This window comes from Parvibaculum sp., from assembly GCF_019635935.1.
In the GTDB taxonomy this organism is placed as follows: domain Bacteria; phylum Pseudomonadota; class Alphaproteobacteria; order Parvibaculales; family Parvibaculaceae; genus Parvibaculum.
This window is the reverse complement of sequence record NZ_JAHBYN010000001.1, coordinates 1,994,166-2,105,706: the sequence shown is the minus strand read 5'-3', so window position 1 is coordinate 2,105,706 and position 111,541 is coordinate 1,994,166. Positions and strand designations below refer to the sequence as shown.

The following is a 111,541-nucleotide window of genomic DNA, read 5'->3' as shown; positions in this document are numbered from 1 at the left end:
CTCGATCGGGCAGCGCGCATCAGCATCGATGGTGCCGTCTTCGCGGCGCAGAAGCGAGGGGCCTTCGTCGGTATCGTGCTCGTCCTCGATCTCGCCGACGATCTGTTCGACCAGATCCTCGATCGACACGAGGCCGTCGGTGCCGCCATATTCGTCGATCACCAGCGCGAGATGGATGCGCGTCGCCTGCATCTTGACCAGAAGGTCGAGCGCGGGCATCGACGGCGGCGCAAACAACACGTCGCGGCGGATCGCCTTCAGCGAGAAAGGCGGGCGCTTGTCCGCATCGGTTTCAAGCGGCGCGAAAAAGGCCATCACATCCTTGATGTGAACCATGCCGATCGGATCGTCCAGCGTTTCGCGGAAGATCGGCATGCGCGAATGTGCCGATTCGCGGTAGAGACGCAGAACCTCTTCAAGTCCCGCATTCTCTTCCACCGCAATCACGTCGGCGCGCGGCACCATGATGTCGTCGACACGCAACTGACCGAAGCTCAGAATGTTGACCAGCATGTGGCGCTCTTCATCGGTCAGACTGCGGCGCGTCCCGTCATGCTCCTCGATCGCTTCCTCGATGCTTTCGCGCAGCGTGTTGTCGCCGTTTCCGCCGCCGAGCAGCGCGCGCAGCCAGCCGAAGCGCGCCCGCGACGAGGCGGCGGCAGAGGATGAGGATCGGTCGGTCGTTTCGGTCATTGTCGTTCAGGCGTCCCGGCTCGCACGGTCCATATCGTAAGGGTCGGCGATGCCGAGGTCTTGCAATATTTCGCGTTCAAGCGCTTCCATTCGATCCGCTTCGGCATCGCTCGCATGATCGTGGCCGAGAAGGTGCAGGACGCCGTGAACGACGAGATGCGCGAGGTGATCGTCGAAACGCTTGGCTTGCGCCTCGGCTTCGCGGGCGATGGTTTCGCGGGCCAGCACCACATCGCCGAGAAGCACCGCTTCCATGCCGGCGATGTCGGCGCTCGGAAACGACAGGACGTTGGTCGGGCCGTCCTTGCCGCGATATGTCTTGTTGAGAGCCGCGACGCGCGCATCGTCGGCGAGCATGACCGAAAGTTCGGCGGGTGCGGCGCCGCGCACTGCGCCATAGGCGCGCAAGGCGGCGCGGCGCACCACATCGGCGGCTGCCTCGTCCCATGCGCCCGCCTCGTGCAGAATATCGACCTCAAGACCGGCGGCCGGCGCGGGCGCGCCGGAACTGTCCGATGGTCGCGCGGCCGGGTTCATTTGGCGCCGTCTCCGAGCAGGCCGCGGTCGCGGCTGTTATAGGCCTTGACGACGCGCGTCACGAGAGGATGGCGCACGACATCGGCATCGCTGAAGCGCACGGTCGCAACACCCTCAACGCCGTCCAGCACTTCGAGCGCATCCTTCAGTCCCGATTTCGCACCGAGCGGCAGATCGACCTGGCTCGGATCGCCGGTGATCGCCATGCGGCTGTTTTCGCCAAGTCGCGTCAGGAACATTTTCATCTGCACCGGTGTGCAATTTTGCGCTTCGTCGAGAATGACGAAAGCATTGGCAAGCGTGCGGCCGCGCATGAAAGCCAGCGGCGCGACTTCGATTTCACCGGATTCGATTCCCTTCATCGCCTGCTCGCCGGGCAGCGTGTCGTAAAGCGCGTCGTAGAGCGGCCGCAGATAGGGATCGATCTTCTCTTTCAGATCGCCCGGCAGAAAGCCGAGGCGCTCGCCGGCCTCGACGGCGGGACGCGAAAGAATGATGCGGTCGACACGCTTCTGCAGCAGCATCGAAACGGCGACCGCAACCGCGAGATAAGTCTTGCCGGTGCCGGCCGGGCCGATGCCGAAAACCAATTCGTGGTTCATCAGCGCGTCGATATAGGCGCCTTGGGTCTGCGAGCGCGGGCCGATGACGCGGCGCTTTGTCTGGATGCGGGGGCCGCCCGCGCCGCCTTGCGGCTTGTCGAGATCGGCGTCGGGCGCGGTCGCCATGCGGATCGCGCCATCGACCTCGCCGGCATTGACCTCCTCGCCGGATTTCAGGCGCGCATAAAGATCCTTCAACACGCGGTCGGCTTGATTGCGCGCATGGGCGGTGCCGGTGATGACCAGCTTGTTGCCGCGCGACGTCGCCAGCACGCCGAGACCCTGCTCGATGCGCGCCAGATGCCGGTCGTTGGCGCCGAAAAGTTCGGTCAGCAACCGGTTGTCATCGAAAGCAATCACGAGACTATCGGCGTTGTCGGCCGTCTTGGTCCTGCCCGTTGCGCTCAACTGCACCCTGTCCTTTCACCTTGTTCGCTTCGCGGCCGCGGCGATACCGCTATGCCGGGACAAATTCGTTTTCGCGGAGGCGGCCGCGCAGGCTGTTGCGATGGCCGTCCTCGATCTCGACATCGACAAGCTTGCCGAAGAGATGCGGCGGCGCATCCTCGACATGCACCGACTGCAAATAGGGACTGCGGCCGACAAGCTGCGTCTCGCCGCGCCCGCGCCGGTCGAAGAGCACCGGCATTGTGCGGCCGGCGCATGACGCATTGAAGGCAAGCTGCTGTTCGCCGAGAAGCGCCTGCAGCGCCTGCAGGCGTTCGTCCTTCACGGCGTCGGGTAGCTGATCTTCCTCATTCGCCGCCGGTGTGCCGGGGCGGGGGCTGTATTTGAAGCTGTAGGCCTGCGCGAAGCCGACGGCGCGGATCAACGCCAGCGTCGCCTCGAAATCGGCCTCCGTCTCGCCGGGGAAGCCGACAATGAAGTCCGACGACAGCGCGATGTCGGGACGGGCGGCGCGAATGCGCTCGATGATGCGCAGATAGGTTTCGGTGTCGTGGCGGCGGTTCATGGCCGCGAGAATGCGGTCCGATCCCGATTGCACCGGCAGATGCAGATAGGGCATCAGCGCCGGCACTTCGGCATGGGCCGAAATCAGCTCGTCGTCCATGTCGCGCGGATGGCTGGTCGTGTAGCGCAGGCGCGCCAGCCCGTCGATTTCGGCGAGCGCGCGGATCAGACGTCCGAGCGTCGCCGGGCGGCCCTGCGCGTCCTCGCCATGCCAGGCGTTGACATTCTGGCCGAGCAGCGTGATCTCGCGCACGCCGGCATCGGCAAGCGCATGCGCTTCGTCGACGATGCGCGCGAGCGGCCGCGAGAACTCCGAGCCGCGCGTATAGGGCACGACACAGAATGTGCAGAACTTGTCGCAACCTTCCTGGATGGTCAGGAAGGCGGTGGCGCCGCGCGCCAGCGTTTTCCGCCGCTCGGGCGCCGGCAAGCTGTCGAACTTGTCGTCGGCCGGAAATTCGGTTTCGACGATCGCCGGTCCGCCATTGGCTAGGCGCGCCACATATTCGGGCAGGCGATGATAGGTCTGGGGGCCGACGATCAGATCGACCATCGGCGCGCGGCGGCGCATCTCCTCGCCTTCGGCCTGGGCGACGCAACCGGCGACGCCGATCAGCAGGCTCTCGCCGCGACCGGCCTTTTCGTTTTTCAGCGCGCGCAAACGGCCGAGCTCCGAATAAACCTTCTCGGCCGCCTTTTCGCGGATATGGCAGGTGTTCAGGAGAACGATGTCGGCCTCTTCCGGCGTCGCGGCCTCGGCATAGCCTTCGGGCGCCATGACGTCGACCATGCGCGCCGAGTCGTAGACGTTCATCTGGCAGCCATAGGTCTTGACGAAGATTTTCTTGCGCGGCGCGCGGGGCTTCGGCTCGGTCATTGAAGCCGGACCGGGCGCGGCGGAACGGGATGGCACTGTGTCATTGGGCAATATGTGCGCTCGTCTCCTTCGGACGCTCTCAAATTCGTTGGCAATTGGCGGTCGGCTGTATCCGGGGCCACCCTATCATGTAATGGGCGGCGGCGGGGAGCGGCATCTAGGCGCCGGCGCCGGCGAAGCGGCGGACGGTCCCCTCGTCTTCGGCCGGGGCAAGCTCCGCCTCGGGCCAGCGGCCGGTCAGCGCGCGGGTCTGGCCCTCGCGGCAGCACTTCTCGCAATAGGCGGCCAGCGCCTTGCGGTTGCCGATCTCGCGGATCGTCACCGGCTTGTGGTACTCGACCACCACTTCGATGGGGCCGAGGGAGAAAGCCTCCCAGAGATGGGGAAAAAGCTCCATATCGCCGTACCAGGCGAAAAACGGCCGGAAGTAGCGGCCCATCGGCAGACCGTGCAGGCGCACATAGGTGACCGACATCGGCTGGACGACCAGATCGGCCTCGCGGTCTTCCTCGCCGTTAACGATGGTGAGCTGGGCGACGCTCATCAGCGCGCTCTTGAAGGACAGCACACGGTTGCCGTCGGACGAGGTGCCTTCGGGGAACAGCACCAGCCGGTCGCCGGCGGCGATGCGGGCATGAATCTCGTTGCGCGAATGGGCGGTGCGGGTGCGCCGTTCGCGCTCGACAAAGACGGTTTGCTGCAACTTCGCCAATGTGCCGAAGAAAGGCCAGCCGGCGACTTCGCTTTTTGCGACGAAGGAACAGGGCTCGAGCGAGGCGATGACCGGGATGTCGAGCCATGAGGTGTGGTTGGCGGCGATCAGGCAGGCGCTGCCGGCATGCGGCTCGCCGCGCCGCGTCACGCGGATGCCGACAAGGCGGCAAAGAAAGCGGTGATAGCGATTGGGCAGCTTGCGCGCATAAGGCAGGCCGAGCTTCAGCCCCAGCCATTGCGCCGGCATCAGCAGGATGGCCGAGGAAATAAATCCGGCCAGCAGAATGGCGGCGCGCGCGGTTGCCATGTGCGTCTCCATGCCTCCCGTCAATTCTCAGCGGCGGTGAGGCGTCACGCCTTGTTGCCTTTGCCGTCCGGCTTCTTGCCACGATTGAGCGGCACGCCGTAAAGCTCGAGGCGATGATCGACAAGCTCGAAGCCGAGCTCGCGAGCGATGATCTGTTGCAGGCGCTCGATCTCGTCGTTGTGAAACTCGATCACGGCGCCGGTCTGAAGATCGATCAGGTGATCGTGGTGATCTTCCGTCACCTGTTCGTAGCGCGAGCGGCCGTCGCGGAAATCGTGGCGTTCCAGAATGCCGGCTTCCTCGAACAGGCGCACCGTGCGGTAGACGGTGGCGATCGAAATCTTGCTGTCGACATCCGAGGCGCGGCGATAGACCTCCTCGACATCGGGATGGTCGTGCGCGACCGAAAGCACGCGCGCAATCACGCGGCGCTGATCGGTCATGCGCATGCCCTTTTCGACGCAGAGATTTTCGATCCGGTCGGGATCGCTCGGCATGTCTTCCGGGCGGAGTGCGGCGGTCATGGTGGTCTTGTCGGTCATCGCCAGCATCATAGGCCAACAGACGCCTCGTTGTCATTAGCGCGTGGCCGGCAGCAGGGCGCGGCCCTGCCCATTTGACCCCTCAAAGATCAAGGATTTACGACAGGGAAGTGGCGCCGAAATCGAGCTTCAGGACGCGCGCGGCGATGCGGGTCTGCCCCCGCGCGTAATAGCCGGGCCGTGCGCCGACTTCGCGAAAGCCGAGACGGCGATAGAGCGCGAGCGCCGGTTCGTTGTCTTCCGCCACTTCGAGAAAAAGCGCCGCCGCGCCGCCGGCAAGGGCCGTTGCGGCGGCAGCTTCAACCAGGCGGCGGCCAAGACCCTGTCCACGACGTGGCGGGACGACGGCGAGGGTGAGGATTTCGGCTTCGCCGCCGGCGATCCGGACAAGGATGAAGCCGGAAAGCGGCGCGCCCTCGCCCGCATCCACGACGGCGAGCGCAAAAGTTCCGGGCATGGCGAGAAGCCGCGCCAGCGCCGGCTCGTCCCAGGGCGTGTCGAAGCAAAGCGCGTGGAGCGCGGCGGCGTCGGCGAGCCTCTCGGCGGCGAGCGGTCGAATGGCGGCCGTGCTCACGCCGCCTCGCCGGGATCGCGGCCGCCGGGAAGCTTCGCGTCGGGCGCGCGAATATAGAGCGGCGCCGGTGCGACGCGGAACGCATCGGCGCCTTCGGTCTCGAGGCGTTGCAAGGCCAGCCGCGCCACCGTTTCGGCACGGGGCTGGGCGGGCGCATTGGCGGGGCGGCACTCGAAACCTTGCAGCGCCTCTTCCAGAAGCGCCGCGCCGGTGCCGACCAGCAACAGCTTCAGGCGCGGGAGATGCCTGCCCGCATCGGCGGTGGCAACGAGCGACGGCTCGGTGAGCGGTGCGCCTTCGGCGTCGAAGGCCTGCAGATAGACCTCGCCGCGCTTTGCGTCGAAGGCGGCGACGACCGCTTCGCCTTCGTTTGCGACGACATCGGCGGCGATCGCTTCCAATGTGGTTACGCCGACAAGCGGCAGCTTGAGCGCCAGCGCAAGGCCGCGCGCGGCGGCGAGACCGACGCGAAGACCGGTGAAGGTGCCGGGGCCGACGGTGACGGCAAGCGCATCGAGATCGGAAAAACCCAGAGCGGCTTCGGCCATCACGGTTTCGATCGCGGGGAGCAATTCCTCGGCATGGCCGCGCGTACGCAATTCGAAGGCGGCGGCAAGCGGCCCCTCGCCGTCGTGAACGGCGGCGGAGAGCGCGCCTTGCGCGGTGTCGAAGGCGAGGACGATCAAGGCCGCTCCGTTTTCAGACGATCTTGCAGGCGTCGTCGAATGGAAGACGCGGGCTGCGCGGGAAGAGTGCCGAGGGATCGCCGTGACCGATATTGCAGAGGAAATTCGACTTCACGCTTGTTCCGGCAAAGAAGAGTTCGTCGACCTTCTTCATGTCGAAGCCCGACATCGGCCCGCAATCGAGACCGAGCGCGCGAGCGGCGATCATGAAATAGGCGCCTTGCAGCGAGCCGTTGCGGAAGGCGTTCATTTCCGCCCATTCGTCCGACCAGTTGAACCAGGTCTTGGCGTCCGGCGCATGCGGGAAGAGTTCGGGAAGACGATCGTAGAACTTCACGTCGTAGCCGATGATCGCGGTGACCGGCGCGGACATGGTTTTCGCGCGATTGCCCTCCATGAGTGCGGGTTCGAGCTTCGCCTTCGCTTCCGGCGATGTCACGAAGACGATGCGCGCCGGCGACATGTTGGCGCTGGTCGGCCCCCATTTCATCAGATCGTAAAGCGCTTTCAGCGTCGCTTCGGAAACGGGCTCGTCCTTCCACGCATTATGCGTGCGCGCGTTTCGGAAAATCGTGTCGAGCGCCTCGCCGTCAAGCGTCGTCATGGCCCTGTCTCCTTCGTCAAGAACACCGAAATGAATATGGGCGACACGATAGCGCGTTCGCGGGCCCGCGCCAGCCCCGCGCGCGCTCGTCTGACTGCGCGTCAGACGGGTGCTCAGACCTGCCGGACCTCGACGATTTCGGGGATGTAGTGTTTCAGCATGTTCTCGACGCCGCGTTTCAGCGTGACGGTGGATGAGGGACAGCCGGCGCAGGCGCCCTGCATGTTGAGGAAGACGATGCCGTCTTCGTAACCCTGAAAGGTGATGTCGCCGCCATCCTGCGCGACGGCGGGACGAACGCGGGTGTCGAGAATTTCCTTGATCTCGCGGACGATCTCGCCGTTCTCGCCATCGCCTTCGGCGTGCGCGCTTTCTTCGGCCGAGGCAAAGAGGATCGGCGCGCCGCCGGTGAAATGCTCCATGATCGCACCGAGCAATGCCGGCTTCAGGTGCTGCCACTCGCCGCCGGATTTGGTGACGGTGATGAAATCGGAACCGAAGAAGACGCCAGCGACATTCTCGACCGCGAACAGACGCATCGCGAGCGGCGAACGCTCGGCGGCTTCGCGGGTCGGAAAATCGGCGGCGCGCCCCTCGCCCAGAACCTCGCGGCCGGGCAGAAACTTCAAGGTCGCCGGATTGGGCGTCGCCTCGGTTTGTATGAACATCTCAAAACCCTTTTGACGTCGTGGGTAAACGGCGCGGCTCGGCGCTTTTGCTATAGATGGACCGTGACGTGCGCGGAATCAAGCCAGCGCGCGGATCGCCTCTTCGGTGAGATTGCCGGGCACGACCGTCACGGGGATCGGGAAGGCCTTGTCCGAAGCGCCGGCGACCATCGTGACGAGCGGGCCCGGACCTTCCTTGCCGGTGCCGGCGGCGAGCACGAGGATCGCAATGTCGCGATCTTCCTCGATCAATTGTTTCACTTCTTCCGGGCGGCGGCCTTCGCGAATCACAAGTTCCGGCACGATGCCGGCATATTCGTTGACATGGGCGGCGAGGCGGTGAAGCAGCTCTTCGGCTTCGGCGCGCGCTTCCTCGCGCATGATGTTCTGTACACCGAGCCATTGTTGCGAGGCTTCGCCGGGTTCGAGCACGGCGAGCAGCGTGACGACGCCGTTGGTATGCGTGGCGCGGAGGCTGGCGAAGTGGATGGCGACTTCCGATTCCGGCGTGCCGTCGACGACGACGAGAAACTTGCGCCGCTTCGTGGTCGCCTTGCCGGTACGGTCTGTCTTGCTCTGGCTCATGGGCGCGATGCTGCCACCGGCGGCGGCGCGGAGCAAGCGGCGGAATCGTCGCGCTATTTCAGAAGGATATTGCTGATTTCGCGCAGCTGGGTGCGGGCGCGCAGCAGGTAGAAGCCCTGGGCCGCCAGATGATTGGGCTGGAACTGGGCGTCGGGCGAACCGTTCATCACGACCAGCGGATCGAGAAGGGCCGCCTTGCGGAGCGTCGCGATCATCTCGTCCCAGGACTTTTGTAGATTGCGCTCCTTGATGACTTGCGCGAAATCGCGGCCGAGCGCGTCGAGGATCATGTGGTAGCCGTAGAGCTTGCCCTTGGTCAGGTAGAAGATGTCGTCGGCGGTGCTGTCGAACAGGCTGCCGGATTCCTCCGCGATGTGACGGTCGATCATGGCGGAGGACGAGCCGAGATCGGCGGCGAAACGGTCGATGGTCGCCAGAAGATTGTCGGCGCGCTTGTCGAAATTCGCGTCGCCGCGCGCCAGACGGTTGTTGTAGCTCAGCAGCCGCGCCCGCGCTTCGCGGTATTGCGATTCCGAACTTGCCTGCGGCATCAGCGAGACCGTCGGGGTCCATATCCAGATGTTCCCGGGATATTGCAGCCGGCCGGCCGCGCGCTGCAGGTCGCTGTCGGCTTCCGACGAACCGCGTGTGCGGCCGAGCTGGTCGGTCAGCTCGAAGCCGAAGCGCGCCAGCGCCGACATGATGCCCTGCTGGAAGTTCGGCATGTTGTCGAGCAGCGCGCCGGGCATGAAGAAGGGGTCGTTCGCAACCCAGCTATGCCGGTTGACCTCGCGGTCGATCAGCGCGGCGGCGACGGCGACCGCCTCGCTGCCGCCGGGCACGAAGTCCGTTGCATCGGGCGTGAAATCCGGATCGTCGTCGACGGTGTGTACCCAGATCATTCCGATCGGATAATAAAGCAGGATGACGACGGCAAACGCGATGGCGGCGCGGCGCAGAATGCCGCCCATACCGGGCCGGTTGAGCGCTGCGGAGATCCCGGCAAAGGAAAGGCGGCGGGCGGCGGGCGCGGAGGCGGCTGTGCTGCCGTCGCCGCGACGATACATCCAGCGGTGACGCAGCCTGTCCCACATATCGGCGAGGCGGTCACGGAAGGGCATCAAGGCGATCCTTCTTGCGTAGGAATTCAGCGGGAAGTCCAATAGATAGATTGGAACGCTGGCCGGGAGTATCAAGCGTGTGGAGGCATTGTATATTGGATCTGGCAGACCATGGGAACTTTTGGTGTTTCGATGACAAGCAAATCTGGACCTCAGGCCGGCACGAAGACGCGGTTGGTTTTTGACTCGCTTAGAAATGGTTGGTGGACCGGCCGGACACTGACGGAATTGTGCAAACAGAAACCCGCTGGCTGGCCCAAGTGGTGTTACACACAATTTGTAACTTCAAATAAGTTTGGAAATCTTGTTCTTCTTCGTCGCCAACGAACGCGATCATCGCCCGAATATCGCCTTGTGCAACGAGAGGCGGTGGCTTCTTTCCTGAAAGATGCGGATGTTTCGATTTACTCTTTTCCTAAATCTAATCGCGGAAATTGAAATTCATTATTGCATGTGCCTGTGTACGCTTCTCCAGCATCAATGCCAACACTTGGAAATTGCCCATGAAGCTCAACAAAAGACTTGCTGAGGTCATTTTAGAATTTGGCAACGAACTAGAGCGAAGCGCAAAGAGTAAGTTGGTTTCGTTCGAAACGTATAGCATGCAGGTTGAATCTTGGTTCAAGGGCGAGATCATTCATTTTCTTGGTAGTCATTCTGCTATTTCAAATTTGCGGCCCGAATACCCCTTGCAATCGCCCGGACGCAAGCGGAAGAAAGTCGACCTGAAATTTCAGCTGTGCATGGAACCGGGACCTGCCGATATCTGGATTGAACTGAAGCATTGGCTCCGCAATTACCAAGGCCGTACGTACGACGCACAAAAACACTTTCGTGCAAAAGACTGGGGGATTTTGTCCGAAGTGGAGGCGCTGTCGACGGTATCGGACGGATTCGGATACGCGCTCATTCTTTGTACACCCAACCCTGGAGACAAGGATTGGATTTCGGGCGTCGCCTCATTTAACGAGCTGCGATCTCCCCTAATGATTGAGTCTCTTACGATGCCAGCGGACTTCCCGGACGAATTCTTTTTGGGTCTTGTCGCCGTTCTGAAATCCGGCCTCAGATGAAACCGACATAGGCCTTGACGCGGGCGACGACCGGATCGGCGATGGCGCGGGCGCGTTCCGCGCCGTCCGCCAGCACCTTGTCGATATAAGCCGGATCGGCCATCAGGCGTTTCATTTCATCCGTAATGGGCGAGAGCTTTTCGACCGCGAGATCGGCCAGCGCCGGTTTGAAGACCGAGAACTGGGCGGCCGGAAAGCGTGTCAGCACGTCTGCTTTCGAAATTCCGGCGAGTGCCGCATAGATGCCGACCAGATTGTCGGCACCGGCGCGATCCTTCAATCCCTCGACGGTTTCCGGCAAGGGCTCGGGATCGGTCTGGGCCTTGCGGATTTTCTTTGCGATGTCGTCGGCGCTGTCGCGCATGGTGATGCGCGAAAGATCGGAGGGGTCCGACTTCGACATTTTCTTGGTGCCGTCGCGCAAACTCATCACGCGCGTTGCCGGACCCATGATCAACGGCTCGGGCAGCGGGAAGAAATTTTGCGCGCCGAAATCATTGTTGAATTTCTGCGCCGTGTCGCGGGCAAGCTCCAGATGCTGCTTCTGGTCGTCGCCGACCGGCACATGCGTGGCGCGGTAGGCGAGAATGTCGGCGGCCATCAGCACCGGATAGGCATAGAGGCCGACGCTCGCCTTTTCGCGGTCCTTGCCGGCCTTGTCCTTGAACTGCGTCATGCGATTGAGCCAGCCGATGCGGGCGACGCAATTCAGAATCCAGGCAAGCTCGGCATGCGCCGCGACTTTCGACTGGTTGAAAATAATGTTCGTGGACGGATCGATCCCCGCCGCGATGTAGGCGGCGACAACCTCGCGCGTGTTGGCGGCGAGCGCCGCCGGTTCCTGCCAGACAGTGATCGCGTGCATGTCGACAACGCAATAGATGCATTCATGCGTCTTCTGCAGCGGCACGAAATTGCGGATCGCGCCGAGATAATTGCCGAGATGCAGATTGCCGGTCGGCTGTACGCCTGAAAAAACGCGGTTCTGGGGCTGTTCCATCGCTCGAATCCGTGGCCTCGCGCCGCCCCCGAAACGGGCGTGCGGAGGGTTTATGCGGCGGGAGCGAAATGAAGGCAATCCCCCGTCAGATAAGAACAATTCGCAGAAAAAGGGCCGACTGTCATCGATCTGTCAAAAAACTGTCACGAAGCCTGCGGGCGGCGACTTGTCCCCGGGTTTATCCCCGGATTTATCCCCGCTTTGGGACAGGGGTGCTGCCTCAAAAAAGTAATCCCCGGTTTGGCGCGCGTTCAATTCTCAGAAATCGAATCGCAACTCCGCCCTGAGCCCGTGGTCGCGGGCGCTGGAGGCGAGTTCACCCGCATAGCCGAAAGTCAGGGTCGTGCCGGCGCCGAGCCTCGCAGAGGCCGCCGCGTCGAGGGCGAGGGCGTTTTCCGCGACGGGCGTGCCGCGGACCGCGAAAGCGGCGGCGGGGGCGGAGGCGAAGGCGGCGCGCGAGGTCGGCTCGACATCGCCGAAGGCGTGACGCCAGGCGGCGGCGCCGGTCAGGCCGACACTGCCCGCCTGATGACGGGCGCGCAGGCCGAGCGTCGAGATGCCGGTGGTGGTGCCGGTGGAGGCGAAGGTCAGCGCGGCGGGGCCGCCGGTTTCGGTGAAGCCCTCGGTCTCGACATGGACGCCGGCGAGACCGGCGAAGGGGGTGAGCGTCAATGCACCCCAGTCGAGGTCGTATCCTGCCTCCATGCCCGCCTGGAAGGTGTGGGTCGCGTAGTCGGCCGCAAGATTATTCGTCAGTCCACCGACGATCACGGTGCGCCGCGCGTCGGCCTTGCCATAGGCGTAGGAGAGGATGCCCTTGAGGCCGAGATTGCCGAGCGCGGTGCCGGCATAACCGGCGATGTGGAAATTGTCGCTGTCGCCGGCGGACGAACGCGCCTTGACGTCGTAGCTTGAGCGGCTGTAGCCCGCCGCGATGCCGGCGCGGACGCCCGGCGCAACCTCGCGGTCGATGCCGCCGATGAAGCCGTAGCTGTCGCGGTCGATCGTGGCGGCGTTGCCGTTGTCGTCGGTCCGGCCCCAACTGCCGAAAACCTGACCCCAGACGGCGGCGGCGCCCGGCGCCGCATCGCCCGCCGCCGGCGCATGGGCGAGGCTCGCAAGCCCGCCACCGCCCGAACCGAGGATCGCGGCGAGACGATCCAGCAATTGCTGGCGGATCTGCTGCGCGGTCATCAATTGCGCGGTCGAGGAACTGGCATGGGCCTCGCCCGAAAGCGCGTCGTAAGCGGCGCGCGCTTCCTCGTCGGTCATGGTCACGATCTCGTCGTAGAGCGGATGACCGGGGCCGAAATTCTGCAGTGCCCCGCCGACACCTTGCTGGTTCGGCGTATGGGCGACCGCGGCAAAGTCGATGTCGTTGCGGACAAGTTCCAGATAGACGTTGTTGGCATCGTAATCGAGCGCGGCATCGAGGAAGGCATAGTCGGAGAGGACCGAGCCGAAGGTGCCGTCGATGCCGAGATCGGCGGTCAGGATCGTGTAGATCGAGGCGGGCGCGTAAGTCCCGTCCATGCCGATGTGACGCACGGCGGCGTTGTTGAGGAAGGCCTGACCCGTGACATGGATCAGGTCGGCATCGGCGCCCGAGGGATCGACCTCGACTTCGTAGGTGGCATCGGGGTCGAAGGTGAAGTCGCCCGCGACGTTCAGTGTGCCGATCGAATTGCCGGGCGCGACGATGGCGCCGGCGCCCAGCGTCGTCGTGCCGACCGTGCCGGAACCGCCGAGTACACCGCCGGTGACGCCTATATCGCCGCCGAGCTGGCCGTCGACGATCAGGGTGCCCCCCTGGAGCGACGTTGTGCCGGCGAAGGTGCTGCTGTCGGCGGTGAGCGTGGTGAAGCCTGAGCGATGGTCGATCGTGCCGGCGCCGGAGATGGCGAGGTCGAAGTCGTAATCGGTTTCGGTGTGATTGAAAACCAGCGTGCCGGCGCCGGCGCCGAAGACAAGCGCCGTGGCATCGAGCGTGCCGGCGGCATCCGCCGCATCGAGCGCGGCGGCGCCGATGTTCAACGTGCCGGTGGCCGACGCGTCGTTGGCAATAGTGACGGTCGTTGCCTCGGCCGTGCCTCCGCCGGAAAGGGTCAGCGTGCCGGCGCCGAAGTTGCCGACAGTGAGGCTACCCGAATTGGTCCAGGTCGAATTCGCGCCATCGACCACGACTGTGCCGGTGCTGGCGGCGAATTCGCCAATACTGCCGGTGGTGTTCGAGACCGCGCCGCCATCGGCGATGTCGAGCGTGCCATCGCCGAGAGTTCCGACATAGAGTTCCGCTGAGGCGGTCCAGATGGAATCCGCGCCGGAGACCGTCACTTCGCCGGTGCCGCCGGCGCTGTAGCCGATAAAGGCTTGTGTGTTGGAGACCGCGCCGCCGCCCGCGATGCCGAGCGTGCCGGCGCCGGAAACGCCGACAGCGAGCCAGCTCGAATTGGTCCAGGTGGAATTTGCGCCATCGACCGTGACTTCGCCGGTGCCTATGGCGTTGTTGCCGATTGAGCCGGAGGTATTCGAAACCGCGCCGCCGCCCGAAATGTCGAGTGTGCCGGAACCGGAAAAGCCGACATAGAGGTCGTTTGAGTTGGTCCAGTTGGAATCCGCACCATCGACCGTGACTTCGCCGGTGCTGCCGGCGAAGCCGCCGATAATGCCGACGGTGCTGGAGACAGTGCCGCCGCCGGTGATGTCGAGCGTGCCGCCGGGGACGCCGCCCGCACCTGTGGCGGCATAACCAACGTTCAAGACGCCGCTGTTGGTCCAGGTGGAATCAGTGCCATCGACCGTCACTTCGCCGGTGCCGATGGCGTTGTTGCCGATATAGCCGTTGGTGTTCGAGACCGCGCCGCCGCCGGAGATGTCGAGTGTGCCGGAGCCGGAAAGACCGACATAGAGCTCAACGCTGTTGGTCCAGGTCGAATCCGTACCATCGACCGTGACTTCGCCGGAACCAGTAGCGCTGCTGCCTATAATGCCCCAGGTGTTCGAGACCGCGCCGCCGCCCGAAATGGCGAGCGTGCCGGTGCCCGATTCGCCGACATAGAGGATGCCGCTGTTGGTCCAGATCGAATCCTCGCCATCGACCGTGACCGTGCCAGTGCTGCCCACAATGCGGCCGATATGGCCCGTGGTGTTCGACACCGCGCCGCCATCGAGAATATCGAGTGTGCCCTCGCCGAAATTGCCGACGGCGAAGAGCCCTGAATTCGTCCAGGTGGAGCCCTCGCCTGTCACCGTCGCCGCGCCGGTGGATGTCGACTGATCGCCGACAAAGCCCTGCACGTTGCCGACGCTGCCGCCCGCCTCGACGGTCAATGTGCCGTTGCCGAAATAGCCGACCGCCATATTATTCGTGTTGGTCCAGATCGAATCCGCATCGCGCACCGTCACGGTGCCGGTGGAATCCACGGCACTGCCGATCAGGCCGATGACGTTTTCTACCGCACCGCCGCTTTCGACGGTCAGTTCGCCGGTGCCGCTATGGCCGACATGGAGCCAGTCCGAATTCGTCCAGACCGAATCCGCGCCATCGACCGTGACGGTGCCCGAACTGCCGGCGAAAGTGCCGATATAGCCGATGGTGTTCGAGACCACGCCGCCGCCCGAAATGCCGAGCGTACCCGAGCCGGCATTGCCGACATGAAGCTCACCGCTGTTGGTCCAGACGCCGGCGTTATTGACCCCGACCGCGCCGCTGTTGCCGGCGGTGTCGCCGATGTAGGCCGCGTTCGATTCGGCAACATCCAGGGCGCCGATCAGCGCGGTGCCGCCATTGTCGATAATTGCGTTGTCGCCCGGCCCGGGGACGCCAAAGGGATCCCAGTTTCCGGCGAAGAGCCAGCCGCCGGTGCCGAGATTGTTCCAGCTTGCGGCCTGCGCCGGCGCCGCCGGAACCAGGAGACCCGCACAAAAAACCAACCCCGCGCGCGCCGCCTTGCGGCCCGCACCGTACCGACGCCCGTTACCCATTGCCCCCGAAACCCCGCTTCAAGCGCGGACCACCCCTGACCCCGCGCGGTTACTCTCCGGCTTATCGGAGCGCGGTTTCGGGCATCGCGCAAGCGGAATCCCGATTCGAGACGCGATTTGCCGGGGCGTGGCGAAAGTTGCCCGTGTATCCGGCCGTTGCGCTCAACCCCGCCGCATGGCGCGGCGGAGGCCGGCGAGCGTGGCGGCGCCGGTGATCTGGCAGAGGAAGAAATAGACGAGGATGCCGCCGGCGATCAGGCCGAGGAGGCTCGCCAGCGCGACGGGGAGCGCGGCGGCCAGCGGGGCTTCGAGCGCGGCGCGGCCGAACCAGAGGGCGGCGCCCATGGCGATGGCGGCCATGACGGTGAGGGGCAGCACGCGGGCGAGGCTCGCATCGGGCGCGAAGTCGCCACGTTTCCAGAGGCGGGTCGCGAGCTGGCCGACATTCGTCCACGCCGCCAGTACGGTGCCGACCGCGATGCCGACATAGCCGATGAACTGGAAGAGGACGATGCTCGCCGCGATGTTGACGACGATCGAGACGGCGGCGAAGCGGAGCGGCGTCTTCGTGTCCTCGCGGGCGAAATAAGCGGGCTGGAAAATCTTGATCAGCACGAAGGCGGGGAGGCCCGCCGCATAGACGATCAGCGCCAATGCGGTTGCCTGCGTGTCCGCCGCCGTGAAAGCGCCGCGCTCGAACAGGATGCCGATAATGTCGAAGGCGAGCACCGCGATGCCGGCGGCGGCGGGAATGGTCAAGAGCATCGCGAACTCCAGCGCGCGGTTCTGCGCGCCCATCGCGCCCGCGCCGTCGCCGGCGCGCAGGCGGCGCGAGAGGTCCGGCAGCAGCACCACACCGATCGCAATGCCGATGACGGCGAGCGGGAGCTGATAAATCCGGTCGGCATAGTAAAGCCAGGACACCGCGCCTGCCTGCAGCGAGGCGATGATCGTGCCGATGGTGAGGTTGACCTGCGTGATACCGCCGGCGACGACACCCGGCACGCCGAGGCGGAAAAGGCGGCGGACATCGGGCGTCAGCTTCGGCAGGCGCAGACGCAACACGAAACCGGCGCGCCAGAGCGAGATGGCGAGCCATGCGAACTGCACGACGCCCGCCGCCGCAACGCCCCAGGCAAGCGCCGTACCCGGATTATCGGTCAGCGGGATCAGGAAAAGGATCGCCAGGATCAGCGTGACGTTGAGCATCACCGGCGCGGCGGCGCCCGGAAAGAAGCGGCCAAGCGAATTCAGGATCGCCGATTGCAGCGCCGTCAGCGAGATGAAGAGCAGATAGGGGAAGGCGATGCGCGTGAACTCGACCGCCCATGCAAATTTCTGCGGGTCCTCGGCAAAGCCCGGTGCGAAGACCAGCATGATCCAGGGCATGGCGATTTCGGCGGCGATGGTGAGGAGCAGCAGCGCGACGAGCAGCACCGACAGCGCATCCTCGGCGAAGCGCCTGGCCGCCGCCCTGCCCTCGCCTTCGAGGCGCTTTGAGAAAAGCGGCACGAAGGCCGCGTTGAACGCGCCCTCGGCGAAGATCGAACGGAACATGTTGGGGAAGCGGAAGGCGACGAAGAAGGCGTCGGCAATCGGCCCGGCGCCCAGCGCCGCCGCCATCATCACGTCGCGCAGGAAACCGAGCAAGCGGCTCACCAGCGTGGTGCCGCCGATGGTGGCGGCAGAACGGGCGATATGAACGGGTTTCGGCGCGGGGCTCGAGGTCATGGCAGGCGGGGGCTCGCCGGTTGGGAGGCTTGGCAGAATCTCTAGCCGTTCTGCGGCGAAATAGCGACCTGATGAACGGTACATTTAAATGTATCGTTATTTATACTCTTGTCAGAACGAATAAAGATTCTTATATTCGTACGAATAAAGGAGCTTCCAATGTCCCGTGTCCTTGTCGCCAATCTTGTTTCGAGCATCAGCGAGTTGAAGCGCAGCCCGGCGCGCGTCATTGAGGAGGCGGCCGACGGCGCCGTTGCGATTCTCAACCGCAACAAGCCGGTCGCCTATGTTCTCGATCCAGCATCCTATGAACGCATGCTCGATCTGCTCGAAGACTACGAGGACATGAAGAAGGTGATCGAGCGCGAAGGACAGCCTGCCACCTATGTGACGCTCGAGCAGCTCGATGAGCTATAGGCTCAGCTTCGTCGAAGACGCCAAAAAGGAATGGCGCAAGCTCGGGCCTGACATCAAGAAACAATTCCAGAAGATTCTCGCCCGACGGCTCGAAGCGCCGCGAATCGAGAAGCACAAACTCGGCAACATGCCCGACTGCTACAAGATCAAGCTGCGCGATGCGGGCTATCGGCTTGTCTACAAAGTGATCGACGATCGCATCGAAGTGCGTGTGATCGGCATCGGGCGGCGCGACGGCGCTATCTACAACGACGCCCGGCGGCGGCAGAACGATCCCGCCGATTGACGCCATTGCCGGCGCAACTTATTCCGCCGCCGCCATTTCCTCGCGCTTTGCGCGCTTGGCGGGGCGGGACTTCTTCACCGGGTCGGCCAGCGCTTCGAGCAGGTGACGCTCGACGGCCTTCTTCTTGTTGGCGTTCGTTACCTTGTGGCCGATCACGTCCTTCACATAGAAAACGTCGACCGCGCGCTCGCCATAGGTCGTGATGTGGGCCGAGCCGATGGTGAGGCCGAGATGGAAAAGGGCGCGCGACAGCGCGTGGACGAGGCCCGGCCGGTCGAGGCCGTTGACCTCGATCACGGTGTAGTCGTCGGACGCCTCGTTGTCGATGAAGACCTGGGGGGCGACCGAGAAAGCCTCGGTGCGGCGTTCGCGGCGCGCGCGCTGCTCGATCGCATCGGGCGGCAGGATTTCGCCCGACAGCACCTTGCGGATGGTTTCCTCAAGGCGCGCCAGACGGCGCGGCTCGGCGATGGCGCCGCCGGACGCGTCCTGCACCCAGAGCATGTCGAGCGCCATGCCGTCGCGGGTGGTGAAGATTTTCGCGTCGACGATGTTCATGCCGAGCACCGCGCAGGCGCCGGCGAAACGCGCGAAGAGGCCGGGATGGTCCTGCGTGTAAAGCGTCAACTGCGTCACGTCGCGGTCGGGCTCCGGCTCGGCGGCGATGGTGAGGGGCGCATCCTTCGCGCCTTCGATCAGTTGCGCGTGGCGGACCTGCGTTTCGGTGTCGAGGGAGAGCCAGTAGCCGTCGGCATGGCGCGTGAAATAGCGGTCGCGCGCGGCTTTCGACCAGTCGGCGAGATGCGCGGCCAAGGCTTCCTTCGCATCGGCGACGCGCGTCTTGCGGTTGACCGCGTTGTCGCCGCCCTGCAGCACGGCCTCGGTTTCGAAATAGAGCTGGCGCAGCAACTGCGCCTTCCAGCCGTTCCAGACGCCGGGACCGACGGCCTTGATGTCGACAACCGTCAGCACAAAGAGCATTTTCAGCCGTTCGGGGCTTTGCACCAGATCGGCGAAATCGCGCACGGTGCGCGGGTCGGCGATGTCGCGGCGCTGGGCGACGTCGGACATGACGAGATGGTTCTGCACCAGCCAGGCGACGGATTCCGTTTCGCCCGCGCTCATGCCGAGGCGCGGGCAGAGACGGCGCGCAATGGCGGCGCCGGCATCGGAATGATCCTCGTCGCGGCCTTTCGCGATGTCGTGGAGAAAGACCGCCATGTAGACCGCGTTGCGGCTCTTGATCTTGCCCATCAGTTCATGGGCCTTGGGGTATTCCGCGGCGTTCACCCCGCGCTCGACTTCCGAAAGGATGCCGATGGCGCGCAGCAGATGTTCGTCGGCGGTGTAGTGGTGATACATGTTGAACTGCATCAGCGCGACGATGCGGCCGAAATCGGGAACGAAGCGGCCAAGCACGCCGGCCTCGTTCATCCAGCGCAGTGTCGTTTCGGGATCCTTGCGCGAGGCGAGGATTTCGAGGAAGAGGCGGTTTGCCTCCTCGTTCTTGCGCAAGGCGGCGTCGACCAGCCTCAGCGAACGCGTCAGCAGTTTCAGCGCGTCGGGATGAATGTCGAGGCCGTGCTGATCGGCGACATGGAAGAGGCGGATGATGTTGACCGGGTCCTTGTCGAAAAAATCCTGCTTTGTGACCGCGAGGCGGCCGCTCTCGACATTGAAGCCGCGAATGACTTTCTTGCGGCGTATCGCCTGCATGAAGCGGCCGATGGAGGGCTTCTTCTTTTTCTCCTGATCCTCGAGCACGGCGCAGAAGATACGCGTCAGGTCGCCGACATCCTTGGCGATCAGGAAGTAGTGCTTCATGAAACGCTCGACCGCCTTCAACCCCCGATGCGTCTGGTAGCCGAGGCGCTTTGCCATTTCGGTCTGCAGGTCGAAGGTGATGCGTTCCTCGGCGCGGCCGGTGAGGAAGTGCAGCTCGCAGCGCACCGCCCAGAGAAAATTCTCGGCCTTGCGGAAGGTCTGGTATTCCTCCTTCGTGAAGACGCCGGCCTTGACGAGATCGGAGGGCTGCTTGACGCGGTAGACATATTTCGCGATCCAGAACAGCGTGTTGAGATCGCGAAGACCGCCCTTGCCTTCCTTGACGTTGGGCTCGACCAGGTAGCGGCTTTCGCCCGAACGCGTGTGGCGCTGGTCGCGCTCGGCGAGCTTGGCCTCGACGAATTCGTTGGCCGTTCCCTTCACCACTTCGGCGTCGAAACGCTTTTCGAGATCGTCGTAAAGCTCGCGGTCGCCATAGATGAAGCGCGCTTCGAGCAGCGCGGTGCGGATGGTGAAATCGGCGCGGGCGAGGCGGATGCAATCGGCGATGGAGCGCGTCGAATGGCCGACCTTGAGGCCCAGATCCCAGAGCACATAGAGCATGTATTCGACGACGCTCTCGCCCCAGGGGGTCTGCTTGTAGGGCAGCAGGAACAGGAGATCGACGTCGGAGCCCGGCGCCAGCGTGCCGCGGCCATAGCCGCCGACGGCGGCGATGGCGATGCGCTCGGCCTTCGAGGGGTTCGAGGCCGTGAAGGCGTGGGTGGTAGCGAAGCGGTAAAGCTCCTCGATGACGCGGTCCTGGAGATAGCTCAGGCTTTCGGCGCAGGAACGGCCCCGATGCGCGCCCTGCTCCAACCGCTCGCGCGCCCTGGCGCGGCCCTGGGCCAGCGCCGCCTTCAGGATGTCGACGACGGCGCGCTTCAGCGCCTCCTCGTCACGGCCGGCACGGGCGGCGGCGGCATCGAGATCGCCGCGGATACGCTCCGGATCGGCGATTTCAAGAAGGCTCGGCATCGTGCGGCCCATGGGGGCGGCTCCTTTTCGCAGGCATGCGGCGCAAGCTTTATCACATCACCCCCGCCGCACTAAATCATTACGCATTTTTAAGAATCGCGGCGGATTTCGTCAGATTTTTGCCATGTTCGATTTCCATTTCGGGGGTGCCGGACGGAGCGATCCTTTCCGGCAGCAGAGACAGTGCAAACAGGCAACACGGATGGAGGATGAAAGCCATGCGCCATACAACCATCTTTCCGAAAGAAGCCTCGCTCGTCGCGGCGCTGGGCGCGGCCCTGCTGGCCGCCGGCATCGCGACGACGCCGCCCGCCCATGCGCGAACACAGCCGCTTGACGACAACACCTGTGCGCGCCTCAACGCGCAGTACAACTTCGTTTCCAAGTTCAAGGCGGGCCTGCCTTACGCGGACGAGGCGCGCGCGGCGCAGGAAGCGGCCGTTGAATATTGCCGCGCCGGCAACGCCGAAAAGGGCGCCGACCAGTTGCGCGAGGCGCTGCGGACGCTGCTGGTCGAACCGGCGGCCTGAGCGCCACCCGTAAGGAGGAGCGCCATGCGCAACATTGCCTTGTTTCTCGCCGCTGCGGGGCTCGGTGCGGCCACTGCGCTTGCCGGACCCGCCGCCGCGCAAATACCGGCGTCCGAAATCGGCGTCGTTTGCGACCAGCTCAACTACCGGTTCCAGTTCGATTTCAAGCATCGGCAGGACTTTCCGCGGGCCGGCGCGGCACGCGCGCTGCACCGAAGCGGCGTCGAGAAATGCCAAAGCGGCGATCCGGAGGCCGGCATCGCCGACCTCCGGGATGCGCTGCGGAAGATCGGGGTGGAACCCGAGCAGCTTTGACGCTCAAAGCTTGCGGCGGAGATCACGCGCCGTCTTTCGCCGCAAGCGCCTTCAACCTGTAGACCAGATCGAGGGCTTCCTTCGGCGTCAGCGCGTCGGGGTTGACGGTTTTCAACTCTTCCTCGGCGGCGCTTGTCCTGACGACGGGCGCGGGCTTTGCCGTTGACGAAAAAAGAGGCAGGTCGTCGATCAGCTTCGCGGTCTTTGCGCCCTCGCCGCTTTTTTCGAGCGCCGCCAGCACCGCTTGCGCGCGGGCGATGACGGGCGCGGGGAGGCCCGCGAGTTTCGCCACCTGGATGCCGTAGGAACGGTCGGCGGCGCCGGGGCCAACTTCATGCAGGAAGACGACATCGCCCTGCCATTCCTTGACGCGCATGGTGGCGTTGGCCAGATGCGGCAGTTTTTCGGTGAGCGCCGTCAGCTCGTGGTAATGCGTCGCGAAGAGGGCGCGCGCGTGGTTGACCTCGTGCAGATGTTCGACGGCGGCCCAGGCGATCGAGAGGCCGTCATAGGTCGCGGTGCCGCGGCCGATCTCGTCGAGGATTACCAGCGCTCGCGGGCCCGCCTGATTGAGGATCGCCGCCGTCTCGACCATTTCGACCATGAAGGTCGAACGGCCTCGCGCCAGATCGTCGGCGGCGCCGACGCGGCTGAACAAACGATCGACGACGCCGATATGCGCATCTTCGGCGGGCACGAAACTTCCCATCTGCGCCAGAATGGCAATCAGCGCGTTCTGACGGAGGAAAGTCGACTTGCCGGCCATGTTGGGCCCGGTGAGGAGCCAAATGCTTTTTTGAAGTGGTGCCTCGCGGCGGGAGTCGTTGTTTTGCATGTCGCTGCGGGACTGCGCTCCTTGCTCCATGCTTGAGGTATCCGCTGAGAGGTTGCAGTCGTTCGGCACGAATTGTTCGCCGGTTCGCGCCAGCGCGGCTTCGACGACGGGATGACGACCGCCGCAAATATCGAATGCGAGGCTGGCATCGACGCGGGGGCGCGCGTAGCGGCGCTCGGCGGCGAGTTCGGCAAGCGCGGCGGCAACGTCAAGCGCGGCGAGCGCGGCGGCGGCGCGCGAAAGCGCCGATGCTTCGGCGATCACGGCGGCGGCAAGCGCGTCGAAAAGCCCGAGTTCGATTTCGAGCGCGCGGCCGGCGGCTTCGGCGATGCGGCTGGCGAGGCTTGCAAGTTCCGGCGTTGTGAAGCGCATCGCATTCGCCATGGTCTGGCGGTGAATGTAGCTGTCGGAGAAAGGCGGGGCGACGAGCTTTTCGCCGTGGCGCGGCGGCACTTCGATGTAATAGCCGAGCACATTGTTGTGGCGGATCTTCAAGGCGGCGATGCCGGTCTCGCCCGCATATTTCGTCTGCAACCCGGCGATGAGCTTGCGCGCATCGTCGCGGAGCGCGCGCGTTTCGTCGAGCGCCGCGTCGTGACCTTTGGCGATGAAGCCGCCGTCGCGCGCCAGCAGCGGCAGTTCCTCGGCGAGTGCGGCGGCGAGATGCGTTTCCAGATTTGCGGCGACGCCACGCAGCGCACCCGCCGCATCGGCGATTTCATCGGGCAGCGGCAGCAGGGCCGGCGGTGCGGCGTCGAGCATTGCGGCCAGCGCATGCGCGGCGGCGAGGCCGCCCGCGATTGCCGCGAGATCGCGCGGGCCGCCGCGCGCCAGCGACAGGCGCGACAGCGCACGGGAAATGTCGGGCGCCGATTTCAGCGCGGCGCGCAGGTCGCGGCGGATGTCGCGGCTGTCGAGGAACCATTCGACCGCGTCGAGGCGCGCCCCGATGGAGGCCGGATCGGTCAGCGGCGCGGCGAGGCGCGAGGCCAGCTCGCGCGCGCCGGCGCCTGTCGCCGTGCGGTCGATCACCGACAACAGCGATCCGGCGCTTTCGCCCTGCAGCGTTTTCACCAGTTCGAGATTGGCGCGGGTCGCGGCATCGATGGTCATGGCATCGGCGCTGGCGATGCGGCGCGGCGCGCTCAAGGCCGGCATGCGGCCGACCTGGGTCAGTTCGACGTAACCGAGCAATGCGCCCATCGCGCCGAGTTCGGCGCGAGTGAAGGCGCCGAAGGCGTCGAGCGCCGCGACGCCGAGATGGGCTTTCAGGCGGCGCTCGGCGGCGGTGCTGTCGAAACGGGCGGCGGGGAGTTCGGTCAGCGCGGCGCCCGATTGGGCGACGGCGTCGTCACCCGCGCCTTCGGCGATCAGCAATTCGCCGGGCGCGAGCCGCGCCAGCTCCGCGCCAAGGGCGGAAGGCGGCAGGGCCATCGCCTCGAAACGGCCGGTCGAGACATCGACCCAGGCAAGACCGAGCAGCGCTTCGGCGCCGGTGCGGGCCAGCGCCGCCAGATAGTTGTGGGCGCGGGCATCGAGCAGCGTGTCTTCCGTCAAGGTGCCGGGCGTCACCAGCCTTGTGACGGCGCGGGCGACCACCGATTTCGCGCCGCGTTTTTTCGCCTCGGCCGGGTCCTCGACCTGCTCGCAGACCGCGACCTTGAAACCCTTGCGGATCAGGCGTTCGAGATAGGCCTCGTGGCTGTGGACCGGCACGCCGCACATCGGGATGTCCACACCCGCGTGCTTGCCGCGCTTCGTGAGCGCGATGTCGAGCGCCTCCGATGCGGCGACCGCGTCGTCGAAGAAGAGCTCGTAGAAATCGCCCATGCGGTAGAAGAGCAGCGCGCCCGGATGACCCGCCTTGATCTCCAGATATTGCACCATCATGGGAGTGGCATCCGGCGGCGCCGCAGCGGAAGGCGGGTTTTCCTGCTTGAAGGGATGGGCGGCGGGCTCTGACATGGAGGGGCAGACTAGAATCTTTCAGTGTTTCGTGGAAACACTGAAAGACTCCAGGTTGTTGTTCGGTCGCGCTTCTTTTCGGAAAACCGGATTCCACTTTTCCGAGAAGCGCTCTGGCAGAACCGGGCCAGCCTGAAAGAGGGGCCCGGAGAGCCGAAAATCGGGCAGAATCAACGGCGGCGGCTTGTTATTGACGGATCGCCAGCCTACAAAGCGGCATCCGGGGCGGGCCCCGGAGAGGCGGGCTCCCGGCGGTGTTCCGGGATTTGCGCGCTTCCAGCCGAAACTCCGGATGTCCGATCGCATGAGCAAGAAAAAGCGGCGCCAGTTTACCGACGAGGAAGCGCTCCTCTTCCATTCCCAGGGCAAGCCCGGGAAACTCGAAATCAACGCCACGAAGCCGATGGCGACGCAGCGCGACCTGTCGCTGGCCTACAGCCCCGGCGTCGCGGCGCCGGTGCGCGCCATCGCCGAAAACCCCGACGCAGCCTACGACTACACCTCGAAGGGCAATTTCGTCGCCGTGATCTCGAACGGCACGGCAATCCTCGGGCTCGGCGATCTCGGGGCGCTGGCCTCGAAGCCGGTGATGGAAGGCAAGGCGGTGCTTTTCAAGCGCTTTGCCGATGTCGATTCCATCGACCTCGAAGTCGACACCAAGGATGTCGATGCCTTCATCAATTCGGTGCGCTATCTGGGGCCGTCTTTCGGCGGCATCAACCTGGAAGATATTTCGGCGCCGGACTGCTTCGTCATCGAAAGCCGGCTGCGCGAGATGATGGACATTCCGGTCTTTCACGACGACCAGCACGGCACGGCGATCATCACCGCGGCCGGGCTCATCAACGCGCTCTTCCTGACCGATCGCGACATCAAGGATATCAAAGTCGTCGTCAATGGCGCGGGCTCGGCCGGCATCGCCTGTCTCGAACTCATCAAGGCGATGGGGCTGCCGCATGACAACGCGATCCTCTGCGACACCAAGGGCGTCATCTACAAGGGCCGCGTCGAGGGCATGAACCAGTGGAAGTCGGCGCATGCGGCGACGACCGATGCGCGGACGCTCGAAGAGGCGATGGTGGGCTGCGACGTTTTCCTGGGGCTGTCGGCCAAGGGCGCGATCAACCAGAAGATGGTCGCCTCGATGGCCGACAAACCGATCATCTTCGCGATGGCCAATCCGGACCCCGAGATCACGCCCGAGGAAGTGCTGGCGGTGCGCGACGACGCGATCATCGCGACGGGACGCAGCGACTATCCGAACCAGGTCAACAACGTGCTCGGCTTCCCCTATATCTTCCGGGGGGCGCTCGATGTGCGCGCCAGCGCGATCAACGAAGACATGAAGATCGCCTGTGCGCAGGCGCTGGCGAAGCTCGCACGCGAAGACGTGCCGGACGAAGTGGCCGCCGCCTATCAGGACGAGCGGCCGCGCTTCGGCCCCGGCTACATCATTCCGGTGCCGTTCGACCCGCGCCTGATCCGCGAAATTCCGCCGGCGGTGGCCAAGGCGGCGATGGATTCCGGCGTCGCGCGGTTGCCGATCGTCGACATGGAAGCCTACAAGAACCGGCTTTCGGCGCGGCTCAACCCGACGGCGGGCACGCTGCAGGTCATCATGGACAAGGTCAGGCGCGACCCGAAGCGCGTCGTCTTTGCCGAGGGCGAGGAAGAACGCGTGATCCGCGCGGCGCTCGCCTTTCGCGACGGCGGGCTCGGCCAGCCGATCCTTGTCGGGCGCGAGGAGCAGATCCGCCACACGCTCGGCCAGATGGGGCTCGACCCGAAGACCGATCTCGATATCCGCAATGCGCGCACCTCGGAGAAAGTCGACGAGTATGCCGATTTTCTCTACGGCAAATTGCAGCGGCAGGGCTTTCTCTATCGCGACTGCCACCGGCTGACCAGCAACGACCGCAACATCTTTTCGGCGCTGATGCTGGAGCGGGGCGACGCCGACGCAATGGTGACGGGCGTCACGCGCACCTATTCGGTGGCGCTGGAAGATGTGCGCCGCGTCATCGACGCGGTGGATGGGCGCAAGCCCATCGGCGTGACGCTGGTGGTGGCGGGCGGCCGCACGGTGCTTGTCGCCGACACCAATGTCTACGAGATGCCGACGGCAACCGAACTTGCCGACATCGCGACGCAGGCCGCCGAAGTCGCGCGGCGTCTCGGCTACGAACCGCGCGTGGCGCTGCTCGCCAATTCAAGCTTCGGCACGCATACGCATGAGCGGCCGGCGACGGTGCGCGACGCGGTGCGCATTCTCGATACGCGCAATGTCAATTTCGAGTATGACGGCGAGATGGCGGCCGATGTCGCGCTCAACCGCGAGACGATGTCGCTTTATCCGTTCTGCCGGCTCTCCGACACGGCCAATGTGCTGATCATGCCGGCGATCCATGCCGCGTCGATCTCGACAAAGTTGCTCAAGGTGCTGGGCGGTTCGACGCTGATCGGGCCGCTGCTTGTCGGCCTCGAAAAGCCGGTGCAGATCGTGCCGATGACGGCGAATGTCTCCGACCTCGTCAACATGGCAGCGCTGGCGGCCTATAATCTCGACCGCTGAGTTTCAACTGCCGCGCGGGGTGCCGTATTTGGCGCCGAACTTCGACAAATAGCGGTCGGAGATTTGCGCGACGGGAAAAAGGATCAGCACGTCCGTGGTGCCGAACTGCCGGTCGACCACCGCGCCCTCGCCGATATAGCAGCCGGCCCGCAGATAACCCTTGATCATCGGCGGCAGGGCGCGCAGCGCTTCGCGCGGATCGACCTCTTCTTTCGGAATGCGGTTCATTTCCTCGTAGCGTTCGGGCAACGCGCGGACGCGCCAGTCCGCCGGGGCGGCATGGAAGTGATGGAGATAGGAAAGCGGTGCGGCGAGCGCCGCCGGGTCCGTGCCCTCGAAGCTCGCGCAACCGAACATCACGTCGAGATTATGCGCGGTCACATAATGCATGATGCCGTGCCAGAGCAGCTCGACGGTCGGCCGGGTGCGGTAGGGCTGCAGCACACAGGAACGGCCGAGCTCGAGAAAATTGAGATCGGCATGACGCGCGAGCAGGGGCGCGATGTCGTATTCGCTGGCGGTGTAGAAACCGCCGTGGCGTTCGGCGACGTCCTGGCGCAGCAGGCGGTAACAGCCGACGACTTTTTTCAGGCTTTCGGGATCTTCGGGCGGCAGCTCGCCGTCCTCGCCCGGCACCAGCGCATGATCGAGCACCAGCAGGTGATCGCAGATGTCGTCGAAACGGTCGGCGTCGCGCTTGCGGGCGCGCGTTTCGGCATCGGGGATCGCCGACATTTCCTCGTAGAAGACGCGGTAGCGGATCGCCTGCGCGGCGTCGATCTCGCGCGGCGAGGAGGCAAGACGGACTTCGAGGTCGCCGCGGCGGCCATAGCTCGTCATATCCGCGGGGCGCACAGCCGTCGAGGCAAGCGGCCCGCCGCCTTTGTCCGTTTTTATCGTTGGCATTATTGCGGACCCTAAACCCAAATCGTTCACACTGCCGGGACGCGGCGCACGAAGCGGGGCCACGTCGCCGCGCGTCGCCGGTTCAGCCCCACCCGAACCCGGGCCTCCCGTCGTCATGCCTTCATCCTTTCATTATCGCCGCCTTGTGCCAAGCAAACGCGGCGGGGTAAATCGCCGGCCCCTTGTCGCAGCAGATGACGACATATGGATGTCGGCCTTACGCCGTTGTTTTTGCTTCTATTTTCTTTCGGTGTCCCATCACCAGCAAAATCAGCAGGATGGCCGGCACGCCCATCAGCGCGGTCGAGATGAAGAAGGGCACATAGCCGACGGTCGCCGGCGTGAGGCCCGGCGCCACGCCGACCAGCGCCTCGGCGATGGCCGGGCGAACCGCGTACCAGTCGACCATGACGCCCGACAGGCCGCCCAGTATCTTGCCGGGCAGCGCGAAGGCGGAACTGAACAACGCATATTGCGTGGCCGCGAACTGGTGGTTCACCAGGCTCGACATATAGGCGATGAGGCAGGTGCCGGCGAAACCGCCGGAGAAATTCTCGGCGCTGATGGTGATGGCAAGCGCGGTCGTGTTCGCGCCTTGCATCGCCAGCCAGACAAAGACGAGATTGGTGAGCGTGGCGGCGAGGGCGCCGGCAAGCAGCGTGCGCATGATGCCGAAGCGCGCCACCGCCAGACCGCCGACAACGGCGCCCGCAATCGTCATCCAGACGCCATAGACCTTCACCACCGTGGCGATGGTCGAGAGCGAGAAGCCGATGTCGATATAGAGCGGATTGGCCATCACGCCCATCACGAAGTCGGGCACGCGGTAAAGACCGATCAGCGCCAGCATGGCGAGCGACCACCAGCCGTAGCGGCCGAAGAAATCGACGAAGGGCGCGATGACGGCGCGGTAGGTCCAGGCGAAGGCGGCTTCGAACGGGCCTTGCATGTGGAAGCGGTGCGCGATTTCGGCCATCGCTTCCTCGCCGATGATCGGCGCTTGCGCCTCCGGCAGACGGGGCGCGAGAAGCGCCGCACCGATGCCGACCAGCATCAATGCGGCCATCGCGAGATAGGCCGCCTGCCACGAAATGAAGTGGGCGATGTAAAGCGCGCCGGCGCCGGAGCCGATCAGCGCGAAGCGATAGCCGAGCTGGTAGACGGCGGCCATCGCGCCCTGTTTTTCCTCCGGCGCGGCCTCGATGCGCCAGGCGTCGATCGAGATGTCCTGCGTCGCGGAGGCGAAGGCGAGCACCAGCGCGCCGAAGACGACCGGCACCAGCGAGACGGCCGGATCGCTGAAGGAGATGACGACGAGGGCGGCGGCCGCGACGGCTTGCGCGAAGATCATCCAGGCGCGGCGCTTGCCGAGAAGGCGGTCGAGCACGGGCAAGCGGATGCGGTCGAGAAGCGGCGCCCAGAGAAACTTGATCGTGTAGGCAAGGCCGACATAGCTCAGCAGGCCGATTTCGGTGCGCGTGACGCCGACCTCGCGCAGCCATGCCGAAAGCGTCGAGAAAACGAGGAGGTAGGGAAGACCGGCCGAGAAGCCCAGCAGCAGCATGATCAGCATGCGCGGCTCGGCATAGACCTTCCACATTTCGGCGAGGCTCATCCGGCCGTCGCGCCTGCTTTCTGCCACCGACATCGAATCATTCCCCGCGCCGTTCAACCGGCTTCACTCTAGGCAAGATTCGCCTTTTCGCCAGCGCGCGTTCCATGCGCCGAGCGGCGGCCGGCCCATTGGGCGAGCGTCGTGGTGAGCGCGTCGGCGGCGACGGGTTTCGACAGATAATCGTCCATCGCCGCGTCGAGGCAGGCCTGGCGGTCTTCGGCCATCGCATTGGCCGTCAGCGCGATGATGGGCAGCGCCGCATGGGCGGTGTCGAGGGCGCGGATGCGCGCCGTCGCCTCGAAGCCGTCCATGCCCGGCATGTGAAGGTCCATCAGCACGAGGTCGATTTCGCCCGCCGCATCGGCCTCGACGGCGGCGATGGCCTCGACGCCGTTGCGCGCCAGACGAACGCTGTGACCGGTATGCTCGAGGAGGGTGCGCGTCAGCAACGCATTGATCTCGTTGTCCTCGGCGACCAGCACACAGAGTGGCAAGATGGGGGCCGTCATTTTTTCTTTCGGTTTGGGCAGCGGCGGCGCTTCCGGCTCGACGGCCGCGAAATCGTGCGCATAGGGCGCGCCGATGTCGCCGGCCCAGCCGCGCACGCGCAGATCGGTCAGGCGGCCGAGCAGCGAGGCGGCGCGCACCGGGCGCACCAGATAGCCGTCGAAGGGCGCGTCGCCGCCTTGCGTCAGCGCGTCGAGACGGTCGCGATCCTGCGGGCGCAGCAACACCAGCGTGCCGATGCCGGGATGCAGGCGGCGCGCTTCGGCGGCAAGCGCCGCGCCTTCGCCGGCCGCACCGTCGGCGGGACAGATGAAAACATCGGCGGGCGCGGCGGCGAGCGCGCGGGAAAGGGCGGCGGCGTCGGCGACGAGATGCGTTTCGGCGCCGGCGGCGCCGGCGGCGCGCGCGAGGCCTGCTGCCAGCAGCGGCCGGTCGTTGAGGATCAACACGCGCATGCCTTCGAGTGCGGCGCGCGCGGCGGCGCCGGCCGCCGGTTCGGCGATCTTCAGCGGCAGGTGGACGCGGAAGATCGAGCCCTTGCCGCGTTCGCTTTCGACCTCGATGCGGCCGCCCATGGCGTCGACCAGACGGCGCGTGATCGCAAGGCCGAGGCCGGTGCCTTCATACTGGCGGGCATGGGACTGATCGGCCTGCGCGAATTCGTCGAAGATGTGTTCGAGGCTCTCCTTGTCCATGCCGATGCCGGTGTCCTCGATTTCGAGCAGCAGTTCGGCGGTGTCGCCCGTGTGGGCGCCCATGCGCGACAGACGCAGCGCGACGCCGCCCGCGCCTGTGAACTTGATCGCGTTGCCGGCGAGGTTGATCAGGATCTGGCGGATGCGCGGTTCGTCGCCGAGAAGGCGCTTCGGGACCGATGCCGAAATGTCGGTGACGACTTCGAGGCCCTTGTCGAAGGCGCGTGGCGCCAGCAGCTCGGCAACGCTTTCGAGCACGTGACGCGGATCGAAGGGTGCTTCGTCGAGCGTGACCTTGCCGGCTTCGATTTTCGAATAGTCGAGAATGTCGTTGATGATGGCGAGCAGCGCCTGACCGGAGGCGCGCACGGCCTCGGCATAGGAACGCTGGGCGGGCGCGAGTTTGGTGTCGAGGAGCAATTGCGTCATGCCGATGACGCCGTTCATCGGTGTACGGATTTCATGGCTCATCGCGGCGAGGAAAAGACTTTTCGCGCGGTTGGCTTCCCTGGCCTCGCGCAAGGCCTCGGCGCGTTTTTCTTCCGCCAGCTTGCGGTCGGTGACGTCGCGGCCGACCGACTGGATTTCGACGAGCTTGCCGTCGTCGTCGCGGATCGCGAATTCCTCCCATGCGATCCAGCGGGGGCCGCGCGTGGTGACGACGCGTTCGTCGAAACGGATGCGATGGGGCGGCGTCGCGAGACCGGCGAAGCTCGCCAGCATGCGCGGCGCGTCGCCTTCGGGAACGTCGGGCAGGAAGGGGCGGCCGATGACCTCGGCGCGGCTCCTGCCGAAAGTGTCGCAGAAGACGTCGTTGACGTAAGTGAGGCGCGCCTCGAGATCCTTGCGGATGATGACGTCGCCTTGCGCACGCAGAAGATCGGCGAGGCGCGCCTCGCGTTCGGCAATTTCCCATTTCTCGTCGCGGAGCGTCTCGATGCGCGTCTGCAGCACTTCGATTTCGGCGAGATGCGCGGCGGCGCGCGCCGAGGCGCGGCGCCAGGCCTCGACGCCCAGAAACAGGGCGACGGCCAGCCCGAGCAGGAAGAGGGGCATCTGGTCGAAGGCAAAGTCGGGCATACGGGTTCCGCGGCTGCCGGCCGCAGGGCCGGGCATGTCGACAAGACCCGACTTTGCCCTTCCCGCCCTTGAGAAAGCGCTAAGGCGTATGGTTAGCGGAAGGTAAAGTGCTTGCGGCGGCACCGCGCCATGAAGGAGCCACGACATGACGGACCTCTTCCTGATCGCCTCCGGCCTGCTCGGCATCGCGACCGGCATCGGCCACTCCCTTCTCGGCGAGCGCAACGTGCTGCGGCCGCTCTTTGCGGAAGATGCATCGGCGGTGCTGCGGAAGGGGCGGATGCGCGAATTGCTGCGCGGTGTCTGGCATCTGCCGTCGCTGACCTGGATCGTGCTCGGCCTGGCGCTTGTGCAATCCGGTCTTGCCGGCAACGGGAGCGCCATTGCCGCGACCGCTGGAACGATTTTCGTCCTTTCGGGTCTTGCGAACTGGATGGTGCTGAAGTCGTTCCATATCGGCGGCGCGATGGCGGTTGCCACCGGCTGTCTGGCTTTCGCTGCCGTTCTGACGGGCGCCTGATCCGCGGCGGCGTGTTACGCCGCGGCGCCGAGTTTTCCGGCCACCGTTTCGCGGTAGGCGAGCGCCTCGGCGATGTGGATGCGGGTGACGCCGTCCGCGCCGTCGAGATCGGCCAGTGTGCGGGCGACGCGCAGCACGCGGTGATAGCCGCGCGCGGTGAGGCCCATGCGCTCCGACGCCTCGACCAGCAGGCGCTTGCCGGGATCGTCCGGCGTTGCGATGCGGTCGAGCAGTTCGCCCTCGACATGGGCGTTGAGCAGCATGGATTGCGGGCCGACGATTTCGGTGAAGCGCGCCTCCTGCGCCTCGCGCGCGGCGGCGACGCGGGCGGACACCTCGGCCGAACCTTCGGCGGGCGGCGGCAACGCCAGATCGGCATGGGCGACGGGGGGCACTTCGATGTGGATGTCGATGCGGTCGAGCATCGGGCCCGAAAGCTTCGCCTGATAATCGCCGATGCAGCGGGGCACGCGCGGACAGGCGCGCGCCGCGTCGCCCGCATGGCCGCAGCGGCAGGGGTTCATCGCCGCGACGAGCTGGAAGCGGGCCGGAAAGGTGACGTGTGCATTGGCGCGGGCAACGACCGCCTCGCCGGATTCGAGCGGCTGGCGGAGGCTATCCAGAACCTGGCGCGGGAATTCGGGCAGTTCATCCAGAAACAGGACGCCCCGGTGCGCGAGCGAGATTTCACCGGGGCGGACGCGCAGCCCGCCGCCGACCAGCGCCGGCATCGAGGCCGAATGATGCGGCGCGCGGAAAGGACGGCGGCGGCCGACGCCGGTTTTCAACAATTCCCCCGCAAGCGAGGAGACCATCGAGACCTCCAGCATTTCGCGAGGGCTAAGCGGCGGCAAAATTCCGGGAAGGCGCGCGGCGAGCATCGACTTGCCGGAGCCCGGCGGGCCGACCATCAGCATGTTGTGGCCAATTCTCAAAGTTCAATTTCTGATGGTCTTAGCGCCCATTCTTGGATGCCCACAGAGTTATGGACCCGGCCTAAAGCGGATATCTCGCCGCTTGGGACCGCTGATCAGGATGTATACTGCCCGGCGCAGTGCGAAAGTTGCTGTCCTCGCAGGTGAGCCGATTTGAATGACAACCCTCTATGTGATCGGGACTGGCTTTGATCTACACCACGGGATGGCCACCGGCTACAAGCACATCGGCGAGTTCCTGAAGCGCAATCATAGGGAACTTTACAATCTCCTACCCAACCGGCGCGGCGACAAGCGGCAGATGCCGCCACACACTTGAAATCAGAAAGATAAGTAGTCGTAAATTCCCCATAGCAAAAACCTCCATAAGGTCCGGGTTGATGCGGGCTTATGGCGGCGGCACCTGAGACGCAGAGATGGCGGCGGCACCTGAGACGCAGAGAAATAAGACTGATTCAATGCCGGTGCTTGTAAATAGCTATTTGCTTGCCAATCCTAGTTGGTGATTTAGCTCATTTGAGATGGAGGGGGTGAAAGGATGGCGGAGGCGGTCTTTGGTTTAATCGGTGTGCTGATCGGTGTGTTCTCTACATGGGGGCAAAGCTGGTGGAGTGAGAAGAGATCAACCGGTCGTGCCGCTCACTACCTCGCGGTTCGAGTTGTCTGTGTGCTTGACCGGTATGTAGAGAAATGTGTCGAGGTGGTTTCAGATGACGGGTTATGCTTTGGACAAAGAAACGCTAACGGGTGTTTGGAACCGCAAGTTCCCCTTCCGGGACCACCGAAGTTTCCTGAGGATGTAGACTGGAAGAGTATCAGCCACGACCTGATGTATAGGTTGCTGTCCATGTCTTCGGACGTGGAGGAGGCAGATAAGAGTATCGCCTTTGTGTGGCACGCGATTGCCAGTCCGCCGGACTACGACGAATTCTTCGATGAGCGGAACTATCAGTATGGCCGGATAGGGCTCAAAGCATCTGCATTCGCGGATGAACTGCGAAAAACCTATCGCATTCCGCAGCGCGAGCAGGGGGACTGGAATCCGCTTGAGAAGCTAAGTGAGGCGATCAGAGAAGTGGAGGAGGCCCGACGTAAGAGGGCGGGCTCGATGGCGACTCTGATGGCTGATATCGAGGATCAACAGGGAGAAGAAAAAAGCCCCGTCGGTTAGGGCGGGGCTCGCTAGTCGGTCAGTTGTTTGCGCCGTTACCCGCATCATCGACGGAACCCAAATCATCGACGAGTATTTTAAGCGGAGCTTCAAGCCAACGAAGGAGATCATCGCCATAAGCCCGCATCAACCGATCAACCAGCCCTAGCCTTCCAATAAGATCACTCCCCAGCTGCCTCGGGATCAACGTGGGTTCACAAAAGGCGACATCCTTTTGACATTGGAGTCTTGGCCACATCTCCGCTGCCGGTACAGATCAAGGTGACGCGAGCTCCCTTTCGCAGGGTCGCCAGTTTTTCCGAGTCCGACTTACTAAAAGAGAACTGGGGTTCCATGAACTGGTTTACGCCGCCTCGCAAGACAAGATAGGGATTACCGAGGAAATCCGTGTTGATACTAACTACGACGCCAGTGACTTTGAAACGCTGGCCCTTGAAGCGAGCGTCAGCGGCAACGGTGTTTTGTTCGTATGCCGCTGCTAAGGCTTGGGCTGTGACCGTCGGCATTTCAGCTATTGCCTGAGCTTCTGCTTGCTGACGCTCCAAGCGTTCTTGTTCACGAGCCGCTTCGCGTTCTATGCGCGCTTGTTCGCGCGCGGCCTCTTCAGCAGCTTTTTCCTCCGGGCTCTTGAGCGCATTTAGAACCATGCCCAAAACGACAAGCCCCACAAAAACAATAGCGCCCCACTTCAGGAGATTCTTCAGAAAAGTCTTCATATCTCCCCCCTCCCTCCAATCAATCAGTTCCCACGAATTTAACGATAGGTAGAACGGAAGCGCAATAACGGCGACATTCCATTAAGGCCCCTATAGATTGGATTGTGATGTCTGCTGGTGTCCCAAATGAGCAAATAGCCTATTGACTCGGCACCCTTACCGGCACGGCACGGCCATTTGCTCAAGTTTTCGCATTGCTTCGTCGCCTGCATCACTTCGGAATGTTGCGACGGTAAGCCGCTTGCTGAGGACCCCCCGGCTATGCTTTGAGAAGATCGCGCGTGTATGAAAGGGGGCCCACCTTCGTTGATCGGCAGCCAGTGCCCAGACCTCACGTGGATTCAAGCAGTAGATACACCCGCCTGCTTCTCGCACGGTAATCAATGCCCCGCGCGATTCGAGCAGACGAACTAGAGCTCGAACGGTCCGGGTAGTGACACCAATCGCCTCCGCGAGATCGACTTGCGATATAAGAATTGCTCCATTGGGGCCAGCGTGTTCCGCGATGAAAGCCCAAAGCTGAAGCGCGCGCGGACTTTCGCGAGCAAGTTCTTGAACACGCTTCCATCCATCTTTGAAAACCATCTTGAAGTTCGAGTTCTTCGCCGCCTCGTGATCTTTCAAAGCCGCATCTACCGCGTCATACACATCCGCGACCTGCGCAGGAAGAGCTCCGCGTAGCACATCCTCTTCCGGCCCCCCTCGTCTTGCCGATTTTTTCTTGGCCACGATCATCTCCTTGCCCAGTTGCCAGGAGAGAGACATAGAAACGCGGAAGCTATCTTCCACCTTCCGATCAACGGAATGATCGGAAACTCAAGACTTCCGGTTGATCGGAAGGCTAAGGTTTCCGCCCTTGTTGTCCTATCTCTATTCCACCACACGGTTTTTTCTATCCGCCTTCTATTCTTTTGAATCGAACCCTCGAAATGTTCACTGACGACTTGCCGCTAACACTCCTTTGCGGGATCCATGACCCAGTGCGCGCCCGCTTACTTGGCTTTCGGTTGAGCGCAGCGATAAGGCTGTTTGGTATAACTTTCTTGATATTTTCAATCTAGATTCAGGGCTGATGACCGAACTTTCTTCAAATCTCGGGGGTGCTCTGCGCGCTCGTAGACGCGCGGCCGGGCTAACGCAAGCTGCTTTGGCGCGTAGCGCCAACATGTCGATCCAAACCGTCGGCCTCGCCGAGCGTGGCAAAGGGCGGCTTGCTACTTTCGATCAACTAACCGGCGCGCTCGGATTGCTGATCGATGGACGAAATCTCCCCGCGTCGGGATGTCTAGGCGGTCGTTTGCGGGCTTTGCGTGAACGGCGGGCTTTGAGCAGAAGAGCGGCCGCGCGGGCGCTTACCGTTACAGCGGACACGCTGGCGAAGATCGAGAGCGGTGGGCCGGGCCGTGTCGAGACGTTGATCCGCTACGGCGCATTGTTGGGTGCCGGTCTCTACCTTCGCCACCGCGACGAACGCAGACCCTTCCACACGCACGCGGGCAACTCTTCCATCGGTCACACATGGCAAACACCTGAAAGTCTGCTGGCCTTGTTATATCGAGCACTAGACACCGGGGAGCGGGAGGATGCGATGTTCGACCTCGACCCCTGCTCCCCTAGTTCAACACGCAATGATCGATCACTGCCGCAGCTTGCCCCTGTGCGTGCTCGGGTTCATTTCGATATAGAGGATGATGGGTTATCGCTCGAATGGTTCGGGCGCTGTTTTGTCAATCCGCCGTATGGCACGGCATTGCCAGATTGGGTAAGAAAAGCGCGTCACGAAGTGGAGGCGGGAAGGGCGACAATGGTCATCGCACTGGTTCCGGCGAGGCCCGACACGCGATGGTGGCACGAGAACGTGATCGGCCACGCATCGGTGTTCATGCTGCGGGGGCGGCTAAAGTTTCGCGGAATAGCGAATGCTGCGCCGTTTCCCTCGGCGCTAATCGTCTGGGGTGGCACGGACGCGGATCTTCATCGACTGCGCCATCTGCTGCCAACTGCGTGGTTCGTCCCGGCCGCACCCGCGTTGAAAGCAGCAGACTAGCCGCGTTTCGCTCTGCCTAGCGTCGCAGACCCGGCGTTTATCGGCTCCGATAAACATAGTCGGTCGCTATATCTACACCACTTCAAAAACTTTCGCCGGAAATTTGCTTTCCCAAATCCGGTCCCTAGTTCGCAGATAGACGAATGAGGGACTAAGCATGGCGTTTCAATTTTTACACTTCGATCTCGTCGCACGATCTGTATCGAAGAAATCCCAGACAAAGCGATGGACCGTCAGCGAAGTGCTGGCCGAGGCCGCACGGCTTCCTGATGCTTGTCCTCACGTCGTAAGCCCGCGCGAACCCGCGCTTGTGTCCGGCATGGAGTTACCGGAAGTCGAGCGACACGCGACGGCGATAGCCGGAGAGGCTCGAGATGTATCGGGGCGGCGGCTACGCAAAGATGCTCCGATCCTGCTCGCGGGTGTGGCGAGCTACCCGATTCCGCTCGATAGGATGTCGGAAAGCGATTGGCAGGACTTCCGAGATTGGGAGTGGCGAACAGTTGGATGGCTATACGAGCACTTCGGGCGGAACGTCGCGAGCGTTGTCCGTCACGAAGACGAATCTCACCCACACGTCCATTTTTTCGTTTTGCCCGAACTCTCGCGAGATCAGACCTTGAACATCAAAGGGATTCATCGCGGAGTCGCGGCGCGCGAGTCCGCGAAGGCCGAGGGGGCCAGCACCAAGGCAGCGAATCGGGCTTACTGCGCGGCCATGCGTAGCGTCCAGGACGACTTTCATAGAGCCGTGGGCGTGTATCACGGCCACCTTCGCGAAGGCCCCCGGCGGAAGAGGCTCACCCGGTCGGCGTATTTGGCCGATCAACGCGAAGCACAGATGAGGGCGGAGATGATGCGAAAAGTTGAAATTGATTTGTTGGAACTGGAAAAGCTCCGCATCGACGCGGTCGCACAGGACCGCGCACACAAACGCGCGAGCCTCCTTGACGACGAGAATAAGAGACTAAGGGACGAGAATGAGGGCCTCGAACGTTCGCTTAAGGAGGCACACCAGCATGTGGCCGCTCTGTCAGAGGACAAAAAGCGCTTTCAAGCCGACGCCAAACACTCCGCGCAAGTGGTCTTCAATCTGATCGGATTGGTAGTAAGGGGGGATGAGAGATTCCGGGCGTTCTTGCTCGGCGCCAAAGCACCTTGGGGGCTCCATCACGAAATTTGGGGCCGGTTGCGGTCCTTTCTGTTTGGAAATAAGGCCCCTTCTGACGGCGTAGAGCGGTCCATAGAGCGGCAGCACCCGCCTTCAGGCCACGAGAGACATCGTTATAGAGGGTCCGATCCGTCTCGATAGGGAGTTTTCGGCGATAGGAAGTGGGTAAGTTGAGAGCAAGAATGAACCGCTCCAATCGTCAGATCCGATGGTTTCGAGGCTCACATGTTTGCTTTCGCCATAGCGCTGATTTTTTTGGGGCTTTCCGTCGTCGTCGGCGGGGCACTTCTCATGCGCTACAGCAACCGGCTAGGCCGTATTGTCGCGGTTGCCGGATCCACGCTGCTGCTCGTCGGAACACTTTGGCAGATAGTCAGCGGGCTATTCTAGCAGGGCGCGGCCGGCGTTGATGAGCAGTGTCACTTTTGAGCTTGCTGGATTGGGCATTGATCTCCGGTCAGATCTTGGTGCCAACGCAGGCGGCAACCGCGCTGCGCCTGTCGTCACTGGCGCTATCCATCCGTCGTCGCGATTTGCCATCTGCCAGCTCATCAGCGATCCGCGCGAGAGCGGCACTATGGACCAAGCGAACCCTACGGGAGTGCGCCCTTTCGGCAACGCTGAAATGGGGGCTGAACGAGTGCGTGGGCGGCGGGAATTCTAGTCTTCTTTTTTATGGGCAGTTTTGAAATCTTCGGCGGTTACTTTCATGACACCGCCTCCGACGGTCATAGCGAACGATTCGAAATGCTCGTCACGCCCCCCGCTGGGGAGCGTGTAGGCGATCCGTATTCTGATCAGCAAGTCACGATCTGGTCTTGGACGTGGCGGGTTGTCTATGAACATGAACTCGGTCGCATTGGGGGCGAGGAAAGTGTGATTGCTAAAATTAAAATCGGGGATTGGGGAGGCCGGAAATGGTCTAGGGAGAGTCGCCGTCGCGGCAACCTTTACAAACTGCCTTGCCGGGGAACTGCCGACATTTCGGAAGCAAACACTGATGTCACCGTCGTTACCGACCGATATGTCGTCAACGACAATCCACGGCCTTTGCGCATACTCAGTGAGTTCGTTTTGTCGGATCATTGCTCTCGTGGCTTTGACGGTTTCCGTCAATGCGTCTCGGGTAGCCTTGAGAGTTTTCCAGAGGAGAAGAATACCGGCGCCCGTCAGAAGGACAGATGTGGCCGCAGCGACGAACATCCACATCGCCCAAAGAGCCATTTTCTCTTGGGCGTCCAAATCGTCTTTCTGGCGCTGTATCTCGTCGACGTCCTTGCCTTGGTCCTGCGCGGCTACAAGATCGCGAACAGCGGTTTCGATGCCTTGGATAGCGGGGACAAGCGAAGAGGCGTCTTGCTGTTTTGGAGTGGGTATTTTCTCGCTTGTGGGAGCGCTATGGGACTGCCTTTCCTCGGCTACTGGTTGGCCTTCGAGAGCCGATTTTTCGGCCTCTTGTGAATGCCCCTGATACGCTAAGAGTGTCAGTCCAAGCGCAATGATTGCGAGCCGATAGCCTCTAGGCATTGGAGAGTCCTAGTTAGAGAAACATCGCGGGAGCGGCCCGACCGGCTTTGAAGCTCTCAAAGTCCATGGCTTAGTTCCTGTCTATATTTTTGTTCCCACTGCCCACTTGCCCGCGCGCCGCTTCGACGTGTCGTATTCGCTCTTCAAGCAGCCGCTCGGTATCAGGATCACACCATCGATTACCGAGAATGATCATCTTCTCCTCACCATCAGCAAATTCGATAGTGGCAAGGTCGATATGAAATACAATCTCCCGGATAACCCGTCGCAATGCCTGAGCGATCTCCGCCCGCGCGCGGTATCGTTCCGCATCACTCGGCAGATCCTCGATGGCATCCAATCTGTCTTTGGCGATCTCAAACGATTCGCCGACGGATTGCGGCTTCCCGACGCTATCCGTTGCGCGAATCCGCTCAAGCAACTGCCGCCGTTCCGCGCTTGCGGTCTGTATTTCTGTCCGAAGCGCCCTCATGCGTTGTGAAGCGGCATCATCAACGTCTCCATCATCCTCGAAAATGTCGATATAGCGTGCTTGCTTACGCTTGAGCGTTTGAATCTGTGCGTTCAGCTCCTCCGCCCGCGCCTGCCACAATCTCGTTGTTTCACGCTCCGCCGCGAATACGGAGGCAAACAATGCGTCTGACAGTAGCGCAAAAACGCCACGCTCTACGTCGTCGTATCGATACAAGTCGCCCGAAATACAGCCCGCACGGCGCCGCGCGTGATCACATTGGAAATAGCGACCGCCCTTGGGTGGCGCCCCCTTGTCGACAAAGTGGACCGGGCCTCCGCATGCTCCGCAAACGCAGAGACCCGCCAGAAGATTGGAAAATCGTTTGCCTTTTCGTCCGGCACCCCCTCGCTTCCGTCCTTCAATCGCCGCCCGCGCGCGCCAAAACAGATCGGCCGGGATCGCTGCCGGAAAATAGTCAGGGATTGGTGGCCCGCTGGGAACTCGCTTCCCGTTTCGTATTTGATGGGGCTGAAAGACGCCAACCACTGCTTCGTTTGCTAGAATCTTCTTGATTGCGGATGGATGCCATCCGCGGGGGCCGGGCAGACTTTTTCTCCTGCGAGGGCCCCAAGGTTCGACCCCTTCGACGGTCAGGCGGCGGGCAATCGTCATTGCGCCGATGCCGTCGGACGCTTCCTCGAAAATTCGTCGCACAATGCCGTCACGCCCTTCCCGAAAATGCCATTCGGATCGCGATGGTGAGAGGCAGAGCCATGCCGGGGCCATAGCCGTCATTGGAACTCCACCGGACGCTATCTCCCGCTTCTTTTGCCAAGATTCGCCAATCCGTTGTGCTTTGAGAGCGCTCTCTTCGTGTGCGCGGGACAAAGCAAGAATTGAGATCAGGATTTGGGTTGGCCCATCGCTAATGGACGCTTCTGTATACCGTTGGCCGTCGGACAGGGTGACGATCTCAATCCCCCCTTCCAAGATTGCCAGGAACAGCCTTAGGGCTTTTGGCACCTGTTGCCGCGAAAGCCGATCAAGATTTTCGACGATTAGAACGGACCCGGGAGCAATCGCTCCAGCCTCAACCGCCGCGAGAAAGGTGGCGAGAATCCCCTCGGTGCTGTTTTTGCCTTTGTAGGCAGAAACACCGATGTCGCGCATATCCTCGACGAGCGTGAGTCCGTTGGCGGTAGCATATTCGCGCGCACCCTTGAGCTGGCGCCGCAAACTGTCGCCACGCGCTTGCTCGGGACGGGACATCCGAAGATAGGAATAGGCAGCGGTCATGCGGTTCAGATTGCGGCTCATAAGTTGCTATCTGGTGAAGTTTAATTGGCCCCATCACTAGCATGTTGTGACCGCCGGCGGCCGCGACCTCGAGCGCGCGCTTGGCCGACTCCTGTCCCTTGATGTCGCGCAGATCGGGCACGGGGCCCGCTTCGACCGCCTTCATCGGCGCGGGCTCCGAAAGCACCTGACTGCCGCGAAAATGATTGACCAGCGCGATGATCGAGCGCGGCGCAAGGACGCCGCCCGGATTGCCCGCATCCATGCCGGCCCACGCGGCTTCGGGCCCACAGGCCTCGGGGCAGATCAGGCCCTTGCCGCGCGCATTGGCGGCAATCGCCGCCGGCAATGCACCGGCGACCGGGTTGATCGTACCGTCCAACGACAATTCGCCGATGGCGACGAAACGCTCCAGCTCCTGCGCCGGAAGGACGCCCATGACGACCAGCAGGCCGAGCGCGATGGGGAGGTCGTAATGGCTGCCTTCCTTCGGCAGGTCGGCGGGGGCGAGATTGACCGTGATGCGTTTCGCGGGCAGGCCGAGGCCGATCGCATGGAGGGCGGCGCGGACGCGCTCGCGGCTTTCGGCCACCGCCTTGTCGCCGAGGCCGACGACGGCAAAGCCGATGACGCCGCTGGCGATATGGACCTGCACATCGACCGGCCGCGCCTCGACGCCCTGAAAGGCCACCGTCTCGATATGCGCGACCATGTTTCGGCCCCCTGCCCCGGCGCGGGGCCGGGGCCCTCGCGTTATGGCAAAAGGCTAGCCGAGAGATTTGACAGGTTCAAGAACGAAATGGGAACTTTCGTTCCCGCATCCGGCCGGGAAATAACTGTCCTTGCCACTGTCGGCGACCTTAGACTTGCGGCTTGCCGGTCGCTTACCTTGAGGGCATCGATGCGCACCATTCTTCCGTTGATCCTGTCGGCAGGGTTGGGCTTTTTGCCGGCCTTGCCTGTGTTTGGCGATGAAACGGGTGCGCGACGATTCGACCCCGCCGCCATTATCCGCCTACTCGACGACGCGCCGGCAGCATCGCGGGAATATCCGGCGGAGCCCGCCTATGAGGGACCGCGCGCCACTGTTCCGCTGACCGAAGAGGAAGCGACCCAGTTTCGAGAACAATTGTCGAAATGCTGGCGTCCCCACTCGCAATCGACGGCGGTCGCATTGAACGCTGTATTCAGTCCTGAGGGCGCTGTGATCTGGGTCAGCCCTCCCGAAAAAGAAAGGGATGGCCGATATCAGTCAAGCTACGTCATGGCAAAGGAGGCTTTGAGGAAGTGCGCGCCTTATGCGTTACCCAAAGAAAAGTATCCCACCTGGCGCAAGACCCGTCTCAACTTCAATCCTCCCGAGGGAACAACGACGAAATCCCATGCGCCGCCGATGCCGGGACTGATGGATGGCTGGACGATGATGCAATTGCCGCCAGACGACACGGCGCGGTAAAACCACGCCGACCGCGCTATTTCCGCGCCGCCTCGGCCGCGTCCATGACGCGCATCAGGTTTTCGCCCCAGAGCTTCGCGATTTGCTCTTCGGTATAGCCGCGGCGGACGAGTTCGGCCGTCACGTTCAGTGTTTCGCCGGCATGGGACCAGCCTTCGATGCCGCCGCCGCCCTGGAAGTCCGACGAGATGCCGACATGGTCGATGCCGACAAGCTGCACCGCATGGTCGATGTGATCGACAAGCGTCGCCACGGTGGCGCGCGGCCATTTCGCGTCGAGGGCGGCGACGCCTTCGGCGAATTTGCGCTTCGTTTCGTCCGATGCGCCAAAGAAGGCGTCGAGCGAAGTCAGGCCGAGCGAGGCGGCCAGTTCGCGGCGTGCGGCGAGCTTTTCCTCCGGCACTTCGTGTAGATAGGCGTCGAAGGCGACGATCTGGATGACGCCGCCCTTTGCCGCCAGCGCCTTTAATTCCTCGTCCGTCATGTTGCGCGGATGGGGATGAAGTGCGTCAACAGAGGAATGCGAGGCGATGACCGGGGCGCGCGACAACTCGATCGCTTCGAGCGCGGCGGCTTTCGACGCGTGGCTGACATCGACCATCAGCCCCAGATCGTTGGCGCGGGCGATGAGCGCGCGGCCGAAATCCGACAGGCCGCCATGTTCGCCGCCGTCTTCGTTGGCGCGGTCGGCAAAACGCTCCTGCGGCAGGGCGCTGTCGGCGATGTCGTTGTGGCCGTTGTGGACAAGGCCGAGATAACGCGCGCCAAGCGCGTAATAGACATTGAGAAGCTCGGGCGCGCGGCCGACGACATAACCGTTCTCGATGCCGATCAGCGCGACGAGCTTTCCCTCGGCATGGAGGCGGCGGATGTCGGCGGCGGAACGGGCAAGGCCGATCTCGTCCGGGTACAGATTATCGGTCATGCGGCGGATGGCGGCGAATTTCGCGAAGGCTTCGGATGCCGCTTGCGCATGGCCCGCGTCGTCGCGCGCGCCCTGCCCCGCATAGACGACGAAGAAGACTGCATCGAGCCCGCCCTCGCGCATGTGCGGCAGATCGACCTGCACGGGATAGACGCCGCGTTTGCCGGGATCGTAGATATCGGTCGCAAAGGTCGAGGGGATGTCGACATGTGTGTCGATGGCAATGACCGCGCCGTGGATGCGCGCCGCCGTTTCCTCGACGGTGGGCGGCGGCGCATCGGCAATGAAAACCGGGCGCAGCGTCCAGATGGCGCCGACAATCAGCGCAATCGCTGCCGCCACGATCGCGTAACGCGCCCAGTTGATGCGTGCTCCCCGCGCCATCTTCATCTCCGCCCTATCTCCGCGCCTCGATAGCGTCCCAGACCAGCCCCGCCAGATTGGCATTGTCGAAGCGGTCGATCTCCTGAATGCCGGTCGGCGAGGTGACGTTGATCTCGGTCAGCCAGTCGCCGATCACGTCGATGCCGACGAAAATCAATCCACGCTTCTTCAGTTCCGGACCGATCGTCTCGCAGATTTCGCGCTCGCGTTTTGTCAGCGACCATTTTTCGGGACGCCCGCCGACATGCATGTTGGAGCGTGCCTCGCCCTCGGCCGGGACGCGGTTGATGGCGCCGACGGGCTGCCCGTCGACCAGGATGATGCGCTTGTCGCCCTGGCGCACTTCGGGGAGATATTTCTGCACGATCACCGGCTCGCGGTTCATCTGGCCGAAAATCTCGAGCAGCGAATTGAGGTTCTCGTCGCCCTCGCGGATGCGGAAAACGCCGATGCCGCCATTGCCGAAGAGCGGCTTGACGATGATGTCGCCGAACTCACGGCGGAAGGCGCGGATTTCCTCCGGGTCGCGGCTGATCAGCGTCGGCGGCAAGAGCCCCTTGAAGCGCACCGCGAAAAGCTTTTCCGGCGCGTTCCGGACCTCGGTGGGGTCGTTCACGACCAGCGTTTTCGGATGCACGGTTTCGAGAATATGCGTCGCCGTGATGTAGCTCATGTCGAAGGGCGGGTCCTGACGCATCAGCACCACATCGACATTTTCAAGAAAGGTCTTTTCGAGGCTGCCGAGCGTCGAGTGATTGCCGACTTCGCGGCGGAGCGTCAGGGGGCGCATCCGCGCATAGGCGCGGCCGTCGCGCATCGAAAGGTCCTGAGGCTCGTAATAGAAAAGCGTATGGCCGCGGCGCTGCGCCTCCAGCCCCAGCGCGAAGGTCGAATCCGCGTTGATGTTGATCTGGTGGACCGGGTCCATCTGGATGGCGACGGCAAGGCTCATGTTTTTCTCTCGCACTCTTTCGCGGGCGGGCGGGCTCGGGGAAAGATGGGGGGAGGCGCGGCCCTTTGCGAGAAAAAAATCAGTTGAGGCGGGTCTTCAGGCGGCGCAGCGCCTCTTCGGCCATGCCGGCGATGCGGGTTTCGCCGATATCGGCGGCGAGGTCCTTGCAGGTCTCGAAGGCATGGGCGGCGGCACCCATGTGCCCGGCATGAACCTCGAGCCGGCCAAGTTCGAAGCGGAGCCCGGCGCGCTGCGGCGCCAGCCAGATCATGCGCAGCACCACGGCGCGGGCGCGGGCGAAGTCGCCGCTTTTGATGGCGCGGCTCAGGATGTTGTTTTCAAGCCGGAGCAGGATGTCGCGCGGGCCGACCGGCTCGCAGGCCTCCGGCGTCAGCCGCGCATCCGGCCCCTCGACGCCGCGCAGCAGCGTCAGCAGGTCGGCGGCGGTCAAAGGACGGCCGCCATTGAAGGGGTCGAGCACCACCGCATCGTCGGCGGCGCGCAGGCGGAGCACGAAATGGCCCGGAAAGTTCAGACCCGTCAGGTCGAGGCCGAGCTTCGCGCCGACATGCAGATAGAGAATGCCGAGCGTGACCGGCAGGCCTTTGCGGCGGTCGATTACATGGGCGAGATTGGCATTGCGCGGATCGTCATAGGTTTCGGTGTCGCCGAGATAGCGAAAGCGGCCGGCGACGACGCCCGCCAACGCGCCCGCGACGATGCCGGCGGGTGCTTCGCCCGCGCCGCCCGGCAAGGCATCGCCAGCCGCGCCGACAAGTTCGTCGAGATGCGCGAGATAGGAATCGGGTTCGAGTTCCGGACGATCGAGCGCGGCGAGCGTCAGCGCAAGACGCGCCAGGTCGAGTTCGCCGTCGGGCGTCGCGCCCGCCCGCTGCAACTCGGATTCCATGTCGTGTGTCGCGTCGTCCATGCGACGATCATGGCGCGGCCGGGGCGGCGGATGCAAGCGCTCTCGACGCAGGTTCGCTCAGGGCTTCCTGACCTCGACATAAGAGACGACGTTCTTCACGCCCGAGATGTCGCGCGCATGGGCGATGACGCGGTCGAGCTCGGCGCGGTCGAGCGCGGTGCCCATCAGGTAGACGGTGCCGTGCACGGTCTCGATCGAATAATTGATGCCGCTGACATTGCGGTCGCCGGTCAGGCGGGCGCGTAGCTTGGTGGTGATCGCCGTGTCGGCCATGGCCTGCCCGAATCCGGCGCTCTCGCCGACCCGCAATTCGTTGATGACTTCCCTGACGCCACCGACCGTCCAGACGATGCGGACCACCCGCACGCGGTCTTCGGCTTTCGGCACGACGCCCGACAGAAGCACGCGGCCGCCGCGCACCTGGGTCGCCACGCCCTTGAAAAGATTGCCGTCTTCGGCCAGCAGCTTGCGGTTGATCTCGAAGGAAATCTCGTTGTCGTCGACGGCCTGTTCGAAACCGCGTTCCTGCGAGGCGCCGACCGCGGCGGCCCCGCCCGCACCGACGACCAGCGGCACGCAGCCGCCAAGCGCCAAGGCCGCCAGCACCAGCATCGTCATGGATACGCGCATATATCGATCTCCGAAAATGAGAAACCCCCGACGGCTGCGACAATGAGGGGAGCGGTGCGGCGAGATTATGGCCGCCAGGCGTCCGGCAGATGTCGGGGAAGGCGGCGCGGCGCGACCAGCACCAGATCGAAGCGTAGGTCGAGGCCCGCCAGCGCCGGACGCATCGCCAGCAGATGCATGGCGGCGCGGGCCAGACGCTGCTGCTGGCGCGGCAGCAAGGCCTCGACGGCGCGCTCGCCCGCCATGGCGGCCTGCGCCGACGCCTTGACCTCGACAACGGCCAGCACCCTGCCCCGCCGCGCCACCATGTCGATCTCGCCGGCGCGGGTTTTGAGCCGCCGGGCCAGAATGCGGTAGCCCTTGAGGCGCAGCCACAGGGCGGCAATCGTTTCGGCGCGCAGACCAAGACGATGGGCGGCAAGGCCGCGCGCGGGATCGCCTTTTCTTGCACCAAGCTTCATTTTTCCGCATCCGCGATTTCGAGGGCGCGGGCATAGATTTCGCGGCGCGGCAGGCCCGTCATCGATACGACTTCGGCGACCGCGTCCTTGAGGCTCGAACGCCTGAGCGCGTTTTCGAGCATCGCGTCGATCTCGTGGGCGCAGAGCGGCGCGCGCTTTTCGGGCGGGCCGACGACGACGACGATTTCGCCCTTCGGTGCGCCTGCCTCCCGGTAATGCGCCGCAAGCTCGCCGAGCGGGCCGCGCCGCACTTCCTCGAATTTCTTGGTCAGTTCGCGCGCGACCGCCGCTTCGCGGGGGCCGAGCGTTTCGGCCATGTCGGCAAGCGACGCGGCCAGACGGTTGGCGCTTTCGAGGAACACCAGCGTTGCCGGAATGGCCGCCAGCTCGGCCAGTTCCTTGCGCCGGGCTTCCTGTTTGGCGGAGAGAAAGCCACCAAAGAAGAAGCGGTCGGTCGGCAGGCCGGCCAATGTCAGCGCGGCCAGAACCGAGGAGGCGCCCGGAACCGTCGTCACGGTGTGGCCGGCGGCAATCGCCTCGCGCACCAGCTTCAGGCCCGGATCGGAGACGAGCGGCGTTCCGGCATCCGAAACCAGCGCGATCGCCTCGCCGGCCTCGAGCCGCTTCAGGATGCGCGGGCGCATCTCGGCCGCGTTGTGGTCGTGATAGGGCGCGGTGCGCGCCTCGATATGGTGAATGGCGAAGAGCTTCGCCGTCACGCGCGTGTCCTCACACAAGACCAGATCGGCGCGGGACAGGACGTCGAGGGCGCGCAGGCCGATGTCGCCGGCATTGCCGATGGGCGTCGCCGTGACATAGAGGCCGGGCGCGAGCGGGGATCTGGATTTTTCGTTCATCGCCGGCGACCTTGCGCCCGGAAGACACTTTTTGGCAAGAAGGCTCAGGTTTACTTGCCCCGGCGCGGCCGGTACCCTTTGCCGGGCCCCGACCCTCTTCGTTCAAGGAATATCCCGGTGACAGACGCCCGCCTCTTCTCTTCCGGCCTTCGGGCGGTCGTCTTGCTGTGTTTCGGCGCGATGCTGGCGGCCTGCAACGGGCTTGGCGGACGGCAAGCGCCGCCGCCGGTGGTGACGCCGCCGCCCGTCGTGCAGGTGCAGCCGCCGCCGCGCGTCGAGACGCCGGCGATGCGCAATCCGGCCAATTTCTATACGCCGGCGCATATGGCCGGCGAGCCGGTGGTGCGCGTCGCGCTGCTGCTGCCGTTCAACTCGCCGCGCGACAATGTGCGGGCGCTCTCGAACGCGCTCTACAATGCGGCGCAGCTGGCGGTGTTCGAATTCGACAATGCGCAGGTGCTGCTGATCCCCAAGGCGACGGGCGGCACGGCGGGCGGGGCGCAACGCGCCACGCAGGAAGCGCTCAACGCCGGGGCCGATCTCATTCTCGGGCCGCTGTTTGCCGAGGAGGTCGCCGCCGTCGCGCCGCTGGCGGCCCAGTTCAACGTGCCCGTCGTCGCCTTCTCGTCGGACAGCGCGGTCGCGGGCAACGGCGTCTACCTGCTTTCCTTTCCGCTGCACGAGGACATTTCCCGCATCGTTGAATATGCGACGCTGCAGGGCATGACGTCGTTCGGCGCGCTTTACCCGCAAGGCAGCTATGGCGACCGGGCGCGGGCCGAGTTCGACCGCGCGGTTTCGGCGCGCGCCGGGCAGGTGGTCGCCAGTACAAGCTATCCGGCAAGTTCGGACGGCATGTACGAACCGGCAAGGCGGATCGCGGCGAGCTATGGCGGCGGAAATTTCCAGGCGCTGTTCCTGCCCGAAGGCGGCGCGCAGCTTAAAACCATTTCACCGCTGCTTCCTTATTACGATCTCGATCCGCGCACGGTGAAATTTCTCGGCACCGGGCTCTGGGACGATCCAACGCTGGCGCTTGAACCGCCGCTGCATGGCGGCTGGTTCCCGGCGCCGCCGCCGGAAGGCCATGCGCAATTCCTGACGCGCTACAAACGCGCCTATGGACCGGCGACGCCGCCGCGCATCGCAAGCCTCGGCTACGACGCGGCGAGCCTTGCGGTGGCGCTGTCGACGCGGGCGCCCGGCGAGCGCTTCACGACGGCGGCGCTGACCGACCCCGACGGCTTTGCGGGTGTCGACGGCATTTTCCGGTTCATGCCCGACGGGCGCACCGAACGCGGGCTTGCGGTGATGGAAGTCCGGGCCGGCGGCGCGGTCGTCATCGATCCGGCGCCGACAAGTTTCCGTCCGCCGGTTTTCTAGGATTCGATTTTCCGGCGCTCAGGCGAGCAGCCGCGCCAGCAGCGCATCGAGGACGAGGCGGCCCTGCGGCGTGGCGCGGATGCGGTCGCCGTCGCGCCGCAGCAATCCGGCGGCGGCGAGATTTTCGAGGCGTGCATCGGCAAGCGCGCGGCCTGTGAGCCTTGCGTAGCGCGACAGCGAAACACCTTCCTCAAGACGCAGACCCATCAGCATCATTTCATCGCCCTGTTCGGCCGGTGAAATTTCCTCCGACGCTTCGAGGCCGTGGCCCTCGCGCTCAACCGCCTCGATCCACTGGCCGGGGACGCGATGGGTGCGCGTTGCGCGATGCACCTCCCCTGCCCTGACGCGGCCATGCGCGCCCGGACCGACGCCCGCATAGTCGCCGTAGCGCCAATAGACGAGATTGTGGCGGCACTCGGCGCCGGGCTTTGCATAGTTCGAGACTTCGTAGGCCGACATTCCAGCCTCGGCGCAGATGTCGCCGGTCAATTCGTAAAGCGCGGCGGCGTCTTCTTCGGCCGGCAGCGCGAAGGCGCCTTTTTCATAAAGCCGCGCAAAGGCGGTTTCGGGTTCGATGGTCAGTTGATAGAGCGAGAGGTGGTCGGCGGCATGGGCGAGCGCGGCGCGCAGTTCGCGTTCCCAGGCCTCGCGCGTCTGGCCGGGGCGCGCATAGATGAGGTCGAAAGAGAGGCGCGGAAAAGTTTCGCGGGCAAGCGCGATGGCGTGGAGCGCCTCGTCGGCGGTGTGCAGACGTCCGAGAAATTTCAGTTGCGCGTCGTCAAGCGACTGGACGCCGAGCGACAGGCGGTTGACGCCCGCGGCCGCATACCCACGAAAGCGCGCCGCCTCGACGCTGGTCGGGTTCGCTTCCAGCGTCACCTCGACATCCTCGTCGACCTGCCAGAGCGTGTGGATGCGCTGGAGCACCGCCTCGACGGTCGCGACCTCCATCAGCGAGGGCGTGCCGCCGCCGAAAAAGATCGAGCGCACGCGGCGCGGACCCGTCAGCCAGCGCATGTGTTCGAGTTCGCGCTTCAGGGCGGCCGCCCAGCGCGCCTGATCGACCGCGGCAACGACGTGCGAATTGAAATCGCAATAGGGACATTTCGACTGGCAGAAGGGCCAGTGGACATAGATGCCGAAGCCCGGCCCGCGCGGATCGTCCGTCTGCGGAATATTTTCAGCCGAAACAGGCATCGACGAGCTGACGGAAGGCGTGGGCGCGATGCGAGATGTCATGCTTTTTCTCCGGCTCCATTTCGCCGAAGGTGATGTCGTGGCCGTCGGCCACGAAAATCGGATCGTAGCCGAAGCCCTTTTGTCCGCGCGGCGGCCAGACGAGTTCGCCATCCACCCTGCCCTCGAAATATTCGACGTGGCCATCGGGCCATGCAAGCGCCAGCCCGCAGATGAAATGCGCGCGCGTGTCCACCGGCCCGGTTTCGAGCATGCCGCGGCGAAGTTTTTCCATCGCGAAATCGAAATCCTTGGTCGGTCCGGCCCAGCGCGCCGAATAGATGCCCGGCGCGCCGTTGAGCGCATCGACGCACAATCCGCTGTCGTCGGCGAGCGCCGGGAGGCTGGCGGCGCGGGCGGCGGCCAGCGCCTTCAGTTCGGCGTTTTCGCGGAAGGTCGCGCCGGTCTCTTCCGGCTCGGGCAGCCCGAGTTCTCCGGCCGAGACGGCTTCGATGCCAAACGGCGCCAGCAGGTCGCCGATCTCGCGGACCTTGCCGGGATTGTGGCTCGCGACGACGAGCCTGCCGCCTGCGAGCTTGCGCGTCATGCGGAGACCGCTTCCTTCTGGCGAATGACCAGATCGGCGATCGCCGATTTCGCCAGACCGAGCAGCTTCGAGAGTTCTTCCTCGCTGAAGGGCTCGCCCTCGGCGGTGCCCTGCACTTCGCAGATGCCGCCCTTGCCGGTGATGACGAAATTGGCGTCGGTGTCGGCCTCGGAATCCTCGGCATAGTCGAGATCGACAACCGGCTGGCCCTTGTAGATGCCGCAGGAGATGGCCGCGACATGGTCCTTCAGCACCGGGCCCGACAGCATCGAGCGCGAACGCATCCATTCGATGCATTGATGCAGCGCCACCCAGGCGCCGGTGATCGAGGCCGTGCGCGTGCCGCCATCGGCCTGCAACACGTCGCAATCGATCGATATCTGGCGCTCGCCGAGCGCCCGGAGATCGACCACGGTGCGCAGCGAGCGGCCGACAAGGCGCTGGATTTCCTGTGTGCGGCCCGATTGCTTGCCCTGCGCGGCCTCGCGGCGCATCCGCTCATGCGTCGAGCGCGGCAGCATGCCGTATTCGGCCGTCACCCAGCCCTTGCCGCCGCCTTTCAGGAAAGGCGGCACGCGCTCCTCAAGGCTTGCGGTGCAGAGCACATGGGTGTCGCCGAAGCGGACAAGGCAGGAACCCTCGGCATGTTTGGCGACGCCGGGCTCGAAGGAGACCTGACGCATTTCGTGGGGCTGACGGCCGGAGGGACGCATTCTCGGATTTCCAATCTATTGCTTTCGGGATTTGCGGAGGCCTTACTACCTTGAGCGGTGGCTTGCGTAAAGGAAGGCGGCCCGCGAATTGACGAGCGCGCCGGTGCTACCTAGATTTATCTTCCTCTTTCAATCACTTAAGGGCCGGGGACAGGGAAGCACATGGTAGCCGTCAAGGATCTCAACGAGCGCTCGCGCGAGATCCTGCGCCGTGTGGTCGAGAGCTATCTCGAAACCGGCGAGCCGGTGGGCTCGCGCATCCTGTCGCGCCAGCTCCCGATCTCGCTTTCGGCGGCCTCGATCCGCAATGTGATGTCGGACCTCGAGGCGCTGGGGCTGATCTTTTCGCCGCATACCAGCGCCGGGCGGCTGCCGACCGAGGCCGGGCTTCGGATGTTCGTCGACGGGCTGCTCGAAATCGGCGACCTCTCGGACGAGGAGCGCCAGTCGATCGAGCGCCAGGTGGTGGGCTCGCACAAGAATGTCGAGGATGTGCTGGACGAGGCCTCGAAGCTGCTTTCGGGCCTCTCCCATGCGGCCGGCTTCGTCGTCGCGCCGACCTATGACGCGGCGCTGAAACATCTCGAATTCGTGCCCATCGACAATGAGCGCGCGCTGGTCGTCATCGTCACCGAGGGCGGCGCGGTCGAGAACCGCGTCATCGAAATCCCGAAGGGGCTGACGCCGTCGGCGCTGGCGGAGGCCACCAACTATCTCAACGCGCAATTGCGCGGCAAGACGCTGGACGAGGCGAAGGCGCATCTGGCGCGCGAAATGGAAACGCGCAAGGCCGAACTCAACGAACTGACCGCCAAGGTGATCGAGGCGGGGCTTGCGACCTGGTCGGGCACGAATGGCGGCGGCAACGATCCGCTCGGCAAATCGCTGATCGTGCGCGGACGCTCGCGGCTGCTTGAGGATGTGCATGCGATGGAGGATCTCGAGCGCATCCGCCTCCTCTTCGACGATCTCGAGAACAAGCGCGATCTGGTGCAGCTGCTCGGGCTTGCCGAACAGGCCGACGGGGTGCGCATCTTCATCGGTTCGGAGAACAAGCTCTTCTCGCTGTCGGGCTCGTCGCTGATCGTCAGTCCCTATATGGACGCCCAGCAGCATGTGGTGGGTGTGCTCGGCGTGATCGGGCCGACGCGGCTCAATTATGCGCGGGTGATCCCGATGGTCGACTACACGGCCAAGCTGGTCGGCCGGCTGATCAATTAGGGCAGGGCGCGTGAGACATGCTGCCGGGTTGACATATCGGTCCCCGGCGCGCAAATGCACTCGCCGGAAGAGCCGATAAACGACGTGGACGCGAGACGAAGCCCCATGAGCGACGAAAACAGCAAACCCGACACCGGAACGCCCGAAACGGCCGCGAAACTGGCCGAAACGCTGGCGGCCGAGCCCGCCCGGCAAGGCGAGGCGGCCGATGCCGCGGCGCCCGAAACCGTCGAGGCCGCGCCGGATGCGGCAGCGCTTCAGGCCGAGATCGCCGATCTGAAAGACCGGCTGCTCCGGGTCGCGGCCGAAATGGAAAACACCCGCAAGCGCGCCGAGCGCGACAAGGCGGATGCGTCGCGCTATGCGGCGGCCAATTTCGCCCGCGACATGCTGCAGGTGTCCGACAATCTGCGGCGCGCCGTCGCGACGCTGAAGGACGACGAGCGCGAAGGCGCCGCCGAAAGCGTCAAGGCGATGATCGAAGGCGTCGAGATGACCGAGCGGCAATTGCTGTCGATCTTCGAGCGCCACGGGATTCGCGAAATCACCCCGCAGCCGGGCGAGCGCTTCGATCCGAACCTGCATGAGGCGATGTTCGAGGTGCCGGGCACCGAACATCCGGCCGGCGCGGTCGTGCATGTGCTCGAAGGCGGCTATCTGATCGGCGAGCGGCTGCTGCGCGCCGCGCGGGTCGGCGTCGCGAAGTCGGAGGGCGCCGAGAAAGGCGCCAATGTCGACACGACGGCCTGAAAAAGCGAAGCTCCATCCTTATCGCATGCCTTGAAACCGGGCCTGCGCGAGTCCATAGTTATAACGCTGTTATAGACTGGGCGGAGGAGGAGACTGAATATGCTCGAACTTTGGGCGGCGGCGGCATTTTTTCTCGGAATACATCTCGTGATCGCGGGCTCGGGCCTCAGGGGCCGGATTGTCGGCGTCATCGGCGAGCGGCCTTATCTCGGCGTTTTCTCGCTGGCCTCGATTGGCGGCATTGTCTGGCTCGCCATGTCCTACAACGCGGCCGTTTCCGGCCCCAACCCGCTTCACTGGGCGCCACCGCTCTGGGCCTTGCATCTGTCGCCGCTCGTCATGCTGATCGCCACGCTGTTCGCGGTCATCGGCGTCACGACGCCCAATCCGACCGCGGCCGGCGCCGAAGGGCTGGCGGCCGACCCGGAGACGGTCAAGGGCATGCTGCGGATCACGCGGCATCCGTTTTTGTGGGGCGCAACGATCTGGGCGTCCTGGCATGTGCTGATCAATGGCGACCAGGCGTCGATCATTTTCTTCGGCACCTTCGCGGTGCTGGCCCTACTCGGCACTTTCTCGATCGACGACAAGCGCGAGAAGAAGCTGGGCGAAGGCTGGCGCGATTTCGCGTCGAAGACCTCCAACCCGCCTTTCCTGGCGATTATCGCCGGGCGCAACACATTGAAGCTCGGCGAACTTGGCTGGTGGCGAATCCTCGCCGCGCTCATCGTGTTCGGGGCCTTGTTTTACGGGCACTTATGGGCTTTCGGCGTTTCGCCGGTGCCGGGCTGGTATCCCTACTGACGAAACTCACGCCGGTTTCGTCACGCGCCTCAATGTCAGATTGATGCGGCCGCCGCCGGGGATCAGTTGCGAGGAGCCGGAAATCACACGGTCGACGCCGTGAAAGCGCAGGCGCGACGGGCCGCCCATCACCAGCACGTCGCCAGAGGAGAGTCTGAAGCTTTTCGATTTGTCGCCGCGGGCGAATCCGCCGACGCGAAAAACGCATGTGTCGCCGAGCGACAGCGAGACGACCGGCGCGTCGAGCGCCGCTTCGTCCTCGTCGCGGTGCAGACCCATGCGGGCTCGCGGCTCCTCGTAGAGATTGACCAGGCAGCATTCGGGCGGGGCCGGATAAGCCGCGACCTCCTGCCAAAGCGCCAGTAGGGCCTCGGGTATGGCCGGCCAGGGGGCGTTGTTAACCTCGTCGCGCGCCGCATAGCCATAGCCCTGCGGCTGCGAGACCCAGCCGAGCGCGCCGAAATTGGTCTGGCGGATCGACCAGGGCTTGCCGGTGCGCGGCATCTTCGGGCGATAGGGCGGGGCGCGCTCGAAGGCCTGTACAAGCTCGATGGCGAGTGCCTTTTGCGCCGCCGCGTCCAGATGGCGCGGATAGAGCGTCAGGCCTTCAAATTCGGTTTCGACCGGTTTCATGGGCGCAGTCTAGCGGCAAAAATCCGGCCTCGACTTTTGGCATTATGAGTGTCATATTGTTGCCCGACCGGGCGGCGGGCCGCCCGGCACCAATCGAAGCGGAGGGGGTGCGCGATGATCAGGACGATCGGGATTTTGCTGACGGCGGCGATGCTTTCGGGCTGCGCGGCGGTTGCCATGCAGGGTGCGACGCGGGCGAGCGACAATGCCCGCATTCTCGCGAACGAAGATGCGGCGGCGGCGGGAGACGTCGCGGCGCAGATGAAAATGGGCGACAGCCATTGCTGCACCATCGCAGGCTCCGCCGGCGTTCTCGACAACCAGAAGGCGACCGAGTGGTACTGCAAGGCCGCGAAGGCCGGCGATCCGCGCGCCAAATATGAGCTCGGCCGCATCTATTCGGGCGATCTCGTGCGCGGCATGAACGCGCCCGCCAAGGCCGCCGCCATGCTGACGACGCAGCGCGAGAACAAGCCGCTGGCGCTGATGTGGTTCAACCTCGCAGCCGAAGCCGGATATGACGGCGCTGCGAAGAAGGCCGCGCAGCTTGGCGCGGAAATGACCGGGCCCGAGCGGTTGCAGGCGAATTTGCGGCAACAGGACTGGGAAGCCCAGGCCTGCGAATGGAACGCGGTCTATCCGGACAATCAGCTCTAGGGTTCCGAATAGATCGAGTGCTGACGGACGGCGGGTGGGGTACGCGCCGTCCGTTTTGCGTTTTGCCGCCACCGGACGATCCGGGTTCCAAAAGAGAATGCGCTGCGGCACTCCCTGAGTCCCGAAAGCCTCACTTCCTGTGGCCATATTGCCGCATCAACGCTTGCGGGGCGTGAAACCCAAACCTATATACAGCGCAACCGTTTCAACCCCCGGACCCCGGGGGCTTTGAGGGCCCGCCCTTGGGGAGCCCTTGCGCCCGCCGGGACGGACAACCCCTTTTCAGGGGGCCGGTTTCGACCGGGAGCGCCCGCACGGGCGCATCCGGAAGTTCCAAGCGGGCGCCAGATGTGGCCCGCCCGGCCCGCCGCAACGTGAGGACTACAGACAATGGCTAAAGTCATCGGTATCGACCTCGGCACAACCAATTCCTGCGTCGCCGTGATGGAAGGCAAGACCGCCAAGGTGATCGAGAACGCCGAAGGCGCGCGCACCACGCCCTCCATGGTCGCCTTTACCGCCGACGGCGAGCGCCTGGTCGGACAATCCGCCAAACGGCAAGCCGTCACCAACCCCTCGAACACGCTCTTTGCCATCAAGCGCCTGATCGGCCGCTCCTACGAAGATCCCACCACCCAGAAAGACAAGGGCATGGTGCCCTACGACATCGTCAAGGCGCCGAACGGCGACGCCTGGGTGGAAGCGCATAGCGAAAAATATTCGCCCTCGCAGATTTCCGCTTTCATCCTGCAGAAGATGAAAGAGACGGCCGAGAACTATCTCGGCGAAAAAGTCGAGAAGGCCGTCATCACCGTTCCCGCCTATTTCAACGACGCCCAGCGCCAGGCGACGAAAGACGCCGGCAAGATCGCCGGGCTTGAAGTGCTGCGCATCATCAACGAGCCGACGGCCGCCGCGCTCGCCTACGGTCTCGACAAGAAGGATGGCGAGCTGATCGCCGTCTACGACCTTGGCGGCGGCACCTTCGACGTCTCGATCCTCGAAATCGGCGACGGCGTTTTCGAAGTGAAGTCGACCAATGGCGACACGTTCCTCGGCGGCGAGGATTTCGACATGCGTCTCGTCAATTATCTCGCCGACGAATTCAAGAAAGAGAACGGCATCGATCTGCGCGGCGACAAGCTGGCGCTGCAGCGGCTGAAGGAAGCGGCCGAGAAAGCCAAGATCGAGCTTTCCTCGGCGACGCAGACCGAAGTCAACCTGCCCTTCATTACCGCCGACGCTTCCGGTCCGAAGCATCTCACCATGAAGATCACGCGCGCCAAGCTCGAAGCGCTTGTCGAGGATCTGATCCAGCGCACGATCGACCCTTGCAAGGCGGCGCTGAAGGACGCCGGCATCACGGCCGGACAGATCAACGAGATCGTGCTGGTCGGCGGCCAGTCGCGCATGCCGAAAATCCGCGAGGCGGTCAAACAGTTCTTCGGCAAAGAGCCGAACATGTCGGTCAACCCGGATGAAGTGGTCGCCATGGGCGCCGCGATCCAGGCGGGCGTGCTGCAGGGCGACGTCAAGGACGTGCTGCTGCTCGACGTGACGCCGCTGTCGCTCGGTATCGAAACGCTGGGCGGCGTCTTCACGCGCCTCATCGACCGCAACACGACGATCCCGACCAAGAAGGCGCAGGTCTTCTCGACCGCGGAAGACAATCAGTCGGCGGTGACGATCCGCGTCTTCCAGGGCGAGCGCGAAATGGCGGCCGACAACAAGCTGCTCGGCCAGTTCGATCTCGTCGGCATCCCGTCGGCGCCGCGCGGCGTGCCGCAGATCGAGGTTGCCTTCGACATCGACGCCAACGGCATCGTCAATGTGTCGGCCAAGGACAAGGCGACCAACAAGGAACAGACGATCCGCATCGAAGCGTCGGGCGGGCTTTCGGAAGCCGACATCGAGAAGATGGTCAAGGACGCCGAGGCGCATGCGGAAGAAGACAAGAAGCGGCGCGAGGAAGCGGAAACCCGCAATCACGGCGAGGCGCTTGCCAACTCGACCGAGAAGATGCTGGCCGAGAATGCCGACAAGGTGCCGGCCGATGTGAAGGCCGAGGTCGAGGCGGCGCTCGAAGCCCTGAAGACCGCGCTGAAAGAGGGCGACACCGCCGACATCAAGGCGAAGACCGACGCGCTGACGCAGGTCTCGATGAAACTCGGCGAAGCGCTCTACAAGGCCGCGCAGGCCGAAGCGCAGTCGGACGAGGCGGCGGGCGGCGACGCCGATGGCCGCGACGAGAATGTCGTCGATGCCGACTTCGAGGAAGTCGACGACGACAAGAAAGACCAGGGCAAGTCCGCCTGATCCGGGGCCTCGAAATGACGCCCTCATTCTCCACACAAAATGCCGGACGGGCGCGCGCGAGCGCGCCCGCGACGGCGGCCCTGCGGTTACGGTGATTCCCGATGTCGAAACGCGATTTTTACGACGTGCTGGGGGTTGGCCGCGATGCGAGCGCGGACGAGCTGAAGAAAGCTTATCGCAATCTCGCCAAGAAGCTTCATCCCGACCAGAACCAGGGCGACAAGGAAGCCGAGAAGCGCTTCAAGGAACTCAACGAGGCCTATGACGCGCTGAAGGACGAACAGAGCCGCGCGGCTTACGACCAGTTCGGTCATGCGGCTTTCGACGGCGGGATGGGCGGCATGGGGGCGGGCGCGCGCGGCGGTGCGCGCGGCTTTGCCGGCGGCGCGTCGATGTCCGACATTTTCGACGATCTGTTCGGCGAGTTCATGGGCGGGCGGCGCGGTCCGCGCGGCGGCGACGGCCGGACGCGCGGTCACGACCTGCGCTACAACATGGAAATCGATCTCGAGGAAGCCTTCGAGGGCAAGAAGGCGCAGGTGCGTGTGCCCTCTTCAGTCGCCTGCGAGACCTGCAAGGGATCGGGCGCGGCGCCGGGTTCGAGCCCCGTCACCTGCACGACCTGCCAGGGTCACGGCAAGGTGCGCGCCTCCCAAGGCTTCTTCACCATCGAACGCACCTGCCCGACCTGTCACGGGCGCGGCCAGACCATCGACAAGCCCTGCACCGATTGTCACGGGCAGGGCCGCGTCGAGAAGGAACGCACGCTGTCGGTCAACATTCCGGCCGGCGTCGAGGACGGCACGCGGATCCGCCTTGCCGGCGAGGGCGAGGCCGGGATGCGCGGCGGGCCGGCGGGCGACCTCTACATCTTCCTTTCGGTCAAACCGCACCGGCTCTTCGAGCGCGACGGCGCCGATCTCTTCTGCCGCGTGCCGATTTCGATGGTCACCGCCTCGCTTGGCGGCGAGATCGAGGTGCCGACGCTGGGCGGCAAAAAGGTGAAAGTGAAAGTGCCGGAAGGCGCGCAGACCGGTCGCCAGTTCCGCCTCAAGGGCAAAGGCATGCCGGTCGTCAATTCGCGCGAGACGGGCGATCTTTATATCCAGATCACGGTCGAGACGCCGGTCCATCTCAGCAAGAAGCAAAAAGACCTGCTGAAGGAGTTCGAGACCGCATCGAGCGACAGCAACAACCCGGAAAGCTCCGGTTTCTTCGCCAAGGTCAAGGAGTTCTGGGACGGCTTCCAGAACTGAGGCTTTGCGCTATCCTTCAAGGGCTCCGCCGACATCCCGGCGGGGCCTTTTTCGTGGGCGGTCGGCGCATGCAAAATTACGTCCTGCCGGTGGTGCTGCTCGTCGCCTCCAACATCTTCATGACCTTTGCCTGGTACTGGCACCTCAAATTCAAGCATCTGCCGATATTGACGGTGGTGCTGGTGAGCTGGAGCATCGCACTCATCGAATACATGCTTGCCGTCCCCGCCAACCGGATCGGTTATGGCGTCTATACCGCGCATCAGCTGAAGACCATGCAGGAAGTCATCACGCTGACGGTTTTCATCGGCTTTTCGGCCTTTTATCTCGGACAAGGGCCGACCTGGAACACGCTGATCGGCTTTTCGCTGATCGCGCTCGGGGCTTATTTCGTCTTTCGGGGCTGATGGCGGGCTGCTATAGAGCCCCGAACGCTTTGGGATGATCGACATGGCGGCAGACATCAAGATCGCGGTGACGGGGGCGGGCGGCCGGATGGGCCGAACGCTGATCCGGCTCATCGACGAGACGGCGGGGCTCGCGCTTGCCGGCGGCATCGAGGCCGAGGGGTCCGCCCATCTCGGCGCCGATCTCGGCACGCTGGCCGGCCTCGCGCCGCTCGGCCTTGCCGCGACGGCCGACGCGCTTTCCGTCATCAAGGATGCCGATGCGCTGGTCGATTTCTCGGTGCCCGCGGCGAGCGTCGAATTCGCGGCGCTGACGGCGCAGGCGCGGATCGTCCATGTGATCGGCACGACCGGCTTCACGGCGGCCGACGAGGAACGGATCGCGGCGGCGGCCCGGCATGCGACCGTGGTCAAGGCCGGCAATATGAGCCTCGGGGTCAATCTGCTGGCCGCATTGGTGCGGCAGGCGGCGCGCGCGCTCGACACCTCGTGGGACATCGAGATCGTCGAAATGCATCATCGCCACAAGGTCGATGCGCCGTCGGGCACGGCGCTGCTGCTCGGGCAGGCGGCGGCCGAGGGGCGCGGCATTTCGCTCAAGGACAATTCCGAGCGCGGACGCGACGGGCAGACCGGCGCGCGCACGGAAGGCGCGATCGGCTTTGCCTCGCTTCGCGGCGGCTCCGTCGTCGGCGATCATCAGGTGATCCTTGCCGGCGAACATGAGCGGATCGTGCTCGGCCACATTGCCGAGGATCGCGGCATCTTCGCGCGCGGCGCGCTGAAGGCGGCGGTCTGGGGACAGGGCAAGGGGCCCGGGCTTTTCAGCATGGCCGACGTGCTCGGCATCGAATAATCCGTCTACAGATAAATACGGGAGCGCGACTTGTCGAACCTGCTTGTGCTTGTCCGCCACGGACAAAGCGAATGGAACAAGAAAAACCTCTTCACCGGCTGGCGCGATCCGGGCCTGACCGAACAGGGGATTGCCGAGGCGCGCGAGGCGGGCCAGGCGATGAAGGCGCGCGGCCTCGTCTTCGATGTCGCTTTCACCTCGGCGCTTAGCCGCGCGCAAGAGACCAACCGCATCATGCTTGAGGAACTCGGGCAGGCGAATATCGAGATCGTCGAGGATCAGGCGCTCAACGAACGCGACTATGGCGACCTGTCGGGCCTCAACAAGGACGATGCGCGCGAGAAATGGGGCGAGGAACAGGTGCATATCTGGCGCCGCTCCTACGACGTGCCACCGCCCGGCGGCGAAAGCCTGAAGATGACGGCCGAGCGGGTGCTGCCCTACTATGAAAAGGTTATCCGCCCGCGCGTGCTGAAGGGCAAGCGGGTGCTGGTCGCCGCGCATGGCAACTCACTTCGCGCGCTCGTGATGCTGCTCGACAAGCTGACGCAAGAACAGGTGCTGGCGCTCAACATCGCGACCGGCGCGCCGATCGTTTATGAGCTGGACGACAAGGGCGATGTGCTGAAGAAGGAAATGCTGATCGAGCGCGAAGCGCATTAGGCCGGACGGGCGGTCCTTTGCTCGACAAGCGCCGCCTCGAGCGCGCGGGCGAAATCCTTGCGTTCGGGCGCCGACAGGAAAGACGCGACCTCGAGCGTCCGGCCGTGGCTCAGCAGATGAAGATGGGTCGACTTGTCGGGATTTTCCTTCAGCGCCAGACGCACCCAATAGGGCTGGAAGCTGAAGGCGCGGGCGCGGCCTTTGGCATCGACGCGGCGGACGCGCAATTCCCCGTCCGACAACTGCACCGTTTCATGGGCCCGCGCCGCGCGGTAGTTGGCGCGAAACGCCCACCAGACCAGCAGCACCTCAAGGCCGCAAAAGCCGAGCACCGGCCAGGCGCCTTTGGCCATGAAGAACGCGCCGGCGGTGAAATTGACCGTCGCAACGATGCCGATGACGATGAAAAAGCCCTTGCGCGACAGCGAGCGGTGCGGCGTCAGCAGCGCGTTGAAATAGAGCGGCGGCGCGAGCGGCGCGGCCGGGGCATCGGCGGTCTGGACGGTGGCGGCGGTCATGGGCAAAGGCTAGATCGCGGCGGCGGCGCACGCAATGCGGCCTTGCGGCGCGGGTGCGTTATGGCCAAAGTCACGGGCACCATGCCGATGAAGAAGCCCGAGATCGAAGAATTTTTCCGCCGCCTTTCGGCCGCCCTGCCGGCGCCGGAGACGGAGCTCAAATATATCAACACCTACACGCTGCTGGTGGCCGTGGTGCTGTCGGCGCAGGCGACCGATGTGGGCGTCAACAAGGCGACCGAGAAGCTCTTCAAGATCGCCGACACGCCGCAGAAAATGCTGAAGCTCGGCGAGGCGGGACTGACGCAGCACATCAGGACCATCGGGCTATACCGCAACAAGGCCAAGAACGTCATCGCGCTGTCGCGGCTGCTGATCGAGCGTCATGGCGGCGAAGTGCCGCGCGACCGCGAAGCGCTGCAGGCGCTGCCGGGCGTCGGCCGCAAGACTGCCAATGTGGTGCTCAACGTCGCCTTCGGCGAACCGACCATCGCGGTCGACACGCATATCTTCCGCGTCTCGAACCGGACCGGCCTTGCGCCCGGCAAGGACGTGCTGGCGGTCGAGCTGAAGCTCGAAAAGGCCGTGCCGGCGAAATACCGCCTGCATGCGCATCACTGGCTGATCCTGCATGGGCGCTATGTCTGCAAGGCGCGCAAGCCCGATTGCCCAGCCTGCGCCGTTGCCGATCTCTGCCAGTTCAAGGCGAAGACGACCGCCGCCTGACATTCACGACATCGGCGTGTTGCGCCGGGCCATCACCGCCGCGAGACAAGCCGATTTGTCGGCCGCGCCGCCTTCGAGCTTGCGGGCATCGACATGACGCGCGCCGAGCGCACCGGACGGGGTCTTGTAGAAATAGACGAAGAGGCTGCAATCGCCGCCGGCATATTGCCAGACCTCGGCCTCTGGTTCGCTGCGCCGGAAATCCGGTGCGCCGAGGCGCGCGGAAATCGCCGACGGCGCCGCGCCGACAAGGCTTGCCGGCGTCAACCCGCCCGGCGGCAGTGCCGCCATGACGCCGCCTCGCGCATCGATGCCGGTGCCGGGCGCCGTTTCGCAGGCGGCAAGCAGCAACGGCAGCAGCACGATCAGAACGCGCCTCATGCAAAGCCCTCCGGGTTGGCGATCTTCTTGTAGGTGTGGACCATCAGGATGGTGCCGAAGAGCGGCGCGAAAAGATTGAGCACGGGCACGGTGGCAAAGAAGGCGACGGCGACGCCGGCGGCGAACACCCGGCCGCGATGCTTGCGGCGAAATGCCGTTGCGGCGGCAGGATCCATGTGCCGCAGCGCCACCAGCTCGAAATATTCGCGGCCGAGCAGGTAGCCATTGACGACCCAGAACAGGAAAATGTTGACGATCGGGATCAGATAGAAAGGCAGCACCAGAATGTTGACCGCGATCAGCACGGCGGTGAAACGCAGCGCGATGACAAGCGACTGCCAGAAGGGCTGGTCGCTACCCGGCGGATCGGACGGATAGGCGGTCTCTTCAGTGCGCGCGGCAACGTTTTCGAGGAAGAGGCCGGCGACCAGCGACACCGCCGGATGCACCAGCGGGATCAGCACGATGACGGCGAGGAAGCGCGCGGCGATGGCGACGACCGTATCGATCCAGCCGATGCCGAATTCCGGCAGCGCGGCGAGCGACCATTGCAGGCCGGCGCCCAACAGCGCCAGCACCAGCAGCGTCAGCCCCAGCGACAGCCACATGACGCGGCGGTAGGGGGCGGAAAAGGTTTCCCGCAAGGCGCGAGCGGCATCCGACAGCATGGCGCGTCAATTTCCTTCGTATCGCCGTTGCGGCTGAATAGAATGATCCGGCGCCCGACAGAATGCCCGCTCGAACAGGGCCGGTCGAGGTGCAATATGATTTTGCCGCGACGCCAAGCCGGAGGATACCGTCATGCAACAGAAGCTCTTGCCGCCGCGTCTGTTTCTGCTTTGTCTCATTTCGATGATTGCCATTCACCTCACCTTCTCTCCGCCGCCCATCTGGGGCAGCGCGGTGCAGACTATTGCCGGAATCGCCATCGCGCTGGGCTTTCTTGCGATCACCGTTCTGGGCGCCCGGCAGTTCGATCGGGCACGAACCAACATCAACACCTTCTACAAGCCGGACACGCTTGTGACGACGGGGCTTTTCCGCTTCACGCGCAATCCGATGTATGTCGGCTTTTCCGGCGCGCTGTTCGGCGCGGCAATCGCGCTCAATTGCCTGACCGGTCTTCTGATTGCCATTGCCTTCGTCGTCGTCGCCGACCGCTGGTATATCCGCTACGAGGAAAGAATGATGGCCGACACATTCGGTCCGGCCTATGCGGATTACCGCGCGAAGACGCGGCGCTGGCTCTGACCGGCGGCTGAATCCGGGGCGGGCCCGCGGTTTTGGACATATGGGGCAGGTTCCCTATACTCCGACCCCGAACCCCTCCCCGAACTTCAGTAAAATCCGAGGACCATGACCGATCTCAAATATGACGTTGCCGGCATCGGCAATGCGCTGGTCGACGTTATCGCCGACGCCGACGACAAATTCCTGACCGCCAACGGCATCGAAAAAGGCTCGATGACGCTGATCGACGACAAGCGCGCCGACGAACTTTATGGCCGCATGGGCCAGGCGGTCGAAATGTCGGGCGGCTCCTGCGCCAACACGATTGCGGGGCTTGCCTCGCTGGGCGGCAAAGGCGCGTTTTTCGGCAAGGTCAAGCGCGACCAGCTCGGCGACGTTTTCATGCACGATATCGCAGCGCTCGGCGTCGATTTCCCGGCCAGGCCCGCAAGCGCCGGCGCGCCGACCGGACGCTGCCTGATCCTCGTCACGCCCGATGCGCAGCGCAGCATGAACACATTTCTCGGCGCGGCGCAGAAACTCGGGCCCGACGATATCGACGAAGCGACGATCCGCGCTGCCGCCATCACCTATATGGAAGGCTATCTGTGGGACCAGCCCGACGCCAAAGAGGCGTTCCTCAAGGCCGCGAAAATCGCCCATGACGCCGGACGCCTCGTCTCGCTGACGCTGTCGGACAGTTTCTGCGTCGATCGTTACCGCGACGAGTTCCGCCGCCTGGCCAAAGACGAGGTCGACCTGCTGTTCGCCAACGAGGCCGAAATCCTGTCGCTCTACCAGACGGATGTTTTCGACGAGGCGCTGCAGAAAGTGCGCGCCGACTGCAAGTTCGCGGCGCTGACGCGCTCGGAAGCCGGCGCGGTCATCGTCGCCGATGGCGAGGTGCATGTGGTCGATGCCGACAAGGTCGCGAAAGTCGTCGACACGACCGGCGCCGGCGATCTCTTCGCCGCCGGTTTCCTTTACGGGCTGACGCGCGGCAAGGACCCGGTGACATGCGGCCGCCTCGGCGCACTTGCCGCCGCCGAAGTCATCTCGCATTACGGACCGCGGCCGCAGGTTTCGCTGGCGAAACTCGCGAAGGAAAAGGGGCTCGCCTGAGCTTCAGATCTTCCTGAGGAACACGTCGCGGATGCGGTGGTCGTCGCCCTTGCGCAGGATCAGGTCGGCGCGCTGGCGCGTCGGCAAGATGTTCTTGTGGAGGTTCGCGAGGTTGATCGAGGTCCAGATCGAATCCGCCGTTTCGATAGCCTCGTTTTCGGTAAGCTTCGAATAGCGGTGGAAATAGGCGGCCGGGTCCTTGAAGGAAGTCCGGCGCAAGCTTATGAAGCGCTCGATAAACCAGCGGCGGATGGCTTCCTCGTCGGCGTCGAGATAGATCGAGAAGTCGAAGAAGTCCGAGACGAAGGGCTGCGGCTCGTCGCCTTCGGCCGGCTTCCAGGGTTGCAGCACGTTGAGCCCCTCGACAATCAGAATGTCCGGCTGATCGACCGTAATCGTCTCGCCGGGCAGAATGTCATAGGTGAAGTGCGAATAGACCGGCGCCTCGACATTGCGCGACCCTGCCTTGACGTCGGAGAGAAAGCGCAACAGGCGTTTGATGTCGAAGCTTTCGGGGAAGCCCTTGCGCTGCATCAGTCCGCGTTCCTCGAGCACCCTGGTCGGGTAGAGGAAGCCGTCGGTGGTGATGAGATCGACCTTCGGATGATTGGGCCAGCGCGCCAGCAGCGTGCGCAGGATGCGCGCGGTCGTCGATTTGCCGGAGGCGACGGAGCCGGCGACACCGACGATATAAGGCACCTTGTCCTGTTCGCGGCCGAGAAAGTCGGAGGTGACGCGGTACAGCTCCTGCGTCTCGCCAACATAGAGATTGAGCAGGCGCGACAGCGGCAGAAAAATTTCCGACACCTCGTCGAGCGAGATGCGTTCGCCGAAGCCGCGCAGTTCTTCGAGTTCCGCTTCGGACAGCGGCAGCGGCGTGTCCTTGCGCAATTCGCCCCAGGCTTGCGAGGTGAAATGGCGAAAGGGCGAAAGAAACGTCGTGTCGTTGCCGCTCAGGGGCATGGGCCGGTTTCCGCTACGGTGTTCAACGAGATCAAGTCGGTTTTCTGGCTGCTTTTTCGTCGAGGCCGGACCGGCCTTCGCGCCGCGCCAGCTCGGCATAGACATCGGCAGGATCGATTTCGAGCGCGGCGAGAAGCACCAGCCAGTGATAGAGGAGGTCGGCGCTTTCGGCGATTGTCGCCTCGGTATCGCCCTGCGTCGCTGCGATCACCGTTTCGACCGCTTCTTCGCCAAGCTTGCGGGCGCAGACGGGCGCGCCGCCGGCGAGAAGCTTCGCCGTCCATGACGAGGCGGCATCGGCGCCCTTGCGGGCGGCGATCGTCGCGAATAGTCGGTCGAGCTGGCTGGCATCTGCGGCCATGCGCGGGCAGGCTCCGGAAGCGTTAACACAATCCGGCGGAGCCCCGAAACGGCGCCCGCGCGGCGGCTTTGCGTAGCAGATTTGGGCCCCGGAGGCCAGCAGCGGGAAGTAGCGGCTCAGAGCCGGGTCGAAAGGCGGGTGCCGGACAATTCGCCGGTCTTGGCGCCGTCGCGGCGGGCGTCCTTCATGTCAGCGCCGCGCAGATCGGCCCCGCGAAGGTCGGCACCCAGAAGATTGGCGCGCAGCAGGATCGCATCGGTGAAGTCGGCCGCGGCCAGAAAGGCGTTCTCGAAATTGACGTCGGCGAGGATCGTTTCGCGAAACAACGCCCCGGCGAGCACCGCACGCGAGAAGTCGGTGCGCGACAGGTCCATGCGGGCAAAATCCGCCCGATGACCTTTTTGCTGACCCGTCTGGATCCAGAGCATGTGATCGGCCAGCACTTTCGCCATGCGTTCGGGCCCCGGCGCCGTGCGCGGCTTCACCGCGCGCATCAGGTCGCCGCGCGAAGCCGTTGCCTCATCGAGGACGGCGCGGCGGAAATCGGCATCGGCAAGGTTCGCGCCCGACAGTTCGACGCCCTTCAATTCGGCGCCGGCGAAGCTCGCACCGCGCAGATCGGCGCCCTGCAGGCTCGCGCCCGATATCGCCGCGCCTTCGAAATCGGCATCGAGCAATTTGCATTCGGTCATGTTGGTGCCGTACATGCGCGCACCGCGGAAGCTCGAATTTTCCTTGCCGACCGGCGCGGAAGCGCCCCGGCGAATGACGGCGCCGCGGCGCAGATCGGCGCCTTCGAGACGCGCGCCCTCAAGCTCGGCATTTTCGAACTGCGCACCGCGCAGATCGGCGCGCGCGAAATCCGTGCGGGTCATGTTGGCGCCGTCGAAATTGGCGCTGAAGAGATTGGCGCCGGCGAAATGCGAATCCTCGAGATTGGCGCCGGTAAAGTCACAGCCGATAAAATGACCGTGCGAGAAATTGAGATTGCGAAAATCGAGCTCCGAAAGATCGCACTCCTTCATGATCACGCACCAGCCGTTGGGCACGCCCTTAAGGTAGCGCGTGTGCAGGTCGTTCAGACGCTTCAACGCTTCCTGGCTGATGCGCCGGCCGATGATGGCGTGCGGCTCGCCCGATTTGCGCTCCGGCGCAGGCTCGCGCTCGATCGCAACCATTCGCGGTGCATTGCTGGAACTCTCGGACATCGATACACGACCCTCGCATGCAACATCGCCGCGCGGCGCGCGGCGTTCAACCCGGACCGCGATGCTAGCCCGGCTCTTTTCACATTTGCTTAACGGTGCGGTGCAATCGGTCGAAAAGTCGCGAAATCGCTGTTTTTCTTCGTGCCGCTTCGGGACAGTGGCGGGGAAGTCAGTCCCGCCAGAAAGCGTCGGCCTCGCGGAAGCGCCGCCACAGCCGGAGCGCGCCCTTCCAGTCCTTCGCGGCGCGTTTTTCCGACCAGGCGAAAACGCGCGCCGCCGCCGCGGCGCTGTCGGAGGCGGCGAGCGGTCCATCGAGAATGAGATGCGCTGTCGCAACATCGTTCAGGCCGCCGAACACGTCCTGAAGCTGCGAGAGATGTTTGACATAGGGCTTTGCCGCATCGCTGCCGAAAAGCGACGAAAAGAAATGCAGCGCGTAGCGAAATTTTTTCAGCCGTTTGCGCAACTCGTGACGGCTCTCAAGATCGAGCGTTTCGATTTCGCGGCCGAGCTTGACGACGCTGGCGAGGCGGCGGTCGAGCGCTTCGACCGCGAAGGCGCGCGCCAGACGCGGCGCCTTGCGCTTGACGCGCCAGCCTCGGCCGGCAAGGAAGAGGCCGTATTCGAGAAGGAAGCGCGTGTAGCGGCGCGAGGCGATTGCCGCCAATGCCCGGTCCCATGCTTCCTCGCGCGCCGCGGCGGCGCGGGCGGCGAGCCGCGACAGGCCGGCGTCGCGCGGCGTCACGGGCGCGAGAATTTCGCCGACGAAAACGTCGAAGTCGCGCGCCGGCCCAAGTTCGTTGGCCAGCCACTTCGCTTCCTCGGCCAGCCGGTCGGCCATGCCACCACCGATCGCGGGGCGGAAGACGGCCAGCGCCGAGCGCGCGCGGCGCAGCGCCACCCGCATCTGATGCAACGCTTCGGGCAGTCGCGCCTCGACGGTCGCCGTTTCGTTCGATGTCAGATGAACCAGGCAATGGCGCAGCACGGTCGCATAAACGTCTTCGAGCGTTGCGTCCGGCGCGAGCGTCAATGTCTCGGCCTTGACGGCCGCGGGCGTGCGCGGCCGCAGAAGCGCGAAGCCGCGTTCCGACTTGCTCTCGAAACCGACGCGCAGCGCCGCAATGTCGTTGAGATCGAGCGCCAGACGATAGAGGCTCTCGGGCGAACCTTCCTTCAGTTCCAGTTCGATTTCGCTGACCGGAAGTTCCTTCGCCTTGCCGGCGCGCAGCGCGCCCTTGTCGAGCGCGAGTTCGATGACGTCGCCCTGGGGCGTTGTCAGATTGTGCACGGTGCGGCGGATGTCGCTGACGAGGCGGGGCGCAATCGGGCGGCCGTCGGCAAGTTTCTGGATGCGCGATTTCAGGCCGGCGGGCAACTTGTTGAGATCGGGGCCGGCGGCGCCGCGCGGCAGCCGCGCTTCGTATTCGCCGGTGTCGCGCGCGAGCGCGCCTGTCTGTTCGCCGGAGTGGCCGTTTTCGGTTTTCAGCGTTTGTGTGCAGGCGCCGCCCGAGCGGCGCAGCCGCAAGGCCAGCCCGTGATCGCCCAGCGCCAGATCGTCGGTGTCGAAGTAAACCGAATGCAAATGCTTGCCGCTGGCGCGACCGCTCTTCATCCGGCTCAAGGCCGGCGCACGGCGAAGGCGTTCCAGCTCGGCGGGTTCGCAGACCAGCTTCAGTTCGATTTCACGGTCAGACATGCAGTTGCCGCTTCGCGCCGCTCCCCGGGGGTGAAGTATCACGCCGATACGCAACCAATGCTTATTCTGCCGGGCCGCATCGCGACGCGCAATTGTCACATTTGAGACTTCGACGCGTCATGCCGACGCTGCGACATTTGTCCACAGGATGATTGATATAATCGCAGCGGCACATACAAGATGTTGAATCCGGCCTAGAGCCGGACCGGCACACCGGCCGCCGCCATATGCGCCTTGGCCTCGCCGATCGTATATTCGCCGAAATGGAAGATCGAAGCGGCCAGTACCGCGCTTGCGTGGCCGTCGCGGATGCCCTCGACCAGATGATCGAGGTTGCCGACGCCGCCCGAGGCGATGACGGGGACGGAAACCGCATCCGAAACGGCGCGGGTCAGCGCGATGTCGAAGCCGGTTTTCGCGCCGTCGCGGTCCATCGAGGTCAGCAGGATTTCGCCGGCGCCGAGTTCGGTCACTTTCACCGCATATTCAACCGCGTCGATGCCGGTCGGCTTGCGCCCGCCATGGGTGAATATCTCCCATTTGCCGGGCCCGGTCTGTTTGGCGTCGATGGCGACGACGATGCACTGGTTGCCGAATTTTTCCGACGCGGCGCGCACGAAGTCGGGATCGAAAACGGCGGCCGTCATGATCGACACCTTGTCGGCGCCCGCCAGCAGGAGCTTGCGCACATCGTCGATGGTGCGGACGCCGCCGCCCACCGTCAGCGGCATGAAACATTGCTCGGCGGTGCGGCGCACCACGTCGAAAATAATCGCGCGTTCCTCGTGGCTTGCCGTGATGTCGAGAAAAGTGAGCTCGTCGGCGCCGGCGGCGTCGTAGGCGCGCGCGGCCTCGACGGGGTCGCCCGCATCGCGCAGGTCGACGAAATTGACGCCCTTGACGACGCGGCCGTCTTTCACATCGAGGCAGGGAATGACGCGCGCTTTCAGCATCGCGCCCCCTCCTTCAGCAGCGCCAATACTTCCTTCGGGTCGAGGCGGCCGTCGTAAAGCGCGCGGCCTGAAATCGCGCCTTCGATGTTCGTCGTGTCGGCGGCCAGAAGTTTCCTCACGTCGTCGATCGAGGAGAGACCGCCCGAGGCGATAACCGGGATCGAAATCGCATTGGCGAGCGCCACCGTCGCCTCGATGTTCAGCCCTTCCAGCGCGCCGTCGCGGTCGATGTCGGTATAGATGATGGCGGCGACGCCTGCATCCTCGAAGCGGCGCGCCATGTCGAGCACGGTGAGGTCGGAGACATCGGCCCAGCCTTCGGTCGCCACACGGCCGCCCTTCGCATCGAGGCCGACGGCAATGCGGCCGGGAAATTTCCGGCAGGCCTCGATCACAAGCGCCGGGTTCTTGACCGCCGCCGTGCCGATGATGACGCGGGCGATGCCCCTGGCGAGCCACATCTCGATGGTTGCGAGATCGCGGATGCCGCCGCCGAGCTGCGCCGGCATCTTGATCGCGGCCAGAATGCTTTCGACCGCCGCGGCATTGACCGGGGCGCCGGCAAAGGCGCCGTTGAGATCGACGATATGCAGATACTCAAAGCCCGCCTGCTCGAAGGCGCGCGCCTGCGCCGCCGGGTCGTCGTTGAAGACGGTCGCCTTGTCCATCAGCCCGTGAACGAGGCGCACACATTGTCCGTCTTTCAGATCGATGGCCGGAAACAGGATCATGGTCGCCACTTCAAGAAGTTTCCGATCAGCGCCAGACCCAGCGTCTGGCTCTTTTCGGGGTGGAACTGCGCGCCGACCATGTTGTTTTTCGCGACCATCGCGGTGACGGGTCCGCCGTAGTCGGTGCGGGCAAGCACGTCCTCTTCCGATTTCGCATCGAGGAAATAGGAGTGGACGAAATAGGCATGCAGGCCCGCCTCGCCGGTTTCGATGCCGTCGAGCAGGATGTGCGGCCGGGTTTGCGTCAGCGTGTTCCAGCCCATATGCGGGATCTTGAGCGCCGCATCATCGGGCTTCATCACCACGACGTCGCCGTCGATCCAGCCGAGGCCTTCATGCTGCCCGTGTTCGAGACCGCGCGCGGCCATCAACTGCATGCCGACGCAGATGCCGAAAAAGGGTTTGGCGTCGCGTTGCACGGCTTCGGTCAGCGCCTCGACCATGCCGGAGACAGCATGCAATCCGGCGCGGCAATCGCCGAAAGCGCCGACTCCCGGCAAGACGACGCGGTCGGCGCCGCGCACAGCGTCGGGATCGCTTGTGACCAGAACATCCGCCACAATGGCGTTGTCGCGGGCCGCGCGCTCGAAGGCCTTGGCCGCCGAACGCAGATTGCCCGAGCCGTAGTCGATGATCGCGACTTTCACGGGACGCTAGCCTCCCGCCTTCGGAAAGAGGCCGAGAACGTCGTCCGGCTTCGCCGCGGTTTCGGCGCGCCGCCCCCAAACGCGCTTCGGCGGCGGCGCGGGCGCGACATTGAGCGGCCGGTCCCATTTGGCGAAGAAGGCCCGCTCGGCTTCTTCGAGATTGCCGCCGCCGGCAAGGTCGACCATCCGGTAGCCCTTGCGCGCCAGCGTCCAGCGGCGAATGTCGTTGGCCTCGAAACCGAGCATCAGTTGCAGCGCCAGCGAGCAGATGGCCGCACCTTCGGCGCCGAGGAGGTTTTGCGCGACCAGCGACACGACGATTATCAGGGCAATCCAGAGCGCGGCGGCGATCCACAAGCGATGCCAGAGAAGCCAGGCCCATGAAAAAACGAAGGCCGGGACGGAGAAGCCCTCCTTGACCAGCACAATGCCGGCGCCGTCGAGGGGGGCGCCGGGAAGCTCGTGAACCGTGTAGATGCGCATGGACATGGGGCCCGTTCCGGGCGGCGTTGCGTTCGGCCCCTATCTAGGCCAGACGGCGCGAAAAGGCCAGACGGTTCCGGAAAGCGGTCAGCTTCCGAGCTTGCCCTTGGTCGAGGGAATTTGCGTCGATGCGCGCGGGTCGATCTCGACCGCCTCGCGCAATGCCCGGGCAAGTCCCTTGAAGCAGCTTTCGACGATGTGATGGTTGTTCTCGCCATACATGTTTTCGATGTGCAGCGTGATGCCGGCGTTCTGGGCGAAGGCCTGGAACCATTCCTTGAAAAGCTCTGTGTCCATATCGCCGAGCTTCGGCTTGGTGAAGTTGACCTTCCAGATCAGGTAGGGGCGCTGCGACACGTCGATCGAGACGCGCGTACAGGTTTCGTCCATCGGGATGACGGCCGTTGCGTAGCGGCGGATGCCCTTGAAGTCGCCCAGCGCCTGGCGCACGGCCTCGCCGATGACGATGCCGGTGTCCTCGGTCGTGTGGTGGAAATCGATGTGAAGGTCGCCCTTGGCGCGGACCTTGAGGTCCATCAGCGAATGGCGCGAAAGCTGCTCGAGCATGTGGTCGAGAAAGCCGATGCCGGTCTCGATGTCGTATTCGCCCTTGCCGTCGAGGTCGAGGGCGACCGAAATCGAGGTCTCCTTGGTCTGGCGTTCGAGCCTGGCGGTGCGGGATGCGGACATTTCGATTTTCCGGCGGCGTGATTTCAGCGGGCTTTTAGCAGGGAGCGCAGGGACGGGCCAGCGTAAAGCCCCGACGCGGCCCGGCTTTCCCGTTAAAGTGGCTATTCAATTTGAATCACAAAGACTTACAGGACGTTAACCAATAAAAGCCTGTTCGTCTCACATATTACTTTAAGTAATTGCGTTTTTCCATGCATCTGTGGCGTTAAGTCATTGAATCGAATTGCAGCTATTAATCTTTCCTAGTATTCGGTTAATCGTCGCCTACCAGATATTGTTAGGGTGTGGGCTTCAATAGAGGTTCTTCTTCGCGTCGTCCTCGAGCGCCGTGTCGATCAGGGCCGGGGCGACATCGAGCTTCATCTGGTCGCGCAGCATCTCGCCGAAGCTCGGCAGCGCCGTCCGCGGTACATGATTTTCTTGGTTCCAGAGCCCGGAGCGCTTCAGCGCCTTGGTGCAGTGCAGATAGACCTCCTTCACTTCGACCACCAGGACCGAGCGGGGCGGCTTGCCGTCGACCGTGAGGCGGGCCATCAGGTCGGGCTCCACGGACGTCGTGGCCAGGCCGTTGATGCGCAGCATTTCCTCGAAACCGGGCAGGAAGAACAGGAGGCCAACCGCCGGCGCATGGGCGATATTGGTCAGCGTGTCGAGGCGGTTGTTGCCGGGCCGGTCGGGCATGGCGAGGCGGCGCTCGTCGAGCACATGGACGAAGCCCGGCTCGCCGCCCCGGGGCGACACATCGGCGAGCCCGTCCGGCCGGCTGGAGCCGATGCAGAGGAAGGGCGAAAGCTCGATGAAGCGGCGCGAATGCGGATCGATGAAATCGAGCTGCTTGCCGAGCGCCCCGCCCGAAGGTTCCGGATAAACCGTGCGCAGCGCTTCCTCGGTTTTCAAAGGACCGGCCATTGGAATCTCCCAGCGAATATGATTTGAGAAAGATTATCACTTGCAACAAACGGGCGCCAACCCGTCTGCCCGCCGGGCTTGACCCTATGGCGCGAAGCCGCCACATGGTAGCGGCAATCCCGACAAGCAGCCGACAGGAATAGATATGGCCCCGCACGACCCGATCAACTGGCACGGCACAACGATCCTTTCGGTGCGCAAGGCGGGCCGGGTCGCGATCGCCGGCGACGGGCAGGTGTCGATGGGCGACACGATCATGAAGGGCAATGCACGCAAGGTGCGGCCGCTCGGCAAGGGCGACGTGATCGCCGGTTTCGCCGGCGCGACCGCCGATGCGATGACGCTGTTCGAGCGGTTGGAAGCCAAGATCGAGCAATATCCGGGTCAGCTGATGCGGGCCTGCGTGGAGCTCGCCAAGGACTGGCGCACCGACAAATATCTGCGCCGGCTCGAGGCAATGATGATCGTCGCCGACGCGCAAGTGACGCTGGTGCTGACCGGCAATGGCGACGTACTCGAACCGGAAGCGGGCGTGGTCGGCATCGGCTCGGGCGGCAATTATGCGCTGGCCGCCGCGCGCGCCCTTGCCGACATGGATCTCGACGCCGAGGCGATCGTGCGCAAGGCGATGGGCATTGCGGCCGATATCTGCGTCTACACCAACAACAATCTGACGGTCGAGGTCATCGAGGCCTGACCGTACCTTCCCGCCTTACCGACCGGAGTTTCGTTTTCCCGCATGACCAGTTTTTCGCCCCGCGAGATCGTTTCCGAACTCGACCGCTATATTGTCGGCCAGCGCGACGCCAAGCGCGCCGTTGCCATCGCGCTTCGCAACCGCTGGCGGCGGCAGCAACTGCCGGACAATCTGCGCGAGGAAGTTCTGCCGAAGAACATCCTGATGATCGGGCCGACCGGCGTCGGCAAGACCGAAATCTCGCGCCGTCTGGCGCGGCTCGCCGAAGCGCCCTTCATCAAGGTCGAGGCGACGAAATTCACCGAAGTCGGCTATGTCGGCCGCGATGTCGAACAGATCATCCGCGATCTCGTTGAAATCGCCATCGCCATGACGCGCACGAAGAAGCGCAAGGATGTCGAGGCGAAAGCGCATCTTGGCGCCGAAGCCCGCGTGCTCGATGCGCTGGTCGGCGCCAATGCCAGCGAGGCGACGCGCGAAAGCTTTCGCCGCAAGCTCCGCGCCGGCGAACTCGACGACAAGGAAATCGAGGTCGAGGTTTCCGACAGCGGCGGCGGCATGCCGTCATTCGACATTCCGGGCATGCCGGGCAGCCAGGTCGGCATGATCAATCTCGGCGATATCATGGGCAAGGCCTTTGGCGGTCGCACCAAGACGCGCCGCATGAACGTGCGCGACAGCTATGACGTGCTGGTGGCCGAAGAGGGCGACAAGCTGCTCGATCAGGAACAGGTGACGCAGGAAGCCATCACCGCCGTCGAACAGAACGGCATCGTCTTTCTCGACGAGGTCGACAAGATCTGCGCGCGCGCCGAGCGGCAGGGCGGCGATGTCAGCCGCGAAGGCGTGCAGCGCGACCTGCTGCCGCTGATCGAGGGCACGACCGTCTCGACCAAGCATGGCGCGGTCAAAACCGATCACATTCTTTTCATCGCGTCGGGCGCCTTCCATATCGCCAAGCCGTCCGACCTGTTGCCGGAGCTGCAGGGGCGGCTGCCGATCCGCGTCGAGCTGAAAGCGCTCGGCAAGGATGAGCTGCGCCGCGTGCTGACCGAGCCCGAGGCGAGCCTGATCAAGCAATATGTGGCGCTGATGGAAACCGAAGGTGTGACGCTCAACTTCACCGATGAGGGGATCGACGCCATCGCCGACATCGCCGCGACGGTCAATGCGACGGTCGAGAATATCGGCGCGCGGCGGCTTCACACGGTCATGGAGCGTGTGCTCGACGAGATCAGCTTCGGCGCCACCGACCGTACGGGCGAAACGGTGACGGTCGACGCGCCTTACGTGCAGAAACATGTCGGCGACCTGTCGCGCAATGCCGACCTGTCGAAGTTCATTCTCTGAAGCGTCTCACGCCGGTTCGCGTTCCTTGCGGCCAAAGGCCGTTGCGTGGCCTTCTCTTTCGGGGAGCGCGAGCGTTCCCTCGGCGACGAGTTTCTTTAGATAGCCGAAAGTCCGCATCGTCTGCGTCACCAAATGATCGCCGGCGACATAGGACGGGTAGCGCGCCTCGCCGTCGATGAATTGCGGCAGCGGCTCGATTAGCGTGTCGTAGTCGACGGCGCAGAAGAGCGGAAACGAATAACGCTCTTCCGCCACGTTGCGCACGCGGTGCGACGTCGCGATGAAGCGGCCATTGGTCATCGCTTCCAGCATATCGCCGATATTGATGACGAAGGCGCCTTCGACGGGCGGCGCGTCGATCCAGCGCCCTTCGGCATTCATCACCTCGAGGCCCGGCGCCGTTACATGAAGGATGGTGAAGCATTCATAATCGGTATGGGCGCTGATGCCCCATTCGGCCCTCTTTTCTTCAATTGGCGCGCGCGCCGGGTCGGCCGGATAGTGAACCAGCCGCAATTGCGAGGGCGGCTTCGTCAGCAGGCTCTCGAAATAATTCTCGTCGAGACCGAGCGCCAGCGCGAAGCCGCGAAAGATGGTATGACCGAGCGCCGTCGCGCATTTGTAGTATTCATAGACGTCGCGTTGCATCTCCGGGCGCGCGGCGGGCCACTGGTTCGGGCCGAGCATCCGGTAGCCCGCAACATGGTCGGGATCGTCGTCCGGCAATTCAATCGAAAGATCGAAGGCTTCCTTCTTGTCGATCTTCGATGGATCGGTGCCGTCGTAGAAACCTTCCTCGCCGGTCGGCACATAGCCGCGATGGGCGCGCGACTTGCCGATGTAGAGTTCCATCTTTCGTTCGAGCGGTTCGGCGAAAAATTCCGCGGCGCGGGCTTCGAGCTTTTCGATCGCCGCGCGCGGAATGCCGTGGCCCGTCACATAGAGAAAACCGACATTGCCGGCGGCGTCGGCCATTTCGGCGGCGACCTTGCGTTTGGCTTCAACGTCGTCCGAGAACAGCGGCGCGATGTCGACGACCGGGATGCGGGTGAAGGCCGTTCCCTTTGCTTCGGTCTCGCTCATGACAATTCCTCGTTCGGCGCGGCATCGAAATCCGGCATGCCGCGTAGGTCGGCGATTTCCCAATGGCGCGCCATCGCCCTTCCGCCGGCATCGGTGTCGGCGGTCGCAAGCGTCGATTGCCCGAGCGCCGGCGCCAGCGGCTTGCCTTCGCGGAACGGCAATGTCGAGCGCTGCACAATCCAGCCGGCGCTCGTCACCGCGCCTTGCGAAATCTCGCAATCGACAAGCGCGCGCGCCGCATCGAGTGTCGCGGCGCCCGCCACGCAGTCGCGCAAATGCAGATGCGGCGGCGGCGCGACGGCGCGATCGCGCGCATACATGAAGAGATGGCCGAGGCGGATCAGCGCCGCCTTCTGCCCGGTCGCGCGGTCGCGGAGCCGCATCGCCCAGGCGGGCCGCAGCCCGACCGGCTCGCGGTGCCAATGCTCGATATAGGGAATGTCGGCGCCCTGCTCGACCATCACGCCGTCTTCAAGCCATAGCCGGCCGCGGTCGGAATAGATCGCCTCGGGCTGGAAGTCGATGTCGCGGCGCCACTCGAACCAACCGTCTTCATAGATGAGTTCGCCGGCAAAGCCTTCCTGGCGCCCCAGCCAGTCCAGATCGCCGGGCGCGAGATCCGAGAGCGAAGCGGCATGCGAGAAATCGGGGCGATGTTCGGGCTGGCGTAGATCGAGATAGAGGCCCGGCCCCTGCAGCCAGTTGACCCAGGAGGTTTCGTCGCGCCGCCCGTCCGGCCAGCGGATCAGCGAGCGCCGCCAGAGGCCGGTCAGGCTTTCAAGCGACGGTTCGGCGGCACACTTCAGAAGGGGTTCGGCGGTGGACATGGGCCCATGCTGCCCCGCGCGTGGTCATGGGGATAGTGAGGAAATTTCGATGTGTCGCATAGACCAAATCTATGTGCCCGATTGTCCGCTTCCCAACCGCCCCAGGATTTCCGCCAGAAAAAGTTCGGTCGGCGTGTTGCGGGCCGGCTCGTCGCGGGTCACCAGATAGACCTGATAGGCGGGCAGCGCGGTTTCGGGCAGCAGCGGCCAGAGGGCGCCCCGATTGTCGAGCGTTTCGGCGACGCAGGTCGGCAGGAAGCCGATGCCGACCCCGAGTTCGATCAGGCGCTTGGCCTCATGCAGGTTTTCGGCGACGCCGCCGACCTGGCGGCCGAGCCCGTAGCGGCGGCGAAAGCTTGCCAGTTCCTCGGGCTCGTCGGCGCCGGTCGCGACGAAGGCGCGGTCGGCAAGGTCCGACGGCCGGGGCACCGTCTGCCCGTAAAGCGGGTGGTTCCGGTCGCAATAAAGCTGCTGCACCTCCTTCATCAGCGGCTGGTAGCGCAATGCGGGATCGGGTGCGCTGTCGCAGGCGATGCCGATTTCCGCCTCGCCCGATTTCAGCGCCGCGATCACCGCGCGCCAGGGACAGACTTCGATATGGATACCGACGCCCGGATGGTGGCGGTGAAGGTCCGCAAGCGCCGTGTCGAATGCCGCCGAGACGACGGACGAGATCATGCGGATGTTGATGACGCCCTCGACGCGGCCCGCCGCCTTCGCCACCTCATGCGGCGCGGCGCGCACGGCGCCGATCATCGTTTCGCATAATTCAAATAGCGCGCGGCCCGCCGGCAGCAATTCGACGCCTTGCGCGGTGCGGCGCAACAGCGGCGTGCCGAGATCGTCCTCAAGGCGTTTCAGTGCCGCGCTCAATGTCGGCTGCTGGCGGTTCAGCTTGCGCGCCGCCGCGCCGATGCCGCCAGCGCGCACGATCTCGTGGAAGATGCGAAACAGGTTCCAGTCGACATGGCCGGGAAATCGCGAATGGTCGGCGTTGCGTTCGGGCATGATTGGCCGTGGCGGCAAAAGGACGGGTGGATCATTGAAGCGGCTTTGCGCGCATCCGTCCATGCGCCTGCCCGCGAATCTTCGCGGGTTCGTTTAAATTGCAATCGGCGAATCCGTTTCTTCGTGGCTTCGCCGGATGCGAGTCCCGGCATTCGGCAATCTTCACCGGCAGCGAGTCATTTGCCGCGGCGCCGCTTGCGGGCATCGAGAACCGACAAAAGGCGGGCGATTTCGGCCGGGCTCATGTCGCCGATCTCTTCGGCCAGACGGTTTGCCGCCTCTGTTGCCTCGGGGGCAAGACCGGAGGTGTCGATGACGACGCGCGGATGGGAGATGCGTGCCAGACGCTCCAGTTCCTCCGCTTCATCCCAGATGACGTTGAAGTAGCCGACGATCGCCTGCACCAGACGCCAGCTCGGGCGGCCGCGCTTCCCGTGTTCGAGCGCCGAGAGATAGGCGGGCGTCACGCGCAGCGCGGCCGCCATCTCCTTCATCGTCGCGCCGCGCGCCTTGCGCAGCTCGCGCAGTTTGCGGCCGAAGGGCGTCATCTCTTCTTGCGCAGCCAGATATAGAAGGCGCCGCCGCCGCCATGCTTGGGATGCGCCGGCTGGAAGCCCGTCAGATGGGCGCGGAACGCCGCCTCCTCCAGCCAGCGCGGCACGGCACTGCGCAGCACGCCCTGGCGCTCCGGCACTTCGTAGAAATCGGCGCCGTGCAGCGTGTGGCGCGCATAGGGCGAAGCGCCTTTGCCGGTGATGACCAGCACGCAGCGCAGGCCGCGCGCCCTTGCACGGGTCAGAAACGAAAGCAGCGCGTCATGCGCCTCGTGCTGATTGTGGCCGTGGAGATCGAGCGTCGCCTCGACTTCCATCTGGCCGCGGGCCAGACGCTGGCTGACGCGGCGGTCGAGACCGGTCAGCAGCGGCGGCTCGGGCGGGCGGGCTTTCGCCACTTTCGGCGGCAGCGGCGCGGCCGGGACGGCGGTTGTGCGCGACGGCGGGGGCGCGATGGCGGCGAGCTCGTCGGCTTCGGCCAGCGGAATTTCGACGGCGGATTTCCGGCGGCGGCGGACGAGCGGCTTGGCGTCCTTGACGACCGCCCGCCAGAGCTTGCGCTCTTCCTCGGTCAGCGGACGGGAGCGGCGCCGCGAGACTTTTTTGTCGTCGGTCCTGTCGCCACCGGCTGCCATTGCGCGTTTTCCGGTCTATCGGGGGGCGATGGTTTTCGGCACAAGGGCCGTGAGTTCGCCTTCGGCTTTCATGCGCCCGGCAATCTCGCCGGGTTCGTCGCCCGAACCGAAAAAGATGTCGCCGCGCTGCACGCCCTTGATCGCCGAGCCCGTATCCTGCGCGACCACGAGATGCGCGAAGGGAACCTCGCCGCGGCCGTCGGGCGTCGGATGGCGCGTCGTCAGCCAGAACAGCGCGCCCAGCGGATGATGCGCGCGGTCGATGGCAAGGCTGCGGCGCGGCGTCAGATTGACGCCTTCGGCGCCGGGAGGCCCGAGTTCCGGATCGATGTCCCTCAGTATACGGAAGAAAATGTAGGACTGGTTTTGCCGCATCACGTCGCGGCCTTCGACGGGGTTTGCTTCCATCCAGGCGCGGATCGTCTGCATCGAGACTTCCTCGCGCGGGATCGCGCCGCGGTCGATCAGCACCTTGCCGATGGAGGTATATTCATGGCCGCTCTTCGCCGCGAAGGCGAGGCGCACCGTCTCGCCGTTTTCGAGGCGCACGCGGCCCGAACCCTGCACATGCAGGAAGAAGGCGTCGACCGGGCTTTCGAGCCAGATGAGCGCCAGCGCATTGTGATCGAGCGCGCCGTCCTCGATTTCGGCGCGGGTCGGAAAGCCGGCGCCGCCGGCGCGCATCGCAAATCCCGGCGGCGGGGCCAGAACCGGCGTCTGGTATGGGCCGTGACGGGTCAGCGCGCCGCGCATTTCCGGTTCGTAATAGCCCGTGAGGAGGCCGCGCTCGGCGGCGAGGCGCACGGGCTGGAACCAGTGTTCGAAGAAGCCGCGCGCCGAACCCGGCGCAACGGTCTGCAAGGCGGCGGCGCAGGCCGGCTGCCAGTCGCCGGCGCGGCCATAGATCGGGGATGTTCCGGTCTTGCTGTCGAGCGGCGCCGATGCGTCGAGCCCGGCGATGCGTGTGCAGGAACGCGCGAATGTCGCCAGCGCCGCGGCGTGGTCGTCATCGGCCCAGCCGGGAAGATCGGCGAAAGAAATTGCACGGGCATCGGCGCGCGCATCCATCACAGTCGCCCCCGGCGCACAGGAAAGAACGGCAATCACGACAAATCCGGAGAACAGAAGCCGCGCGGCCCGGCGCATCGCCGCGTCCGTCAGGCCGAAGCGCCGGTCGCGACCAGCTTCCAGTTCGGATCGCGGCTCTTCACGTCGCGCTCGAATGTCCAGACATCGTTGACCTCGCGGATCGTCACCGGATCGCCTTCGACGACGACGCCGTCGGCGTTCTTGGTGCAGGAGGTGAGCTGGCTGCGGAAGTTGACCGTCAGGCGGGCGCGCGAACCGTCAAGCGTCGCGGTTGAGAGTTTTGCCTTGTCGATGCCGATGAAACTCTGCTCGACATGCAGGCCGTTCTTTTCGCGCGCGGCGATGGCGGCCTCGAAACTTCCGAAAACCTCGGCGCTCAGGAGCGGCCGCAAGGCGTCGCGGTCGCCTTCGGCAAAGGCGGTGACGATCATTTCATAGGCCGCGCGGGCGCCGCCGAGAAACGCCTCGGCATCGAAGCTGCGGTCGAGGCGCGCGATCGCGCTCAGCGTATCGGCAAGCGGCGTGTTGTCCTCGGCGATACCGCGCCAGCGATTGCGGATTTCGAAGGGTTCGGCAAAGGGATCGCCCGCCGCATCGACAGTGCGGCCGCGGCCGGCACTTTCGGCGGCCGCGCGCGGACGCTTCGTCGGCAGTGTCACAACCTTGTCGTTGCCCGCGGGGTTCGTCCCGCCCGGATTGCCGGCATCGGAATAGGGATCGTAGGGCGGACGCTCATGGCCGGTGCGGCGACCGAGCACGCTTCTCAGCTTCAGAAAGACGCCGATCGCCACCGCGAGCAGGATGATGTTGAGAAGTGTCAAGCCGCCGTCCATTCGCTCGATGAGCCTTGCCTGTGAACCGGAACGGACCCGTTGGCCGGATCCTTGTTTTCGAAAGCGTCGAAGCGGCGTCGCGCCGCCGCAATGGTGACGGGCAGGCCGCTATTCGCTACTGTGCATATAACCTAGGGCAATCGGAGCGCTTTTGCTACCGGCGCGGTCGCGACGGATTGCCCCCGATCAGCCCCGCAGCGCGATTTGCGGGCCAACCATCCTGGAAGCACCTTGCCGCTCCTTGTTTTCCTGATCCTTGCCGGTCTGCCGCTGGCGGAGATCGCCGTCTTCATCCAGGCCGGCGCGTTTCTCGGCGTCTGGCCGGTGATCGGGCTTGTGGTCCTCAGCGTCTTTGGCGGCGTCTGGCTGATGCGGGCGCAAGGTCCCGAGACGCTCCGGCGCGCGCAAGCAACGGTCGAGCGCGGCGAACCGCCGGTGGCCGAGATGCTCGATGGGGCAATCCTCTTCATTGCCGCCATTCTTATGGTTACTCCAGGTCTCCTGACTTCGTCCATCGGGCTGCTGCTGCTGGTCGCACCGCTGCGCCGCCTCGCGGCGCGCATCGTGGCGCGGCGGCTGGCGATGCGGGCCGAGGTTCACATCCGGACCGCGCATATGAGACGCGGACCCGGCGGCGGACCGATTATCGAGGCCGAGGAATGGGAGGTCGAGGAGGAGCCGTCCGCCGACGACAGCGGCCGGGGCGGAGATAAGCGGCTGCCGCCGCATTCCGGTCCGGATTGAGCGCAACCCGGAGGCCGGATTTCTTGTCGCAGGCGAGGTTCCGTGATAGCCAGCAGCCTCGCGATTTTGCAGAGATATTTTGACGAAGACCGGGAGCGGCGAGGATGTCGGACCAGAATACCAACGATGCGGGCAATGCCGGCCAGCCGGCCGTGGCGCAGCTTCGCGTGCTGACCCAGTATGTGAAGGACGTGTCGTTCGAAAATCCCAACGCGCCGCAGGCGCTCGGGCCGGTCGACGAGCAGCCCAGCATCTCCGTCAAGGTCGATGTCGGCGTCAACCGCATGAGCGAAACCGACTATGAAGTGGCGCTGAAGCTCAGCGCCGAGGCCAAGACCAAGGACAAGACGATGTTCCTGGTCGAAATCGATTATGCGGGGTTATTCCGGCTGACCAACGTTCCGGAGGAAAATCTCGAGGCGGTGCTGGTGATCGAATGCCCGCGCCAGATTTTCCCCTTTGCCCGCCGGATCGTCGCCGATCTGACGCGCGACGGCGGCTACCCGCCGCTGATGATCGACCCGATCGATTTCGTCGGCCTCTACCAGCAGCGCCGCCAGCAGATGGCGCAGGCGCCGGCGGGCGACGGACAACCGAACTGATTTTGGCCAACTGATTTCGGTGAACTAGCTCTTCGCGGCGTTCCACAACGCCTCGCCGCGCAGACCGGCGACGAAGGCTTCATGCGCCTCGCGCTCGGCATCGGTCAGGCGCGGCGGCAGCGGCGCGGGGCGGGCCTGCGCTTGCACTTTCGCGGTGTCGGCGCCGGGCGAACGCGCCGCCTCGATGTCGGCCTGCAACACCAGACCCGGCTGACGGCCGCCCATCAGCTCCAGATAGACTTCGGCCAGCAATTCCGAGTCGAGCAGCGCGCCGTGTTTTTCACGCGCCGAATTGTCGATATCGAAGCGGCGGCAGAGCGCGTCGAGATTGTTCTGCGCGCCGGGAAATTTACGCCGCGCGATGTCGAGCGTGTCGATGGCGCGCGCCATCGGCAGCGCGGCCCGGCCGATGCGTTTCAGCTCGGCATTGATGAAGCCCATGTCGAAGCTTGCATTGTGGATCACCAGCTGATCCTCGCCGATGAATTCCAGAAATTCGTCGGCCTTGTCGGCAAATTTCGGCTGACCGCGCAGAAAGTCGGTGGTCAGCCCGTGAATTTTCAGCGCTCCTTCCGGCATGTCCCGTTCGGGATCGAGATAGGCGTGAAAGAATTTGCCGGTGGCGACATGGTTGAAAAGTTCGAGGCAGCCGATTTCGACCAGCCGGTGGCCGTCCTGCGGCGAGAGGCCGGTGGTTTCGGTATCGAGAACGATTTCGCGCATCCGCTGCCTCTCTCAATTCTCGGGGAAACGGAACGAGCCATCAGCGCCGATGACGCCTTGCGGGTTCCACGCCACTTCCCAGACATGACCGTCGGGGTCGGAGAAATATCCGGTATAGCCGCCCCAGAAGGCGTCCGAGCCGCGTTTCAGGATCTTGCCGCCGGCCGCCTCGGCCTCGGCAAGCGTCGCATCGACCTCGTCCTTCTCGCGCACATTATGCGCCAGCGCGAAGCCCGAGAACCCTTCGCCATGCGGCGCGAGGCCGGCATCTTCCGCCAGCGCCAGACGGCCGAACAATGCGAAGACGATGCCGCCGCACTGGAAAAAGGCCACGCTCTCATTGCTTTGCGGCAGCGCGCGCCAGCCCAGCGTTTCGTAGAAGGCGCGGGCCCGGGCGACATCGGCGACGCCCAGCGTGATGAAGCTCACTCGCTGTTCCATGGTGCCATTCTAGCCCGTCATCTCAGTTCTTGCCGAGCCTTTCCTTCAGTACTTTTCCCTCGCGGCCCTTCAACGCCTCGACAATCGCCGCCACCTGCGCGCGTGCATGATCGAGGCCCTTGTCGCTGTCGACGATGAAATCAGCGCGGGCCCGTTTTTCGGCGTCGGGCACCTGTTTGGCGTGAATGGCGGCGAATTTCGCCTCGTCCATGTCGGGCCGCGCCAGCACGCGCGTCTTCTGCAGATCGTAGGGCGCGGAGACCACCACCACGACGTCGACGCGGCTCTCGCCGCCCGTCTCGTAGAGCAGCGGAATATCGAGCACGGCCATCGCATGACCGGCGGCGAGGCTTTCGCGCAGGAATTCGATCTGCGCCTCGCCGACCAGCGGATGGACGATCGCCTCGAGTTTTTTCATTTCGGCGGGCAGGCCCAGGACGCTGCGCGACAGCGCCTTGCGGTCGACCGCGTCGTCGACAATGGCGGACGGAAAAGCGGCGCGGATCGGCTCGACCGCCTTGCCGCCTTTTTCATAAAGCGCATGAACGGCGGCATCCGCATCATAGACAGGCACGCCCAGCGCGCGAAACATTTTCGCGGTTTCCGATTTTCCCATGCCGATGGAGCCGGTGAGGCCGACAAGCAGCATGTTTCCCTCCCTAATGCTTCGCGATGTCGGCAAGCACCAGCTTGCGCAATTTTTCCGTCACTTCGGGCCTGACGCCGAACCAGGCCTCGAAACCCGGCACCGCCTGATGCAGCAACATGCCGAGCCCGTCGACAATCTCGTGTCCCGCTTCGCGGGCGCGGCGCAAGAGGCCGGTTTCAAGCGGCGTATAGACAATGTCGGTGACAAGGGCGGATTTCGGCAGCGGCGCAAGATCGACGCTCGCATCGTTTTCGCCCTTCATGCCGAGCGTCGTCGTGTTGACCAGCAGGCTTGCGCCATCAAGGGCGGCGGCCGTGTCGGCCTCGGCAAAAATTCGGGCGGCTTTCAGGCCGAGATCGGCCACAAGCGCTTCGGCGCGGGCCGGTGTTCGGTTGACGATGCGGATTTCCGGCGCGCCTTCATCCTCAAGCGCGGCGGCGATGGCGCGCGCGGCGCCGCCCGCACCGAGAAGAACGGCGGGGCCCCGGTCCGCGCTCCAGCCGGCGGCGCGATCCTTCAGATTGGCGATGAAGCCATAGCCATCGGTGTTACGGCCTTCGAGGCCCTTTGCCGTGGTGACAATGGTGTTGACGGCCTTGAGGCGGCGCGCGACCGCGTCATGCCGGTCGAGAGCGGCGAAGGCGGTTTCCTTGTGGGGTACGGTCACATTGGCGCCGACGAAGCCGAGCTTCGGCAGGTCGCGGATCGTCGCGGCGGCGTCTTCCGGCTTCACCGCCATCGGCTCGTAGCACGCATCCGGAATCCTGTATTCGGCGATCCAGTGATTGTGGATCAGCGGCGAGCGCGAATGGGCGACGGGCCAGCCAATGACACATATTTTTCTTGTCATGGTTTGGACCTCGCGGCGGCACGAAGAGGCTCCTTGCTCGGTCCTGTCATTTCAGCACCGCTCCCCGCGCGCGCAACTCGTCCAGCAGCGGCAAGAGCGGCAGGCCAAGAATGGTGAAGTAGTCGCCCTCGATCCGCTCAAACAATTGCACGCCCGGTCCTTCAAGCTGGTAGCAGCCGACGCTTTTCAACACGCGTTCGCCGGCCTGCGCCAGGTAGTCGTCAAGAAAATCATCCGTGAAGTCGCGCATCGTCAGATGCGCCTGCGCCGCATGGCTCCAGATGACCGCGTCGTTTGCCACCAGCGCAACGCCGCTATGCAGAATATGCGGCCGTCCCCTGAAGGCAAGAAGGTTGGCGCGCGCTTCGGCCATCGACTTCGGCTTGTCGTATCTTTTGCCTTCACACGACAATATCTGGTCGGCGCCGATCACCAGCGCTTGCGGTTTGCCGCGCGACACGGCGGCGGCTTTTTCCACCGCCAGTTCGAGCGCCAGCGCGTCGGTATCGGCCGCATCGTCGCGGCCGGCGAATCCGCGCTTCACTTCTTCTTCGTCGAGCCGCGAATCCGCGACCTCGAAATCGAGGCCGGCGCCTTTCAGAAGGCTCGCGCGCACCGCGCTGGCGGAAGCAAGTATGAGAGGGGGTTTCGCCATCGCGCTCAGCCGGTCTTTTGCCGCTCATTATAGAGATTGAGCACGGCCGCCGCCGTTTCCTCGATCGAGCGCCGCGTCACGTCGATTACCGGCCAGCCATTGCGGGCAAAGAGTTTGCGCGCGAAGGCGACTTCCTCGGCCACGACTTCCGGTTCGACATAATCGGTGTCGGCCTTCTCGTGCAGCGAAAGCAGACGGTTCTTGCGGATTTGCACCAGGCGATCCGGGCTCGTCGTCAGGCCGACGATCAGCGGATGTTCGGCTGTTTCGAGATCGGCGGGCATCACCGCGCCCGGCACGATCGGAATGTTGGCGGCCTTGATGCCGCGGTTCGCCAGATAGATGCAGGTCGGCGTTTTCGAGGTGCGGCTGACGCCGAGCAGGATCACGTCCGCCTCGTTGAGGTCACCGGCCGACTGGCCGTCATCATGCGCCATCGTGAAATTGAGCGCCGTGATGCGGCCGAAATATTCGGCGTCCATGGTGTGCTGCGAGCCGGGCTTGTGCGAAATCTCCTTGCCCAGATATTGCCCGAGCGCCAGCATCGCCGGGTCGAGCACCGAAATGCAGGGCGATTGCAGCTCGGCGCAGCGCCGTTCCAACCGGGCCCGGAGCTCGTCATTGACCATCGTGAACATCACGATGCCGGGCGCCGCCTCGATCTCGCCGAGCACGCGCTCGAGCTGCTTGGGTCCGCGCACCAGCGCATAGACATGTTCGATCGGCCGCGCATCCTCATATTGGGCGCAAGCCGCGCGGGCCACCGTGTTCAGCGTTTCGCCGGTGGCGTCCGACACGAGATGGAGATGGAAGACGCGTTTGGCGTTCATCGAAACCCTGGTCGCGGATTTAAGGTCGTAGCGGCCGGAGCGGCCGCGCGGGCAAAGGTATCGGGGGCATGTGGCGCGCGCCAATTCTTTTTCCGCAAGTCGCATAACGGCAAAGCTCGATGTTGCGGACTTGCCTGTGGAACAGTGTGATTAACGGGGGTAAGCGGGGGTTTCGGCCCAAGCCCTACCCGGTCATACCCGTGTTTCGTTTTCGCTCCCCCGTTCCATAGGCCGGTGCGGAAAATCGGTGCGGGGCTTTGCAAAACGGGTATGACCGGCCGGTCGGCGCAGGCGCCAGGAGTTGTCCCCGCTGTTAACGTCTTGCAAAGGAAATGGCTCCACAGCCTATGTCGTTGCTTGCAATGGCGCGGCTGTTTGGCAGGCTGTAATTTGTCACAAGCTATGGCATGAAGGGCGCGGGCGACGATCCGCCGACAGGGCATGCGCGTATCTGTGGACAAGACGGCGCGGATATTTGATCCCCGGCATTCACAGCTATCCTTCACTATCCACTATTTTTAAGATTCTTGAATCGTAGGAGAAAAAGCGGGTGACAAGCGCGAACGCCGCGGAGAAACGGCTTCTGAAGGCGCTGAAGCGTCAACCCGTCGACCGTGTGCCGGTCTGGCTGATGCGGCAGGCCGGGCGCTATCTGCCCGAGTACCGGAAGGTGCGAGCGGAGGCCGGCGGTTTCCTCGATCTCTGCTACACGCCCGACTTCGCCGAGGAAGTGACCTTGCAGCCGATCCGCCGCTACGGCTTCGATGCGTCGATCCTCTTTTCCGACATTCTGGTCGTGCCGGATGCGCTCGGTCAGCCCGTTGCCTTCAAGGAAGGCGAGGGGCCGGTGCTGGAGCCGATCACGCATGCTGACGGGATCGCGGCGCTGAAGCCTGTCGCGGTGATCCGCGAGAAGCTGCAGCCGGTCTATGAGACGGTGCGGCGCTTGCGGATCAGTCTGCCGGCAGAGACGACGCTGATCGGCTTTGCCGGCGCGCCCTGGACGGTCGCGACCTACATGGTGGGCGGGCGCGGTTCGCCGGATCAGGCCGCCGCCAAGGCCTGGGCCTATCGCGCGCCGGATGAATTCCAGAAGCTGATCGATCTGCTTGTTGCGGCGACAATCGAGCATCTCTCGGCGCAGGTCGAGGCGGGCGTCGAGGTCGTGCAGCTTTTCGATACCTGGGCGGGTTCGCTGCCCGAGCTTTCCTTCGAGCGTTTCGCGCTGAAGCCGATGCTCGAAATCCGTGTCGCCTTGAAGGCGCGCTTTCCCGATCTGCCGGTGATCGGTTTCCCGCGCGGCGCCGGGCCGATGACCGCGCAATATTTCCGCGCGACGAAGCTCGATGCTTTAAGTCTCGACACCGCGATGTCGCCGGGCTGGGCGCGCGACAACCTTCAAAGCCTCGGTTGCCTTCAGGGCAATCTCGATCCGCTGCTGCTGGTCGCCGGCGGGCCGGAAATGAGGCGCCAAGCGCTTGCCATTCTCGATACGCTCGGCAAAGGCCCGTTCATTTTCAATCTCGGGCACGGCATCGTGCCGCAAACGCCGCCCGAACATGTGGCGGAGCTTGTCGAGATCGTGCGAGGCTGGCGGGTATGACGCGCAAGGTCGCCATTGTGCTTTTCAATCTCGGCGGTCCCGATGGCCCGCAAGCGGTCGAACCGTTCCTGTTCAACCTGTTCAGCGACCCAGCGATCATTCGCGTGCCGCAACCCTTTCGCTGGCTGATCGCGAAGCTTGTGTCGAAACGCCGGGCGCCGGTCGCGCGGGCGATCTATGCCGAGCTCGGCGGCGGTTCGCCGCTGGTGCCGCTGACGGAGGCGCAGGGCCGCGCGCTCGAAGCGGCGTTAGCCGATGGCGAGTCCGACTATCGTGCGTTTCTCGCGATGCGCTACTGGCATCCCTTTGCCGATGAAGCGGCCGCCGCGATCAAGGCCTGGGGCGCCGATGAAATCGTGCTGCTGCCGCTCTATCCGCAATACTCAACAACGACGACCGAGTCCTCGCTGAAGGATTGGGACCGCGCGGCGAAGGCGGCCGGACTTGCCATGCCGGCAAAAGCGGTTTGTTGCTATCCGGTCGAGCAGGGGTTTGTTGCCGCTCATGCGGCCTTGCTCGGCGAGGCGCTGGCGAAGGCGGGCACGAGCGAAAATCTCAGGGTGCTGTTCTCGGCGCATGGTCTGCCGAAAAAGATTGTCGACGGCGGCGATCCCTATCAGGCGCAGGTCGAGCAGAGTTGCGCGGCGATCGTTGCGCGTCTGAACATGCCCGGTCTCGACTGGATCACCTGCTACCAGAGCCGCGTCGGGCCGCTGGAATGGATCGGGCCCTCGACCGAGGCCGAAATCAAACGCGCCGGCGCCGAGGGCAAGCGGCTTGTCGTGGTGCCGGTCGCTTTCGTCTCCGAACATTCCGAAACGCTGGTCGAGCTCGACATCGAATATGCGAAACTCGCCGGGGAAAGCGGCGTGCCGGCCTATAGCCGCGTGCCGGCGCTCGGCGTCCATCCCGATTTCATCGCCGGGCTCGCCGGGCTTGTGCGGGCGGTGCGGACGGCGCCCGAAATTCTTTGCCCGGAGGAGGCGGCGGGCTATCCCTGCACGGCGAAACTCGCGCTTCAAACGGTGAGCTGATGGACTTCCTCGCGGGCTATTACGTCTGGATCAAGGCGCTGCACATCATCTCGGTGATCTTCTGGATGGCCGGCATGGCCTATCTGCCGCGGCTTTTCGTCTATCACGCCGAGAGCGCGCCGGGCTCCGAGAAGTCGGAGACCTTCAAGATCATGGAGCGGCGGCTGCTCCGGGGCATCGTCAACCCGGCGATGATCGCGACCTTCGTCTTCGGCATCGCGATGCTGGCCCTCAATCCGGGGCTCCTCTGGGACTTGTGGATGCAGGTGAAGCTGGTGCTGATCCTTATCATGTCGGGCCTGCACGGGGCCTTTTCGCGCTGGCGCAAGGACTTCGAGCGCGACGAAAACCGCCGCGACGCCCGCTTCTACCGGATCGTCAACGAGGCGCCGCCGCTTCTGGTGATTTTCATCGTGCTGCTGGCCGTCGCGAAGCCGTTTTGACGGTGGACACCAATTTCGTTTGAAATTTCCGCCGCCTGGCCTTATATCGGTCCCAAGCCGGATTTCTTCCGGCGGCCTTCTTTCAAGTCCTTTCCCGGCCGAGGCCCTTACCCGGCGACGGCCAGAAGACCGTGCACAAGGCTCAAAGCCCGCAAAGGCGGCCCTCCTTGTGCGATGGCGGAAAGAGCGAAGGCCCGCTTTCCCATTCCCTTGCAAGACCGTCATCCGAACGACATCCCACCCCTTCAAAGTTCCGCTTCCGTCCGGCCCGTCAGAGGCCCCATCGCGGCAACTCCCAACGAAAGACCACCCAAGCCTATGACGCAGATCAAGCTGCAGGACCTCAAGGCCAAGTCGCCCACCGACCTTCTGGCGCTGGCCGAGGAACTTGAAGTCGAGAACGCCTCGACGCTCCGGACGCAGGACATGATGTTCGCGATCCTGAAGCAGTATGCCGAGCAGAATATCGACATTATCGGCGAAGGCGTGGTCGAGGTGCTGCCCGACGGGTTCGGCTTCCTGCGCTCGCCGGAAGCCAACTACCTGCCGGGCCCGGACGACATCTACGTCTCGCCCTCGCAGATCCGGCGCTTCTCGCTCCGCACCGGCGACACGGTCGAGGGCGAAATCCGCAGTCCCAAGGATGGCGAGCGCTATTTTGCGCTGCTGAAAGTCAGCAGCGTCAATTTCGAGAGCCCCGACAAGGCCCGCCACAAGGTTCATTTCGACAATCTGACGCCGCTCTATCCGGACGAAAAGCTCAACATGGAGGTCGACGATCCGACGCTGAAGGACAAGTCGTCCCGCGTCATCGACATCGTGGCGCCGCTCGGCAAGGGCCAGCGCGGGCTGATCGTCGCGCCGCCGCGCACCGGCAAGACGGTGCTGTTGCAGAACATCGCGCATTCGATCACGACCAATCATCCCGACTGCTATCTGATCGTGCTCCTGATCGACGAGCGGCCCGAAGAAGTGACCGACATGCAGCGTTCGGTGAAGGGCGAGGTGATTTCATCGACCTTCGACGAACCGGCGACGCGCCACGTGCAGGTCGCCGAAATGGTCATCGAGAAGGCGAAGCGCCTCGTCGAACACGGCCGCGACGTCGTCATCCTCCTGGATTCGATCACCCGTCTCGGCCGCGCCTACAACACCGTCGTGCCCTCCTCGGGCAAGGTGCTGACCGGCGGTGTCGACGCCAACGCCCTGCAGCGCCCCAAGCGCTTCTTCGGCGCGGCGCGCAACATCGAGGAGGGCGGCTCGCTGACCATCATCGCCACGGCGCTGATCGACACCGGCTCGCGCATGGACGAAGTGATTTTCGAAGAGTTCAAAGGTACCGGCAACTCGGAAATCATTCTCGACCGCAAGGTCGCCGACAAGCGCGTCTTCCCGGCCATCGACATTCTGAAATCGGGCACACGCAAGGAAGAGCTGCTGGTCGAGAAGGGCCAGCTCTCGAAAATGTATGTGCTGCGGCGCATCCTCAATCCGATGGGCACGGTCGACGCCATCGAGTTCCTGCTCGACAAGCTCAAGCAGACCAAGAGCAACGACGAATTCTTCGACTCGATGAACACCTGATCCGGAAAACTGCTATTCTGCCCAGGCGCCCGGCATCGCGATGCGTGTGCCGGGTTGTATGCGGCGGGCAGAACGGACGGTTTGTTGTCGGCGGGGGTGCGCATGACGATTGGCGAGGGCGGGGACGGTCCGGCGGACAAGCGTCCGACCTGGGTGCAGCCGCTGATGCAGTGGTCCTCGATCGAGACGGTGAAGGCGCGCCTTGCCGGTCCGATCGATCATGTGCCGGTCGAGATCGGCGGATTGCCGCTCTCCAATATCGGCCGCCAGCTCTACGCCTGGTGGCTTGAGGCGCGCGGCGACAAGCCGATGCCGACCTCGAGCGAGGTCAGCCTCCGGGCGCTGGTCGAGCTTCTCCCCTATATCCGTTACCTGAGCTGGGAAGACGAGAAGTCGCTCGTCTTCCGCATCTATGGCAGCGCGCTTGTCGAGGCCAGCGGTCTCGATTTCACCGGCTACAACGTTTTCGGACCGGCCGAACATGCCGAAACGGAAATCGACCGGGCGCGGCTTCGCGTGCTGCACGAGCAGCCCTGCGGCATCGTGATGATCCGCGACGTCTATGCGCGGCCGGGCAAACCCTTTGCCTGCGAATTCATGACGCTGCCGATTGCCGCTGACAGCGAGAATGGCGATGGCCGCGAACGCATCATTGGCACGGTCGTACCTTGCGAGCAGATTGCCGAATGGAATGTCGATGTCGTGTTCGACCGCATCCAGACGCTCCACCGCGCAACCTTCATCGATACCGGCTTCGGCGTGCCGGCCGCCTCGCGCGGGCTCGGGAAGTAGCTAGGGCCGCAAATTTTCCCAGCCGGGAAACGGCCCGTCGAAATGCGGCGCGTCGTCATTGTCCGCCCATGAGGCTTTCGAACCGGCATGCTCATGCGCGACGATGCGCGCCGTGATGTCGCCGTCGAGCGCGTTGGCCGCGAGGATGATCGTCTCGTCGGGTTCGATCAGATTGGCGCCGGTCATCGCGGTGCCACAGCGCGAACAGAAGGCGCGCACGAGTTCCGGCGAACTTTTGTAGCTGGAAAGATGTTCCTCGCCCTGCCATGTCACCTCGTCGCGCAAGGCGACGAAGAAGGCGCCCGCCGCACCGCCCGCCGCCTTGCGGCACATCGAACAATGACAGCTGACGATGCCGCTCATCCGCATGGCCCGGAAGCGCACCGCGCCGCAGAGACAGCTTCCCTCGATCATGCGGTTGTCCTCACGGCACAAGCACGCTCGCGCCCGTCGTCTTGCGCGCCTCGAGATCCATATGCGCCTTCGCGGCCTCGCCCAGCGCGTAACGCTGATTGACTTCGATCTTCACCGCGCCTTTCGCGACGACGTCGAAAAGTTCGGCGGCCATTTCCTGAAAGGCGGTCGGCGTTTTTGCCATGTAATGAAACATGGTCGGGCGTGTCACGAAGAGCGATCCTTTCTGCGCCAGGATGCCGAGATCGACGCCCGTCACCGGCCCGGACGCATTGCCGAAGGAAACGAGCAGGCCGAGCGGCGCCAGGCTGTCGAGCGAGCCCATGAAGGTCGCCTTGCCGACGCCGTCATAGACGACAGGCACTTTCCTGCCGCCGGTGATTTCCTTGACGCGCGCCGCCACGTCTTCCGTCGTGTAGTCGATCACGTGGTCGCAACCATGGGCGCGGGCGAGGGCGGCCTTTTCCGCCGAGCTCGTCGTGCCGATCACGGTGGCGCCGAGATGTTTTGCCCATTGGCAGGCGATCAGGCCGACGCCGCCGGCCGCCGCATGCCAGAGGATCGTCTGGCCCTTCTCGACGCGGAAGGTCTGGCGCAACAGGAACTGCGCGGTCATGCCTTTCAGCATCATCGCGGCGGCGGCTTCGTCCGAAACGCCGGCCGGAATTTTTGCGACCGTGCCGGCATTGACGTTGTGCATTTCCGCGTAAGCGCCGATCGGCCCCGAGGCATAGGCAACGCGGTCGCCCGCTTTCAGATGTGTCACGCCGTCGCCGACCGCCTCGACGGTGCCCGCCGCTTCCATGCCGATGCCCGACGGCAGCGCCACCGGATAGAGGCCGGAGCGGTGATAGGTGTCGATGAAGTTGATGCCGATGGCTTTGGCGCGCACCTGCACCTCGCCGGGTTTGGGCCCCGCGAGTTCGACCTCGCGCAACGCCATCGTCTCCGGTCCGCCGGTCTTCTCGATACGGATCGCCTTGATCTTCTGCATGTGGATGCGCCTTTTCTCTTATCCGGTTGTCGAATTATTTGCGGGCGAGTGCGAGGCCGATGCCGGCGCCGACAAGCACGGAGCCCGTGATGCGGTTGCGGATCGTCTGTGCCCGCGCGCCCTTGAGGTAAGGCGCGAGCTTGCCGGCGGCCAGACCGAATGCGCCATCCGAAATCGTGCCGACGACGATGAAGGTCGTGGCCAGCAAGACGAGCTGCGGCGCGGCGGGCGCCGATGCGCTGACGAATTGCGGGAAGAATGCGGCATAGAAGGCGAGCGATTTCGGGTTCGTCACCGAAATCAGGAAACCGCGCCGGTAGAGCGTCGCGGCGCTTGTTGCCTGTCGTGTGGGGGGGGATGGCAGGTCGGGGTCTTCGTAAGGCGCGCGCCAGGCGGAAATGCCGATCCAGACGAGATAGCCCGCGCCAACGAGTTTCAGCGCCTCGCCCCAGGGCCCGATCGCGGCGAGCAGCGGCGCAAGTCCCGCCAGCACCAGCGCCATGTGAACGAGCAGCGCCGATGTCGTGCCGGCAAGCCCGGCCATCGCGGCGCGCGGTCCCTGGCGGATGCCGCAGGCAACGAGATAGGTCACCACCGGCCCCGGTATCACGCAGAGGATCAGCGTGGCGGCGATGAAGCCCAGATAAAGTTCAAGAGACATCGCGCGCGCGCCTCATGCGAACCGCATCACCCCAGATGACGCGCGAAGAATTTCAGCGTGCGGTCGTTGGCCTCGTCGGCCGTCTTCTTGTCGTAATGCGCGCCGCCCGGACGGGCGAAGGCATGGTCCATTTCCGGATAGCGGTGGATCGTCACATGGGGATTGTCGCGCAAGCCCGCGACGACCGCCTCCTGCGCTTCCGGCGGCACGAACTCGTCCTTGCCGGCGATATGCAGCATCAGCGGCGCCTTGATGCCCTTCGCGTCGGCAAGCCGGTTCTGGATGTTGACGCCGTAATAGCCGACGCTCGCATCGGCATCGGTGTGGCAGGCGGTGAGATAGGCAAGCTGGCCGCCGAGGCAGTAGCCGACGGCGCCAACCTTGCCCGTGGAAAGCGGCCGCAGCGTCGCGATCGTCGAGGCGATGTCCTTGACGCCCTTGTCGACATCGAACTTGCCGAAGAGGTCGAAGGCCTTTTTCCACTCGGCTTCGGTCTGGTCCGTAATGTCGATGCCGGGTTCGATGCGCCAGAAGAGGTCGGGGCAGAGCGCGACATAGCCTTCCCCGGCGAGCCAGTCGCAGAGGTCGCGCATCACCTTGTTGACGCCGAAAATTTCCTGGATGACGACGATGCCGGGGCCTTTGCCGGTCGAGGGCTTCGCCAGATAGCCCGTAAATGCGCCGTCCTTGCCCGGTATCGTGATCGTCTCGCCGCTCATGCCGGCCTCCTTCGTCTTCGACAGGGGGATGTCAGATGCGGAACTCTAACGGCCCTTCCCGGTCAAATCGAGCGGAGGCGGCACTTTTTCAGGCGGACTTCTTCAGGCGGCCTTGGGGGACGCGGCGCGGGGGCCGAAGGAGAAGAGCTTGCGGAAACCGCGGTCGTTCGCGGCTTCGTCGCTGTGCTTGCCGGCCGTCTGTTCGCTGCGCGCGGACAGGGCCAGGTCGCAGGCGGCGACATAGCTCGTGGCATAGGTGGCAAGGATGTTCATTTTATTCACCGTTTGGTCTAGTGTGTGACGGAGATATGAGGCTTTATACGGGCTTTCACAAACGATCTTTTTGCAACGCAGAAGTTAGAAAAACTAACATATGGCCAGCCGCCGCCTGCCTTCGCTGAAAGCCTTGCGCGCCTTCGAGGCGGCGGCGCGGCATGGCAGTTTTTCGCGCGCCGCCGACGAACTCGGCGTCACCCATGCGGCGGTCAGCCACCAGATTCGGGCGCTGGAGGAAGAGCTTGGCGCCGGACTTTTTCACCGCACCGGCCGGGCGGTCGAGCTGACCGAGCGCGGCGCGCGGCTGCTGCCGGTGCTGACTGCCGCCTTCGACCAGATCGGCGAGGGCTGGGCGCAGGCCGGCGCCCGCGACAGCGCCGCCTTGACCGTTTCGGTCGAGCCTTCCTTCGCGGCGCGCTGGCTGGTGCTTCGCCTCGGAAAGTTCTATCGCGCCCATCCCGACATCGAGCTACGGCTGCTGCCATCTTCCGAGGTCGTCGACTTCGAACGGTCGGATGTCGATATCGGCGTGCGCTACGGGCTTGGGCACTGGCCGGATGCGATCGCCGAAAAGCTTTTCGAGGCGACCAATTATCCGGTCTGCGCGCCGTCGCTGCTCGATCCGAAGAAACCGATCCGCAAACCGGAAGACCTCAAAAACTATCCGCTGCTGCATGAGGAAACCATGCAGCACTGGCAGAACTGGCTCGAAGCGGCGGGCGTCAAGAACCCGCGCTGGGCGGCGAAGGGTCCGCTCTTCATCGAGGCATCGCTGGCGCTGCAGGCAGCCGCCGGCGGCCAGGGCGTCGCGCTCGCCAACGACACGCTCGCCATGGCCGACCTCGCCGAAGGGCGCCTCATCCGCCTCTTCGACATCGAAACGCCGGACGAGGAGAGCTACTGGCTGGTCTATCCCGAGCGCAGCGCCGCCAAGCCCAAGGTACAGGCCTTCCGCAACTGGATCCGCGAGGAGGCCGGGCTGGCGGCGACGGCGATGGGCGGCGTTACGCCGCGCGGACGCGGACGAGTTCAGCGGTAAGCGCATCCGCCTCCGTCAGCGGCAGCGAGCAGGTTTCGCCGGCGCAGACGTAAGCGGTCGGCTTGCCGTCGATCTTTCCCTTGCCGCGCGCGGGATGCCCGTCGGGCAAGGCTTCACCATCCGCCACCCGCATCAACACCCGGTTCGGCAGCGAGACGCCGAAGGCGGTGCGGGCGAGGGGGGCGGTTTCCTCATGCGTTCCGACCAGCACGATCTGGACGGGCCTCAGCCGCGTCTCGAAACTCGCAATATAGGTGCCCAAGGGAAAGATGTTCTGCTGCAGCTCGCCGGCAAAGGCCCGAATAATTTCGTCGGCGCGCCCCATATAGCTTGCCTTGCCGGTTGTGAGCGAAAGCCTTGCCAGCACGGCGAGCATTGTGCCGTTGGCGGCCGGCGTCGCGTCGTCGGCAACCGTCCGCCTACGGACGATGAGGGCGGGGGCGTCGCCGGCGGTGAAGAAATAGCCGCCATTCGTTCCGTCCCGATAATGCGCGTCGAGTTCGGCAACGAGGCTTTCGGCGGCCTCGACGTAAGCCCCGTCGCCGGTCGCCTCGTTCAGTGCCAGCGCGGCACCTGCCATGTTGGCGAGGTCGTCGGCCATCGCGATATGCTGCAAGCGTCCTTCGCGCCAGGCGTGATGCAGCCGCCCGTCGACACGCATCGTTTCCATCACGAAGCGGAAGGCGGATGCCGCCATGCCGATCCACTCCGCCTCGCCGAAGGCGGCGCCGGCGCGGGCGAGTGCGGCAATCGCCATGCCGTTCCAGTCGCTGAGCACCTTGTCGTCGAAGCCCGGATGCACCCGCAAATCGCGTTCGACAAAGGCGCGCGCCTTCAACGGATCCAGCGCCGCTTCCTCTTCCGCCGTCAGCGGCAGGTCGGCGCGGGCGAGACGATTCAGAATGTTCGTCTCTTCCCAGTTGCCCTCGGCCGAGACGTTGTATGCGGCCTTGAAAAGTTCCGCCTCGGCCGGCGTGAAGAGATTGTCGATCTCGGCTTCCGACCAGACATAGAACTTTCCCTCGACGCCCTCGCTGTCGGCGTCCAATGAAGCGGCGATGCCGCCACCCTCGACAACCATCTCGCGCGCGATCCACTCGATCGTCTCGCGGATGCGGCGCTCGTAAAGCGGCTTTCGCGTTTCCTGCCAGACCGTGGTCAGGAGATCGATCAGAGCTGCATTGTCGTAGAGCATCTTTTCGAAATGCGGCGCCAGCCAGAATTCGTCGACCGAATAGCGCGCATAGCCGCCGCCCAGATGATCGTAGATGCCGCCTTCCGACATATGGTCGAGGGCGCGCGTCACGGCTTGCGAAAAATCGGCGCGGCCGGTTGCAAGATGCGCGCGCCACAACAGCGTCAGGATCGGCACTTGCGGAAATTTCGGCGCGCCTTTGATGCCGCCGTTTTCGCCGTCCATCATCGGCAGCAGTTTTTCGGCGACGATCAGCGGTACTTGCTCCGTCGGTTCGCCCGGCCGCGCGGTCGCCGATTGTTCGGCAAGTGCCGTCACAAGCGCGGTGCGGTTCTTGTCGATCTTGTCGGGCTCCTCGCGGAAGATGCGCGCCACTTCCTCCAGCACCTGGATGAAACCCGGCCGACCGTAATTCGGCTCCTTCGGAAAATAGGTGCCGCCCCAGAAGGGCTCGCCGTCCGGCGTCAGGAACATCGTCAAGGGCCAGCCGCCCTGCTGGCCGAGGAGGTGCAGCGCCGACATGTAGATCGCGTCGATGTCGGGGCGCTCCTCGCGGTCGACCTTGATGTTGACGAAATGCGCGTTCATCACCGCGGCGACGCCCGCATCCTCGAAGCTTTCATGCGCCATCACATGGCACCAGTGGCAGGCCGCATAGCCGACCGAGAGCAGGATCGGCTTGCCGGTTGCGCGCGCCGCCTCGAGCGCCGCCTCCCCCCAGGGCCGCCAATGCACCGGATTGTCCTTGTGCTGCAGCAGATAGGGACTTGTCTCTTCACTCAGGAAATTGCGTGACATCGGGCCTTCCGGGCGATTGACTCAAACTTGCGAACTGATTTGTTGCGGCAATGTGGGGCATATGATCCGCCCCGTCGAGAAAGAGATAGGACGATGAAAGTCACGATCGATGTCGATCTCACCCCGGTCGAAGCGCGGCGGCTGATGGGCCTGCCGGATCTGGAACCGATGCAGCAGCGGCTGATCGCCGAGCTCGAAAAGCGCATGGCCTCCAACCTGTCCTATATCGATCCCGAGCAGATCGTGAAGGCGATCATGCCGGTCGGCGCGCAAGGGCTCGAACAGTTTCAGGGCCTGCTCTGGGGCATGGCGCAGACGGCGATGGGCGGGGGCAAGAAGCCGACAAAAAAAGACGATGCCGGCAAAAGCGGAACGAAGAAAGAATCCTAGAGCCATCGGCAACGGATCGATTTGATTTGGAAACGATTTACGCCTTGTCGTCGGCGTCGGGCCGCGCCGGCGTTGCCGTGTTGCGCGTCTCGGGACCGCGCGCGGCGGCGGCGCTTGAGGCGCTGACGGGGCAGGGCGTGCCGCGCCCGCGAATGGCGGCGCTGCGCCGTTTCATCGATCCCGAAACGAAAGCCCCGCTCGATCGCGGGCTGGCGATCTTCTTTCCGGCGCCCGCGAGTTTCACCGGCGAGGATGTCGTCGAGCTGCATCTGCATGGCGGCCGCGCGGTCGTCGGGGCCGCGCTCGATGCGCTGGCGCGATTGCCCGGCCTGCGCGCCGCCGATCCCGGCGCGTTCACGCGCCGCGCCTTCGAGAACGGCAAGCTCGATCTCACCGAGGTCGAGGGCCTTGCCGATCTGATCGACGCCGAGACGCAAGCGCAGCGCGCCCAGGCGCTTCGCCAGATGGAAGGCGCGCTCGGCCAGCTCTATGAGGGCTGGCGGGCGCGGCTCGTCCGGCTGCTCGCCTATGCCGAAGCCGAAATCGATTTTCCGGACGAGGAAGTGCCCGGCGACCTGATCGCGAAGCTCGGCCCCGAAATCGGGCAGCTTCGATCCGAAATCGCCGCGCATCTTGACGATGGCCGTCGTGGCGAGATCTTGCGCGGCGGCGTGGAGGTCGCCATCGTCGGGCCGCCCAATGTCGGCAAGTCGAGCCTCCTCAACCGTCTGGCGGGCCGCGAGGCCGCCATCGTTTCCGACGAGGCCGGCACGACGCGCGACGTCCTTGAAGTCAGGCTCGATATCGGCGGCGTGCCGGTGACGCTGGCCGACACGGCGGGCCTGCGCGAGGCCGCCGGGGCCATCGAGCGGGAAGGGGTCAGGCGCGCGCTGGCGCGGGCCGAACGCGCCGATTTGCGGCTGGTCATTGCCGCGCCGGATGCGGGCGATTTCGCGCTGGCGCGGGACGGCGACATAAGGGTGCTCAACAAGATCGATCTCGGCGGCAACGTGCCGGCGGGCGCCATCGGCGTTTCGGCGATGACGGGGGCCGGGCTCGACGCGCTCGAAGCGGCGCTCACGGCGCGGGTCGGGTCGGCCTATGAGGCCAGCGAACATCCGGTCATCACCCGTGCCCGCCACCGCGAGGGCCTCGCCGAATGTGCCGCCGCGCTGGCGCGGGCAGGCGAGGGTGGCGACGCCGATCTCATCGCCGAAGACCTCCGCCTTGCGGCCCGGGCGCTCGGCCGCATCACCGGCCGGGTCGATGTCGAGGAACTGCTCGACGTGATCTTCCGGGATTTCTGCATCGGGAAGTGAGGGGGAGCGCGGCCCGCCTGTTTCACGTGAAACATGAGGAGTGCGAAGAATCCGATTCCGCGTCAAAGGCTTGCGCGCGAATCCTCATCCAGCCACCGGCGCGCCACCCGAAAAGTTTGACGCAGCGCGGCGCAGCGACTAAAGCTCTGACGCGCTGTCGTTCGAATCCGTTCCTACGGAGACAGGCATTTCTCGCGCGGACAGGAATCGATGAGCGAAGCTTTCGACGTCATTGTGATCGGCGGCGGCCATGCGGGCTGCGAGGCGGCGGCAGCCGCCGCGCGGGCCGGTGCGCGCACGGCGCTCGTCACGCATCGCTTCGCGACCATCGGCGAGATGTCCTGCAACCCGGCCATTGGCGGGCTCGGCAAGGGCCATCTGGTGCGCGAGGTCGATGCGCTGGACGGGCTGATGGGCCGGGTCGCCGATCAGGCCGGTATCCAGTTCCGGCTGCTCAACCGGCGCAAGGGCCCGGCGGTGCGCGGTCCCCGCGCCCAGGCAGATCGAAAGTTGTATAAGGCCGCGATGCAGGCGGCGATCCTCGAACAGCCGGGTCTGACCGTCATCGAGGCAGCGGTCGGCGACCTGCTTGTCGAGAACGGCGCGGTCGCGGGTGTCGTCGCCGAGGACGGGCGCAGCTTCCGCGCGCGCCGGGTTGTGCTGACCACCGGCACGTTTCTCAGGGGCATGATCCATCTCGGCGCGACGCGCATTCCGGCCGGCCGGGTGGGGGAGGCGCCGGCGCTCGGCCTATCCGAACGGCTCTACAGGCTCGGCTTCCGGCTCGGCCGCCTCAAGACCGGGACGCCGCCGCGGCTCGATGGCTCCAGCATCGACTGGGCCTCGCTCGAAGTGCAGCCGGGCGACACGCCGCCGGTTCCCTTCTCCTTCCTGACGCGCGCGATTACGACGCCCCAAGTCAACTGCCACATCACCCGCACCACCGAAGCCGGGCACCGGATCATCGAGGACAACCTCAAATTCTCGCCGGTCTATTCCGGGCAGATCGAGGGCGTCGGCCCGCGCTATTGCCCCTCCATCGAAGACAAGGTGGTGCGCTTCCGGGAGCGCGACAGCCATCAGATATTCCTGGAGCCGGAAGGGCTCGACGACGACACGATCTATCCGAACGGCATTTCGACGGCGCTGCCCGAAGAGGTCCAGCTGGCCTTCCTGAAGACCATTCCGGGCCTTGAGCATGTCGTCATGCGCCGCGCCGGCTATGCGATCGAGTACGACTATATCGATCCGCGCGAGCTCAAGGCGACGCTGGAGACGAAGCGGCTGCCGGGGCTTTACCTGGCCGGGCAGATCAACGGCACCACCGGCTACGAAGAGGCGGCAGCTCAGGGCCTGATGGCCGGGCTCAATGCGGCGCTGGCGGCGGGCGGTGGGGCGGGCGTCGTGCTCGACCGCGCGGAGGCCTATATCGGCGTGATGATCGACGACCTGATCACCCGGGGCGTCAGCGAGCCTTATCGGATGTTCACCTCGCGGGCCGAATACCGGCTGACGCTCAGGGCCGACAATGCCGACCGGCGGTTGACCGGGCAGGGGATCGCGGCCGGTGTCGTGGGCTCGGCGCGGGCGGAGGCTTTCGCGGCCAAGCAGGCGGCGCTCGATGCAGGCCGCGCGCTCTGCGCCGGGTTGAGCCTCAGCCCCAGCGAACTGGTTAAGCGCGGCCTCAAGATCAACCGGGACGGCGTTGTCCGCAGCGCCATGGACCTGCTGGCGCATCCGGACATCGATATGTGCGTTCTGGCGGGCATTTGGCCGGAGATCGGCGGCTTTGCGCCCGAGATCGCCGAGCAGCTTGAGATCGAGGCGCAGTATTCGGGTTATCTCGGCCGGCAGGAGGCCGATATCAGGGCTTTCCGCAAGGATGAGGGGCTGCGGCTGCCTGCGGAGATCGATTATGCCGCCATCAAGGGGCTTTCGATCGAGGTCCGGCAGAAGCTTGCCCTGGCCCGCCCGGCGACGCTCGGCCAGGCCGCGAGGGTCGATGGCGTGACGCCCGCGGCGCTGACCACGTTAATGATTCACGTGAAACAAAAGCGCAGTGCTTGAGGGGTGCGACCCGGTATGTCCCAACATATAGTAGGGAATGCCTCCCAAGTCGTTGATGCGGAATCCTTTTTGGCCGCCACGCATGTTTCACGTGAAACAATTGCCCGGCTCTCGCTATACGAGTCCCTGCTCCGGAAGTGGCAGAAATCCATCAATCTGGTCTCTTCGGCCACGCTTTCGGAGCTCTGGCGGCGGCATATGCTCGATTCCGCCCAGCTGGCCGATCTGGCCCCCGAAAGCGCCCTTGTCTGGGCCGATCTCGGCAGTGGCGGTGGCTTTCCGGGGCTGGTGATTGCGATTATACTGAAAGACAGGCCCGGCTTTGCGATGCATCTGGTCGAGAGCGACCAGCGCAAATGCGTCTTTCTGCGCGAGGTGGCGCGGGAGACCGGGGCCCCGGTCGAGGTCCATAATCTCAGAATCGAGGATTTCGCCGCCGAAAGCGGCTTGAAGCCGGATGTCGTCTCGGCGCGGGCCCTGGCGCCGCTTCTCCGGCTTCTCGGCTGGGCCGCGCCGCTTTTCGGTCCGGCGACAATCGGGCTTTTCCTGAAGGGGCAGGGCATCGAAGGCGAATTGACGGAAGCGCGCAAAGAGTGGATATTCGAAGCTGAGTTGTCCCCCAGCCGTTCCGACCCCTCGGGATGCGTGCTCAAGCTCAGAGGCCTTCATGGAGCAGATCGACATTAACCAGGGCTGCGCGACGCCGGTTTCCGGCGGTAGTGCCGCGGGCCTACTTGCTCCGTCCACGGATCGTCCGCGCATTCTCGTCGTCGCCAACCAGAAAGGCGGCGTCGGCAAGACAACCACCGCCATCAATCTCGGCACCGCGCTGGCCGCTGTCGGCGAGCGCGTGCTGATTGTCGATCTCGATCCGCAAGGCAATGCCTCGACGGGTCTCGGCATCGGCCGCGCCGAACGCAAGGTGTCGGCCTATGATGTGTTGATCGGCGCGGCGCTGATCGAGGACGCGGTGGTGCCGACAAAAGTGCCGGGTCTCGATATTGTTCCGTCCACGATGGATTTGCTCGGCGCCGAGCTGGAGCTTGCTTCGGTGCCGCGCCGCTCGCACCGTTTGCGCGACGCGCTGGCCCGCATGCCGCGTCACGGCAAGAAGCGTGACGTCAGCGAAGCCGAAGCGGCGATGACCGCGCGGCCTTACTCCTATCTGCTGATTGACTGCCCGCCCTCGCTCAATCTGCTGACCATCAATGCAATGACGGCGGCCGACGCGATCCTGGTGCCGCTGCAATGCGAGTTTTTCGCGCTGGAAGGTTTGAGCCAGCTTTTGCGCACCGTCGAGCGCGTCAAGACCAGTCTCAATCCGCGCCTTGAGATTCAGGGCATCGTGCTGACCATGTTCGACCAGCGCAACAAGCTCTCCGACCAGGTGGCGTCGGATGTGCGTTCGCATCTCGGCGACAAGGTCTATCGCACGGTCATTCCGCGCAATGTCCGCATCTCCGAAGCGCCGTCCTATGGCAAGCCGGCGCTGGTCTACGATCATCGCTGCGCCGGCAGCAAGGCCTATATGAAGCTCGCCGCCGAGATGATTCAGCGCGAGCGGGCGCTGCGCCGCAACGCAGCATGAGTGCGACCGAAATTAACTTAATCCGTGGTCTGAAGACTCTTAACAAATTCTTCTAACCACTTGTAACGATTTGGAATATGGCCCTACCCGGTAGCGATGCCGGCCAAGGCCGGCAAAGTGAGCGTCCGGAAGTCGAATCTTTCCGCGGTGTTCCGGATTCGGAAGGGCGGTGGTACCGGCCCTGCCGGCAAAGAGACAATCGCGGCCGGCGGACGGCGCGGGCAAGAAGGAAAAGGATGAATGACCATGGCAGAGGAAACCCCGAGCCGGCTCGGACGCGGACTGGCGGCGCTGATCGGCGACGACACGGCCTTTGCGCTGGGCGACCAGGAGGCGCAGGCGCCGAAGGGCATTCGCGAGGTGCCGATCGAATTCCTGCGCGCCAATCCGTTCCAGCCGCGCCATACCTTCAGGCCGGAAGACCTCAACGACCTCGCCGCCTCGATCCGCGAGAAAGGCATCCTGCAACCGATCGTGGTCCGGCCGGTGGCGGGCGACCCCAATTCCTTCGAGATCGTCGCCGGCGAGCGCCGCTGGCGCGCCGCGCAGGCCGCCCAGCTCCACAAGGTGCCGGTGATCGTCAAGGAACTGTCGGACGCCGAATCGCTTGAAATCGCCATCATCGAAAACGTCCAGCGCGCCGATCTCAACGCGGTTGAGGAGGCGGCGGGTTACGACCGGCTGATGCTGCAGTTCGACTACACGCAGGAGAAGCTCTCGCAGCTCATCGGCAAGAGCCGCAGCCATGTCGCCAACACGCTGCGCCTGCTCGCCTTGCCGAAGCCCGTCCTGGCGCTGATCGAGGAAGGCAAGCTCACCGCCGGTCACGCGCGGCCGCTGGTCGGCCATGCGCGCGCCGAGGAGATTGCACGCGACATCGTCACCCGCGGGCTTTCGGTGCGCGAGGCCGAGGCGCTGACGCGCAAGGCTGTCAACGTGCCTTCCGCGACGCGGCCGAAGGCCTTGCCGAAAGCCGACAAGGACGCCGACACGCTGGCACTCGAAAAGAACATCTCCGACCAGCTCGGCCTCAAGGTCGAAATCTCGTTTTCCGGCGACAAGGGCGGCGAGGTCAAGATCGCCTACAAGACGCTCGAACAGCTTGATGAGATCTGCCGGCGGCTGGCGGGGCGCACCGCCCAGAAGATGAGTTGATCCGGGTACGGAGGAGTTGAGCGTTTCCTCCGCGTCTGTCCTTCTGAACTCGACCAAAACAATCGTGTCACCCCGGCGAAAGCCGGGGTCCACTTGCAGCGCTTCTTGCCGCAGTGCTCAATATTTTGCGTCGGCGCTGATGCAGCGCTCAATCGCCCTTGCTGAGGGAACCAATGGGCCCCGGCTTTCGCCGGGGTGACACTGAACGTCTGGAGAGGCCTCTGGAATTCTCTCCCACCTCTCTATCCCCGCTGTGGCCGATCGGCCGCGCTTGTGTCTTTCGCGCCGTTGCCGTTCCGCCACGTCTGTGACATCGGCTTTGTTGCGCGCGCGACACGCTTTTCGCGCCTTCGCAAATGGCGGATTTCCGCCATCTCCAAAACAGCCGAACCGGGGATAAGTGCGGTTGTGACAGTTCCGTGACAGAAGCGGTTTTTCACTGTCACAATCGCTGTCACAATCGCTGTCACATTCACCGCCGCGCGGGACGCGCGGCTTGCGCTATGCGAAATAAAGTCTGTCCACAGATCGCCTCGGCGGGACTGCCGGTGGTCTTGCATTGCGTCTCGGCTTCGAGCGCCAGGGCGAGCGCGCGGTCGAGCTTCCGGCGGTTCCAGTTTTTCATCTGACGCGTCACCGCGTCCTTGCGCTTGAAATGCAGCGGCGGACGGAAGCTTCGCATCGCGCCGCCAAGGTCGCTGCCGTTCTCGACATGGGCGGCCGCCAGATGCAGCTGCATCAAATGGCGCGACAGCATGTTCAGGATCAGCACCGCGTTGGTGTCGGCGGCGCGGGCGCGCGCCAGTGCCGTGTCGAGATTTTCAAGTTCGCCGCCCAGCGCCGCGTCGATCACTTCGTCGAGGCTCGAGCCCGCATTGTCGCCGATGCATTCGCGCGCATCGGCCAGCGTCACCTCGCGCGTTTCGCCCCTCCTGTCTGCGCTCATGTCGCCCGCACCCATATAGAGCACCAGCTTTTCAAGTTCGTTCTGCGTCACGCCGCGGTCGGAACCGAGATGCGCCATCAGATATTCGAACGCCGCCGGTTCGGCCTTCAATCCGGCCGCGCCGAGCCGCGCGCGGATCACCTCGCCCAGCGTCGAGGCGTCGTCGGCATAGCAGGGGAGGGCGGCGGCGTTTTCGGCTTCCTCGAAGAGCAGACGCAGCGACGAGCGCGGACCAAGCTCGCCGCCTTCGGCAACGATCAGCGCGTCGCCCAGCGGATCCTCGAGAAACGCCGCAAGCACCTTCGACGCGCCGTCGCTCAGGCCGCGCAGGCGCACGACGCGCCGCCCGCCCAGCATCGAGATCGCGGCTGCCTCATCGGCCAGCCGCGCCGGATCGCTTTTCAATTCGCTGTCGGAAATATCGGCGAGGCGAAACGGATCGGCGAGATCGTCGACGACACTGCGCGTCAGCTTCTCGATGCGTTGGCGCACAAGGCCGCTGTCGGGACCGTAGACCAGCACCGCAACGACATTGGCGGGCGGCTTTGCCGCGAAACGGTCGGCGTCCTGCGGTTTTACTTTCAAGGCGTTCTTCGCCGTTCCGTCACAGCGCGGCGCCGGCCACGCGCGGATTGCTGCTGAAATGAATGCCGAGCTGCAACTTGATTTCGCCGGCGACATCGCGCGCAACGCGGGCCTGCGCGTCGCGCGACGCCGTGATGTTGGCGAATTCGGAATCGACGCGGTTGTAGGAGGTGCGCGAGCGCGCCACCGAGCGCATCACCGGCTTGCCGGTTTCGACGTCGATCAGACGGAAGGGCACGACCAGCACTGTGTTCTTGCGCGTCACGTCGGCGTCGCGCTCAATGGCGACATCCTCCTCGTAAAGCGTCGGCGCCAGTTCGACGCGGTAGGGGGCGTTGGCCGGCGGATTGCCGGACGGCGAGAGAATGTCGAGCAGATTGTATTTCAGGGCGCGGCCGAGAGCGTTTTCGGGCGCCTTGACGTCGAGCATCGACAGATCGGCGGCGACACTCGTGCCGTTGTTTGTCGCATACATCGGCGTGAAGCCGCAGGCCGGCAGCACCAGCAGCGCCATCAGCATGGCGCCGAGGCGCATGTCAGACCACGACATTGACGATCTTGCCCGGCACGACGATGACCTTGCGAACCGCTTTTCCATCGATTGCCTTCCCCACCTTTTCGAGCGCCAGCGCCGCGCGCTCGACCGTCTCGTTGTCCGCGTCGCGGGCGACCGTCAGTTCGTCGCGGCGCTTGCCGTTGACCTGAACGGCGATCGTCACGGAGTCTTCCACGATGAGGGCCTTGTCGGCAACCGGCCATTCGGTGTCGACCGCCGGTATCTCATGGCCAAGGGCTGCCCAGCATTCCTCGGCCAGATGCGGCATCATCGGCGCGGCGGCCAGCACCATGAACTCCAGCGCCTCGCGTTTCGCCCATTTTCCGGCGTCGTTTGAGGGAACAAAACCTGAAATCGCGTTGGCCAGTTCGTAGATGCGGGCGACCGCGCGGTTGAAACGCAGATGCTCGATGTCGTCGGTCAGCGCGTCGAGCGCCTTGTGCGCGGCGCGCCTCAGCGCCAGCGCCGCGTCGTCGAAGCTTGCGGGCTGGCTCGCGCCGGCGGGCGCGATGTCGTCGGCGCCAGCCGCCAGCCGCCAGAAGCGCTGCGTGAAGCGCCAGGCGCCTTCGGCCCCCGCATCCGTCCACTGCACGTCGCGCTCGGGCGGGCTGTCCGACAGCATGAACCAGCGCGAGGTGTCGGCGCCGTACTGGCTGATGATGTCGTCGGGATCGACGGTGTTCTTTTTCGACTTCGACATTTTCTCGATCGAGCCGATCGTCACCGGCGTACCGTCGGAAATGCGTTTGGCGACGCGCTTCCCGCCCGCCGTTTCGATCGCGACTTCGGAAGGCGGCAGCCACTTGCCACCCGCGTCGCGGTAGGTTTCGTGATTGACCATGCCTTGCGTAAAGAGCCGCGCGAAAGGTTCGTCGAGGCCGACATGTCCCAGACGATGCATGGCGCGGGTGAAGAAGCGCGAATAGAGCAGATGCAGGATCGCGTGCTCGACGCCGCCGATATATTGATCGACCGGCAACCAGCGATCGACCGCGGCACGGTCGGTCGGCGTTTCGGCCTTCGGCGCGCAGAAGCGGGCGAAGTACCAGGAACTATCGACGAAGGTGTCGAACGTGTCCGTTTCGCGGCGCGCGGGCTTGCCGCATTTCGGGCAATCGACATGCTTCCATGTCGGATGGCGGTCGAGCGGATTGCCCGGCTTGTCGAAAGTCACATCGTCGGGCAGCACCACCGGCAACTGGTCCCGCGGCACCGGCACGACGCCGCAAGCATCGCAATGGACGACCGGGATCGGACAGCCCCAATAGCGCTGGCGCGAAATGCCCCAGTCGCGCAGGCGGTAATTGATCGTGCCCTGGCCGAGGCCCATCGCTTCGAGTTTTTCGATCGCCGCGCGCTTGGCCGCGCCGACATCGAGCCCGTTCAGGAAATCCGAATTGACCGCCACGCCGTCGCCGGTAAAGGCATCCGTTGCATGCGCCGCAAGCTCTTCGACGAAAGCGGCGCGCGCGGTTTCGTCCAGGTCTTTCGGCGCGACGACCGGGATCACCGGCAAATCATATTTGCGCGCGAAGTCGAGGTCGCGCTGGTCATGCGCCGGACAGGCGAAGATCGCGCCGGTGCCATATTCCATCAGCACGAAGTTCGCGACATAGACCGGCAGCGTCCGGCCCTCGATAAAGGGATGGCGCGCCTTGAGGCCGGTATCGAAGCCGAGCTTCTCGGCCGTCTCGATCGCTTCCTCGCTGGTGCCGATCTGGTCGCATTTGCGGATGAAGGCCTGCAGGTCGGCATTGTCCGCCGCCAGTTTCTGCGTCAGCGGATGATGCGGCGACAGCGCGCAGAAGCTCGCGCCGAAGAGTGTGTCCGGCCGTGTCGTGAAGATCTCGAGCTTATAGTCCGGCGCGTCCGCAACGCCATCCAGCGTGAAGAGAACCTTCGCGCCTTCCGAGCGGCCGATCCAGTTTCGCTGCATCGTCCGCACTTTTTCGGGCCAGTGCTCGAGCGTGTCGAGACCGTCGAGCAGGTCGTCGGCGAAATCGGTAATGTTCAGAAACCATTGCGTCAGTTCGCGCCGCTCGACGGGTGCGCCCGAGCGCCAGCCGCAGCCGTCGATCACCTGTTCGTTGGCGAGCACGGTGTTGTCGACCGGATCCCAGTTGACCATGCTCTTGCGGCGGCTGACGAAGCCGGCTTCGAGAAAGTCGAGAAAGATCGCCTGTTCGTGGCCGCAATATTCAGGGTCGCAGGTGGCGAGTTCGCGTTCCCAGTCGAAGGACAGGCCGATCGCCTTCAGCTGCGCGCGCATCGCCGCGATGTTGTCGTAGGTCCAGCTTTTCGGATGGATGTTCTTTTCCATCGCCGCGTTTTCGGCGGCCAGGCCAAAGGCGTCCCAGCCCATCGGATGCAGCACGTCGAAGCCGCGCGCCCGTTTGTAGCGCGCGATGACGTCGCCCATCGTGTAGTTGCGGACATGGCCCATGTGAATGCGCCCCGACGGATAGGGGAACATTTCAAGAACATAATATTTCGGGCGGCCGCTCGGCTCGGGTGTCCGGAAAGTACCCCGGTCCTCCCACAGCTTCTGCCATTTCGGCTCGGCGGCGCGGGCGTTGTAACGTGTGGACATGATTGTCGGCTGGTCCGTCTTCAATCCGGACCGCTAGCGGCTCTCGGTGGCCTCGATGGTGCTGATGCGAAGCTGGCGCGCGCGCACCAGAATGGCGTTTTCGATCTGCATCGGCGTCGCCATGGTGACCGCCGCGTCGACCCATTCGCCGGTGCCGTTTTCAGCCCTTGTCTGGCGGAAAACCGCCACTTTCACGCCGTCGGCGCGCAGCCGGCGGTCGAGAATATAGACCGTCACCTTGAAGCGTTCGCCGGGTGTTTTCGGGTCCTGGTACCAGTCGGTGATGATGACGCCGCCAAAGGGGTCGGCCGAGGCCAGCGGCATGAAGGCGATGGTGTCGAGCGAGGCGCGCCACAGGAAGCTGTTGACGCCGATGCCCGAGCCCTGGTCGTCGCCGCTCGAGCCGCCGCCGAACAGCTTCAGGCCGTCCTCGCCGAAAATCGATTCGCGCTGCTGCTCGCCGGTCGGATTGTTGGGGCCGCCCTTGCCGGTCGGCTGGCCGGGGAAATTCGAGGTTGAGGGGCCGCAGGCGGTCAGGCCGAGAATGGCGGCAAACGCCAGAGCGGCGGCGGCGCTCCGGGCGCCCTTCATTCCAGTATTGGTCATCGATTTACGGCAAGCCTCTCGCGTTGCGCCTCTCTCATCCGCCTGCCGGTTCTTGCGCCATGGGCTTGCGGAGAGCAAGTAATTTCGCATGCCGGCCGCACCGCGCGGCCAGCGCACTTTCATTTGTCGTGTGCCTTTATAGCGAGATAAAGCGGCGTCCCGCAATCTCGCTCATCAGCGCGTTTCATCCGGGTCCGGCGCTTGTGTTGCGACGCGCCGACTGTTGCTCCCAAGGCACAGCCGACGCAAACCGCAATGCGGACTCAGCCGATGAATTTCGGGGCCCGCCGATGCGGTCCTCCGTGCTCGGAATCCGCATCGTT

The 111,541-nt window shown here is 64.4% G+C and carries 112 protein-coding genes and 2 pseudogenes (1 of these 114 running past the window's edge); 42 read left to right on the top strand and 72 right to left on the bottom strand.

Annotated features, from left to right (window positions below):
• From KF719_RS10525 to KF719_RS10470, 12 genes are all read right to left on the bottom strand, one after another.
• Positions 1–693, bottom strand: the 5' portion of a protein-coding gene (locus tag KF719_RS10525) for a hemolysin family protein (protein WP_293508669.1). The gene continues 243 nt to the left of window position 1, outside the view; the window shows 693 of its 936 coding nt (coding positions 1–693); its start codon is at positions 691–693; the stop codon falls past the left edge of the window.
• A 6-nt stretch (positions 694–699) separates the two neighbouring features.
• Complete coding sequence (gene ybeY / locus KF719_RS10520) at positions 700–1,230, bottom strand: rRNA maturation RNase YbeY (protein WP_293508668.1); 531 nt, start codon at positions 1,228–1,230, stop codon at positions 700–702.
• Positions 1,227–2,240: a PhoH family protein gene (locus KF719_RS10515; protein WP_293508667.1), complete on the bottom strand. Its 1,014-nt coding sequence runs from the start codon at positions 2,238–2,240 to the stop codon at positions 1,227–1,229. The genes ybeY and KF719_RS10515 overlap by 4 nt, the downstream gene beginning before the upstream one ends.
• Positions 2,241–2,289: 49 nt before the next feature.
• Positions 2,290–3,681 (bottom strand): tRNA (N6-isopentenyl adenosine(37)-C2)-methylthiotransferase MiaB, encoded by a 1,392-nt coding sequence (miaB, locus tag KF719_RS10510; RefSeq protein WP_293508666.1) that lies wholly within the window; start codon positions 3,679–3,681, stop codon positions 2,290–2,292.
• A gap of 157 nt (positions 3,682–3,838) precedes the next feature.
• The gene (locus tag KF719_RS10505) at positions 3,839–4,702 is read right to left on the bottom strand and encodes a lysophospholipid acyltransferase family protein (protein WP_293508665.1); all 864 of its coding nucleotides are present in this window, start codon (positions 4,700–4,702) and stop codon (positions 3,839–3,841) included.
• A gap of 44 nt (positions 4,703–4,746) precedes the next feature.
• Complete coding sequence (locus tag KF719_RS10500) at positions 4,747–5,199, bottom strand: Fur family transcriptional regulator (protein WP_293510635.1); 453 nt, start codon at positions 5,197–5,199, stop codon at positions 4,747–4,749.
• A 142-nt stretch (positions 5,200–5,341) separates the two neighbouring features.
• Entirely contained in the window at positions 5,342–5,818 is a 477-nt protein-coding gene (locus tag KF719_RS10495) for a GNAT family N-acetyltransferase (RefSeq protein ID WP_293508664.1), read from the bottom strand.
• Positions 5,815–6,504, bottom strand: coding sequence for a tRNA (adenosine(37)-N6)-threonylcarbamoyltransferase complex dimerization subunit type 1 TsaB (gene tsaB / locus KF719_RS10490; protein WP_293508663.1), 690 nt, complete (start codon positions 6,502–6,504; stop codon positions 5,815–5,817). The genes KF719_RS10495 and tsaB overlap by 4 nt, the downstream gene beginning before the upstream one ends.
• Before the next feature lie 13 nt (positions 6,505–6,517).
• Positions 6,518–7,108 (bottom strand): malonic semialdehyde reductase, encoded by a 591-nt coding sequence (locus tag KF719_RS10485; protein WP_293508662.1) that lies wholly within the window; start codon positions 7,106–7,108, stop codon positions 6,518–6,520.
• Positions 7,109–7,221: 113 nt separating this feature from the next.
• On the bottom strand, positions 7,222–7,776 hold the full coding sequence (locus tag KF719_RS10480; RefSeq protein WP_293508661.1) for a NifU family protein: 555 nt from the start codon (positions 7,774–7,776) through the stop codon (positions 7,222–7,224).
• A 78-nt stretch (positions 7,777–7,854) separates the two neighbouring features.
• Positions 7,855–8,361, bottom strand: coding sequence for a universal stress protein (locus KF719_RS10475; RefSeq protein WP_293508660.1), 507 nt, complete (start codon positions 8,359–8,361; stop codon positions 7,855–7,857).
• A gap of 53 nt (positions 8,362–8,414) precedes the next feature.
• Positions 8,415–9,482, bottom strand: coding sequence for a DUF2333 family protein (locus KF719_RS10470; RefSeq protein WP_293508659.1), 1,068 nt, complete (start codon positions 9,480–9,482; stop codon positions 8,415–8,417).
• Between the two features lie 503 nt (positions 9,483–9,985).
• On the opposite strand from KF719_RS10470, the gene KF719_RS10465 reads away from it, so the two are divergent.
• Positions 9,986–10,555 carry a hypothetical protein gene (locus tag KF719_RS10465; RefSeq protein ID WP_293508658.1) on the top strand — a complete coding sequence of 190 codons (570 nt, stop codon included), beginning with the start codon at positions 9,986–9,988 and terminating at the stop codon, positions 10,553–10,555.
• Here KF719_RS10465 and trpS read toward each other — a convergent pair.
• The 3 genes from trpS to murJ all read right to left on the bottom strand — a co-directional run bounded on the left by trpS (position 10,548) and on the right by murJ (position 17,270).
• On the bottom strand, positions 10,548–11,555 hold the full coding sequence (gene trpS / locus KF719_RS10460) for a tryptophan--tRNA ligase (RefSeq protein ID WP_293508657.1): 1,008 nt from the start codon (positions 11,553–11,555) through the stop codon (positions 10,548–10,550). The two genes, KF719_RS10465 and trpS, sit on opposite strands and share 8 nt — an antisense overlap.
• Positions 11,556–11,813: 258 nt before the next feature.
• Complete coding sequence (locus tag KF719_RS10455; RefSeq protein ID WP_293508656.1) at positions 11,814–15,539, bottom strand: autotransporter domain-containing protein; 3,726 nt, start codon at positions 15,537–15,539, stop codon at positions 11,814–11,816.
• 162 nt (positions 15,540–15,701) lie between these two features.
• Positions 15,702–17,270 carry a murein biosynthesis integral membrane protein MurJ gene (murJ, locus tag KF719_RS10450; RefSeq protein ID WP_293508655.1) on the bottom strand — a complete coding sequence of 523 codons (1,569 nt, stop codon included), beginning with the start codon at positions 17,268–17,270 and terminating at the stop codon, positions 15,702–15,704.
• A gap of 159 nt (positions 17,271–17,429) precedes the next feature.
• Between murJ and KF719_RS10445 the strand changes: the two genes are divergently transcribed.
• Positions 17,430–17,687, top strand: coding sequence for a type II toxin-antitoxin system prevent-host-death family antitoxin (locus KF719_RS10445; RefSeq protein ID WP_293508654.1), 258 nt, complete (start codon positions 17,430–17,432; stop codon positions 17,685–17,687).
• The gene (locus KF719_RS10440) at positions 17,677–17,973 is read left to right on the top strand and encodes a type II toxin-antitoxin system RelE/ParE family toxin (RefSeq protein WP_293508653.1); all 297 of its coding nucleotides are present in this window, start codon (positions 17,677–17,679) and stop codon (positions 17,971–17,973) included. Before KF719_RS10445 ends, KF719_RS10440 begins: the two co-directional genes overlap by 11 nt.
• A gap of 18 nt (positions 17,974–17,991) precedes the next feature.
• Here the strand turns inward: KF719_RS10440 and KF719_RS10435 are convergent, their stop codons facing one another.
• The gene (locus KF719_RS10435; RefSeq protein WP_293508652.1) at positions 17,992–20,787 is read right to left on the bottom strand and encodes a [protein-PII] uridylyltransferase; all 2,796 of its coding nucleotides are present in this window, start codon (positions 20,785–20,787) and stop codon (positions 17,992–17,994) included.
• Between the two features lie 206 nt (positions 20,788–20,993).
• Here KF719_RS10435 and KF719_RS10430 point away from each other — a divergent pair, with 206 nt between their 5' ends.
• Both KF719_RS10430 and KF719_RS10425 read left to right on the top strand, forming a co-directional pair.
• Positions 20,994–21,305 carry a hypothetical protein gene (locus tag KF719_RS10430; RefSeq protein ID WP_293508651.1) on the top strand — a complete coding sequence of 104 codons (312 nt, stop codon included), beginning with the start codon at positions 20,994–20,996 and terminating at the stop codon, positions 21,303–21,305.
• A gap of 24 nt (positions 21,306–21,329) precedes the next feature.
• A complete protein-coding gene (locus KF719_RS10425; RefSeq protein ID WP_293508650.1) occupies positions 21,330–21,620 on the top strand; it encodes a hypothetical protein in 291 nt (96 codons plus the stop codon).
• A gap of 22 nt (positions 21,621–21,642) precedes the next feature.
• On the opposite strand, the gene mutS is transcribed toward KF719_RS10425, so the two are convergent.
• On the bottom strand, positions 21,643–24,345 hold the full coding sequence (gene mutS, locus KF719_RS10420; protein ID WP_293508649.1) for a DNA mismatch repair protein MutS: 2,703 nt from the start codon (positions 24,343–24,345) through the stop codon (positions 21,643–21,645).
• A gap of 379 nt (positions 24,346–24,724) precedes the next feature.
• Between mutS and KF719_RS10415 the strand changes: the two genes are divergently transcribed.
• On the top strand, positions 24,725–26,992 hold the full coding sequence (locus tag KF719_RS10415) for an NADP-dependent malic enzyme (protein WP_293508648.1): 2,268 nt from the start codon (positions 24,725–24,727) through the stop codon (positions 26,990–26,992).
• A 3-nt stretch (positions 26,993–26,995) separates the two neighbouring features.
• Here the strand turns inward: KF719_RS10415 and KF719_RS10410 are convergent, their stop codons facing one another.
• The 3 genes from KF719_RS10410 to KF719_RS10400 all read right to left on the bottom strand — a co-directional run bounded on the left by KF719_RS10410 (position 26,996) and on the right by KF719_RS10400 (position 31,795).
• A complete protein-coding gene (locus tag KF719_RS10410; RefSeq protein WP_293510634.1) occupies positions 26,996–27,832 on the bottom strand; it encodes a GNAT family N-acyltransferase in 837 nt (278 codons plus the stop codon).
• A gap of 283 nt (positions 27,833–28,115) precedes the next feature.
• Positions 28,116–29,546, bottom strand: coding sequence for an MFS transporter (locus KF719_RS10405; RefSeq protein ID WP_293508647.1), 1,431 nt, complete (start codon positions 29,544–29,546; stop codon positions 28,116–28,118).
• A 35-nt stretch (positions 29,547–29,581) separates the two neighbouring features.
• Positions 29,582–31,795 (bottom strand): ATP-binding protein, encoded by a 2,214-nt coding sequence (locus KF719_RS10400; RefSeq protein WP_293508646.1) that lies wholly within the window; start codon positions 31,793–31,795, stop codon positions 29,582–29,584.
• 145 nt (positions 31,796–31,940) lie between these two features.
• Between KF719_RS10400 and KF719_RS10395 the strand changes: the two genes are divergently transcribed.
• Complete coding sequence (locus tag KF719_RS10395) at positions 31,941–32,315, top strand: hypothetical protein (RefSeq protein ID WP_293508645.1); 375 nt, start codon at positions 31,941–31,943, stop codon at positions 32,313–32,315.
• 14 nt (positions 32,316–32,329) lie between these two features.
• On the opposite strand, the pseudogene KF719_RS10390 reads toward KF719_RS10395, so the two are convergent.
• Positions 32,330–33,241 (bottom strand): annotated as a pseudogene (locus KF719_RS10390) (ATP-binding protein); the annotation flags it as partial.
• A 166-nt stretch (positions 33,242–33,407) separates the two neighbouring features.
• Between KF719_RS10390 and KF719_RS10385 the strand changes: the two are divergent.
• Positions 33,408–33,569 carry an AbiH family protein gene (locus KF719_RS10385; protein ID WP_293508644.1) on the top strand — a complete coding sequence of 54 codons (162 nt, stop codon included), beginning with the start codon at positions 33,408–33,410 and terminating at the stop codon, positions 33,567–33,569.
• 219 nt (positions 33,570–33,788) lie between these two features.
• Entirely contained in the window at positions 33,789–34,421 is a 633-nt protein-coding gene (locus tag KF719_RS10380) for a hypothetical protein (RefSeq protein ID WP_293508643.1), read from the top strand.
• A gap of 194 nt (positions 34,422–34,615) precedes the next feature.
• Here the strand turns inward: KF719_RS10380 and KF719_RS10375 are convergent, their stop codons facing one another.
• Positions 34,616–35,137 carry a hypothetical protein gene (locus KF719_RS10375; protein WP_293508642.1) on the bottom strand — a complete coding sequence of 174 codons (522 nt, stop codon included), beginning with the start codon at positions 35,135–35,137 and terminating at the stop codon, positions 34,616–34,618.
• Between the two features lie 156 nt (positions 35,138–35,293).
• Positions 35,294–35,866, bottom strand: a complete 573-nt coding sequence (locus tag KF719_RS10370) for a hypothetical protein (RefSeq protein WP_293508641.1) — start codon at positions 35,864–35,866, stop codon at positions 35,294–35,296.
• A gap of 343 nt (positions 35,867–36,209) precedes the next feature.
• Between KF719_RS10370 and KF719_RS10365 the strand changes: the two genes are divergently transcribed.
• The 3 genes from KF719_RS10365 to KF719_RS10355 all read left to right on the top strand — a co-directional run bounded on the left by KF719_RS10365 (position 36,210) and on the right by KF719_RS10355 (position 38,745).
• Entirely contained in the window at positions 36,210–37,184 is a 975-nt protein-coding gene (locus KF719_RS10365; protein ID WP_293508640.1) for a DNA N-6-adenine-methyltransferase, read from the top strand.
• A 157-nt stretch (positions 37,185–37,341) separates the two neighbouring features.
• Complete coding sequence (locus KF719_RS10360; RefSeq protein ID WP_293508639.1) at positions 37,342–38,496, top strand: hypothetical protein; 1,155 nt, start codon at positions 37,342–37,344, stop codon at positions 38,494–38,496.
• A gap of 84 nt (positions 38,497–38,580) precedes the next feature.
• Positions 38,581–38,745: a hypothetical protein gene (locus KF719_RS10355; RefSeq protein ID WP_293508638.1), complete on the top strand. Its 165-nt coding sequence runs from the start codon at positions 38,581–38,583 to the stop codon at positions 38,743–38,745.
• A 270-nt stretch (positions 38,746–39,015) separates the two neighbouring features.
• Here KF719_RS10355 and KF719_RS10350 read toward each other — a convergent pair whose 3' ends face one another.
• From KF719_RS10350 to KF719_RS10340, 3 genes and pseudogenes are all read right to left on the bottom strand, one after another.
• On the bottom strand, positions 39,016–39,882 hold the full coding sequence (locus tag KF719_RS10350; RefSeq protein WP_293508637.1) for a hypothetical protein: 867 nt from the start codon (positions 39,880–39,882) through the stop codon (positions 39,016–39,018).
• Positions 39,883–39,952: 70 nt separating this feature from the next.
• On the bottom strand, positions 39,953–41,605 hold the full coding sequence (locus KF719_RS10345; RefSeq protein WP_293510633.1) for a recombinase family protein: 1,653 nt from the start codon (positions 41,603–41,605) through the stop codon (positions 39,953–39,955).
• 73 nt (positions 41,606–41,678) lie between these two features.
• Positions 41,679–42,344, bottom strand: a pseudogene (locus KF719_RS10340) (magnesium chelatase domain-containing protein); the annotation flags it as partial.
• Between the two features lie 189 nt (positions 42,345–42,533).
• Between KF719_RS10340 and KF719_RS10335 the strand changes: the two are divergent.
• The gene (locus tag KF719_RS10335; protein WP_293508636.1) at positions 42,534–43,088 is read left to right on the top strand and encodes a hypothetical protein; all 555 of its coding nucleotides are present in this window, start codon (positions 42,534–42,536) and stop codon (positions 43,086–43,088) included.
• A gap of 16 nt (positions 43,089–43,104) precedes the next feature.
• Here KF719_RS10335 and KF719_RS10330 read toward each other — a convergent pair whose 3' ends face one another.
• The 6 genes from KF719_RS10330 to rsmI form a co-directional block, all read right to left on the bottom strand.
• On the bottom strand, positions 43,105–44,397 hold the full coding sequence (locus tag KF719_RS10330) for a dipeptidase (RefSeq protein ID WP_293508635.1): 1,293 nt from the start codon (positions 44,395–44,397) through the stop codon (positions 43,105–43,107).
• Between the two features lie 13 nt (positions 44,398–44,410).
• Positions 44,411–45,349 (bottom strand): glutathione synthase, encoded by a 939-nt coding sequence (gene gshB / locus KF719_RS10325; protein ID WP_293508634.1) that lies wholly within the window; start codon positions 45,347–45,349, stop codon positions 44,411–44,413.
• Positions 45,350–45,428: 79 nt separating this feature from the next.
• A complete protein-coding gene (locus tag KF719_RS10320) occupies positions 45,429–46,280 on the bottom strand; it encodes a transglutaminase-like domain-containing protein (protein ID WP_293508633.1) in 852 nt (283 codons plus the stop codon).
• A gap of 57 nt (positions 46,281–46,337) precedes the next feature.
• Complete coding sequence (locus KF719_RS10315; protein ID WP_293508632.1) at positions 46,338–46,910, bottom strand: BON domain-containing protein; 573 nt, start codon at positions 46,908–46,910, stop codon at positions 46,338–46,340.
• Between the two features lie 65 nt (positions 46,911–46,975).
• The gene (locus tag KF719_RS10310) at positions 46,976–47,371 is read right to left on the bottom strand and encodes a YraN family protein (protein WP_293508631.1); all 396 of its coding nucleotides are present in this window, start codon (positions 47,369–47,371) and stop codon (positions 46,976–46,978) included.
• Positions 47,368–48,228 (bottom strand): 16S rRNA (cytidine(1402)-2'-O)-methyltransferase, encoded by an 861-nt coding sequence (gene rsmI / locus KF719_RS10305; protein WP_293508630.1) that lies wholly within the window; start codon positions 48,226–48,228, stop codon positions 47,368–47,370. Before rsmI ends, KF719_RS10310 begins: the two co-directional genes overlap by 4 nt.
• Before the next feature lie 117 nt (positions 48,229–48,345).
• Between rsmI and KF719_RS10300 the strand changes: the two genes are divergently transcribed.
• Complete coding sequence (locus KF719_RS10300; protein ID WP_293508629.1) at positions 48,346–49,611, top strand: penicillin-binding protein activator; 1,266 nt, start codon at positions 48,346–48,348, stop codon at positions 49,609–49,611.
• A gap of 18 nt (positions 49,612–49,629) precedes the next feature.
• Here KF719_RS10300 and hemW read toward each other — a convergent pair whose 3' ends face one another.
• Genes hemW through rph form a run of 3 tightly spaced genes read right to left on the bottom strand, consistent with a single transcriptional unit; the run spans position 49,630 to position 52,110 of the window.
• A complete protein-coding gene (gene hemW, locus KF719_RS10295) occupies positions 49,630–50,811 on the bottom strand; it encodes a radical SAM family heme chaperone HemW (RefSeq protein WP_293510632.1) in 1,182 nt (393 codons plus the stop codon).
• Positions 50,795–51,397 carry an RdgB/HAM1 family non-canonical purine NTP pyrophosphatase gene (gene rdgB / locus KF719_RS10290; protein WP_293508628.1) on the bottom strand — a complete coding sequence of 201 codons (603 nt, stop codon included), beginning with the start codon at positions 51,395–51,397 and terminating at the stop codon, positions 50,795–50,797. The genes hemW and rdgB overlap by 17 nt, the downstream gene beginning before the upstream one ends.
• Positions 51,394–52,110 (bottom strand): ribonuclease PH, encoded by a 717-nt coding sequence (gene rph, locus KF719_RS10285; RefSeq protein ID WP_293508627.1) that lies wholly within the window; start codon positions 52,108–52,110, stop codon positions 51,394–51,396. The genes rdgB and rph overlap by 4 nt, the downstream gene beginning before the upstream one ends.
• Before the next feature lie 162 nt (positions 52,111–52,272).
• Between rph and hrcA the strand changes: the two genes are divergently transcribed.
• From hrcA to KF719_RS10270, 3 genes are all read left to right on the top strand, one after another.
• Positions 52,273–53,331, top strand: a complete 1,059-nt coding sequence (gene hrcA, locus KF719_RS10280; protein WP_293508626.1) for a heat-inducible transcriptional repressor HrcA — start codon at positions 52,273–52,275, stop codon at positions 53,329–53,331.
• 105 nt (positions 53,332–53,436) lie between these two features.
• Positions 53,437–54,081 (top strand): nucleotide exchange factor GrpE, encoded by a 645-nt coding sequence (grpE, locus tag KF719_RS10275; protein ID WP_293508625.1) that lies wholly within the window; start codon positions 53,437–53,439, stop codon positions 54,079–54,081.
• 99 nt (positions 54,082–54,180) lie between these two features.
• Positions 54,181–54,885 carry an NnrU family protein gene (locus tag KF719_RS10270; protein WP_293508624.1) on the top strand — a complete coding sequence of 235 codons (705 nt, stop codon included), beginning with the start codon at positions 54,181–54,183 and terminating at the stop codon, positions 54,883–54,885.
• Positions 54,886–54,891: 6 nt separating this feature from the next.
• On the opposite strand, the gene KF719_RS10265 is transcribed toward KF719_RS10270, so the two are convergent.
• Positions 54,892–55,518, bottom strand: a complete 627-nt coding sequence (locus KF719_RS10265) for an alpha-ketoglutarate-dependent dioxygenase AlkB (RefSeq protein ID WP_293508623.1) — start codon at positions 55,516–55,518, stop codon at positions 54,892–54,894.
• A gap of 114 nt (positions 55,519–55,632) precedes the next feature.
• On the opposite strand from KF719_RS10265, the gene KF719_RS10260 reads away from it, so the two are divergent.
• The 6 genes from KF719_RS10260 to KF719_RS10235 all read left to right on the top strand — a co-directional run bounded on the left by KF719_RS10260 (position 55,633) and on the right by KF719_RS10235 (position 61,673).
• Positions 55,633–56,175 carry a hypothetical protein gene (locus KF719_RS10260; protein ID WP_293508622.1) on the top strand — a complete coding sequence of 181 codons (543 nt, stop codon included), beginning with the start codon at positions 55,633–55,635 and terminating at the stop codon, positions 56,173–56,175.
• 390 nt (positions 56,176–56,565) lie between these two features.
• Positions 56,566–58,491, top strand: coding sequence for a molecular chaperone DnaK (dnaK, locus tag KF719_RS10255; RefSeq protein ID WP_293508621.1), 1,926 nt, complete (start codon positions 56,566–56,568; stop codon positions 58,489–58,491).
• A 101-nt stretch (positions 58,492–58,592) separates the two neighbouring features.
• Entirely contained in the window at positions 58,593–59,747 is a 1,155-nt protein-coding gene (gene dnaJ, locus KF719_RS10250) for a molecular chaperone DnaJ (RefSeq protein ID WP_293508620.1), read from the top strand.
• 68 nt (positions 59,748–59,815) lie between these two features.
• A complete protein-coding gene (locus tag KF719_RS10245; protein ID WP_293508619.1) occupies positions 59,816–60,154 on the top strand; it encodes a DMT family protein in 339 nt (112 codons plus the stop codon).
• 43 nt (positions 60,155–60,197) lie between these two features.
• Positions 60,198–61,010, top strand: a complete 813-nt coding sequence (dapB, locus tag KF719_RS10240) for a 4-hydroxy-tetrahydrodipicolinate reductase (protein ID WP_293508618.1) — start codon at positions 60,198–60,200, stop codon at positions 61,008–61,010.
• A gap of 30 nt (positions 61,011–61,040) precedes the next feature.
• Entirely contained in the window at positions 61,041–61,673 is a 633-nt protein-coding gene (locus KF719_RS10235) for a 2,3-bisphosphoglycerate-dependent phosphoglycerate mutase (RefSeq protein ID WP_293508617.1), read from the top strand.
• Here KF719_RS10235 and KF719_RS10230 read toward each other — a convergent pair.
• A complete protein-coding gene (locus KF719_RS10230) occupies positions 61,670–62,191 on the bottom strand; it encodes a DUF2244 domain-containing protein (protein ID WP_293508616.1) in 522 nt (173 codons plus the stop codon). The two genes, KF719_RS10235 and KF719_RS10230, sit on opposite strands and share 4 nt — an antisense overlap.
• Positions 62,192–62,272: 81 nt before the next feature.
• Here KF719_RS10230 and nth point away from each other — a divergent pair, with 81 nt between their 5' ends.
• On the top strand, positions 62,273–62,917 hold the full coding sequence (gene nth, locus KF719_RS10225) for an endonuclease III (RefSeq protein WP_293510631.1): 645 nt from the start codon (positions 62,273–62,275) through the stop codon (positions 62,915–62,917).
• A 3-nt stretch (positions 62,918–62,920) separates the two neighbouring features.
• Here nth and KF719_RS10220 read toward each other — a convergent pair whose 3' ends face one another.
• Positions 62,921–63,298 (bottom strand): hypothetical protein, encoded by a 378-nt coding sequence (locus KF719_RS10220; protein ID WP_293508615.1) that lies wholly within the window; start codon positions 63,296–63,298, stop codon positions 62,921–62,923.
• The gene (locus KF719_RS10215; protein WP_293508614.1) at positions 63,295–63,966 is read right to left on the bottom strand and encodes an EI24 domain-containing protein; all 672 of its coding nucleotides are present in this window, start codon (positions 63,964–63,966) and stop codon (positions 63,295–63,297) included. The genes KF719_RS10220 and KF719_RS10215 overlap by 4 nt, the downstream gene beginning before the upstream one ends.
• A gap of 133 nt (positions 63,967–64,099) precedes the next feature.
• On the opposite strand from KF719_RS10215, the gene KF719_RS10210 reads away from it, so the two are divergent.
• Together KF719_RS10210 and KF719_RS10205 are read left to right on the top strand one after the other, a co-directional pair.
• Positions 64,100–64,549 carry an isoprenylcysteine carboxylmethyltransferase family protein gene (locus KF719_RS10210; RefSeq protein WP_293508613.1) on the top strand — a complete coding sequence of 150 codons (450 nt, stop codon included), beginning with the start codon at positions 64,100–64,102 and terminating at the stop codon, positions 64,547–64,549.
• Between the two features lie 105 nt (positions 64,550–64,654).
• Positions 64,655–65,650 (top strand): adenosine kinase, encoded by a 996-nt coding sequence (locus KF719_RS10205; RefSeq protein ID WP_293508612.1) that lies wholly within the window; start codon positions 64,655–64,657, stop codon positions 65,648–65,650.
• Between the two features lie 3 nt (positions 65,651–65,653).
• Here the strand turns inward: KF719_RS10205 and coaA are convergent, their stop codons facing one another.
• The 10 genes from coaA to KF719_RS10155 form a co-directional block, all read right to left on the bottom strand.
• Positions 65,654–66,613, bottom strand: a complete 960-nt coding sequence (coaA, locus tag KF719_RS10200) for a type I pantothenate kinase (RefSeq protein WP_293508611.1) — start codon at positions 66,611–66,613, stop codon at positions 65,654–65,656.
• 31 nt (positions 66,614–66,644) lie between these two features.
• Positions 66,645–66,974, bottom strand: a complete 330-nt coding sequence (locus KF719_RS10195) for a phosphoribosyl-ATP diphosphatase (RefSeq protein WP_293508610.1) — start codon at positions 66,972–66,974, stop codon at positions 66,645–66,647.
• A 116-nt stretch (positions 66,975–67,090) separates the two neighbouring features.
• Positions 67,091–68,182, bottom strand: a complete 1,092-nt coding sequence (locus KF719_RS10190; protein ID WP_293508609.1) for a pentapeptide repeat-containing protein — start codon at positions 68,180–68,182, stop codon at positions 67,091–67,093.
• 169 nt (positions 68,183–68,351) lie between these two features.
• A complete protein-coding gene (locus tag KF719_RS10185) occupies positions 68,352–69,881 on the bottom strand; it encodes a CYTH and CHAD domain-containing protein (protein WP_293508608.1) in 1,530 nt (509 codons plus the stop codon).
• 194 nt (positions 69,882–70,075) lie between these two features.
• A complete protein-coding gene (hisF, locus tag KF719_RS10180) occupies positions 70,076–70,834 on the bottom strand; it encodes an imidazole glycerol phosphate synthase subunit HisF (RefSeq protein WP_293508607.1) in 759 nt (252 codons plus the stop codon).
• The gene (hisA, locus tag KF719_RS10175; protein ID WP_293510629.1) at positions 70,828–71,565 is read right to left on the bottom strand and encodes a 1-(5-phosphoribosyl)-5-[(5-phosphoribosylamino)methylideneamino]imidazole-4-carboxamide isomerase; all 738 of its coding nucleotides are present in this window, start codon (positions 71,563–71,565) and stop codon (positions 70,828–70,830) included. The genes hisF and hisA overlap by 7 nt, the downstream gene beginning before the upstream one ends.
• Positions 71,562–72,212, bottom strand: a complete 651-nt coding sequence (hisH, locus tag KF719_RS10170) for an imidazole glycerol phosphate synthase subunit HisH (protein WP_293508606.1) — start codon at positions 72,210–72,212, stop codon at positions 71,562–71,564. Before hisH ends, hisA begins: the two co-directional genes overlap by 4 nt.
• A 6-nt stretch (positions 72,213–72,218) precedes the next feature.
• A complete protein-coding gene (locus tag KF719_RS10165) occupies positions 72,219–72,701 on the bottom strand; it encodes a DUF2628 domain-containing protein (protein ID WP_293508605.1) in 483 nt (160 codons plus the stop codon).
• An 81-nt stretch (positions 72,702–72,782) separates the two neighbouring features.
• Positions 72,783–73,385, bottom strand: coding sequence for an imidazoleglycerol-phosphate dehydratase HisB (gene hisB / locus KF719_RS10160; RefSeq protein WP_293508604.1), 603 nt, complete (start codon positions 73,383–73,385; stop codon positions 72,783–72,785).
• Between the two features lie 291 nt (positions 73,386–73,676).
• A complete protein-coding gene (locus KF719_RS10155; RefSeq protein WP_293508603.1) occupies positions 73,677–74,294 on the bottom strand; it encodes a pyridoxamine 5'-phosphate oxidase family protein in 618 nt (205 codons plus the stop codon).
• Positions 74,295–74,439: 145 nt separating this feature from the next.
• Here KF719_RS10155 and hslV point away from each other — a divergent pair, with 145 nt between their 5' ends.
• On the top strand, positions 74,440–74,991 hold the full coding sequence (gene hslV, locus KF719_RS10150; protein WP_293508602.1) for an ATP-dependent protease subunit HslV: 552 nt from the start codon (positions 74,440–74,442) through the stop codon (positions 74,989–74,991).
• A 42-nt stretch (positions 74,992–75,033) separates the two neighbouring features.
• Positions 75,034–76,341: an ATP-dependent protease ATPase subunit HslU gene (gene hslU / locus KF719_RS10145; RefSeq protein WP_293508601.1), complete on the top strand. Its 1,308-nt coding sequence runs from the start codon at positions 75,034–75,036 to the stop codon at positions 76,339–76,341.
• Positions 76,342–76,347: 6 nt separating this feature from the next.
• Here the strand turns inward: hslU and KF719_RS10140 are convergent, their stop codons facing one another.
• The 7 genes from KF719_RS10140 to KF719_RS10110 form a co-directional block, all read right to left on the bottom strand.
• Positions 76,348–77,424, bottom strand: a complete 1,077-nt coding sequence (locus KF719_RS10140; protein ID WP_293508600.1) for a 2-oxoglutarate and iron-dependent oxygenase domain-containing protein — start codon at positions 77,422–77,424, stop codon at positions 76,348–76,350.
• Positions 77,421–78,251 (bottom strand): hypothetical protein, encoded by an 831-nt coding sequence (locus KF719_RS10135; RefSeq protein WP_293508599.1) that lies wholly within the window; start codon positions 78,249–78,251, stop codon positions 77,421–77,423. The genes KF719_RS10140 and KF719_RS10135 overlap by 4 nt, the downstream gene beginning before the upstream one ends.
• Before the next feature lie 69 nt (positions 78,252–78,320).
• Complete coding sequence (locus KF719_RS10130; RefSeq protein ID WP_293508598.1) at positions 78,321–79,259, bottom strand: LysR family transcriptional regulator; 939 nt, start codon at positions 79,257–79,259, stop codon at positions 78,321–78,323.
• A gap of 176 nt (positions 79,260–79,435) precedes the next feature.
• A complete protein-coding gene (locus tag KF719_RS10125; protein WP_293508597.1) occupies positions 79,436–79,807 on the bottom strand; it encodes a helix-turn-helix domain-containing protein in 372 nt (123 codons plus the stop codon).
• Complete coding sequence (locus KF719_RS10120) at positions 79,804–80,448, bottom strand: Smr/MutS family protein (RefSeq protein WP_293508596.1); 645 nt, start codon at positions 80,446–80,448, stop codon at positions 79,804–79,806. The genes KF719_RS10125 and KF719_RS10120 overlap by 4 nt, the downstream gene beginning before the upstream one ends.
• Positions 80,449–80,463: 15 nt before the next feature.
• Positions 80,464–81,594: an MltA domain-containing protein gene (locus KF719_RS10115; RefSeq protein WP_293508595.1), complete on the bottom strand. Its 1,131-nt coding sequence runs from the start codon at positions 81,592–81,594 to the stop codon at positions 80,464–80,466.
• A gap of 11 nt (positions 81,595–81,605) precedes the next feature.
• A complete protein-coding gene (locus KF719_RS10110) occupies positions 81,606–82,358 on the bottom strand; it encodes a Tim44/TimA family putative adaptor protein (protein ID WP_293508594.1) in 753 nt (250 codons plus the stop codon).
• 243 nt (positions 82,359–82,601) lie between these two features.
• Here KF719_RS10110 and KF719_RS10105 point away from each other — a divergent pair, with 243 nt between their 5' ends.
• Together KF719_RS10105 and secB are read left to right on the top strand one after the other, a co-directional pair.
• Positions 82,602–83,114 (top strand): FxsA family protein, encoded by a 513-nt coding sequence (locus KF719_RS10105; RefSeq protein ID WP_293508593.1) that lies wholly within the window; start codon positions 82,602–82,604, stop codon positions 83,112–83,114.
• Between the two features lie 104 nt (positions 83,115–83,218).
• Positions 83,219–83,716, top strand: a complete 498-nt coding sequence (gene secB, locus KF719_RS10100; RefSeq protein ID WP_293508592.1) for a protein-export chaperone SecB — start codon at positions 83,219–83,221, stop codon at positions 83,714–83,716.
• A gap of 24 nt (positions 83,717–83,740) precedes the next feature.
• Here secB and dnaQ read toward each other — a convergent pair whose 3' ends face one another.
• Genes dnaQ through KF719_RS10070 form a run of 6 tightly spaced genes read right to left on the bottom strand, consistent with a single transcriptional unit; the run spans position 83,741 to position 87,864 of the window.
• On the bottom strand, positions 83,741–84,439 hold the full coding sequence (gene dnaQ / locus KF719_RS10095) for a DNA polymerase III subunit epsilon (protein WP_293508591.1): 699 nt from the start codon (positions 84,437–84,439) through the stop codon (positions 83,741–83,743).
• A gap of 12 nt (positions 84,440–84,451) precedes the next feature.
• Positions 84,452–84,880, bottom strand: coding sequence for a VOC family protein (locus KF719_RS10090; protein WP_293508590.1), 429 nt, complete (start codon positions 84,878–84,880; stop codon positions 84,452–84,454).
• Positions 84,881–84,902: 22 nt separating this feature from the next.
• Positions 84,903–85,529, bottom strand: a complete 627-nt coding sequence (gene coaE, locus KF719_RS10085; protein WP_293508589.1) for a dephospho-CoA kinase — start codon at positions 85,527–85,529, stop codon at positions 84,903–84,905.
• Positions 85,530–85,539: 10 nt separating this feature from the next.
• Positions 85,540–86,379, bottom strand: coding sequence for a shikimate dehydrogenase (locus tag KF719_RS10080; RefSeq protein ID WP_293508588.1), 840 nt, complete (start codon positions 86,377–86,379; stop codon positions 85,540–85,542).
• Between the two features lie 46 nt (positions 86,380–86,425).
• The gene (locus KF719_RS10075; RefSeq protein WP_293508587.1) at positions 86,426–87,034 is read right to left on the bottom strand and encodes a Maf family nucleotide pyrophosphatase; all 609 of its coding nucleotides are present in this window, start codon (positions 87,032–87,034) and stop codon (positions 86,426–86,428) included.
• Between the two features lie 5 nt (positions 87,035–87,039).
• A complete protein-coding gene (locus tag KF719_RS10070) occupies positions 87,040–87,864 on the bottom strand; it encodes a pyruvate, water dikinase regulatory protein (RefSeq protein ID WP_293508586.1) in 825 nt (274 codons plus the stop codon).
• Between the two features lie 550 nt (positions 87,865–88,414).
• Here KF719_RS10070 and hemE point away from each other — a divergent pair.
• From hemE to KF719_RS10045, 5 genes are all read left to right on the top strand, one after another.
• Positions 88,415–89,467, top strand: coding sequence for a uroporphyrinogen decarboxylase (gene hemE, locus KF719_RS10065; RefSeq protein WP_293508585.1), 1,053 nt, complete (start codon positions 88,415–88,417; stop codon positions 89,465–89,467).
• Positions 89,464–90,501, top strand: a complete 1,038-nt coding sequence (gene hemH, locus KF719_RS10060) for a ferrochelatase (RefSeq protein WP_293508584.1) — start codon at positions 89,464–89,466, stop codon at positions 90,499–90,501. Before hemE ends, hemH begins: the two co-directional genes overlap by 4 nt.
• Positions 90,501–90,944, top strand: coding sequence for a protoporphyrinogen oxidase HemJ (hemJ, locus tag KF719_RS10055; RefSeq protein WP_293508583.1), 444 nt, complete (start codon positions 90,501–90,503; stop codon positions 90,942–90,944). Before hemH ends, hemJ begins: the two co-directional genes overlap by 1 nt.
• A 318-nt stretch (positions 90,945–91,262) precedes the next feature.
• Positions 91,263–92,528, top strand: a complete 1,266-nt coding sequence (gene rho / locus KF719_RS10050; protein WP_293508582.1) for a transcription termination factor Rho — start codon at positions 91,263–91,265, stop codon at positions 92,526–92,528.
• Positions 92,529–92,630: 102 nt separating this feature from the next.
• Positions 92,631–93,320, top strand: coding sequence for a PAS domain-containing protein (locus KF719_RS10045; RefSeq protein ID WP_293508581.1), 690 nt, complete (start codon positions 92,631–92,633; stop codon positions 93,318–93,320).
• On the opposite strand, the gene KF719_RS10040 is transcribed toward KF719_RS10045, so the two are convergent.
• From KF719_RS10040 to KF719_RS10020, 5 genes are all read right to left on the bottom strand, one after another.
• Complete coding sequence (locus KF719_RS10040) at positions 93,321–93,734, bottom strand: GFA family protein (protein ID WP_293508580.1); 414 nt, start codon at positions 93,732–93,734, stop codon at positions 93,321–93,323.
• Positions 93,735–93,744: 10 nt separating this feature from the next.
• On the bottom strand, positions 93,745–94,728 hold the full coding sequence (locus tag KF719_RS10035) for a quinone oxidoreductase (protein WP_293508579.1): 984 nt from the start codon (positions 94,726–94,728) through the stop codon (positions 93,745–93,747).
• Positions 94,729–94,762: 34 nt separating this feature from the next.
• Positions 94,763–95,389 carry a LysE family translocator gene (locus tag KF719_RS10030; protein ID WP_293508578.1) on the bottom strand — a complete coding sequence of 209 codons (627 nt, stop codon included), beginning with the start codon at positions 95,387–95,389 and terminating at the stop codon, positions 94,763–94,765.
• Positions 95,390–95,415: 26 nt separating this feature from the next.
• Positions 95,416–96,108: a dienelactone hydrolase family protein gene (locus KF719_RS10025; RefSeq protein ID WP_293508577.1), complete on the bottom strand. Its 693-nt coding sequence runs from the start codon at positions 96,106–96,108 to the stop codon at positions 95,416–95,418.
• Between the two features lie 102 nt (positions 96,109–96,210).
• Positions 96,211–96,381 (bottom strand): hypothetical protein, encoded by a 171-nt coding sequence (locus KF719_RS10020; protein ID WP_293508576.1) that lies wholly within the window; start codon positions 96,379–96,381, stop codon positions 96,211–96,213.
• Positions 96,382–96,481: 100 nt separating this feature from the next.
• On the opposite strand from KF719_RS10020, the gene KF719_RS10015 reads away from it, so the two are divergent.
• Positions 96,482–97,423, top strand: coding sequence for a transcriptional regulator GcvA (locus KF719_RS10015; protein WP_293508575.1), 942 nt, complete (start codon positions 96,482–96,484; stop codon positions 97,421–97,423).
• On the opposite strand, the gene KF719_RS10010 is transcribed toward KF719_RS10015, so the two are convergent.
• A complete protein-coding gene (locus KF719_RS10010) occupies positions 97,389–99,416 on the bottom strand; it encodes a thioredoxin domain-containing protein (RefSeq protein ID WP_293508574.1) in 2,028 nt (675 codons plus the stop codon). The two genes, KF719_RS10015 and KF719_RS10010, sit on opposite strands and share 35 nt — an antisense overlap.
• A 93-nt stretch (positions 99,417–99,509) precedes the next feature.
• On the opposite strand from KF719_RS10010, the gene KF719_RS10005 reads away from it, so the two are divergent.
• From KF719_RS10005 to KF719_RS09980, 6 genes are all read left to right on the top strand, one after another.
• Positions 99,510–99,806: a DUF6489 family protein gene (locus tag KF719_RS10005; protein WP_293508573.1), complete on the top strand. Its 297-nt coding sequence runs from the start codon at positions 99,510–99,512 to the stop codon at positions 99,804–99,806.
• Positions 99,807–99,832: 26 nt separating this feature from the next.
• Positions 99,833–101,125, top strand: coding sequence for a tRNA uridine-5-carboxymethylaminomethyl(34) synthesis GTPase MnmE (mnmE, locus tag KF719_RS10000; protein ID WP_293508572.1), 1,293 nt, complete (start codon positions 99,833–99,835; stop codon positions 101,123–101,125).
• Positions 101,126–101,335: 210 nt separating this feature from the next.
• On the top strand, positions 101,336–103,192 hold the full coding sequence (gene mnmG / locus KF719_RS09995; protein WP_293508571.1) for a tRNA uridine-5-carboxymethylaminomethyl(34) synthesis enzyme MnmG: 1,857 nt from the start codon (positions 101,336–101,338) through the stop codon (positions 103,190–103,192).
• Positions 103,193–103,207: 15 nt separating this feature from the next.
• Positions 103,208–103,879, top strand: a complete 672-nt coding sequence (gene rsmG / locus KF719_RS09990) for a 16S rRNA (guanine(527)-N(7))-methyltransferase RsmG (RefSeq protein WP_293508570.1) — start codon at positions 103,208–103,210, stop codon at positions 103,877–103,879.
• Positions 103,860–104,780 (top strand): ParA family protein, encoded by a 921-nt coding sequence (locus KF719_RS09985; protein WP_293508569.1) that lies wholly within the window; start codon positions 103,860–103,862, stop codon positions 104,778–104,780. Before rsmG ends, KF719_RS09985 begins: the two co-directional genes overlap by 20 nt.
• 240 nt (positions 104,781–105,020) lie before the next feature.
• A complete protein-coding gene (locus KF719_RS09980; RefSeq protein WP_293508568.1) occupies positions 105,021–105,935 on the top strand; it encodes a ParB/RepB/Spo0J family partition protein in 915 nt (304 codons plus the stop codon).
• 472 nt (positions 105,936–106,407) lie between these two features.
• On the opposite strand, the gene holA is transcribed toward KF719_RS09980, so the two are convergent.
• From holA to KF719_RS09960, 4 genes are read right to left on the bottom strand one after another with little or no spacing between them, the layout of a single operon-like run.
• Positions 106,408–107,466: a DNA polymerase III subunit delta gene (gene holA, locus KF719_RS09975; protein WP_293508567.1), complete on the bottom strand. Its 1,059-nt coding sequence runs from the start codon at positions 107,464–107,466 to the stop codon at positions 106,408–106,410.
• 19 nt (positions 107,467–107,485) lie between these two features.
• Complete coding sequence (locus tag KF719_RS09970; RefSeq protein WP_293508566.1) at positions 107,486–108,016, bottom strand: hypothetical protein; 531 nt, start codon at positions 108,014–108,016, stop codon at positions 107,486–107,488.
• A complete protein-coding gene (leuS, locus tag KF719_RS09965; RefSeq protein ID WP_293508565.1) occupies positions 108,003–110,612 on the bottom strand; it encodes a leucine--tRNA ligase in 2,610 nt (869 codons plus the stop codon). The genes KF719_RS09970 and leuS overlap by 14 nt, the downstream gene beginning before the upstream one ends.
• Positions 110,613–110,645: 33 nt before the next feature.
• A complete protein-coding gene (locus KF719_RS09960; RefSeq protein WP_293508564.1) occupies positions 110,646–111,218 on the bottom strand; it encodes a DUF3576 domain-containing protein in 573 nt (190 codons plus the stop codon).
• Positions 111,219–111,541 lie beyond the last annotated feature (323 nt).

Bases quoted from the DNA above. Each gene is read 5' to 3' on its own strand.
- ybeY (WP_293508668.1), bottom strand. From the start codon at position 1,230: ATGAACCCGGCCGCGCGACCATCGGACAGTTCCGGCGCGCCCGCGCCG.
- miaB (WP_293508666.1), bottom strand. From the start codon at position 3,681: ATGACCGAGCCGAAGCCCCGCGCGCCGCGCAAGAAAATCTTCGTCAAG.
- KF719_RS10505 (WP_293508665.1), bottom strand. From the start codon at position 4,702: ATGGCAACCGCGCGCGCCGCCATTCTGCTGGCCGGATTTATTTCCTCG.
- KF719_RS10500 (WP_293510635.1), bottom strand. From the start codon at position 5,199: ATGCCGAGCGATCCCGACCGGATCGAAAATCTCTGCGTCGAAAAGGGC.
- KF719_RS10485 (WP_293508662.1), bottom strand. From the start codon at position 7,108: ATGACGACGCTTGACGGCGAGGCGCTCGACACGATTTTCCGAAACGCG.
- KF719_RS10480 (WP_293508661.1), bottom strand. From the start codon at position 7,776: ATGTTCATACAAACCGAGGCGACGCCCAATCCGGCGACCTTGAAGTTT.
- KF719_RS10475 (WP_293508660.1), bottom strand. From the start codon at position 8,361: ATGAGCCAGAGCAAGACAGACCGTACCGGCAAGGCGACCACGAAGCGG.
- KF719_RS10470 (WP_293508659.1), bottom strand. From the start codon at position 9,482: ATGCCCTTCCGTGACCGCCTCGCCGATATGTGGGACAGGCTGCGTCAC.
- KF719_RS10465 (WP_293508658.1), top strand. From the start codon at position 9,986: ATGAAGCTCAACAAAAGACTTGCTGAGGTCATTTTAGAATTTGGCAAC.
- trpS (WP_293508657.1), bottom strand. From the start codon at position 11,555: ATGGAACAGCCCCAGAACCGCGTTTTTTCAGGCGTACAGCCGACCGGC.
- KF719_RS10455 (WP_293508656.1), bottom strand. From the start codon at position 15,539: ATGGGTAACGGGCGTCGGTACGGTGCGGGCCGCAAGGCGGCGCGCGCG.
- murJ (WP_293508655.1), bottom strand. From the start codon at position 17,270: ATGACCTCGAGCCCCGCGCCGAAACCCGTTCATATCGCCCGTTCTGCC.
- KF719_RS10445 (WP_293508654.1), top strand. From the start codon at position 17,430: ATGTCCCGTGTCCTTGTCGCCAATCTTGTTTCGAGCATCAGCGAGTTG.
- KF719_RS10440 (WP_293508653.1), top strand. From the start codon at position 17,677: ATGAGCTATAGGCTCAGCTTCGTCGAAGACGCCAAAAAGGAATGGCGC.
- KF719_RS10435 (WP_293508652.1), bottom strand. From the start codon at position 20,787: ATGGGCCGCACGATGCCGAGCCTTCTTGAAATCGCCGATCCGGAGCGT.
- KF719_RS10430 (WP_293508651.1), top strand. From the start codon at position 20,994: ATGCGCCATACAACCATCTTTCCGAAAGAAGCCTCGCTCGTCGCGGCG.
- KF719_RS10425 (WP_293508650.1), top strand. From the start codon at position 21,330: ATGCGCAACATTGCCTTGTTTCTCGCCGCTGCGGGGCTCGGTGCGGCC.
- mutS (WP_293508649.1), bottom strand. From the start codon at position 24,345: ATGATGGTGCAATATCTGGAGATCAAGGCGGGTCATCCGGGCGCGCTG.
- KF719_RS10415 (WP_293508648.1), top strand. From the start codon at position 24,725: ATGAGCAAGAAAAAGCGGCGCCAGTTTACCGACGAGGAAGCGCTCCTC.
- KF719_RS10410 (WP_293510634.1), bottom strand. From the start codon at position 27,832: ATGACGAGCTATGGCCGCCGCGGCGACCTCGAAGTCCGTCTTGCCTCC.
- KF719_RS10405 (WP_293508647.1), bottom strand. From the start codon at position 29,546: ATGTCGGTGGCAGAAAGCAGGCGCGACGGCCGGATGAGCCTCGCCGAA.
- KF719_RS10400 (WP_293508646.1), bottom strand. From the start codon at position 31,795: ATGCCCGACTTTGCCTTCGACCAGATGCCCCTCTTCCTGCTCGGGCTG.
- KF719_RS10395 (WP_293508645.1), top strand. From the start codon at position 31,941: ATGACGGACCTCTTCCTGATCGCCTCCGGCCTGCTCGGCATCGCGACC.
- KF719_RS10385 (WP_293508644.1), top strand. From the start codon at position 33,408: ATGACAACCCTCTATGTGATCGGGACTGGCTTTGATCTACACCACGGG.
- KF719_RS10380 (WP_293508643.1), top strand. From the start codon at position 33,789: ATGGCGGAGGCGGTCTTTGGTTTAATCGGTGTGCTGATCGGTGTGTTC.
- KF719_RS10375 (WP_293508642.1), bottom strand. From the start codon at position 35,137: ATGAAGACTTTTCTGAAGAATCTCCTGAAGTGGGGCGCTATTGTTTTT.
- KF719_RS10365 (WP_293508640.1), top strand. From the start codon at position 36,210: ATGACCGAACTTTCTTCAAATCTCGGGGGTGCTCTGCGCGCTCGTAGA.
- KF719_RS10360 (WP_293508639.1), top strand. From the start codon at position 37,342: ATGGCGTTTCAATTTTTACACTTCGATCTCGTCGCACGATCTGTATCG.
- KF719_RS10355 (WP_293508638.1), top strand. From the start codon at position 38,581: ATGTTTGCTTTCGCCATAGCGCTGATTTTTTTGGGGCTTTCCGTCGTC.
- KF719_RS10350 (WP_293508637.1), bottom strand. From the start codon at position 39,882: ATGCCTAGAGGCTATCGGCTCGCAATCATTGCGCTTGGACTGACACTC.
- KF719_RS10345 (WP_293510633.1), bottom strand. From the start codon at position 41,605: ATGTCCCGTCCCGAGCAAGCGCGTGGCGACAGTTTGCGGCGCCAGCTC.
- KF719_RS10335 (WP_293508636.1), top strand. From the start codon at position 42,534: ATGCGCACCATTCTTCCGTTGATCCTGTCGGCAGGGTTGGGCTTTTTG.
- KF719_RS10330 (WP_293508635.1), bottom strand. From the start codon at position 44,397: ATGGCGCGGGGAGCACGCATCAACTGGGCGCGTTACGCGATCGTGGCG.
- gshB (WP_293508634.1), bottom strand. From the start codon at position 45,349: ATGAGCCTTGCCGTCGCCATCCAGATGGACCCGGTCCACCAGATCAAC.
- KF719_RS10320 (WP_293508633.1), bottom strand. From the start codon at position 46,280: ATGGACGACGCGACACACGACATGGAATCCGAGTTGCAGCGGGCGGGC.
- KF719_RS10315 (WP_293508632.1), bottom strand. From the start codon at position 46,910: ATGCGCGTATCCATGACGATGCTGGTGCTGGCGGCCTTGGCGCTTGGC.
- KF719_RS10310 (WP_293508631.1), bottom strand. From the start codon at position 47,371: ATGAAGCTTGGTGCAAGAAAAGGCGATCCCGCGCGCGGCCTTGCCGCC.
- rsmI (WP_293508630.1), bottom strand. From the start codon at position 48,228: ATGAACGAAAAATCCAGATCCCCGCTCGCGCCCGGCCTCTATGTCACG.
- hemW (WP_293510632.1), bottom strand. From the start codon at position 50,811: ATGCCTGTTTCGGCTGAAAATATTCCGCAGACGGACGATCCGCGCGGG.
- rdgB (WP_293508628.1), bottom strand. From the start codon at position 51,397: ATGACGCGCAAGCTCGCAGGCGGCAGGCTCGTCGTCGCGAGCCACAAT.
- rph (WP_293508627.1), bottom strand. From the start codon at position 52,110: ATGCGTCCCTCCGGCCGTCAGCCCCACGAAATGCGTCAGGTCTCCTTC.
- hrcA (WP_293508626.1), top strand. From the start codon at position 52,273: ATGGTAGCCGTCAAGGATCTCAACGAGCGCTCGCGCGAGATCCTGCGC.
- grpE (WP_293508625.1), top strand. From the start codon at position 53,437: ATGAGCGACGAAAACAGCAAACCCGACACCGGAACGCCCGAAACGGCC.
- KF719_RS10270 (WP_293508624.1), top strand. From the start codon at position 54,181: ATGCTCGAACTTTGGGCGGCGGCGGCATTTTTTCTCGGAATACATCTC.
- KF719_RS10265 (WP_293508623.1), bottom strand. From the start codon at position 55,518: ATGAAACCGGTCGAAACCGAATTTGAAGGCCTGACGCTCTATCCGCGC.
- KF719_RS10260 (WP_293508622.1), top strand. From the start codon at position 55,633: ATGATCAGGACGATCGGGATTTTGCTGACGGCGGCGATGCTTTCGGGC.
- dnaK (WP_293508621.1), top strand. From the start codon at position 56,566: ATGGCTAAAGTCATCGGTATCGACCTCGGCACAACCAATTCCTGCGTC.
- dnaJ (WP_293508620.1), top strand. From the start codon at position 58,593: ATGTCGAAACGCGATTTTTACGACGTGCTGGGGGTTGGCCGCGATGCG.
- KF719_RS10245 (WP_293508619.1), top strand. From the start codon at position 59,816: ATGCAAAATTACGTCCTGCCGGTGGTGCTGCTCGTCGCCTCCAACATC.
- dapB (WP_293508618.1), top strand. From the start codon at position 60,198: ATGGCGGCAGACATCAAGATCGCGGTGACGGGGGCGGGCGGCCGGATG.
- KF719_RS10230 (WP_293508616.1), bottom strand. From the start codon at position 62,191: ATGACCGCCGCCACCGTCCAGACCGCCGATGCCCCGGCCGCGCCGCTC.
- nth (WP_293510631.1), top strand. From the start codon at position 62,273: ATGCCGATGAAGAAGCCCGAGATCGAAGAATTTTTCCGCCGCCTTTCG.
- KF719_RS10220 (WP_293508615.1), bottom strand. From the start codon at position 63,298: ATGAGGCGCGTTCTGATCGTGCTGCTGCCGTTGCTGCTTGCCGCCTGC.
- KF719_RS10215 (WP_293508614.1), bottom strand. From the start codon at position 63,966: ATGCTGTCGGATGCCGCTCGCGCCTTGCGGGAAACCTTTTCCGCCCCC.
- KF719_RS10210 (WP_293508613.1), top strand. From the start codon at position 64,100: ATGCAACAGAAGCTCTTGCCGCCGCGTCTGTTTCTGCTTTGTCTCATT.
- KF719_RS10205 (WP_293508612.1), top strand. From the start codon at position 64,655: ATGACCGATCTCAAATATGACGTTGCCGGCATCGGCAATGCGCTGGTC.
- coaA (WP_293508611.1), bottom strand. From the start codon at position 66,613: ATGCCCCTGAGCGGCAACGACACGACGTTTCTTTCGCCCTTTCGCCAT.
- KF719_RS10195 (WP_293508610.1), bottom strand. From the start codon at position 66,974: ATGGCCGCAGATGCCAGCCAGCTCGACCGACTATTCGCGACGATCGCC.
- KF719_RS10190 (WP_293508609.1), bottom strand. From the start codon at position 68,182: ATGTCCGAGAGTTCCAGCAATGCACCGCGAATGGTTGCGATCGAGCGC.
- KF719_RS10185 (WP_293508608.1), bottom strand. From the start codon at position 69,881: ATGTCTGACCGTGAAATCGAACTGAAGCTGGTCTGCGAACCCGCCGAG.
- hisF (WP_293508607.1), bottom strand. From the start codon at position 70,834: ATGCTGAAAGCGCGCGTCATTCCCTGCCTCGATGTGAAAGACGGCCGC.
- hisA (WP_293510629.1), bottom strand. From the start codon at position 71,565: ATGATCCTGTTTCCGGCCATCGATCTGAAAGACGGACAATGTGTGCGC.
- KF719_RS10165 (WP_293508605.1), bottom strand. From the start codon at position 72,701: ATGTCCATGCGCATCTACACGGTTCACGAGCTTCCCGGCGCCCCCCTC.
- hisB (WP_293508604.1), bottom strand. From the start codon at position 73,385: ATGTCCGCATCCCGCACCGCCAGGCTCGAACGCCAGACCAAGGAGACC.
- KF719_RS10155 (WP_293508603.1), bottom strand. From the start codon at position 74,294: ATGGCCGGTCCTTTGAAAACCGAGGAAGCGCTGCGCACGGTTTATCCG.
- hslV (WP_293508602.1), top strand. From the start codon at position 74,440: ATGGCCCCGCACGACCCGATCAACTGGCACGGCACAACGATCCTTTCG.
- hslU (WP_293508601.1), top strand. From the start codon at position 75,034: ATGACCAGTTTTTCGCCCCGCGAGATCGTTTCCGAACTCGACCGCTAT.
- KF719_RS10140 (WP_293508600.1), bottom strand. From the start codon at position 77,424: ATGAGCGAGACCGAAGCAAAGGGAACGGCCTTCACCCGCATCCCGGTC.
- KF719_RS10135 (WP_293508599.1), bottom strand. From the start codon at position 78,251: ATGTCCACCGCCGAACCCCTTCTGAAGTGTGCCGCCGAACCGTCGCTT.
- KF719_RS10130 (WP_293508598.1), bottom strand. From the start codon at position 79,259: ATGCCCGAACGCAACGCCGACCATTCGCGATTTCCCGGCCATGTCGAC.
- KF719_RS10125 (WP_293508597.1), bottom strand. From the start codon at position 79,807: ATGACGCCCTTCGGCCGCAAACTGCGCGAGCTGCGCAAGGCGCGCGGC.
- KF719_RS10120 (WP_293508596.1), bottom strand. From the start codon at position 80,448: ATGGCAGCCGGTGGCGACAGGACCGACGACAAAAAAGTCTCGCGGCGC.
- KF719_RS10115 (WP_293508595.1), bottom strand. From the start codon at position 81,594: ATGCGCCGGGCCGCGCGGCTTCTGTTCTCCGGATTTGTCGTGATTGCC.
- secB (WP_293508592.1), top strand. From the start codon at position 83,219: ATGTCGGACCAGAATACCAACGATGCGGGCAATGCCGGCCAGCCGGCC.
- dnaQ (WP_293508591.1), bottom strand. From the start codon at position 84,439: ATGCGCGAAATCGTTCTCGATACCGAAACCACCGGCCTCTCGCCGCAG.
- KF719_RS10090 (WP_293508590.1), bottom strand. From the start codon at position 84,880: ATGGAACAGCGAGTGAGCTTCATCACGCTGGGCGTCGCCGATGTCGCC.
- coaE (WP_293508589.1), bottom strand. From the start codon at position 85,529: ATGCTGCTTGTCGGCCTCACCGGCTCCATCGGCATGGGAAAATCGGAA.
- KF719_RS10080 (WP_293508588.1), bottom strand. From the start codon at position 86,379: ATGACAAGAAAAATATGTGTCATTGGCTGGCCCGTCGCCCATTCGCGC.
- KF719_RS10075 (WP_293508587.1), bottom strand. From the start codon at position 87,034: ATGGCGAAACCCCCTCTCATACTTGCTTCCGCCAGCGCGGTGCGCGCG.
- KF719_RS10070 (WP_293508586.1), bottom strand. From the start codon at position 87,864: ATGAACGCCAAACGCGTCTTCCATCTCCATCTCGTGTCGGACGCCACC.
- hemH (WP_293508584.1), top strand. From the start codon at position 89,464: ATGACGCGCAAGGTCGCCATTGTGCTTTTCAATCTCGGCGGTCCCGAT.
- hemJ (WP_293508583.1), top strand. From the start codon at position 90,501: ATGGACTTCCTCGCGGGCTATTACGTCTGGATCAAGGCGCTGCACATC.
- rho (WP_293508582.1), top strand. From the start codon at position 91,263: ATGACGCAGATCAAGCTGCAGGACCTCAAGGCCAAGTCGCCCACCGAC.
- KF719_RS10045 (WP_293508581.1), top strand. From the start codon at position 92,631: ATGACGATTGGCGAGGGCGGGGACGGTCCGGCGGACAAGCGTCCGACC.
- KF719_RS10040 (WP_293508580.1), bottom strand. From the start codon at position 93,734: ATGATCGAGGGAAGCTGTCTCTGCGGCGCGGTGCGCTTCCGGGCCATG.
- KF719_RS10035 (WP_293508579.1), bottom strand. From the start codon at position 94,728: ATGCAGAAGATCAAGGCGATCCGTATCGAGAAGACCGGCGGACCGGAG.
- KF719_RS10030 (WP_293508578.1), bottom strand. From the start codon at position 95,389: ATGTCTCTTGAACTTTATCTGGGCTTCATCGCCGCCACGCTGATCCTC.
- KF719_RS10025 (WP_293508577.1), bottom strand. From the start codon at position 96,108: ATGAGCGGCGAGACGATCACGATACCGGGCAAGGACGGCGCATTTACG.
- KF719_RS10020 (WP_293508576.1), bottom strand. From the start codon at position 96,381: ATGAACATCCTTGCCACCTATGCCACGAGCTATGTCGCCGCCTGCGAC.
- KF719_RS10015 (WP_293508575.1), top strand. From the start codon at position 96,482: ATGGCCAGCCGCCGCCTGCCTTCGCTGAAAGCCTTGCGCGCCTTCGAG.
- KF719_RS10010 (WP_293508574.1), bottom strand. From the start codon at position 99,416: ATGTCACGCAATTTCCTGAGTGAAGAGACAAGTCCCTATCTGCTGCAG.
- KF719_RS10005 (WP_293508573.1), top strand. From the start codon at position 99,510: ATGAAAGTCACGATCGATGTCGATCTCACCCCGGTCGAAGCGCGGCGG.
- mnmG (WP_293508571.1), top strand. From the start codon at position 101,336: ATGAGCGAAGCTTTCGACGTCATTGTGATCGGCGGCGGCCATGCGGGC.
- rsmG (WP_293508570.1), top strand. From the start codon at position 103,208: ATGTCCCAACATATAGTAGGGAATGCCTCCCAAGTCGTTGATGCGGAA.
- KF719_RS09985 (WP_293508569.1), top strand. From the start codon at position 103,860: ATGGAGCAGATCGACATTAACCAGGGCTGCGCGACGCCGGTTTCCGGC.
- KF719_RS09980 (WP_293508568.1), top strand. From the start codon at position 105,021: ATGACCATGGCAGAGGAAACCCCGAGCCGGCTCGGACGCGGACTGGCG.
- KF719_RS09970 (WP_293508566.1), bottom strand. From the start codon at position 108,016: ATGTCGTGGTCTGACATGCGCCTCGGCGCCATGCTGATGGCGCTGCTG.
- leuS (WP_293508565.1), bottom strand. From the start codon at position 110,612: ATGTCCACACGTTACAACGCCCGCGCCGCCGAGCCGAAATGGCAGAAG.
- KF719_RS09960 (WP_293508564.1), bottom strand. From the start codon at position 111,218: ATGACCAATACTGGAATGAAGGGCGCCCGGAGCGCCGCCGCCGCTCTG.